The following is a 111,687-nucleotide window of genomic DNA, read 5'->3' as shown; positions in this document are numbered from 1 at the left end:
CTGATGACGGGCCGCATCCGCGAGGTAAGCCGGACGCAGCGCAAGCGTCAGGGGCACCTCGCCTCGACCTCGACCGAGACCCTGGCGGGAATCCGGTCGATTCAGGCCCTCGGACTGGAGGCGCGCGCGGCCCAGGCTTTCGGAGGCGCCAACGACGGCGACATGAAGGCAGGCATCCGCGGGGCCCGATTGGCCGCAAGCCTAGAGCGCTCGGTCGACGTGCTGGCGGGGCTCGGCCTTGCTGCGATCCTGTTCTTCGGTACGAGGCAGGTCCTGGCGGGCCGCATCACGCCGGGCGATCTGCTGATCTTCGTCACCTATCTCAAGCACACCTTCCGCCCGGTGCGTGCCTACGCGAAATACGCAGCGCGCCTCGCCAAGGCGCTCGCAGCCGGCGAGCGGGTCGTCGCGCTCCTCGACGAGGAGGACGCCGTACGCGACCGGCCCTGGCTCCCGCCCGCTCCCGCGCTGACGGGTTCGCTGGCCTTCGAGGGGGTCTCTTTCGCTCATCCAGGCGGCGCGCCGGTGCTGCACCGGCTGGATCTGCGTCTGGCGGCGGGCAAGCGGGTCGCTCTCGTCGGCCCGTCCGGTGGGGGTAAGTCGACGCTCGCAGGTCTCGTCCTGCGCCTTTATGATCCAGGCGCGGGTCGAGTGACGGCCGACGGCATCGACCTGCGCCACATGACGCTCGCATCGCTGCGCGCGCAGGTCTCGCTCGTCCCGCAGGAGCCCCTCATCGTCTCGGGAACGGTGCGCGAGAACCTGACGCTGGGCCTCGCGCATGAGGTCTCGGACGCGGAGATCAGGGCTGCCGCCCGTGCTGCGGCGGCGCACGACTTCATCGCCGCGATGCCTGGCGGCTACGACGCCGAGGTGGCCGAGCGCGGCGGCTCGCTCTCGGCTGGACAGCGCCAGCGCCTGAGCCTCGCGCGCGCGCTGCTGCGCCGAGCGCCCATCCTCGTGCTCGACGAGCCGACGACCGGCCTCGACGAGAAGTCCGCGGCTATGGTCGCAGAGGCCATTGGCGCAGTTTCGGAAGGGAGGACAACGCTTCTCATAACCCATGACCTCGCTCTCGCGGCGGCCTGCGACCGGGTCGTGGTGCTTGACGGCGGCAGGATCGTCGAGGCGGGGCGGCCCGCGCGTCTCCTCCAGGCGGGCGGCTGGTTCGCCGCCGCCCATGCCCGCCAGCGCGGCGAACGGCCCCATGCTCTCGCCTGCTGACGAGGCCCTCGCAGCGCGCGACCCGGCGCTTCCCGGCCTGTCAGGGGTGCTTGACGCGCCCGCGCTGGCGGGGCGCGCAGGGTTGGGGCGGATGCGGATGTCCTATCTGCTCTACAAGCCCTCCACGAGTTGCGTCGCGGGCCTCGTGCCGGAAGATGGAAGCCCGGCTGTCTGGGTCGCCGCGACCTATCGCGCCGAGCGCTATGCAGAACTGCGCCTGCGCTCCGAATGGGCGAAGCGCGCCGTCTTCCTGGACGGTGAGTGCTCGGTTCTGCTGCCGCTGCCCCTGATCCGCCCCGAGGGCGCGCGGGCTCTGGCTTGGCCGGGCGCCCGATCCGGACTCCTGGCCGAGCTGGGACTTTCCGCCTGCGACATGCGCCTGCTGCGCTTCAAGCCCGGACGACGCGTGGTTCTGCGCGCCGATGGCCCGGAGGGGCCGCGCGCGGTCGTGAAGTTCCATCACGGCGCCGCCGCCTTTGAGCGCGCCCGCGCGGGCGCGGTGCATTGCGAGGCCGCGGGCGGGGCGCGCCTGCTGAGCGCCTGCCCCGCCCGGCACGCGGTGGTCGTCGGCTGGACGCCCGGCACGACTTTAGAGGCAGACGCTCCGCTCGATGCCTTCGTCTGCGCGGGGCGCGCCCTAGCCCGGGCCCATAGGGTCTCGCCGCGCAGCCTACCGCGCTGCGCCCCAGCCGATCCGCAGATGCTTGGCGATGCGATCGGCCTTCTGCTGCCGGGCCTGCGGCAACGCGCATCCGTCGCCGTCGCGCGTCTGCCTGCGATCGAGATGAGGAGCGAGATCGTGATCCACGGCGACTTCTCGGTCGACCAGGTGGTGCTCGACGGGAGAGAGGCGGCCCTCGTGGACTGGGACCGGGTAGCGGTCGGGCCCCCCGCACGCGATCTGGGCAGCGCCCTTGCGGCGCTCGACCGCGATGCGGTGCGCGGCGCCGATGGCACGGATGCACGCGGCGAGGCGCTCGTCGCGGGGTATCGCGCCGCAGGCGGCCAGGCCGAGGACGCCGAGATCGCCGCGCATCGCGCCGTCGCCCTGCTGGCGTTGACGACCGAAGGATTCCGGGCGCGTCGTCCCGACTGGGACCACGAGGCGGAAGAGGTGCTGATCCGGGTCGAGGCGCTGCTGGACACACCTCCCGCCCGCGTGACGGCGAACCTTGCGGGGGCCCTGAAGCGGAATGCCGGTCCACCCGGCCGTCCGGCAGGCCCCGGCGATCCCGTCCTGTTGCGGCTCAAGCCGGGACGCCGGGCGCTGATCCGCCATGACGGCCCGAATGGGGCCACGCTCGGAAAGCTGCGCGCCAAGGGGCCCGATCGGACCGCGCCGCGCGTGCAAGCGGGAATGCGCGCCGCGGGGCTCGATGGACGCGAGGGCGTGGCCGTTCCGCCCGTGCTGGGCACGCGGGACGTTCCGCCCGTCTGGTTCCAGGCCGAGGTGCCCGGAACGCCGCTCGGGGCACTGATCGGCGGCGCGAAGGCCGCGGACGCCATGCGTCGAACCGGACGTGCCCTCGCCGTGCTGCACGCGACCGCGCCCCAGTCTGACCGGCGCTGGACGCTGGACGATGAACTGGCCGTGCTGCGCCGTGCCGTAGCCGACGGACCGCACGGCGATCTGGCAGACTGCGCGGCCGAATGCCTCTCGTCGCTCCCGCCCGCCCCGGAGGTTGGGCTCCACCGCGACTTCTACTTCGACCAGGTCATCGTCGACGACGTGATGCTTTGGCTCGTCGACCTCGACCTGCACGCCCGGGGCGATGCGGCAGTCGATATCGGCAACTTCCTCGCGCACCTGACAGAGTTGGGGCTGAGGCATGCCGCCGAACCGGCGCTCTATCGGGATCTCTCAGCGGCCTTTCTCGAGGGCTACGTCCAATGCAATGCCCTACCCTGCGAGGGCAGGATAGACGCGCTCCATTGGGTTTCTCTCGCCCGGCACGTCTCGATCGCCCGGCGCTTCGCAGAGCGCCGCGGCACGATTCCGGTGATCGCCGAACTTTGCCGGACGCAGCTTGCACGCAACATGTATACGCGCCGACGGGCGGTGGTTTGATCCAATACGACCTTGTTGCACGAAGCGTGCCCGGGATTCATATCGCGAGTCGAGCAGCATGGCTGGACGTCATGTCCAAGCCTGCGCCCACCCGCTACCGCACCCTGAACTGGTCTGCCTACAACGCATCGCTGCGTGAGCGTGGATCGCTGACCGTCTGTTTCGATCCCTCGACGCCTTGGCACGCGGCGTCATCGGGCAAGCGTGGCTGCCGCGGCGCCATCGCAAACCGGGGTGCGGGCGCGATCATCGCGCCCCGGCGCAACACCAAGCCGTGGAAGAAGGACGCCCTGGGGCGGCGGGCCGGAACGAGGCGCTACGTGCCATCAGGCGTCTCGGCCGGACCATCTGGCGAAGGTGGACCGGCTACCACCGAAGAAGCCGCGCCGAAACCATGATGAACGGCATGAAGCTGCTCGGGCAGAAGATCATGGCCGTTCGGCATCGGCCTCGGACTGATGGCGGCTCGATGCCTCACCTTCGATCGCCAGACCGCAGAGATCCAAGTCCGCATCGCCATCCTTCGCCGGTTCACCGCCCTCGGCATTCCCTCACGCTACCCGTCGGCTGACCCCCGCGGGAAAAAGGGGGAAGCACGGCCTTCACGCGTTCCGTGCAAAAGAGCCGGTCTACCCCCTCAAGATCAGACTGAACGGCGAGCCTCATCGGCAGGTTCACGCAGAACGTTCGGGGCCTCTTCCCCGGGCGCAATTCGTGCGCCCTTGCCGAGCGCGGTGGAACGCGTCCGACGACTGCGAACTCACTGTCGCCGTCCTTTCCGGGCGATCTCGTCTTATAACACCGTCCCGCAATGGCCCCGGGCTCGGGGCGCGGCCTCCGCAGGCCAGCTCCGTCGCTTTTAGCGCGGGCGGATGCGGCGAAGGGTGACCTGACGGGACCGACAGCTCTCCACGCTCCGCAAGCGCAATCCGGCCTCCTCAAGGAAGCAGCAGTCGCGCCGGTCCCGGAGACCTTCGGCTCACCCGGCGGAGTCCTCGACCCGCCGGGTGAGCGGTGCTGCCGTCAGACCGGCACCTTCCGCACCACGCTCCGTCCGATGGCGATCACGACCAGCACGGTCAGCGCCCAGAAGAACCAGGTGATCGGCCCGCGCAGCAGGATCGACGGGTCCGACCCGGACATCAGCATCGACTGGCGGAAGCTGTCCTCCAGCAGCGGGCCCAGGATGAAGGCGATCAGGAACGGCGCGGGCGGGATGCGAGCACGCAGCATGACGTAGCCGACCCAGCCCATGGCGAACATGACGCCCACATCGAAGACGTTGTTGTTCACCGCGAACACGCCATAGACGCAGAGCACCAGCACCGTCGGCATCAGGATGCGTTTCGGGATGTCCGCGACGAAGCGGAAGCCCCGGATCGCGACGCTGCCGACGATGAACAGGAAGACAGACGACACGATCAGCCCGATGAACAGCCCGTAGATGATGTCCACGTTCAGGACGAACATCATCGGGCCGGGCTGCAGCCCATGGATCATGAAGGCGCCGATGATGATCGCCGTGATGACGTCGCCGGGCACGCCCAGCGCCAGCAGCGGGATCAGCGTCGCGCCGGCGACGCCGTTGTTGCCCGCCTCGGCGGCGGCGACGCCCTCGATCTCGCCCTTGCCGAAATTTGCCTTGTTCGGAGACCGGCGGCGCGCCTCGGAATAGCTCAGGAAGGCCGAGGGCGCGGCCCCGATTCCGGGGATGGAGCCGAGAAACACGCCGATCATCGAGCCCCGGATGATGGATCTGAACGACTTGCGGTAGTCGGCGAATGTCACCTTCGCCCCGCCCAGCGCGCGGGTCCGGCCAAGATGCGCGGTCGGGTTGCGGGCCATCATGATCACCTCGGGGATCGCGAAGAGACCGATCAGCACCGCGATGAAGTTGAGCCCGCCCATCAGGTTCGGGTCGCCGAAGGTGAAGCGGTTGGTCCCGTAGACGAGGTCCAGCCCCACCGTGGCGAGCAGCAGGCCCAGCAAGGCCGAGAGCGCGCCGCGCAGCAGGCTTTCGCCCGAAACGCCGGCGATGATCGTCAGCGAGAACAGGATCAGCGCGAAGAATTCCGGCGGCCCGAAGTTCAGCGCGAAGCTGGCCAGCCAGCCCGCGAAGAGGATCAGCGCGAGGTTCGACACGAGATCCGCCGTGCAACTCGCCCAGAGCGCCATGCCCAGCGCCCGGCCCGCCTCGCCCCGTTCCGCCATCGGATGGCCGTCGAGGATGGTGGCCGAGGAGGCGGGGGTGCCCGGCGTCTTGATCAGGATCGCGGGGATCGAGCCGCCGAAGATGCCGCCCTTGTAGACGCCCAGCAGCAGCAGGATGCCGGTGACCGGCTGCATCGCGAAGGTGAAGGGCAGCGCCAGCGCCACCGCCATCGTCGCCGACAGGCCCGGGATCGCGCCGCCGATGACGCCGATCACGATGCCGACGAACAGCGCGGCGAAGGCCTCGATATTCGCGACGAGGCTCAGCCCCGCCATCAGGCTGTCCCAGAGACTCATGCGCGGTCCTTCATGGCAGTCGAATCACCTCGCCCTGCGGCACCGCGACCCCGGCGACATGGGCGAAGAAGGCGTAAAGCACCAGCGGCACCAGCACGGCGCAGATCGCGGCGGCGACGGGGTGGCGGGTGCGGTAAAGAAAGGCGGTCGCCGCGAAGGCCAGCATCGTCACGAGCGGCATGCCGAGCCAGGGCAGCAGCAGCATCACCGCCACCATGATCCCGGCCAGCGCAACAAGCCGAAGGGGGGCGCCGGGGGCGGCCGCGTCCTCGTCCTCCAGTTCGGCGGTCTCGTGCCGGCCGGTCAGGACCAGAAGGACGCCGACGAGCGCCGTCATGCCGGTCAGCACATAGGGCCAGAACACCGGCGAGAGCACGATGTTGCGCACGTTCGACGGGGACGAGACGAAGCTCGGGATCGCGACAAGCGCGAGGAACGCCGCGATGAGGAGCGCGGCGATGCCGAGCCGGACCTGGAGCGTGCGGAGGGTCATGGGCGGTCTGTGCTTCCGTGGGACCCGTCATCCCCGGGCCTGATCCGCGGATCTCCAGCAGGCGGAGGCGCTTGGGTCAAGTCCGGGGGTGCGGGGCGGCGTATCAGAAAAGGCGTGGTGCGACGGCCGAGGGCCTCGCAGGGCCGGGCGCCGGATCAAGCAGGTCGGGACGGTGCCCGGCCCGGCTCGCGCCGGGCCGTTCGGCCGGGAAAAGGTCCACCGGACCTTTTCCTCTCCGGCCTCACCCTTCGATCCGCATGCCAAGCTCGTCGACGAGGGTGCGGAAGGTCTCGTATTGCGTGTTGATGAACTCCCGCGCCTCCTCCGGCGACATCACGTCGATGATCGAGCCGAGCGACTCCATCTGGTTCACGAACTTTTCGTCCGTCGCCGCCTGGGTCATCCACTCGCCCCACTTCGCCGCGACCTCGTCGGGCAGGTCCTTCGGCCCCGCGATCCCGGTCCAGCCGACCAGCTGCTCCAGCTCCGGATGGCCCAGCTCGGCGGCGGTCGGCGCGTCGAAGCCCACGACCGGTTCGGCCGTGGTGACCATCAGCGGCGTCATCTGCCCGTTGGCCACGAAGCCCGCCAGCGCCGAGGTGTTGGTGCAGAGGAAATCTGCCGTCCCGTTCAGAACCGCCGTCGCCGCCGCGCCGCCGCCCTGCTGCGGGATGTGGGTCGCCGCGTTCGCCGCATCCTCCAGCCCGAAGGCGTCCAGCACCATCGCGCCGCCCAGATGCAGGGCCGACCCCACGCCGGAGGACGAATAGCTGACGCCCTCGCCCTTCGCCTTCTCCATCAGGTCGTCCATCGTCTTGATGTCCGAATTCGCCGCGACCGCGCAGGCGAAGGGGTTGATCTCGTAGACCGTCACATAGCGGAAGTCGTCCAGCGTATAGGGCAGCGTCGCCTTCATCGCCGGGTTCACTGAGTGGGAGCCGACGCGGGTGAACAGCATCGTGTAGCCGTCGGGATTGGCGTTCATCGCCGCGACCGAGCCGGTGGCCCCGCCCGCGCCCGTCACGTTCGCCATGATCAGCGGCCTCCCGACCGCCTCGCCCAGCGCCTCGGCGATGGTCCGCGCCGAGATGTCGGTCGCGCCGCCGGCGCCGTAGGGAATGATCATGTTGATCGGGCGTTCGGGATATTCGGCCAGCGCGGCCCCTGCCGTCAGCGCAAGCCCCACCGTCAGCGTGCTCAGAACTTTCATCTTGTCTTTCCTCCCCTGAAGGCCGTTGCCAGCCGCTCGTCGGAAGCCTAGTCGTAAGAAAATCTTAAGAGAAGCAAGATTGGCTTACATTTTTCGAAAATTTCTCTTTCGATCGCCCGCATGACGATCCGCCTGCTGCGCACCTTGGTCGCCGTTGCCGAGACGAAGACCTTCAGCGCCGCCGCCGCGCGCGTCCATGTCACCCATGCCGCCGTCAGCCAGCAGATGCAGGCGCTGGAGGCCGATCTGGGCATCGAGCTCTTCGACCGCTCGCGCCGCACGCCCGAGCTCACGCGCCTCGGCCACGAGATCGTCCAGAAGGCGCGCATTCTCATCCGCGACTACGACGACCTCGTGCCCTCGGTGCTGGGCCAGGGCGGCCTGTCCGGCGAGATCGCCTTCGGCGCGCTGCCGACCTCGCTGACCGGGCTCACCCCGCGGTCGATGGCGCGCTTCAAGGCGCGCTGGCCCGATATCGGGTTGCATATCCGCCCCGGCCTGACCTTCCCGCTGATCAGCGAGGTCGAGCGGGGCGCGCTCGACGCCGCCATCGTCACCCGGCCGCACGCGATGCCGAAGGGTCTCGCCTGGCGCGAACTGGCGGAGGAGCCGCTCCACCTCATCGTCTCGCAGGACACCGAGGGCGACGACGCCCTCCGCCTGCTGACGACGCGGCCCTTCATCCGCTTCACCCGCGCGGCCGTGGTCGGGACGCTGATCGACAACTGGCTCACCGGCGCGGGGCTGCAGGTCCAGGAGGCGATGGAGCTGGGCTCGCTCGAGGCCATCGCCTCCATGGTCCATGCCGATCTCGGCGTCTCCATCGTCCCGCGCCGCGTCGTCGAGGCGTGGGAGCAGGCGCCGGTCCGCGCCCTCTCCCTGGGCCCGAGCGCGCCCAGCCGCGCCATCGGCCTGATCGCGCGCGAGGACACGCCCCGCCCCCGCGTCGTCGACGAGCTGGAGACCGCCTTCCGCGAGGTCATCGCCGCCGAGGGCCGGAAATGACCGCCGAATCCGTGCTGTTCCTCGCCCTGGGCGCGGCGGCGGGGGGCTTCATAAACGGGCTGGCGGGGACGGGCACGGCGCTCTTCGCGCTGGGCTTCTACCTGCTGGTGCTCGACCCGCTGCGCGCGGTCGCCATCGTCGCGACGATGTCGGTACTGACGGGGCTGCAGGGGCTCTGGGTGGTGCGCCATGCGATCTCGCAGCAGGTGCCGCGGCTGATGCGCTTCCTGCTGCCGGGGGTGATCGGCGTGCCGCTCGGCGTGATGCTGCTGGCCTCGATCGACGCGCGCACGCTGCGCTTCGTGATCGCGGCGCTGCTGATCGTCTACGGCGTCTATTTCGGCTTCCGCGCCGCCCTGCCCGCCTTCGCGCGCCGCACCCCGGTCTGGGACGGGGTCATCGGCTTCGTCGGCGGGGTGATGGGCGGCGCGGCCTCGGTCTCGGGCGCGATCCCGGCCATGTGGGTGTCGCTGCGCCCCTGGCCCAAGGCCGAGACGCGGGCCGTGCTGCAACCCTACAACGTGGTCCTGCTCGGCCTGACGGCCGCGCTGCTGGCCTGGCGCGGCGCCTTCGACGCGACGGCCCTGACCGCGCTGGCGATCACCGTCCCGGTGGGGATCGCGGTGGCGCAGATCGGCATCTTCACCTTCCGCCGCCTGACGGACACGGGCTTCCGCCGCCTGCTGATCCTGCTCTGCCTCGCGATGGGCGTCGGAATACTGGGACAGGAGGTTCTATGATCGACCGCATTCAGGTTCACGTCTTCCGCGCCCCCACCCCGGCGCCCGTCGCCACCTCCTTCGGGGTCATGCGCGACCGCCCGGCGGTCTTCGTCAAGCTGACCGCGCGGGACGGCGCCTGGGGCTGGGGCGAGATCTTCGCCAACTGGCCCGCCGCCGGGGCGGAGCATCGGGCCCGGCTGCTCATCGAGGACATGGCCGATCTGGTGCTGGGCCAGCCCGAGGACGGCCTTCTCGCGCGCCTCACCGACGCCACCCGCATCCGGGCCCTGCAATGCGGAGAGCCGGGGCCCTTCGCGCAGGTCATCGCCGGGCTCGACACGGCCTGCGCCGATATGGCGGCGCGGCGCGCGGGCCTGCCGCTGGCGCGGCATCTCTCGCCCGAGGCGGCCCTTCGCGTCCCCGTCTATGCCAGCGGCATCGCCGTCGCGACGGCCGCCGAGGCACTGCCCCGGGTCCGCGCCCGTGGCATCCACGCGGCCAAGGTCAAGGTCGGGTTCGACGCCGACGCCGACCTGCGCCACCTCGAGGCCGCCGCCGACTTCATGTCCGACGGCCGCCTCATGGCGGACGCCAACCAGGCCTGGGACCTGCCCGCCGCGCGCGCCTTTCTCGACCGCGCCGATACGCTCGGCCTCGTCTGGCTGGAGGAGCCGTTGCCCGCCTTCGCCCCCGCCGCCGACTGGGCCAGCCTCGCCGGCGCCGCCACGCCGCTGGCGGCGGGCGAGAACGTCGCGGGCTTCGAGGCCTTCGACACGCTCATCGCGTCCCGCACGGTGACGTTCCTCCAGCCCGACGTTGCCAAATGGGGCGGCGTCACCGGGAACCTCGCCGTCGCCCGGGCCGCGCTCGCGGTGGGCCGCGTCTACTGCCCGCATTTCCTCGGCGGCGGGATCGGCCTGCACGCCTCGGCCCACCTGCTGGCGGCGGCGGGCGGGCCGGGTCTGCTGGAACTCGACGCCAACGAGAACCCGCTGCGCGACGCCTTCGGAACGCCGCTCGACGGGGGGGACTGGATGCTCGGCACTGCCCCCGGCCTCGGGATCGAGACCCTCCCGCCGGAGATCGCCCGCTACGAGACGCTTGCCCTCGATACGCACCTCTGACCGGGGCGAGGGGGCCTCGGGCGCTCAGATCACCTCGTCCGACCGGTCGTCGCTTTCCCCGTAGCGCTTCAGCACGGCGGGCTTCGTTCCCGCATAGGCCGCCTGCACGGCGCCCGATTCGGCAATCCGGGCGTTCTCGCGTTCGAACAGGCAGTCGCCGTTGAGGTCGGAGGCGACGATGAACGGCCCCATCTTGCGGCAGCGGATCACCCACATCGCCTGGGCAAGGCCCAGCTCGCGGTTCCAGTGAACCGCCTCGACCTTCTCGACGCCCCGGCCCAACAGCGCGCCAGTGCCATAGCCCACGGTAGAGAGGTAGATCGCACCGTTCGGGACGAAGTAGGACTTGTAGTCCTTCGACGTCATGCCCCCCTTGCCGACGATCAGCTTGGCGCCGGACTTCTCCATCCATTCGGGCAGCCACTTGGCGAAGCGGAAGGACGCCGTGGCCGTCACCGCCCCCATGTCGAAGGAGCCGTCGGCGTTGATCCGCGCGGCGGGCGAGCAATGGAAGTTCGCGGCGGATTCGGCGGGCAGCTCCATCGGGATGTTCGCCCGTTCTTCCAGCGCGCGCATGTAGACGCCTTCGCGCGCCGTATACATCAGCCCGTCGAGATAGACGACATCGCCCAGCCTGAGCTCGGCGATGGCCTCGGCGGTGGGGGTGGTGGACAGGCGGATCTCGCGGACGCTCATGTCGGGGCCTCCTCGGACAGGGTGGCAAGGACGCGGTCGGTATCCGCGCCGAATTCCGGGACGGGCGCCAGGCGCTCCGGCCCCCAGGGCGCGTCGAAGGGCAGCGCGGGGGCGCGGACGGTGATGCCCAGCTGCGGGACCGGCAAGGGCTTCCAAGTCGCACTGCCCGCCATCTGCGGATGCGCCAGCGCCTCGGCCAGGGTGCGGACGCGGGCGGCGGGGACATGGGCGGCGGACAGGACCTCCTCCCAGTGATCGGCGGATCTCGTGCGGAAGATCGCCGCCAGCTCCGCGGCCACGTCCGCCGCCTCCGGCAGGTCCGGCCGGCCCAGCGCCTCGCAGAGCCGCGCGGCCTGCGCCGGGCTGTTGGCCGTGACGACCAGCGCGCCCTCGGCGGTCTCGAACCGGCCCGAATAGGGCGTGTCGGCGAAGGCGCGGTTGCCCTCCAGCCCGCGCAGCTTGCCGGTCGTCTCGTGATGGATGGCGTAGGGCCCCATGAAGGCCGTCATCGCGTCCAGCATCGAGACCGACAGGCGCTGCGCCTCCCCGGGCCTCCGCGCCCGCTGCAGCAGCGCGCCGAGCAGCGCCTGCACCAGCGCCTGACCGGCCACGTAGTCGACGATGGGCAGGCCGACGCGCATCGGCCCGCCGCCCGGCTCGCCGGTCATCGCCATCAGTCCGCTGATCCCCTGCAGGATGTGGTCGTAGGCAGGCCGGCCCGAAAGCGGACCCTCCTGCCCATAGCCCGAGAGGCTGGCGAAGATCACGTCGTGGCGCCGCCCCCGGATCGCCTCGAACCCGACGCCCAGCCGATCGACGACGCCGGGACGGAAGTTCTCGACCACGATGTCGGCGGTCTCGGCAAGGTCGAGGAACCGGGCTCGGCCCGCATCGTCCTTGAGGTCCAGTACGACGGACCTCTTGCCGCTGTTCTGGCTCAGGAACGACGCCCCGAGCCCGGCCGCGCGCATCTCGTCGGTCCCGCCGTGGCGGCGTACGAAGTCGCCGCCGCCGGGCCGCTCCACCCGGATCACCTCGGCCCCCATCAGGGCCAGTTGCCCCGTCGCGTAGGGACCGGCCAGCACATGTGTCAGGTCGAGGACGCGCACGCCCGAAAGCGGCCCGCCGCTCACTCCGCCGCCTCGACCATGGGCGCCCACTCCACGCCCTCGCGGCGCATGTAGGGGGTGAACCAGTCCGGGTCTGTGCGGTGCTCCACCCGCCCGTCGGGCCAGATGCGCGCGACGGCGCGGCGCGAGCTGAGGCAGAAGGCATGGACCGACATCGGCAACCCGCCAGTGTGGCAATAGCCGACCTCGATGTTGCACTGCACGACCATGTTCTTGCCGACGAAACCCATCGCGCCCATGCCGATGGAATTGCCCAAGCTTTTGAACTCCGCCTCCAGCTCCGCGATGCGCGGGTCGGGGTTCTTGGAGCCGACGGTGCGCAGGACCGAGGCGCGCTTGCCCAGCGTCATGCAGATGTCCTTGGACCCGCCCAGCCCGATCCCGATGATCGCCGGCTGGCAGGCGAGGCCGCGCTTGCCGAAGGCCATCAGGCTGTCGAGATAGAAGCGCTTGATCCCCTGGATGCCGTCCGAGGGGAACAGCATCCGGTAGTCGGTGCCGAACAGCCCGCCCTTGTGAACGGTGATGAGGTCGATCCAGTCGCCCTCGGGCTCGAAGGCATACTCGATCTCGGGCGCGCCGATTCCGCAATTGTTGTCGTGGTCCGTGCGCCAGAGCGGGTGGACCCGGTTCGGCCGCAGCGGCACGCCGTTCGTCGCCTTCGCTGTGGCGCGGCGCAACGCATCCTCCAGCGCGCACATGCCGCCTTCGACCCGCGCCTCGTTGCCCAGCTTCACGAACCAGCGTGGCACGCCGGTATCGCCGCACATGGCGCGCCGGTCCTCCTTTGCCGCCTCGTAGTTCTCCAGCATGGCCTTCAGGACGAAGGACGACAGGTCGCCGTCCTCGTCGTTCGCCGCCTGTTGCAGCCCGTCGAGATAGTCCTGCGGGATCTCGATGGCGGCCTTGTTCATCAGCGTCTCGGCGGTGGATTCGAGCAGGGCGAGGGGGGTCTCGGTCATGTCGAGTACCTTCCAATTTCAGCCAACTGATCATCCCACCACACGACGGCTTCTCCGTAGATATCTCGGAGGTCATCACCAGTTCGATAGGGGCCTTTGTTCCCTCGGTAGAGGTCACCTTCTAAATTCATCAGATCAAGGTTTTCATCAGCCATGACACCAAGCGATACAGTGTCGAGAATAAGTGCATCGATCTCATAGTGCTTCAGCGACTTGTCTCTTTCGGGAACAATGAAATTCCAGAAAATCGCGTTCTTCGCTCTATCTCTCTGCCACGATTCGAACAATTGGCGGTTTCGATCAGCGACAAAACTATCTCGCTTCGAATCTTCATGCAGTAGGACATGACCGACGGCACGAAGCAGGGCTAGTCCGCCCACCCACTTTACGCGCCAACGCCGCGCATCATCTTCTTGTTCTTCTAGCATTACTTCAGCAACACGGCAGTCGTCTAAAACATCTCGACTTCGAAGACTAATCATTCCGCCGCCACCAGCGTCTCGGGCTCCCCCTCGGGCAGCACCGTCTCGCCGGGGCGCACGATGGTGAAGCGCACCGGCTCGGTCCCGACCTCCACCGTCTCGCCCTCCAGCCGGGCGACGGTGAAGCTGCTCTCCTCCAGCGGCCCCGTCTCGGGGAAATCCTCGCGGAAATGCGCGCCGCGCGAATCCTCGCGCGTGATCCCGGCCTTCGCGATCACCTCGGAGACGTCGCAGAGCGAGCGCAGGTTCAGCCAGTCGTGCCAGGTCAGGTTGAAGGCCAGATCGCCATCGACCTCCCCGCCCGCCACGCCGGTCTCCATCAACTCGCCCGCGACCTCGGCGATGCCGGTCAGGCCCCTGCGCATCCCGGTCTCGGTCCGCATCACGCCGACCTCCTCCCACATCACCTCCTGCAGCTTCTGGCGCAGCGGCAGGACGTGGCCGGGCTTCAGGCCCAGCGGATGAGTCGCGCGGGCCAGTTCCGCGGCCAGCACCTCCTCGTCGGGCTCCCGCAGGGTCATGGCCCGCACGTCCCGCCCCATCGTGTCGCCCGCGATGCCGCCATAGACGGTCGAGTTCGCCACGCCGTTGCCGCCCAGCCGGTTCGAGCCGTGGGCGCCGCCCGCATCCTCCCCGGCGACGTAGAGCCCCTCCATCGCCGTCCGCGTGTTCACGTCGACCACGACACCGCCCATGAAGTAATGCGCGGTCGGCACGACCTCGACCTTCCCCCCGGCCAGGTCGAAGCCGCAATCGGCGCAGCGCTTGACCATGCCCTTGAACTTCCTGGCCACGAAATCGGGGCCCAGATGGGACATCGAGATGAACACCCCCTCCTGATCCGGGTGGTTGTTCTTGCGCATCTCGGCATAGATCCCGCGGCTGACCACGTCGCGCGTCGCCCGTTCTCCCTTCGCGTCGTAGTCGAACATGAAGCGCTGGCCCGCGTGGTTGATGAGCTGGCCGCCCGCGCCGCGAAGCCCTTCCTCCAGCACGGTGCCGGTCATCCGGGTGTGGTCGCCGGCCAGCAGTCCCGTGGGATGGAACTGCACCATCTCCATGTCGCGCAGCGTCAGCCCCGCACGCAGGGCCATCGCCAGCCCGTCCATCGTCTTGTCACCCGAAGGCGTGTGGTACTTGTACATCGTCGGGCCGCCGCCGGTCGCCATCAGCACCGTCTTGGCGCGCACCAGCCGGAAGCGCCCGGTCCGCATGTCGATCATCAGCACGCCAGCCAGGGCGCTGCGGTCCTTCGTCGGGATCAGGCCGACGGCGCGATGCTCCTGCATCTTCTCGACGCCGCTCGCCAGCACCTTCTCCATCAGCCGGTTGATGATCTCGATACCGGTCAGGTCGCCCTTGTGGACGGTGCGGTCGGCGGTCTGCCCGGCGAACGCCTTCTGATGCAGCGTGCCGTCCGGGTTGCGGTCGAAGAAGCAGCCGACCTCGTTCTCCAGTTCGCGGACGCGGACCACCGCCTGTTCGCACAGCCGCCAGGCCATGTCCTGGTTCGGCAGCCACTTGCCGCCGACGATCGTGTCCATGAAATGCCGCTCGACGCTGTCGCCGCCGCCCAGCGCGACGTTGTAGCCGCCCTGCACCATCCGCGTGCAGCCGCATTTCCCGATCAGCCCCTTCACCGCGATCGTCACCTTCGCCTCGGGCGCGGTCTGCCGGGCGTGCAAAGCGGCGAAGAGCCCGGCACCACCGGTGCCGAGGATCAGGATGTCGGTGTCATGCCGCTCGATCTGCATCAGATGGCCCTCATCAGGAACAGGACGGCGATCAGGAAGGACAAGGCCGCGGCTGCGGCGGCCAAGGTCTTCTGCGGCGCCGACCACGGCAGCCATTCCAGCGCCAGCAGGCGCAGGCCGCCGAACATGTGGACGGCGAGGCCGAAGACCAGCCCGAACTCCGCCGCCTTGACGATCCCCGCCTCGGTGAAGGCGAGCCAGCCGTCGAGCCGCCCGGGATCGGAGGCCGCCATCGCCAGCACCCAGAAATGCACCGGCAGGAACAGCGCCAGGAACAGCCCCGACAGCCGGTGGACGATATGGGCCAGCCAGAGCGGATGCGCCCGGTTGCGATAACCCGCCATCGTCATGGCGCTACCCCGAAGGTCACGGCCCAGACGGCGGTGGCGCCCAGCCAGAAGAGGCCCAGCCCCACGACCCACATCAGCCCGTCCAGCGCCCGCCCCGACAGCCCGCCCCATTCATGGGCGATGGCGCGCAGGCCGATGGCCGCGTGGACGGACACGGCCAGCGTGAACAGCCCGTAGAAGGCGAACCACAGGAACGATCCCTGCGTCCGCCCGAGGATCTCGGCAGCGCTCAGGCCCCCCTGGATCGCATAGATCATCACGGCGAGATGCCCCAGCACGAAGGGCGCCATCAGGATCGCGCTGATCCGCTGCGCCATGTAGAGCCTCAGCCCGATCATCGCCGCGCCCCGTCCCTGCCGGATCGGCCCCTTCCTGTGGCCGGAAATACTCCGGGGGTCCGGGGGCTGGCCCCCGGCACCGCCCGCGCCCCGCGCGCCGACGACTGAGGCAGATCGGTCCCGTTCATCTCTTCCCCCTCAGCGCGTGCTTCATCGTCTCGCGCTTCAGCCCGGCGATGGCCGACATCGGGTCCAGCTCGTTCGGGCAATAGGCCGTGCAGGAGCCCATGGAATGGCAGTTGTGGCACCCGCCCGACCCCGACACCGCGTCGAGGATCGCGACGCGCCCCGCGTCCTTTGCATCGTTGAGCAGCGTCCAGGCCCGCAGAAGCGGCGCGGGGCCAAGATAGTCCGGATTGCCCGCCACCGTGTCGCAGGCAGCATAGCAGACCGAGCAGTTGATGCACTCGATCCCGCTATTGGCCTCGACGCGGGCGGGCGATGTCTCGTCGATGGGTGCGATCTCGTCGTCGCGGGTGCGGGTGCCGTGATGGACGCCCTCGGCCGCGACCCACTTGTCGAAGAACGGGTCCATGTCGACCACCAGGTCGCGGATCACCGGCAGGTTGCGCAGCGGCCCGACCTGCAGCGCGCCGCCCTTCAGCACCTTCGAGACATGGGTCCGGCAGGTCCAGCGCGGCACCCCGTTCACCATCATCGCGCAGGAGCCGCACATCCCCACCCGGCAGGCGAAGCGATAGGCGAGCGATGGGTCGGCGTTCTGCTGCACCCAGGAGACGACGTCGAGCACGGTCTGGCTCTCGTAGGCGGGCACGTCGAAGGACTCGCTGGCAGCGCCGCGGTCGATGGTAAGGCGAATCGTGTCCTGGGGCATGGGCCTCTGTCGGGTTGGAACCGGAACGTGGTTGGACCTCGCCGGCGAATGCGCCTAGCCTAACGAATAGTCCAGCTTTACAAACGCGATAAATTCTTGAGGATTTCGTTAGCTATGCTTTCAGAATGCGCGCCATGACCGACCAGCCCGACCTCCACACCCTGCTCGCGGCGCGCTACGACGATCCGCCCCCCTTGCCCGGGACGCAGCCCGGGGCGTGGCGGGCGATGGCCGCGCGCGGCTCCTGCCGGACCTTCGCGGCGGAGCCGGTGCCGGACGCGCTGCTCGACACGCTCTGCGCCCTCGCGCTGGCCTCCCCGACCAAGAGCGACCTGCAACAGCGCGACATCGTGCTGGTCACGGAGCCGGAGGCGCGGACGGCCCTGGCCGACCTGGTCGCGGGCCAGCCCTGGGTCGCGGGCGCGCCGGTGCTGGCGGTGTTCTGCGGCAACAACCGGCGCCAGCGCCTGCTGCACGACTGGCACGACGTGCCCTTCGCCAACGACCATTTCGACGCGCCGTTCAACGCCGCCGTCGATGCCGGGATCGCGCTCGCCGCCTTCGTCACGGCGGCCGAGGCGGCGGGGCTCGGATGCTGCCCGGTCAGCGCCGTGCGCAACGAGGCGGCGGCGGTGTCGGACCTGCTGGGCCTGCCCGATCATGTCTTCCCCGTCGCCGGGCTCGCCCTCGGCTGGCCGGCGGCCCCGCCGGAGATCGCGATGCGCCTGCCGCTGCGGGCGACGGTGCATCGGAACCGCTACGCGGAACGCGACCTGCGCGCCGATGTCGCAGCCTATGACGCGGCGCGCGCGTCCCGGCAGCCCTACCGGACGCAGCGCTTCGCCGAAAGCTTCGGCGAAAGCCCCGGCTATGGCTGGTCCGAGGACAAGGTCCGGCAGTATTCCCGGCCCGAACGCGCCGATTTCGGCGCCTTCCTGCGCGCGAAGGGCTTCCGCTTCGACTGAGCGGGCCGCCTACCGCGCCGCCACGTCCTCGCCGCCGCGATACCAGCGGCGGATGAGGGCGCGCTCCTCCGGCAGCATCTCGGTCAGGTTGGCGGGCGGCATGGCGTGGCTGATCCCGGCCTGAAGGTAGATCTCCCGCGCCTGCGAAGCGATGTCCGCATCCGTCTCCAGGTGCACGCCCTTCGGCGCCCAGTGCATCCCCTCCCAGACCGGCTCTCGCGCGTGGCACATGGAGCAGCGGCCGCGTACCGCGTTGGCGGCGGCGTCGAAGGCAGGCGAGGCGGCGAAGGTCAGCGCCGCGCCCGAAAGCTCCACCTCCTCCAGCGCCTCGTAATCGCCGTCGAAGGAGGAGGCGGTCGACAGCCATGCCATCAGCACGACCAGCAGGACCGTCGCGCCCCAGGTCCAGACCGGCCCCTCTCCGGTGGCGTGCAGCGTGTTGAAGTAGTGCCGGATCGTGACCCCGGTCAGGAAGACGAGACAGGCGATGATCCAGGCATGCTCGGTCGAGGTCGCCAGCGGGTAATGGTTCGACAGCATCAGGAACAGGACCGGCAGCGTCAGGTAGTTGTTGTGGGTCGAGCGCAGCTTGGCGATCTGCCCATACTTCGCTTCGGGTGTGCGGCCCGCCTTCAGGTCCGCGATCACGATCCGCTGGTTCGGCATGATGACGAAGAAGACGTTCCCGGTCATGATCGTCGCCGTCATCGCCCCCAGATGCAGGAGCGCCGCGCGCCCAGTGAAGATCTGGTCGAGCAGCCAGGAGGCCAGCACGATCCCCGCGAAGAGCACCAGCATCACCGCCGTCGCGTTCCCCTTCAGCGGCGACCGGCAGAGCGCGTCATAGCCGACCCAGCCCACCGCGATGAACCCGGCCGAGATCAGGATGCCCTGCCAGACGGCGAGGTCGGCCTTGGCCGGGTCGATCAGGAACAGCTCCGCCCCCGCCCAGTAGACGATTGCCAGAAGGGCCGCGCCCGAGATCCAGGTCCAGTAGCTCTGCCACTTGTGCCAGGTCAGGTGCTCCGGCAGGCGGTCGGGCGCCACGAGGTATTTCGTCGTATGGTAGAACCCGCCGCCATGCACCTCCCACTCCTCGCCATAGGCGCCCTTGGGCATGCCGGGGGCCTTCCGCAGCCCGAGGTCGAGCGCGATGAAGTAGAAGCTCGCCCCGATCCAGGCGATGGCGGTGATGACGTGCAGCCAGCGGACCGAGAAGGCCAGCCAGTCCCACATCACGGCGAGGTCGAACATTGGCGCGCGCTCCGAGAGGTTTGGCGCAGCATGACGTCCACGCCGCGCCGCGGCAAGTCCAGGGGCGACTCGCCCCTAGGAGCCGCGATAGGTCGAGTAGCCGAAGGGGCTCAGCAGCAGCGGGACGTGGTAGTGATCGGCCTCGGCCATGGCGAAGCGGATCGGGATCTCGCCCAGGAACCCGCCCGGCCCGCCGGTGCGGGCAAGGTAGGCGCCCGCGTGGAAGACCAGCTCATAGGTGCCGGTGGCGAATTCCGGCTCGGGCAGGATCGGACCCTCGGTGCGGCCGTCGGCATTGGTCTCGACCTCGGCCAGCTTCGCGCGCGCGGCCCCCTCGATCCGGAAGAGCTCGATCTTCAGGCCCGCGGCCGGGCACCCGCGCGCGGTGTCGAGCACATGGGTCGTCAGGTAGCCGGTCATGCGGATCCTCCGAGGGTCAGGGGCGCGTGGCGGTTCACGTCCTTGTAGAGCAGGTAGCGGAACGGCCCGGGACCGCCCGCATAGCAGGCCTGCGGGCAGAAGGCACGCAGCCACATGAAATCGCCCGCCTCGACCTCGACCCAGTCGTCGTTGAGCCGGTAGACCCCGTGCCCTTCCAGCACGTAGAGTCCGTGCTCCATCACATGGGTCTCGAGGAAGGGGATCACGCCTCCGGGCCGGAAGGTGACGATGGTGACATGCATGTCATGGCCCAGTTCGGCGGGGTCGTGGAACCGGGTCGTGGCCCAGCGCCCCTCGGTGTCGGGCATCACGGCCGGCTCGACCGCGGCGTCGCTGGTGAAGATCGGCGCGGGGACGGGGACGCCCCCGGCGGGCTGATACCGCTTGCGGATCCACTGGAAGCACGCCACGGACCCGCCCGTATTGCGCAGGCTCCAGCCAGCGCCGGGCGGCAGCCAGGCATAGCCGCCCTCCTCCAGCACATGCGCCGTCCCGTCCAGCGTCACCGTGACCGTGCCGTCGGTGACGAAGATCGCGGATTGCGCGGAGGGATCGTCGTCGGGCCGCTCCGACCCGCCGCCGGGCTGCACCTCCATCGCGTACTGGCTGAAGGTCTCGGCGAAGCCGGTCATCGGCCGGGCAAGCACCCAGAGCCGGGTCGCCTCCCAATGCGGCAGGAAGCTCGCCGTGATGTCGCGCATCGTGCCGCGCGGGATGACGGCATAGGCCGTCTTGAAGACCGCGCGGTCGGTCAGAAGCTGGGTCTGGGGCGGGTGGCCGCCCGGCGGGAAGGAGTATCGGTCGCTCATGGCGCAGAGAATGGACCGAAGCCGCGGCGGGGCCAAGATGCCGCCGCACGCCCCTGCCGCCACGCCATGCGCGCCCTGTTCCCCCGCGCCGCCAAACGCGCTAGGGGCGAAGCCTGCACCTGAAGGACGCTCAAGATGACCATCCCGCTCTCTGCCATCACTTTGCACAAGGGCGACCTGCCCGACGGGCTGAGCTTCCCGGACGGCGTCGCCATCGACTGCGAGACAATGGGGCTGAACCCGCATCGCGACCGGCTCTGCGTCGTGCAGCTGTCGGGCGGGGACGGGCAGGCGCATCTGGTGCAGATCGCCAAGGGCCAGACCGAGGCGCCGAACCTGGCCGCGCTGCTGCGCGATCGGGACACCCTCAAGCTGTTCCATTTCGGTCGCTTCGACATCGCCGCGATGTATCATGCCTTCGGCGCCCTGGCCGAGCCGGTCTGGTGCTCCAAGATCGCGTCGCGGCTGGTGCGGACCTATACCGACCGCCACGGGCTGAAGGCCCTCCTGTCGGAGCTTCTGCAGGAGGACATCTCCAAGCTCCAGCAGACCTCCGACTGGGGCGCGGCGGAGCTGACGGAGGCGCAGATGCAATACGCGGCCTCGGACGTGCTCTACCTCCACCGCCTGAAGCGGGAGCTCGACGCGATGCTCGCGCGCGAGGACCGGGCCGAGATCGCGCAGGCCTGCTTCGACTTCCTGCCGACGCGGGCGAAGCTGGACCTGATCGGCTATCCCGAGACCGACATCTTCGCCCATAGCTGAGCCATGGCCGACAGCCATACCAGCCTGGTCCGCGGCGCGCGGATCGTCCTGCCGGTGGCGGCGCTGGGCCTTCTGTCGATGCTGTTCCTGCTGCCGCGCACGGTGAACCCCGACGACGCGATCCCCTATGCCGAGGTCGACGTCTCGATGCGCGCCCGCGACCAGCAGCTGACGCGGCCGCGCTTCGCGGGCGTGTCGTCCCGCGGCTCGGACTTCGCCGTGACCGCCGACCGCGCCCTGCCCGACGCCGCCGATCCGAACCGGATGACCGCCGAGACCGTGGCGATGCAGCTCATCGCGCCGTCGGGCGCGCAGGTCGACCTGCGCGCCGACCGGGCCGAGATCGACGCCGCCGGGCGCAGCCTGCTGCTCGAAGGCGGCGTCCGGGTCGAGACCTCGACAGGCTACAGCCTGACCGCCCCGCGGCTGGAGGGGCGGATCGATACCGTCGACATCGCCGGGACCGAGATCGCGGGCGAGGGTCCGCTCGGCACGATCCGGGCGGGCGCGCTGCGGGTGACCGAGACCGGGGGCGATCCGCGGCTCCTCTTCACCCAGGGCGTCGAATTGCTATATCTGCCCCCAGACCCATAGGATCACACGATGCTGCGCGCGCTCGCCCTTCTGGCCGTCCTGGCCTTCCCCGCCTCTGCCCAGCAGTCCCAGGTCGGCTTCGGCAGCGGCGAGTTCGACCGCTCCGCCCCGGTCGAGGTGGCCGCCGACAGCCTGGAGGTCGACCAGGCCACCGGCCGCGCGACGCTGACCGGCAACGTCGTCATCGCCCAGGGCGAGCTTCGGCTCTCGGCTCAGCGCGTCACCGTGGACTACGCCACGGTCGACGGCGATCGCCGGATCGAGCGGCTCAACGCCGAGGGCGACGTGCTGATCGTCGCGGGGCAGGACGCCGCCGAGGGGCAGGAGGCGACCTATACCCTGGGCACCGCCGAGATCCTTCTGTCGGGCGACGTCGTCGTCACCCAGGACGGCGCGACGCTGGCGGGCGACCGCCTGGCGGTGAACCTCGAGTCGGGGTCCGGGACGGTCACGGGCCGCGTTCGGACGACGCTCCAGCCGTGAACGCCCCCACCGTCATCGAGGGCGACGGCGGGCTGGCGATCCGGAACCTGCGCAAATCCTACCGCAAGCGGCCCGTCATCCGCGACGTGTCGATGGACCTCGCCCGCGGCGAGGTGGTGGCGCTGCTCGGACCCAACGGCTCGGGCAAGACGACGACCTTCTACTGCATCGCCGGACTGGTCACGCCCGACGGGGGCAGCGTCACGCTCGACGGGCGCGATGTGACCTGGCTGCCGATGTATCGCCGCGCCAAGGCCGGGATCGGCTATCTCCCTCAGGAGATGTCGATCTTCCGCGGCCTCACCGTCGAGCAGAACATCCGCGCCGTGCTGGAGATATCCGAGCCCAAGCGCCACCGCCGCCGCGAACGCCTGGAGGAACTGCTGGGCGAGTTCCATATCGAGCATCTGCGCCGCGCCTCGGCCCTGGCCCTGTCGGGGGGCGAGCGCCGCCGGGTGGAGATCGCCCGCTGCCTTGCCGCACGGCCCCGCTACCTGCTGCTCGACGAGCCCTTCGCGGGCGTCGACCCGATCAGCGTGGGCGACATCCGCGGGCTGGTGACGCAGCTGAAGTCGCGCGGCATCGGCGTGCTGATAACGGACCATAACGTGCGGGAAACGCTGCAGATCGTCGACCGGGCCTACATCCTGCACGACGGCGGCGTGCTGATGTCCGGCAGCCCCGAAGAGGTGACGGCGGACGCCAATGTGCGGCGGGTCTATCTCGGCGACAGCTTCGCCGGATAGGACAGTTCGTCGCCGGGACGGGACAGCGAATTGCATTGACACGACCCCGCTTCCCGCGCCCAATCGGAGGATGGAGCCTCGCTCGCGCGACATCGTCCCGGCATTCGGGACACCGGCTGCGAAGACCGCCATCGGCGCGGATCGAGCCACCATCATCCGAAGACACGGGGGCCTCAGGCCCCGAACGACCCCCGAAGGAGGATACATGCGCACCCAGATCACCGGAAAGCAGATCGACATCGGCGAAGCCCTCCAGACCCACGTGAAGACCGAGCTCGGCGCCGTGGTCGAGAAATATGCGGGTCGGCCCACCGACGCGCAGGTGACCTTCTCGAAGGCCGCGCACGAGCATCTCTGCGAGTCGACGGTGCATCTCTCGACCGGGCTGACCGCCACCGCCACGGGCAAGGCGACCGAAATCTACGCCGCCTTCGAGGCATCGGTCGAGAAGCTGGACAAGCAGCTGCGCCGATACAAGCGCAGGTTGAAAAACCATCACCAGGAGAGGGTCCAGCCGGTTGAAGTTTCGGGGGGTGCCACGTATATCCTTGCCTCCGAAGCGGAGGACGACGAACCGGACTCGCTTCAGCCGATCATCGTCGCCGAGTTGGAAACCCGCATTCCGGCCCTTTCCGTCGGCGAGGCGGTGATGCAGATGGAACTTGCCGGGGCCCCGGTGCTCGTCTTCAAGAACGAGAAGGGCGGCGGCGTGAACGTGGTGTATCGGCGCGACGACGGAAATGTCGGCTGGATCGATCCCGCAACGGTGACTTGAGCAGGGGCCGCCCCAAAGGGCGGGACGAGGACCGAGCGCATGCAGCTGAACAAGATCCTGGCCCCGGGGGCCGTGAAGGTGTTGCCCAAGGTCACCAGCAAGAAGCGCCTGTTCTGCGATCTGGCGGATATCGCGCGCGACGTGCACGGCCTGTCCCAACCCGACGCCTTCGCCGCCCTGCAGGAGCGGGAGGCGCTGGGCCCGACCGGCGTCGGTGACGGCATCGCCCTGCCCCATGCGCGGCTGACGGGGCTGGACGGGGTCCGTGGCGTCTTCCTGCGGCTCGAACAGCCGCTCGACTTCGACGCGATGGACCGCAAGCCCGTCGACCTGGTCTTCGGCCTCTTCGCGCCCGAGGGCGCGGGCGTCACCCATCTGAAGGCGCTGGCGCTGGTCTCGCGGACCCTGCGCGACCCGGGCCTCTGCGCGAAGTTGCGCGCAAATACCGACCCGTCGATCCTCTATACCGTGCTGACCGAGGCGCAGGCGGACCAGGCCGCCTGACCGCCGCGCCTCAGCTGTTCTTCCACCGCCGGAAGCCGAACTGCCGATAGTCGCGCCGATAGGCCGCGACGGCCAGGTCGTCATGCTCCGGCCGGTAGACCTCGGCCAGCTTCGGCCCCGCCTCCGCGATCCCGAAGGGCTGCGGCCTCCGTCCCACCGCCGCCGCCAGCCGGTCCAGCTCCGCCTGCGCGTCGGCCTCGCGGATCACCCGCTGGGGGATGAGCGTCTGCGCCATCCCGGCCAGAAGCTCCGCCTGCCCCTCCCAGCCCGGCGCGACCGGCAGGGCCGACTGCCCGCCCCGCACCGCGCCGAGAAAGCGCAGGAACCCCGCGAAACCCTCCGCCTCGGGGCCGTCCTCGGGCAGAAGGACCCCGTGCTGGTTGACCATCACCCGGCGGACGGTGTTGGCCTCGCGCCCGCGCCCGTCCAACACGGCGCGCCACGCGGCCCAGGCCCGGTCCAGCGGATGCCGCAGCACGCAGAAGCTGGTGAAGCCCTTCGCGCCCCGCAGCCAGCGCCGCAATCCGCGTTCGTCGAAATCCCCCGCCGCCGGCGCCCCGTCCACCGCGCCGAGCCAGGCGGCGACGGCCGCGTGCGGCCCCCCCGGCAGCCCGACATGGATCAGCGGGCTTTCGGCCGCCGCGACCAGACCCGTCAGGTCGGCCCGGGGCGCGGGGTCCGGCGCCGCCGGGCGCGCCATCAGGAACGGGTCCAGCCGGGCCAGATGCGCCCGCATCTCCTCGGGGTTCTCGACCTTCTCCTCGACCGGGGCGGGATTCTGCCGCTTCAGCTTGCCCGGCACCTCCGTCAGCCGGTCCGTGCTGCCGAGGAAGGCGGCCAGCCCGTTCAGCACCTCCAGGTCGCCGATCTGGTCGTAGCCGATCCAGAACGGCACCTGCCCCGAACGTTGCAGCGCCACCGCCACCCGGTCGCGGAACGCCGCCTGTCGCGCCACCAGCGCGTCGAACTCGGCCCCGTCGAACCGCACGAGCGCCGCCTTCGCCATCTTCGGGTTGGTCAGCCGCCATTGCCCGGTCTCGCGCGCGATGGCGAGGCTGACATAGCTGTCCAGCGGGTTGCGCGTCAGGATCACCTTGGCGATGCGCGGGTTGTCCAGCACCGGCGCCAGAACCCGCGGATCGTGGTCGTGGAAATAGCGGAAGCCCGGCAGTCCCTCCTGAGCCACCAGCCGGTCGAGCAGCGGGAGCGGATCGGCCTCGCGCGCGGCGAGGTCGATGCCGAACAGTTCCTCTCCGGTCGGCTTGCCGATGAAGACGGGGTTGAAGACCTCGCCATGTCCGGTGACGTCCGCCAGGGCGCTCAGCGAGGCCTCCAGATGGTTCGATCCCGTCCGCATCTCGGCGAACAGCACGAAGGCGTCGAACCTAGCGAACAAGCCCCGGCCCCCCGACCCGGGGCGGCGTGGAGACGGGCACGCCGAAATCCCCCATCACCACGGGCTTCACCCCGGCGTTGCGCAGCCGTTGCAGAAAGTCGGGCACAGCCGACAGCGGCCGCATCGCGGGCAGCGGGCGCGCGCCCTCGGTCCCGCCGATCTCGGCCAGGACGGGGGCAAGCCGGTCCTCGGGCCCGGCCGCGAACTCGGCCAGGGTCCAGCGATGCAGCCGCGCGGCGACCTCGGGCCCGTCGAGCAGTCGCAGGAAAGCCGCCTCGATCCGCTGCAGCCGCGCGATCTCGGCCCGGACCTCGTCGAACGGGCGGTCCGAGGCGATCAGCGGCACGACCCAGGCGCCGGAGACGACGGTGACGGTCGCGTTCCGGTCGCGCAGCACGAAGGGCATCGCCGCCTGCGTGTCGCCCGGTCCGAACTGCCAGGTCTGCCGCTCGCCCCGCGTGTTCCAGATCAGGTTCGCCAGGAACTGCTCCGGCCGGTAGTCGCGCAGCGCCGGGCTGGCCGATAGGCAGCCGTTCAGCACCTCCTCCCGCCCCGCGAACTCCGCCCCCTCGGGGTGGTAGAGATGCCCGTGAACCCGCCCGCCAAGACGCCGGGCCAGCCACGGCTCCCAGTCCGGGAACAGCGCGCCGAGACCGCAGAACACCGCAAAGGGCGCGGCGGTCAGCTTGCCCTCGCGCCCCTTCGCCGGGAACCGGCCCTGGTTGTAGAGTCCCGCGCGCCCGTTCGCCCGCCGCCGGTTGGCACGCGAGAAGACGCGGTCGATCTTGCCCGGATCGGGCTCCGCCATGCGGGCGGCGGGCCGGTCGGGGTCGAGGAAGGTGGAATACAGCCCCTCCGCCCCCGGCCAGACCTTGCGCGCGACGAAGCAGTCCGACCGCTCCAGCAGGGGGCGGTGGTCGTCGTAGAAGATATGCGGCTTGCCCTGCACGTCGAACTTGGCCAGCGTCAGAGACCGGCTTTCGATCCGGGTCGAATGGCGCCGCGCGAGGGTCTGGAAATAGCTCTCGTCCGGGATCCACGCGCGCGAGAACCAGGCATCCATCGCCCGCCGGTCCGGCGCGGTCAGGATCGCCTCCAGCGTCTCGCGGGTCAGGCACCACCACTGGCTGCCCAGATGCGGGACGATCCCCTCGGGCAGCTTGCGCGCCACGCCCAGCCGGCGCTGCAACTCGGTGAAGGCGTCGAACAGCCGCCGCCGCCGGCGCCAAGGGAAGGGGAAATGCAGCGTGAACCGCTCCGCCTCCAGCCCGTCCACGGCCCAGTCGGCCTCCTCCACCGCCACGCTCTCGATGAAGTCGACGCCCGGCCGGTCGGCGAGATAGCCCGTCAGCTCCGCCACCGGCCGAAGCGGCAGGCAGGAGCCGGAGGCGAGATAGACATGCCGCACCTCGGGAAAGGCGGCGAGCATCCGCTCGCACCCCGTCTGCGTCGCCGCCACCAGCGACCAGGTGCCCCACTCGACCCGCACCCGGCCGCAGAACCGGATGAGCGGCGCATCCCCGAACCGGTCGCGGAAGGCGCGGAAGGCGGCGCGTGGAACCTTGGCGTCGACATGGATCACCACCGGACAGCCGGCCGCGGCCCAGTGGCGCGCGACCTGCTCGGTCCGGTCGAAGGCGGTGTGGACCAGCAGGACGAAGCCGAGGCTCATGCCCAGTTCCCCTTGGAGATCAGCCCGAGGATTTCGAGCTGGCGCCAGTTGATATACCGCTCCGACCAGCGACACCACAGGTCGCGCCCGCCCTCCAGCCCCTCGGCATAGGCCCTGTATTCGTCGGCGGCACGGTAATGCTCGCCCCGCGCGGCCTCCTCCTCGGCGCGGGCGCCGAACGTGTCGAGGAACTTCGCGTGCAGCAGGACGCCCGACGCCTTCTCGCCGCCCGCCTCCTCGAAGGTGCGGTTCAGGCCCCGCGGCAGCAGCGCATGGGTCGAGGAGACATAGGCATAGCCCGGCGCCCATCGGACCAGCGGCGTCTTGTTGAGCGCGGGCGCCTTGCGCGGGGCATCGGCGAAGAAAGCCCGCGCCCGCACCCCGCCCTGGATCCACAGGTTGCCCAGCCCAGGGTTCCGCTCCATCACGTAGTTGCCGGCGTCGAACCAGGCGGCGATCTCGAACGGGTCCTGCCCCTCGGAATAGGGCTGCGCGGCCAGCGGGCCCTTCGGGTACATGTCCAGCAGCATCGCCCCGAAGGACCGGATCTGCGAGGCGTCCAGCCAGTCGGTCAGCGCGCGCAGCGGCCGGCTGTCGCAGAACGGGTAGACTAGGAATTCGTCCACATCGACCGTCAGGCACCAGTGCCGCGCCCCGTGGCTCCGCGCCAGCCCGTTGAGCCAGTCGACCCCGTAGGCCGAGGCGCGATAGCTGGCCTCGGTCGTCCAGAGAGAGACGTCGGGCTGCGCGGCCAGATAATCCCGGGTCCCGTCGACGCTGTCGTTGTCGACCATCAGGAAATGGTCGATCCCGAGCCGCCGGTAGTAGTCGAGGAAATAGGGAAGCCGCAGCCGCTCGTTCCGGAGCGTGGTGAAGGCCAGCAGGTCGCCGCCCCGGATCGCGCGGGTCCGGTCGGCGACGGCGCGCAACTGGCTGCGCCGCGCCCGCGCGCGCGCCACCCACAGCTTGCGCCGTAGCCGCATCCGGTAGGAGGAGACGACGCCCATCCTTCAGCCCTGCCCGCGTTCCGTTCCGTTACTCATCACACCGCTCCTGCCCCGCCCCCCTAGACGACAATCGTGGCGAGTTTTCGGCCCCGCAACCTCCCGATGTCGTCGCACCAAAGGGTTGCCGAACCGTGCACGCCCCGGCCTCCCACAACCGGGCCCGACGCGCCGCCCCTCCCCCCTTCCTGTGGCCGGAAATACTCCGGGGGGCGCCGCAGGCGCGGGGGCAGCGCCCCCTCCGACGCCGCCCCGATCGCAGGCGTCGGGCCGGAGAACGGCCGAAGGCCCGGGCGCGCGGGGGCTCGATGCCCCCGCGCGCCCGTCCCCCCTCATTCCCATCCCCCGCGCGACATCAGCCCCAGCGCCTCCAGCTGGCGCCAGCCGTGATAGCGCGTCGACCGCGCGCACCAGAGCACCGGATCCCCGGTCAGCGCGTCGTAATAGCCCCGATACAGGTCCGAATTCTCGAAATGCTGCCGCCGCGCCTTCTCCTCCTCGGACTTGGCGAGGATGTTGGGCAGGAACTTCGTGTGCAGCAGCACCCCGGTGGGCGCCTCGCCCCCGTCGCGGTCGTAGACATGGTTCAGCTCCCGCGGCAGCGCGGTATGCGTCGAGGAGACATAGGCATAGTCCCGGTGCCAGCGGATCAGCGGCACCTTGGACAGGGTCGGCCCGCGCCGCGGCTCCGTCGCGAAGAACATGCGCGAGCGCACGCCGCCCTGCACCCAGAGATTCTGCAGCTTCGGCTGCCGCGTCGCGACGTAGTTGCCCGCGTCGAAGAAGGGCAGCGCCTCGACCGGATCCTGCCCAGCGCGGTAGGCGGTCTCGCCCAGCCGCCCCCGCGGGTAGAGGTCCAGCATCAGGAAGCCCATGCTGCGCCGCCCGACATGATCCAGCCAGCCCGTCAGCGCGCGCAGGTTGCGGCCGTCGTGATGGGCATAGACCGGCAGCTCGTCCGCATCGACCGTCAGGCACCAGTGCCCGTGCCCGTGCCGCCGCATCAGCACCGTCAGCCAGTCCACCCCGAAGCGCGACGACTTGTAGCCGTCCGCCGTCGACCAGAGCGACACGTCCGGCTCCCCGGCCAGCATCCCGGGCGAACCGTCGTCGCTGCCGTTGTCCACGATCAGGAAGTGCCCGACGCCCAGCGCGCGGAGATGCGCCAGCCACCAGGGCAGGCGCAGCGCCTCGTTGCGCATCGTCGAGAAGACCAGCACGTCGCCCGGCGCGATCGCCGCGGTCCGGTCGCGGACGGCCCGCAGCCGCCCGGCCTTGCGCATCGACCGCAGCAGCAGGCGCCGCCGCCGCCAGCGCAGCTTGTAGGCCGTCCAGGGATCGTCGCCCGGCTCGCGTTCTGCCGAAGCTCCGGAACGCCCCCCTCCCGACACGGATCCCGGACCTCCCATGGCGCGCGTGCCGCAGGCGCCTCGCCGCGACCGATCCCCGCCGCGCCCGCTACTCCGCCGCCGTCTGGACCGAGATGATTTCGGTCAGGAAGGCCCGCAGCTCGTCGCGCAGGTCCGGCCGGTCCAGCCCGAAGGCCACCGTCGCCTGCAGGAACCCTGCCTTCGACCCGCAATCGTAGCGCTGGCCCTTGAAGCGGAAGCCGTGGACCGGCGCGCCCAGCTCGATCTCCCTGGCGATGGCGTCGGTCAGCTGGATCTCGCCGCCGGCGCCCTTGTCGGTGTTGTCGAGGTGATCCATCACCGCGGGCGACAGGATGTAGCGCCCGATCACCGCCAGGTTCGAGGGCGCGTCCTCGGCCTTCGGCTTCTCGACCATCCCGCGCACCTTGACCGCGGCCCCCTCCTCGGACTCGACGTCGAGGATGCCGTAGGCCGAGGTCTTTTCGGTCGGCACCTCCATCGCCGCGACGAGGCTGCCGCCGGTCTCGGCATGGGCCTCGACCATCTGCTTGAGGCAGGGCTCCTCGGCCGCGATCACGTCGTCGGGCAGGATCACGGCGAAGGGCTCATCGCCGATCAGCCGGCGGGCGCAGCGCACCGCGTCACCCAGGCCCAGGGCCTTGTGCTGGCGGATATAGGCGATCTGCCCGCTTTCCATGTAGGTGTCGCGCAGCGCGTCCAGCAGCTCGGCCTTGCCCTTGTCCTCCAGCGCCCGCTCCAGCTCGGGCGAGTGGTCGAAATAGTCCTCCAATGCCGATTTCCCGCGCGCGGTGACGAAGATGAACTCCTCGATGCCGGCGGCGCGGGCCTCGTCGATCGCGTACTGGATCAGCGGACGGTCGACGAGCGTCATGATCTCCTTCGGGACCGACTTGGTCGCAGGCAGGAACCGGGTCCCCAGGCCTGCCACGGGAAAGATGGCCTTGGTGACGGGTGTGGGCATGGAAACGTCCTTCATTGGAGATCCGGCAGGGCCGGAGATTTGACTCGCGATAGCACAACCGACGGATGGGGTCATGGTCCCCATGGAAACAAGCCGGTTCAGCCGGGAATCAGTGCGATACCCGGCGCATGGGCAATGAAGAACGGATTCGCGAAGCCGTCCTTGCCATAGATCAAGGGCGCATGGTCATCGAAGCGCACGACCCGGCCGCCGGCGCCCGCCAGCACGGCATGGCCCGCCGCCGTGTCCCATTCCATCGTCCGGCCGAGCCGCGGATAGAGATCCGCTTCGCCGGTCGCCACCAGGCAGAACTTCAGCGACGACCCGGCCGAGCGCATGTCGGCCACGGAATACTTCCCGATATAGGCGTCGGTCGCCGCGTCCCGGTGCGATTTCGACGCGACGACCAGCAGCGCCGAAGGGTCGGGCGTCCTGACCCGGAGCTCGGTCATGGTCCCGGGCCTGTCCTTGTCGAACGGCCCCGCCTCCTCGACCGAGGTGCCGTCGGCCCGGGTCAGGAACAGGCGGCCCTTGGCGGGGGCGTAGACCACGCCGCGCACCGGCACGCCGTTCTCGACCCAGGCGATGTTGACCGTGAAGTCGCCCCGGCGCTGGACGAATTCCTTGGTCCCGTCGAGCGGGTCGACGATGAAGAAGTCGCGGGCGCTCTGGCCGTGCGTGGCCGACTGTTCCTCGGTGACGATCACGGCGTCCGGGAAGGCCGCGCGCAGACCGGCGGAAATCAGCGCATCGGCGGCCTCGTCGGCGGCGGTGACGGGGCTTTCGTCGGACTTGGCGCGGGTCCCGAAATCCTCCGACCCGTAGATCTCCATGATCGCGTCCCCCGCCTCGAGCGCGAGACGGCGGAGCACCACCATCATTCGGTCAAAATCCATCGCTAGACCCTTCCTCAAATCGGCTTGCACGATCCTGCGGCCAGCGGGGCTGACCTTGCGGGACGCAGGCCTTATGCTGGCAACGCGCCACTTGGGCAACACGACAAAGGAGGTCCCGGTGTTCGGGGTAGACCGAGGCGAAGGCAGGCTCGCGGGCGCGTTCACGCTGGCGGAGCGGGTGTTCCACGCCACCGTGCGCCAGGCGCGCAAGGGGCATGGCAACGCGCTGGTCGCGCTGGGCATGAACGTGCTGCAGACGGTCGTCTTCCTGGCGGCCTTCTTCCTGCTGTTCATGCTTCTCGGCATCCGCGGCTCGGCGATCCGCGGCGACTTCATGCTCTACCTGATGTCGGGGATCTTCCTGTTCCTGACCCATGTGAAGGCCTCGGGCGCGGTGGTCGGGTCCGAGGGACCGGCCTCGCCGATGATGAAGCACGCGCCGATGAACACGGCCGTCGCCATCCTCGCGGCGGCGCTCTCGGCGCTCTACCTGCAGTTCCTGTCGCTGTCGGTCGTCCTCTTCGCCGTCCACGTCGTCTGGCACCCGGTCGAGATCAACGATCCCGTCGGCGCCTTCGCCATGTTCCTGCTGGCCTGGTTCTCGGGCGTGGCGGTCGGGCTGGTGCTGCTGGCGCTCAAGCCCTGGTTCCCGAACTTCGTGCAGATCGCCAATACGGTCTATTCGCGGGCCAACATGGTCTTCTCCGGCAAGATGTTCGTCGCCAACACCCTGCCCTCGACCTTCCTGCCCTACTTCACCTGGAACCCGCTGTTCCACGCGATCGACCAGGCGCGGGGCTATACCTTCGTCAACTACTCCCCGCATTACACGAGCTGGAGCTATCCCCTGATCGTCAGCGCGATCCTTCTTCTGATCGGCCTGATGGGCGAGTTCTACACGCGGCGCCACGCCTCGATGTCCTGGTCGGCAGGGCGGTAGCCCCGGCGCGCAGGTCCCCTTGGCAGCGCGCCATATCGCGCAGCCCCCTTCGATGCTCCAAAAATATGCCGGGGTCCGGGGCAGAGCCCCGGTCCGCGCTCGCCGGAATGTGCTACGTTCCGGCATGACATCCAGACACGGAGACCGAAGATGCGCGCCTTCCTCATCGCCTTCCTCCTTCTGTGCACGCCCGCCCTCGCGACCCAGGACGGCTGGCCCGCGCTCCATGACGTGACCGGGGTCGCCTCCGACGACGTGCTCAACATCCGGGCCGAGCCCAGCGCCGGTTCCGAGATCATCGGCAGCTTCGCGCCCGACGCGACCGATATCGAAGTCGTCCGCCCGAACGAGCGGCAGGACTGGGGCCTCGTGAACACGGCCGGGGGCACGGGCTGGGTCTCGCTCGCCTTCCTCGAGCGGCATCCGGGGCAGTGGGACGGCGCCTTCCCGATGCTCGCCCGGTGCTTCGGAACGGAGCCGTTCTGGAACCTCGCGATCGACGGCGACGCGGCGACCTTCTCGACGCCCGAGATGTCGCTGGACGGCTCGGTCGTGGCCCGGCTGGGCAGCCCCAACCGGCGCGACCGGCACGGTCTGCGCGTCGCCCTGCCCGAGGGCCGCTGGATCGAGGGCGTGATCTCGTCCGAGGCCTGCAACGACGGCATGTCGGACCGCGCCTACGGCCTCGCCTTCGACGCGCTGCGCGAGGAAACGGTGCTGTCGGGCTGCTGCTCGCTCAGCCGCTGAACGTCCGACGTGCATCACCCGTGGATCACCCGTCCGTCACCCCTCGGATCCCCCCGCCACCCGCAGCGTCAGGTTGATCCGCCCCGGCGCGTCGAGCAGGGTCGACGTGCCCGGCGCAATCCGGTCGATCCCGTGGAAGGTCAGCCGCGCTTCGCCACCCATCACCATCACATCGCCCGAGCGGAGCCAGACGCTCTCGGTCCGGCCGCCCCGTTCGAGGTTCCCGATCCGGAACAGCGCGTCGTCGCCCAGCGAGATCGACACGACCGGCTGCGTCAGGTCCGCCTCGTCGCGGTCCTGGTGCATCCCCATCCGCGCCTGCGGGTCGTACCAGTTGATCAGGCAGCTGTCGGGTAGCCGGGCCTCCGGAACGACGCCCTTCCAGACCGCCAGCACCGGCTCGGGAATCGGCGGCCAGGCCACGCCCGAGGGATGGCGCGGCTCATAGCGATAGCCGCGCCGGTCCGTGACCCAGCCCAGCCGCCCGGCCGAACTCATCCGCACGGAGAGCGGCTGCCCGCGCCGTGTCACGGGTCGGACGAGCGGCGCGGCCCGCAGGACGGCGCGGATCTCGTCCACCATTGCCTGCTGCGCGGGGCGGTCGAGCCACCCGTCTAACAGCCGGAAACCCCTTACGTCACGCATCGGAATCCCTGTCGATTTGAGTCCCTTCACGTCCTTGCGAGCCCAAAACCCCCCTCCTATATACCCTCCGAACCGCGGGGCGGGGCGCCACCCCACCGCATTCATAGGGATGAGGACCGGGGTGCCATGACGGGCCCCGGGACGAGCAAATCGCCAGAGAGGAACACGAAATGGCTAAAGTCATCGGCATCGACCTCGGGACCACGAACTCCTGCGTCGCCATCATGGACGGCTCGACGCCGCGCGTCATCGAGAACTCCGAAGGGGCGCGCACGACGCCCTCGATCGTCGGTTATACCGAAGAAGAGAAGCTGGTCGGCCAGCCCGCCAAGCGGCAGGCCGTGACCAACCCCGAGAACACCGTCTTCGGCGTCAAGCGCCTTATCGGCCGCCGCTTCGACGACGAGCATCTTGCCAAGGACAAGAAGAACCTCCCCTACAACGTCGTCTCCAAGGACGGCGACGCCTGGGTCGAGATTCGCGGCGAGAAGTATTCCCCCAGCCAGGTCTCCGCGCTGATCCTGCAGAAGATGAAGGACACCGCCGAGAAGTATCTTGGCGAAGAGGTGACGCAGGCCGTCATCACCGTGCCCGCCTACTTCAACGACGCCCAGCGCCAGGCCACCAAGGACGCCGGCAAGATCGCCGGCCTGGAAGTGCTCCGCATCATCAACGAGCCGACGGCCGCCGCGCTGGCCTACGGTCTCGACAAGGAAAATTCCAAGACGATCGCCGTCTACGACCTCGGCGGCGGCACGTTCGACGTGTCCATCCTCGAGATCGACGACGGCCTCTTCGAGGTGAAGTCGACCAACGGGGACACGTTCCTCGGCGGCGAGGACTTCGACATGCGGATCGTCAACTACCTGGCCGACGAGTTCAGGAAAGAGCACGGCACCGATCTGACCAAGGACAAGATGGCGCTTCAGCGCCTGAAGGAAGCCGCCGAGAAGGCCAAGATCGAGCTGTCCAGCAGCCAGCAGACCGAGATCAACCAGCCGTTCATCTCGATGGGTTCCAACGGCCAGCCGCTGCACCTCGTGATGAAGCTGACCCGCGCCAAGCTGGAAAGCCTCGTGGCGGACCTGATCAAGCAGTCGATCAAGCCCTGCAAGGACGCGCTGAAGGATGCGGGCCTCTCGACCTCCGAGATCGACGAGGTGGTGCTGGTCGGCGGCATGACCCGGATGCCGAAGGTCATCGAGGAAGTGACCAAGTTCTTCGGCAAGGAGCCGCACAAGGGCGTGAACCCCGACGAGGTCGTCGCCATGGGCGCCGCGATCCAGGCGGGCGTGCTGCAGGGTGACGTCAAGGACGTGGTCCTTCTGGACGTGACGCCGCTGTCGCTCGGCATCGAGACGCTGGGCGGCGTGTTCACCCGGCTCATCGACCGCAACACGACGATCCCGACTAAGAAGTCGCAGGTCTTCTCGACCGCCGAGGACAACCAGAACGCGGTCACGATCCGGGTCTTCCAGGGCGAGCGCGAGATGGCGGCCGACAACAAGATGCTCGGCCAGTTCAATCTGGAGGACATCCCGCCCGCTCCGCGCGGCATGCCGCAGATCGAGGTGACCTTCGACATCGACGCCAACGGCATCGTGTCGGTGGGCGCCCGCGACAAGGCGACCGGCAAGGAGCAGCAGATCACGATCCAGGCGTCGGGCGGCCTGTCGGACGACGAGATCGAGAAGATGGTCAAGGACGCCGAGGCGAATGCCGAGGCCGACAAGGGTCGCCGGGAGCTTGTCGAGGCGCGCAACCAGGCCGAGAGCCTCGTGCACTCGACCAAGAAGTCGCTCGAGGAGCATGGCGACAAGGTCGACCCCTCGACCGTCGAGGCGATCGAGCTGGCCGTCTCGGCCCTCGAGGAGACGATGGAAGGCGACGATGCCGGCAAGATCAAGTCGGGCATCCAGAACGTGACCGAGGCCGCGATGAAGCTGGGCGAGGCGATCTACAAGTCGCAGGCCCAGTCGGAGCAGTCCGATGACGATGGCCGCGGCCCGGGCGAGGGTGGCCGGAGCGCCGACGACGAGATCCTCGATGCCGATTTCGAGGACCTCGGCGATGACAACAAGCGCGCCTCCTGATCTGCGATGGGGCGCCGGACCACCGGCGCCCCGATGCCTGGAATGACCCAGCAGCAAATCGATCCTCCGTTCGGCGCCTTCGCCCTGCCCGCTCCTCTGGAGCGGCTTCGTGCCGAAACGGAGCGGATGCGGTCGGCGCGGGCGACCCGCCTCGTGCGCCGGTTCATCCGGACGGTCTGGCGCAAGCCGGCGGACGTCACGATCTTCGGGACGCAGCGGGTCCGGCTGCATCTCTACGACAACCGGACCGAGAAGCGGCTGTTCTGCGGCTCCCAGTTTTTCGATCCGGCGGAACGTGCGGCCATCGCCGCCTCTGTCGCCCAGAGTGCGGACCCGTTCGTCTTCGTCGATGTCGGCGCGAATGTCGGGGCCTACACGCTAATGGTCCGCGCGCTGCTGCAGGAAGCGGGACGGCCGGGCCGCCTCATCGCGGTCGAACCCGATCCGGTCAACGCATCCCGGCTGGAGGCGAACATCGCCGCCAACGCCGCCACGGATGTCGAGCTGTTCCGCGTCGGGCTGTCGGACAGGAGCGGCACGCTGCGCTTCCGGTCCGAAGGGCTCGAAAACCGCGGCAGGGCCCGGGTCGCGGATGACGGCGAAATCGAACTGCCGGTGCGGCCCCTTCTCGATCTGCTCGAGGAGGCGGGGCTGGACCGGGTCGACGCCCTGAAGATGGACGTCGAAGGGCACGAGGAGCCGATCCTCCGGGCGTTCCTGCGGGATGCGCCCGAAGCAATGCTGCCCCGGCTCATCGTGCTGGAGACCTGGCACGACCGGTCGGGGCAACTCGACAAGCTCCTCCTCGCCCATGGCTATGCCGTCGTGGCGCGGCCGAGCGAGAACACGATTTTTGCGCGGCCGACGGCCGCCTCAGAGATGGACGAGACCGATGGCGAAACGTGACTACTACGAGACGCTCGGCGTCGCGCGGGGCGCCAGCGCCGACGAGATCAAGAAGGCCTACCGCACCAAGGCCAAGGAGCTTCACCCCGACCGCAACAAGGACAACCCGAAGGCCGAGGCGCAGTTCAAGGAGGCGAACGAAGCCTACGACGTCCTTAAGGACGCCGAGAAGAAGGCCGCCTATGACCGCTTCGGCCATGCCGCCTTCGAGGGCGGGATGGGCGGCGGCGGCGGACCGCGCCGTCCGGGCGCCGGGCCGCAGGGCCAGGGCGACTTCGCCTCGGCCTTCTCGGACGTGTTCGAGGATCTGTTCGGCGACTTCATGGGCGGCCAGCCCGGCGGCGCCCGCGGCGGCCGCGCCCGCGCCACCCGCGGCTCGGACCTGCGCTACAACATGCGCATCACCCTGGAAGAGGCCTTCACCGGCGATCAGAAGACGATCACCGTGCCGACCGCCGTCCAGTGCAGCAAGTGCGACGGCAAGGGGACCGAGGGCGCGTCGGAACCGGTGACCTGCCCGACCTGCGCCGGCATGGGCAAGGTCCGCGCGCAGCAGGGCTTCTTCACCGTAGAGCGTACCTGCCCGACCTGCTCGGGCGCGGGCCAGATCATCAAGAACCCCTGCTCCGCCTGCGGCGGCGGCGGCCGGGTCGAGAAGGAGCGGCAGCTGTCCGTCAACGTCCCCGCCGGGGTCGAGACCGGGACCCGCATCCGCCTGTCGGGCGAGGGCGAGGCCGGGCTGCGCGGCGGACCGACCGGCGACCTCTATATCTTCATCGAGGTGGAGGATCACCCGATCTTCCAGCGCGACGGGATCAATCTCTACTGCAACGTGCCGGTGGCGATGACCGCTGCCGCGCTCGGCGGCGAGGTCGAGGTGCCGACGATCGACGGCGGGCGCTCGCGGGTGAAGGTGCCGCAAGGCTCGCAGACCGGGCGGCAGATGCGGCTGCGCGGCAAGGGCATGCCCGCCCTGCGCGGCGGCGCGGTCGGCGACATGTTCATCGAGCTGGCGGTCGAGACGCCGGTGAACCTGACCCCGCGCCAGAAGGACCTGCTGCGCGAGTTCGAGAAGCTGGCGCAGGACAACAACCCCAAGGGAGACTCGTTCTTCCGCAAGGTGAAGGGCTTCTGGGACGACATGACCCAGTGACCAAAGGGGCGCCGCAAGGCGCCCCTTTTTCGTTGGATCCCCGGTCGAAGCCAGCGACAGCCCTCGCCTCGACGGCCGGCGGCGCGGCGACCCGGCCCGGGAGCCGGGCGCCTCGCCTCGGCCGTCGTCAGGACGACCCTCGATCCGTGCGCCTGGTCTCGGCGAAGAACCGCATCATCTCGGCCGTCGCATCGGGGCCCTGCGGGTCGGCATAGCTGCCGCGGGTATCGCCGCCGGACCAGGCGTGGCCCAGCCCCTCGATCTCCCACAGTTCCACGCGCGCAGGCGTCTCGGCGGTCCGGATCGTCGCGCGGCGGCCACCCTGCTCCGCGGTGCGGACCTGCGTGGCCCCTTCGGAAAGGAAGGCCGTCCCATTCGCTGACGCGACCGTCCGGTCCGCGGTCCCGTGGAACACGATCGCCGGCACGGCCAGCGGCACCGCCGCCCGGCCGCCCGATCCCATCGCCGCGAAGGCGGAGCCGACGTCGCGCGCCGACCCGACCGGCAGGCCGGAATGGATGGCGACGGAGGTCACGAGGTCCGGATAGCGCGCGCCGAGGATCGCCGTCATGGCGCCCCCCGCCGACAGGCCCGCGACATGAACGGCGCGATCCTCACCGATCCCGGCCAGCACGTCGCGGGTCGCGGCGGCGATGGCCTCGGCCTCTCCGGCCCGGCCCTGGTGGCCTGGCTCGAACCAGTTCCAGCAGAGATTGGCGTTGGCCCGGCGGGACTGCTCGGGGAAGACGACATGGGCGCCGATGGCGTCGGCGGCGGCGCAGATCGCCGTGCCGGCCGCGAAATCCTCGGGCGTCTGGGTGCAGCCGTGCAGCATGACGATCACCGGCGCCTCGGCGGCGGGCGCCGCGGGCACAAACAGCCGATAAGGCAGGGCCCCCTGCCGCGATTGCCAGCGACCGCCTTCGGGCAGCGGGGGCGAGGTCACGGGCCTCCCGGTGCCGACCGGATCGTGCCAGGCGGCTTTCCGCGGGCGGACGGTCTTGGCGCGCCGGGGCTTCGCCGGGTTCGGGTCGGGCAGGACGCGCTGCGTCGGGGTGACGTCCTTCATCGGCGGATCGCGGCGCGCCTCCGCGCCCGAGCCGAGTCTGCGCTGGATCGCCTCCGTCGCCTCTCCGAGTTGGCCCTGGCGGACCAGGTTCAGGATGTCGGTCATATCGGCCATTCGGGGCCTCCTTGGGAACGAGCCTTCAGCGCAGGCCATTTCCGACATCTATGCTGCACTGCAGAAAACGCAAGTGCAACCGCAGCATCAGCCCCCCACGCGGCAGGCCGCCAGCAGGGCCATGTTGAGGATGTCGCTTGCCGTCGACCCGGTCGAGGCAATCTGCACGGGCCGGTCGATCCCGGTCAGGATCGGCCCGATGACCGTCGCGCCGGCCATCTCCTGCATCAGCTTGACCGAGATCGAGGCGGAGTGCCGCGCCGGCACGACCAGCACGTTGGCGGGCCCCGTCAGGCGCGAGAACGGATAGTTCGCCCGCGCGTCCGGGTTCAGCGCGACGTCGACCGTCATCTCGCCCTCGTACTCGAAATCGGCACCCCGCGCCTCCAGCACGTCGGGCGCGAGATGCATCTTGGTCGCCCGCTCCGACACCGGGTAACCGAAGGTCGAGAAGCTGACGAAGGCTACGCGCGGCTCCAGCCCGAGGTCGCGGGCCACGCGCGCGCCGGCCTCGGCGATGGTGGCGAGGTCTTCCTCCTCCGGCCATTCGTGGACCAGCGTGTCGCCGATCAGCACGATCTTGCCGCGATGCAGCAGGGCGGTGATGCCCACCGCCAGGTCGTTGCGCTGGATGTCGAAGACATGGTCCAGGAGGCGGATCGCGTGGGCCGACTTGCGCGTGGCCCCGGTGACAAGCCCGTCGCCGTGATCGTGGGCCAGCATCAGCGCGGCGAAGACATGCCGGTCGCGGGAGGCGAGCCGGTGCACGTCCTGCTGGTCGTAGCCCTGCCGCTGCAGGCGGGCGTAGAGGAACGCCTTGTAGGTATCGAGGTGCCGGGTGTTGGCGGCGTTCACCACCTCCAGCTCGCGCACGGCATCGGCGAGGCCGGCCGCCTCCAGCTTGGCCTTCACGTCGTCGGGGCGGCCGACGACCAGCGCCTTGCCGAAGCCGCCCCGCTGGTAGGCGACGGCGGCGCGCAGCACGCGGGGGTCGTCGCCCTCGGCGAAGATCATGCGCGCCTGCGCCTGGCGCGCGCGGCTGCTGATTCCCTGCAGGATCGAGGCGGTCGGGTCCATGCGGGCGGCGAGGTCGTTGGTATAGCGCTCCATGTCGACGATGGGGCGCCGGGCGACGCCCGTGTCCATGCCCGCGCGGGCGACGGCCGGAGGGATGACATGGATCAGGCGTGGGTCGAAGGGCGTCGGGATGATGTAGTCGCGCCCGAAGGTCAGCTTGCGGCCATAGGCGACGGCGACCTCGTCGGGCACGTCCTCGCGCGCGAGCGCGGCCAGCGCCTCGGCGCAGGCGATCTTCATCTCGTCATTGATGGCGCGGGCATGGATGTCGAGCGCGCCGCGGAAGAGATAGGGGAAGCCCAGCACGTTGTTGACTTGGTTGGGGTAGTCCGACCGGCCAGTCGCGACGATGGCATCGGGACGCACCTCGTGCGCTTCCTCGGGGGTGATCTCGGGGTTCGGGTTGGCCATGGCGAAGATGACCGGGTTCTCGGCCATCGACTCGACCATGGCCTGCGTGACCGCCCCCCGGGCGGAGACGCCGAGGAAGACGTCGGCGCCCCGCATCGCCTCGTCCAGCGTGCGCAGGTCGGTCTTCACGGCATGGGCCGATTTCCACTGGTTCATGCCCTCGGTGCGGCCCTGATAGATCACGCCCTTGGTGTCGCAGGTGATGCAGTTCTCGTGCCGCGCGCCCATCGACTTAAGCAGTTCGATGCAGGCGATCCCGGCCGCGCCCGCGCCGTTCAGCACGATCTTCACGTCCTCGATCTTCTTGCCCGACAGGTGGAGCGCGTTGATGAGGCCCGCGGCGCAGATCACGGCGGTCCCGTGCTGGTCGTCGTGGAAGACGGGGATGTCGCAGACCTCCTTCAGGGCCTGCTCGATGATGAAGCATTCGGGCGCCTTGATGTCCTCGAGGTTGATGCCACCGAAGCTGGGCGTCATCAGCCGGACCGCCTTGATGAACTCCTCCGGGTCTTCGGTGTCGAGCTCGATGTCGATGGAGTTCACATCGGCGAAGCGCTTGAAGAGAACAGCCTTCCCCTCCATCACCGGCTTGGAGGCCAGCGCGCCGAGGTTGCCCAGCCCCAGCACGGCGGTGCCGTTCGAGATGACGGCGACGAGGTTGCCCTTGGTCGTGTAGTCGTAGGCGAGCGCGGGGTCCTCGGCGATCCGCTCGCAGGGAACGGCGACGCCGGGGGAATAGGCCAGCGACAGGTCGCGCTGCGTCGCCATCGCGGTCGAGGCGCTGATCTCGATCTTCCCCGGGTTCGGCTCCAGGTGGTAGGCGAGCGCCTCGGCGTCGGTGATCTTGCTGCGTCCGGCCATGTCGTTCCTCCTTCGGTCCGGATGGTGTAGCGGACGGGTCCGGGCGCGGGTAGGGTCCGCGCGGCTGGGAGGGACGATATGTCGGTCACGCCGATGATGGCGCAATTTCTGGAGATCAAGGCAGAGGCGCCGGACGCCCTGCTGTTCTACCGGATGGGTGATTTCTACGAGCTGTTCTTCGACGACGCCGTCGCGGCGGCGGCGGCGCTCGACATCGCGCTGACCAAGCGGGGCAAGCATCTGGGCGAGGACATCGCCATGTGCGGCGTCCCGGTCCATTCCGCCGAGAGCTACCTGATGACGCTGATCCGCAAGGGATTTCGCGTGGCGGTCTGCGAGCAGCTCGAAAGCCCGGAGGAGGCGAAGAAGCGCGGATCGAAGTCGGTCGTGAAGCGCGGGATCGTGCGGCTGGTCACGCCCGGCACGCTGACCGAGGACACGTTGCTGGAGGCGCGGGCGAACAACTGGCTGGCCGCCTTCGCGGAGGTGCGGGGGCAGGGGGCGCTGGCATGGGCCGACATCTCGACCGGCGCGTTCCACGTCGCCGCCTGCCCCCGCGTGCGACTTGGGCCGGAGCTTGCCCGGCTGGGCGTGCGCGAGGTGGTGCTGGTCGAGGGGTCAGACGTCGGGCGCGTGATCGAAGACCTCGGCGCCGCCGCCACGCCGCTGGGGGCGAGCGCCTTCGACAGCGGCTCGGCCGAGGCGCGGCTCCTGCGGCTGTTCGAGGTCGAGACGCTGGAAGGCTTCGGCAGCTTCGACCGGGCGGAACTGGGCGCGATGGGCGCGCTGGTCGAATACGTGGAGCTGACGCAGCGGGGCCGCCTGCCGCTGCTGCGGCCCCCACGCCGCGAGGCGGCCGGAGAGTTGATGGCCATCGACGCCGCCACCCGCCGCAACCTGGAGTTGGTGCGCGGCACCTCGGGCGGGCGCGATGGCTCGCTTCTCTGGGCAATCGACCGGACCGTGACGGCGGGGGGCGCGCGGCTGCTGGAACGGCGGGTCTCGGCCCCCTCGGCGGTCGAGAGCGTGATCCGGTCGCGGCTCGACGCGGTGGACTGGGCCGTCTCGGCCGAGACGGGCGCCTTGCGCGACGCGCTGCGCCGGGTGCCGGACATGGACCGGGCGCTGTCGCGCCTGTCGCTCGACCGGGGCGGCCCGCGCGACCTGGCCGCGATCCGCGACGGACTTTCGGCCGCCGACGGGCTGCACGCGGCGCTGCACGACAGCGACCTGCCGCTCGATATCTCGGATCTCGTCGGGCTGGAGGGCCTGCGCGACCTGCTCGACCGCGCGCTGGTGGCCGAGCCGCCGCTGATGCTGCGCGACGGGGGCGTCGTCGCGCCGGGCCACGAGCCGGAACTGGACGAGGCCCGGCGCCTGCGGGACGAGGGGCGCGGCGTGATTGCGGGATTGCAGCAGACCTATGTCGAGGCGACGGGCATCGCCTCGCTGAAGATCAAGCATAACAACGTCCTGGGCTATTTCATCGAGACGACCGCCACCCATGCCGCGAAGATGCGCGGCGACGACCGTTTCATCCACCGGCAAACGACGGCGAACCAGGTGCGTTTCACGACCGTCGAGCTGTCGGAGTTGGAGACACGCATCCTCAACGCCGGCGGGCTGGCGCAGGAGATCGAGGAGCGGGTCTTCGCCGCGCTCCGCCGCGCCGTGCTGGCCGAGGCCGACGCGATCTTCGCCGCCGCGCGGGCGCTGGCCGAGCTGGACGTGGCGACCGCGCTCGCCGACCTCGCCCGCGGCGAGGGCTGGTCCCGGCCCGTCGTCGACGGCTCGCGCGCCTTCCGGGTCGAGGCGGGGCGGCATCCCGTCGTCGAACGCGCGCTGAAGCGCGAGGGCGCGCCCTTCGTGGCCAACGACACCGAGCTGTCGGCGGAGGAGGGCGCGGCGATCCGGCTGCTGACGGGGCCGAACATGGCGGGCAAGTCGACCTGGCTGCGTCAGAACGCGCTGATCGCCGTGCTGGCGCAGATGGGCAGCTTCGTGCCCGCGGAGGCGGCGCATATCGGCATCGTCTCGCAACTTTTCAGCCGGGTCGGCGCTTCGGACGACCTCGCGCGGGGCCGGTCGACCTTCATGGTCGAGATGGTCGAGACGGCGGCCATCCTGAACCAGGCGGACGAGCGAGCGCTGGTGATCCTGGACGAGATCGGGCGCGGAACGGCGACCTATGATGGGCTCTCGATCGCCTGGGCGACGCTGGAGCATCTGCACGACGTGAACCGCTGCCGCGCCCTGTTCGCGACGCATTACCACGAGATGACCGCGCTCGCCGCGCGGCTTCGCGGGGTCGAGAACGCGACCGTCGCGGTGCGGGAATGGGAAGGCGAGGTGATCTTCCTGCACGAGGTGCGCGACGGCGCGGCGGACCGGTCCTACGGCGTGCAGGTGGCACGGCTGGCCGGGCTGCCCGATGCGGTGGTCGCCCGCGCGCGCGAGGTGCTGTCGGCGCTGGAGGAGGGCGAGCGCGAGGGCGGCGGCAAGGCCAAGGCGATGATCGACGACCTGCCGCTGTTTCGCGCGGCGCCCGCGCCCGCACCCCCGCCGAAGGCGAGCGGCGTGGAGGCGCGGCTGGCCGAGGTGCTGCCCGACACGCTCAGCCCGCGCGAGGCGCTGGACCTGATCTACGAGCTGAAGGGCTTGTCGGGGTGAAGCTGGGCGGGGTGACGGTCCCCCTATGAGGCGTCGCGGTCCTGGCCGCCAACTCCCGAGCCTGACGGCGAGCGATGGGGCGGCCGGCGACTGGGCTGCGTTGCCGGCTCCTCCGTCGCGTCCTATCCTGCGGGCGCCGCCATTCCGGCGGTTTCCTGGGAAAACTCAGATGACAGACAACAGATCCGTCGTGGCCTCCTACGTCACGGCAATCAACGCCGGTGACTGGCTGCGTCTTGCGGAGCTGTTCACGCCGGATGCCACGATCCAGGGCGTCACGGGCACCGCGCCGATCGCCGCCGCGCTCGCGCCGGGCTCCGTCTGGCATCAGCTCCACGAGGGGCTGAACATGCGGCTCGAGGTGGTCGAGATGATCGCCGAGGGCGACCGCGTGGCCGTCCTCTATATCGAGCGGGGGCGCTGGACCGGCCCGTTCCTCGACATGGGAGAGCCGACCGGCCAGAGCTACGAACTCGTGGCGATGGAATGGTTCGAGCTGCGCGAGGGACGGATCGCGAGGCGTTGGGGCGCCAGGGACGGGGGAAGCCAGGCGCGGCAGATCGCCGCCCCGCCGTCCGCGGCCGCCTGAAGGGCAGGGCGGCGACCCGGAGGGGGCGTGCGCGATCCGGACGTTCCCCTCGGGTTGCCGCAGCTCGCGAGCCGGCTCAGAACACGCGCTGCGATGCGCGCGAGAGGTGGAAGCCGTGGCCGCTGCGGTTGCGGCAGGTCAGGCCGCTTGTCTCCGACTGGCAGGTGATCGGGCCGAAGGTGCCGGTCACGCCATAGGGCGCCACGTCGGTATAGGACGATTTGCGAGCCGGATTGCTGCATTCCATCCGGGCCGGACCGGTGCTGCCCAGCGAAAAGGCATGCCCCCAGAGCGCCCCGCAGGAAGTCGGACGCGGCATCGGCGGGAAGCCCGACCGCTCGACGATTGTGCAGCTGATGTCGCCGTTCTCGACCGAGCCGTTGCAGAAGATGTTCCCGGACGGGGTCCGGAAACCGTAGCCATCGGCAGAGGCGGCAAAGGGAAAAAGAAGTGCGGCGAGCGCCAGAAGCCGGGTCATGGAAATACCTCCTGACCCGACCCTAATGCGCGAATTCCGTCCTGTCTCGCCTCAGGCCGGGGTGGAGGACACGCCGACCTGCGCAGGCCGCAGCAGGCGGTCGTGCAGCTTGAAGCCGACCGCGGCGACCTGGATGATCTCGCCGGCCTTGGTGTTGGGCAGGGGCGCCTCGAACATCGCCTGATGCACCTGCGGGTCGAACTTGTCGCCGGTCTGCGGCGCGACGAGGGTCACGCCGTGCTTGGCGAAGACGCCGACCAGTTCCTTCATGGTCAGCTCGATCCCCTCGGTGATGGCGGTCTTCTCTTCCCCGGCGGCGTCCAGCGCGCGCGAAAGATTGTCGTAGACCGGCAGCAGGTCGCGGGCGAGCTTGGAGCCGCCATACTGCTCCGCCTCGGAGCGGTCGCGGGCAGCGCGCTTTCGCACGTTCTCGGCCTCGGCCAGCGACCGCATCAGCCGGTCGCGCAACTCGTCCCGCTCGGCCGTGACGGCCTCGAGCTGGGCGCGGGCGCGGTCGCTTGCGCGCTCGGGGGGGCCGTCGGGCTCCTCCTCCATCGCGGCGTCGAGGTCGAACTCCTCCTCCATCGCTTCGGGATCGTCGAGGAAGGGATTCTCCTTCGGGTCAGCCATGCTCAGCCTCTCGTATTCGTGCCGGACAGCATCCGTCCGACCAGTTGTGCCGTGTAGTCCACGATCGGGACGATACGTCCATAATTCAGGCGGGTGGGGCCGATGACGCCCACCGCGCCGACGATTCGCCGGTCCGCGTTCATATATGGGGAAACGACCAGAGATGAACCGGAAAGCGAGAAGAGTTTGTTCTCGGAGCCGATGAAGATGCGAACGCCCTCGCCCTCCTCGGCGAGTTGCAGGAACTCGGTGATGTCGCGCTTGCGCTCCAGGTCGTCGAACAGGGTCCGGATACGCTCCAGGTCCTCGGGATCGGCGCCCCCGGCAAGCAGGTTGGCGCGTCCGCGGACGATCAGCCGCTCGCCCCGGTCGCCCTCGCCTTCCCAGGCGGCCAGGCCCTTCTCGATCAGCTCGGCGGCGAGACCGTCGAGCTCGCGCCGGCGGGCCTCGATCTCGGCACCAAGCAGGGCGCGGAGCTCGGACAGACTGCGCCCGGCGAAGAGCGCGTTGAGGAAGTTGGCCGCCTCGCGCATCGACGACGCGGTCTGACCCGGCGGCGGCACGAAGACGCGGTTCTCGACATGGCCGTCCGCGAAGACCAGCACCACCAAGGCGCGGTCGGCGGCGAGCGAGACGAACTCGATATGCTTGACCGGTGCCTCGTGCTTGGGCGCGAGGACCAGCGATGCGCCCTTGGTGATGCCCGAGAGCGCGCTGCCCACGCGGTCGAGCATGGCGGCGACATCGTCCTCGGAACTGTCGACGGTGGCCTCGATCCGGTCGCGGTCCTCGTCGCCGAGCTTGGCCTCCAGCAGCCCGTCGACGAACATCCGCAGCCCCGCCTGCGTGGGGATGCGGCCGGCCGAGACATGCGGCGCCTGGATCAGGCCGAGATATTCGAGATCCTGCATCACGTTGCGGATCGTGGCCGCCGACACCTTCTCGGACATGGTGCGCGTCAGCGTGCGGGAGCCGACGGGATCGCCGCTGCCGAGATAGCCTTCGACCACCCGGCGAAACACCTCGCGGGAGCGGTCGTTCATCTCGGACAGGATCTGGGCGTTCTCGGTCATGACCATCCGTCGGGGGGGCGATAGGCATCTATTCATCCCTGCGGCCCCGGTCAATCGCGGCCTTGCGCCGAAGCCGGGCGCAGGCGACAAGCCGGGCGAACCGGACCAGATCCCAGGCCAGAGGACAGGACATGAGACCTTCGGGACGCGAGTTGAACCAGATGCGGGACATCTCGATCGAGACGGGCGTGACGAAGCACGCGGAAGGGTCCTGCCTGATCCGCTGCGGCGACACCCATGTCCTCTGCACCGCCTCGCTGGAGGAACGCATCCCGCCCTTCCTGCGCAATACCGGCCAAGGATGGGTGACGGCGGAATACGGGATGCTGCCGCGGGCGACGACGACACGGATGCGGCGCGAGGCGACCACGGGCAAGCAGTCGGGCCGCACGCAGGAGATCCAGCGCCTGATCGGCCGCAGCCTGCGCGCCGGCATCGACCGGCAGGCCATGGGCGAGCGTCAGATCACGGTCGACTGCGACGTGATCCAGGCCGACGGGGGCACGCGCTGCGCCTCGATCACCGGCGGCTGGGTCGCGCTGCGGCTCGCCGTCAACAAGCTGATGAAGGCGGGCCAGATCACGACCGATCCGCTGCTCGACCACGTCGCTGCCGTGTCCTGCGGGATCTATGCCGGGCAGGCGGTGCTGGACCTCGACTATCCCGAGGACAGCGAAGCCGGGACGGACGCCAATTTCGTGATGACCGGTGCGGGCCGGATGATCGAGGTGCAGGCCTCGGCCGAGGGCGCGCCCTTCTCGCGGGCGGAGTTCGACGCGCTGCTGGCGCTTGCCGAGGCGGGGGTGGCCGAACTAATCGCAGCGCAGAAGGCGGCGGTCGCGTGAAGCCGCTGGGCGACACATTGCTGATCGCCACGCATAACGCGGGCAAGCTGGAGGAATTCTCGGCGATGCTGGCGCCTCTGGGCATCGCCTGTCGCTCGAACGCGGATTACGACCTGCCGGAGCCCGAGGAAACCGAGGAGACCTTCGTCGGCAACGCGCGGATCAAGGCGCGCGCCGCGGTAACGGCGACCGGGCTGCCCGCGCTGGCCGACGATTCCGGGCTGGAGGTCGACGCGCTGGACGGGCAGCCGGGGGTGCATACCGCCGACTGGGCCGAGACCGGTCAGGGACGCGACTTCGGTCAGGCGATGGAGCGGGCGCATGCGGCGCTGGTCGCGAAGGGCGCGCCGCAACCTTGGACCGCGCGGTTCCGGGCGACGCTGGTGCTGCTCTGGCCGGATGGGACGGAAGCAGTCTTCGAGGGCACGGCGCCGGGGCATCTCGTCTGGCCGATCCGGGGGCAGACGGGGCATGGCTACGACCCGATGTTCGTGCCCGACGGGCACGACCGGACCTTCGCCGAGATGCCGCTGGAGGAGAAGAACGCGATCTCGCACCGCGCCGACGCGCTGGCACAGCTGAAAGCGGCGCTGGAGCGGCTGGCATGACGCGGCGGCTGATCTCCACCGGCTCCGCCTTCGAGCGGGAGGTCGGCTATTCCCGCGCCGTCGTCCAGGGCGACTGGTGCTTCATGGCGGGCGTCACGGGCTACGACTACGCGACGATGACTTTGGCCGAGGGGATCGAGGCGCAGGCCGAGGCTTGCTTTGCCACGGTCGCGCGGGTGCTGGACGAGGCCGGCTTCGCGATGGGCGACATCGTGCGGGTGACGCATTACGTCACCGACCGCGCGCTCGTCGACCGGCTGGTCCCGGTGCTGGGGCGGCATCTGGGCGACGTGCGCCCCGCCGCGAGCATGGTGATCGCAGGGCTGATGCAGCCCGAGATGCTGTATGAGGTCGAGGTGACGGCCTTTCGCGGCGGATGACCGAGACCTGGCAGCAGGCGGGCTTCGGCATCTACGTGCACTGGCCCTTCTGCGCGGCGAAATGCCCGTATTGCGACTTCAACTCCCATGTCCTGGCGCGGGTCGATCACGCGCGGTTCCGGGCGGCCTATCTGGCGGAGTTGCGGCACTGGGCGGAGCGGACGCCGGGCAGGGTCGTCTCGTCGGTCTTCTTCGGAGGCGGGACGCCATCGCTGATGGACCCGGATGTGACCGGCGCGATCCTGGAGGAGATCCGGTCCCTGTGGACGGTGGCCAACGATCTGGAGGTCACGTTGGAGGCCAACCCGACCTCGTCGGAAGCAGGGCGCTTCGCGGCCTTCGTCGAGGCCGGGGTGAACCGCTTTTCCGTTGGATTACAGGCGCTTGACGACGACTCCCTGCGCCGGTTGGGGCGGCTCCATTCCGCAGCGGAGGGGCGGCGGGCCTACGATATGGCGCGCGCGGCCTGCGAGCGCGTCTCGTTCGACCTGATCTACGCGCGTCAGGACCAGACGGTCGCGCAATGGCAGGACGAACTGGAAGGCGCGCTGTCGATGGGGCCCGATCACCTGTCGCTTTACCAGCTTACGATCGAGGAAGGCACGGCGTTCTGGGACCGGGCGCGCCGGGGCGGGTTGCGCGGGCTGCCGGACGAGGACCGGGCGGTCGCGCTGTGGGATGTGACGCAGGAGCTGTCTGCTGCGGCGGGCCTGCCGCGCTATGAGGTGTCGAACCACGCCCGGCCGGGGCAGGAGAGCCGGCACAACCTGATCTACTGGCGCGGCGGCGACTGGCTGGGGATCGGACCCGGCGCGCATGGGCGTGTCGGCCAGGGACCGGCGCGGCTGGCCAGCGCCAACCACCGGGCGCCGGGGGCGTGGCTGGACGCGGCCGAGAGGTCCGGCACCGGCTCACAGTCCGAGGAGGTGCTGCCGCGCGCAGAGATCGTCGACGAGTACGTGATGATGGGGCTGCGACGCATCGAGGGTATTTCCCGCGCCCGTCTCACCGCACTGGGCGGAACGGTCGACGAGACCTCTGTCGCGCGGCTGGTCGATGCCGGAATGGTCGCCGTGGTCGGCGACCGGATCCGCGCGACCGACGCCGGGACGCTGTTGCTGAACACGGTGATCGCGGAGCTAGGCGTCTCCTAGCCCGTCCGAGAGCAGACGGCAGAGGGCGTCGAGCTGGTCGAGGGACTTGTAGCGGATCGTCAGATGACCGCCCTCGTCGCCGGGCATGTGCGCGATCTGAACGTGGAGGCCGAGCGCAGCCGTCAGGTCACCCTCCAATGCGCGCGTATCGGCGTCCTTCTCGGCGACGGGCTTCTTCGGCCGCGTGCCTTCCGGCGACTTCACCGCCTTGGCCAACCGCTCCGTCTCCCGCACGGACAGGCCGTCGCGGATCACCTTGTCCGCCAGCGCGACCGGGTCGGCGGCGTTCACAAGGGCCCGGGCGTGGCCGGCGGTCAGCGTCCCCTCGCGCAGGTGGTCCTGCACCCGGGGCGGCAGCTTCAGCAGGCGCAACAGGTTCGCGACATGGCTGCGCGACTTGCCGAGTTGCGAGGACAGCTGTTCCTGCGTGTGGCCGAAGCGGTCGACCAGCTGCTGGAAGCCGAGCGCTTCCTCGATGGCGTTCAGGTCGTCGCGCTGGATGTTCTCGATGATCGCAACTTCGAGGACTTCGGTATCGTCGAACTCGCGGATCAGCACGGGCACCTCGTGCAGCCCGCTGCGCTGCGCAGCCCGCCAGCGGCGCTCCCCGGCGACGATCTCGTAGCGTACGTCCTCGCCCGGGACCGGCCGGACGATCAGCGGCGAGAGGATGCCCTTGGAGGCGATGGAGGCGGCCAGATCGGACAGCCGGTCCTCGTCGAAATTCCTGCGGGGCTGGTTCGGATTGGGCCGGATCTGCTCGATCGGCACGGACCGGTCGGCGGCCGGAGCCCGGCTGACGGTCGCGTCCTTCACGTCGACGCCCATATCGGCCATGAGCGCGGACAATCCCCTGCGCATCGGTCTTTTCTGCATGGGATCAGACACTTGCCGCTTCCTTCCTTGTGATGTGCCGCTCGAGGATCTCGCTCGCCAGGGCGCGATAGGCGACCGCCCCGCGCGATGTAGGGTCGTAGTTGAGGACCGGCATGGCGTAGCTTGGCGCCTCGCTCAGCCGGACGTTGCGCGGGATCTTGGTCTGGAAGACGAGGTCGCCGAGATTGGCGCGGGCATCCTCCTCGACCTGAATGCAGAGGTTGTTGCGCTTGTCGAACATCGTCAGGACGATCCCCTCGATGCGGAGGTCAGCATTCGCGGTCTCGCGCACCTCGCGCACCGTCAGAAGCAGCTGAGAGAGGCCTTCGAGGGCGAAGAACTCCGCCTGAAGCGGCACGATGAGGGAGTCGGAGGCCACGAGCGCGTTGATCGTCAGCAGGTTGAGCGATGGCGGGCAGTCGATCAGGACGAAATCATAAGGCGCGGGGCGGTGCCGGAGCGCGTTCCTGAGATGGTGGACCCGCCGCGCCGCCGACATCAGTTCCGCATCGGCGGAGCTGAGATCCATGGTCGCCGGAACGATATGGAGGTTCTCGACATCCGTCGGACGCGCCACCGCTTCCGCGGAGTCGCTCCCCAACAGCAGGTCATAGGCGGTGCGCGCCCGCGCGCTCCGCTCGATGCCGAGGCCGGTCGAGGCGTTGCCTTGGGGATCGAGATCGACCACGAGGATCCTGCAGCCCCGCATCGCAAGCGCCGCGCCAAGATTGATCGCCGTCGTCGTCTTCCCGACGCCGCCCTTCTGGTTGGCGATGCTGACGATCTGAGCCTTCTTCATGCGATCTCACTCACGTTCGTGATCAGGAGGACGGGACCGGCGCCTTCGCGTCTTGAATCCGAGACTTGGAGGTCGAAGGACCATGCGCGCCGGGCCTCGGCAACCTCCCGCTCCCATCGCTCGCCCTTCGGGAAAAGGTAGTACGTCGCGGGTCCTCCGTGACGCGTCGCGAGGCGCAGCAGATCCGGAAGCGGCGCCAGCGCACGAGCGGAAACGACGTCGGCCGATTGGGGCGCCGCCACCTCGATCCGGTTGCAGATGATCCTCGCGTTCAGCGACAGATCGCGTCGGGCCGCGCGAAGAAACGCAGCCTTCCTGTTGTCGGATTCGATCAGCGTGGTGCTTAGGTCGGGTCGGAGGATTGCAACAACCAGACCTGGGAGCCCTGCGCCGGTTCCGAGGTCGGCGTAGGTTTTGGCTTCGTGCGGGATGAGGTCTGCCAGTCGCGCACAGTCGAGGATGTGACGATCCCACAGATCGTTGGTGTCCAGGCTGCCGACGAGGTTGATCTTCCTGGTCCAGCGCTGGAGGAGGGCGGCAAACGCCTCCAATGTTTCACGTGAAACATCGGCCGCACGATCTAGCGACCCGTTCATCCCGCCTTGGCGCCCGTCGTTCTTCGCACCGCCAATAGGGACACGAGCGCGGCCGGCGTCATGCCTTCGATCCGCGACGCCTGTCCGAGCGTCTCCGGCCGGGCGCGCGTCAGCTTCTCCCGCTGCTCATTCGTCAGTCCGGCGACAGCCCAGTAGTCCAGACGCGGATCGAGCCTTACGGCCTCGTCCCGGACAAGCGCCTCCGCATCCCTCTGCTGCCGCTCCTCGTAATTCGCATAGAGAGCGTTTCGGTCCACCTGGGTCCAGATGTCCTGGCCCCAAGCACCGTGGTCGGTGACCGCTCCCATGATGTCGGGCAAGGTCACGTCGGGATCGCTCATGATCTCGTAGAGGCTCCGTTTGCCGGCGGACGCCGCGCCGGGAACGACACTCGCCTTGGTGACGCGGGCGGAACGCAGATGCGTCGTCAGATCACCTATCTGCTCAGCCTTCCGTTCGAACGCCGCCCGCTGGCGATCATCGACTGTCCCGAGGGAGATACCTAGCGGCGTCAGGCGCATGTCGGCGTTGTCCGCGCGCAGCATGAGGCGGAACTCGGCGCGCGAGGTGAACATGCGATAAGGTTCCGAAACGCCTCGCGTCGTGAGATCGTCGATCATCACGCCGATATAGCTGCTCGCCCGCGAGAAGGTGGTCGCCTCGCGATCTCGGGCATGATTCAGAGCGTTGATGCCGGCGACGAGCCCTTGTGCTGCGGCTTCCTCATACCCGGTCGTCCCGTTGATCTGCCCAGCGAGGAAGAGCCCCGGGATGTCGGGAAGCTCCAGACTTTGCGACAGGCAACGTGGATCGACGTAATCGTACTCGATCGCATAGCCGGGTCGAACGATCTCCGCAGCTTCCAGGCCGGCAATGCTGCGGATGTAGGCTTCCTGGATGTGGACCGGCAAGGATGTCGAGATGCCGTTCGGGTAGACGAGTTCCGAGGCCAGCCCCTCCGGCTCAAGGAAGATCTGATGCGACGCCTTGTCGGCGAAGCGCGTGACCTTGTCCTCGATGGACGGGCAATAACGCGGCCCCACGCCCTCGATCATCCCGCCATACATCGCGGACTGATCGAGGTTTTCCCGGATGATCCGGTGCGTGTCTTCGTTCGTGTGGGTGATCCGGCAGGCAACCTGCGGCAAAGAAGGCGCGTCGCTCATGAACGAAAAAAGCGTCGGGGCGGCGTCCCCGTCTTGCCGTTCCAGTTCGTCCCAGCCGATCGTCGATTTCCGAAGCCGTGGGGGCGTGCCGGTCTTCAACCGTCCGACCTTCAAGCCGTGACCGCGCAGCCGCCGCCCCAGTTCGGTTGCAGCACGGGCGCCGGCACGACCGCCCTCGGAGGCTTCCCTCCCGATCAGGATCCGACCGCCGAGGAACGTCCCCGTCGCCAGCACGACGCACTTCGCCGGGATCTCCGCCCCGTCGGACAGCCGGACGCCGGAGACACGCCCCGTCTTGTCCGTGACGATATCGACGACCTCGCCATGGATGACATCAGGCCCGATGCCTTCGGCAAAACGGCGAGAAATCGCAGCGTGGTATTCCTCCCGATCCATCTGGGCGCGGGGCCCCTGGACGGCGGGACCGCGGCTTCGGTTCAACAACCGGAACTGGATCCCTGCCTCGTCGGCCGCCCGGCCGATCAGCCCGCCCATGGCGTCCACCTCGCGCACGAGATGGCCCTTGCCCAGGCCGCCAATCGCGGGATTGCAGGAAAGCGCGCCCAGGTCTGAGCCGTTCATCGTGACAAGCGCAGCCGTTCCGCCCATGCGAAAGACGACATGGGCCGCCTCGGTGCCTGCATGTCCGGCGCCGACGACGACGACATCGTAGTTGCGATGTTTCACGTGAAACACTCCTACTTCCCGAGACAGAAAGACCGAAAAACTTCGTCGAGCACGTCTTCGACACCAATCTGGCCGACGATCCGTTCCAGAACCGTGACCGCCTTGCGCAGCTCGAAGACGACGAGCTCGACATCCCCCAGATAGCAGGTTTCCAGGGCAGAGGTCAAAGCGGCTATCGCCTCTCTCAGCGCCATCTCGTCCTGCGTCCGGCTGACGAAACCGGCCGACCCGGCGACGGAAGCGAAGTGGGCCGCGATCGCCTCCAGCAGCGCGTCCAGTCCCGCGCCCGTTCTGGACGACAGGCCCTCACCGCCGTGCAGATCAGCCTTGGTCCGGCACACGAGGTCATGCGGAGCCCGCGCCACAGGAAATGCCGGGACCGATTCTTCCTCGTGAAGAAACAGCCGCATGTCAGCCGCCTCCGCCCTCTCCTTCGCGCGCGCAACGCCGAGCCGCTCCACCGGATCGTCGGTCTCCCGCAAACCGGCCGTATCCACGAAGATCACCTTCAGCCCCTGCAGGTCGACCGCGCGCTCGATGACATCCCGGGTCGTCCCCGGGATTTCGGAGACCAGCGCCGCGTCGCTCCGCACGATGGCGTTCAGAAGCGAGGACTTGCCCGCATTCGGCGCACCGACGATGGCGACCTCGAACCCTTCGCGCAGCGCCTTCGCGGCAGAGGACCCGGACGCTTCTCCGGCCATTTCGTCCACGACCGAAGACAACAGCTCAACGACCTCCGGCATGACGTCGACCGGAACCTCCTCGTCGGCGAAATCGATGGTGGCCTCCATCAGCGCCGCAGCCCGGATCAGGCGCGACCGCCAGCCGAGGATCAGCCCCGACATCTCGCCGCCCATCACCCGCATCGCCGCGCGGCGCTGTTCCTCGGTCTCGGCTTCGATGACGTCGGCCAGGCCCTGCACCTCCGTCAGGTCCATGCGCCCGTTCAGCAGCGCGCGGCGCGTGAACTCCCCGGGTTTCGCCATCCGCGCAAGACCCAGCTCCTCGAGCCGGGCGAAGACCGCCCGCTGCACCGCGATGCTGCCATGAAGATGCAGCTCGACGACGTCTTCCCCGGTGAAGCTTCGCCCGGCGCCGAACGTCAGGACCAGCGCCTGGTCGAGAACGCCCCCCGCCCCGTCCTTCAGCGCCCGCACCCGCGCGGAGCGGAGGGGAACCTCCCCTCCGCCAAGTGCCGTCAGGATGTCGAAGGCCCTAGGCCCCGAGATCCGCAGGACGCAAAGCCCGGCCTTCCCCGGCGCCGTCGCCAGGGCATAGATCGTATCCGCCATGGCATCGCGCCGTCAGGAATTCATCGAGTCGAAGAAGTCCGCGTTCGTCTTGGTCTGCTTCAGCTTCGAGATCAGGAACTCGATCGCGTCCGTCGTCCCCATCGGGTTCAGGATCCGCCGCAGCACGAAGGTCTTCTGCAGGTCCTTCGGATCGACCAGCAGCTCTTCTTTCCGCGTGCCGGACTTGAGGATGTCCATCGCCGGGAAGACGCGCTTGTCTGCCACCTTCCGGTCGAGCACGATCTCGGAGTTGCCGGTGCCCTTGAATTCCTCGAAGATCACCTCGTCCATCCGCGAGCCGGTGTCGATCAGTGCCGTCGCAATGATCGTCAGCGACCCGCCTTCCTCGATGTTGCGCGCCGCGCCGAAGAACCGCTTCGGCCGCTGCAGCGCGTTCGCGTCGACACCGCCGGTCAGGACCTTGCCCGAGGACGGCACGACGGTGTTGAAGGCTCTACCAAGTCTTGTGATCGAGTCGAGCAGGATCACAACATCTCGTTTATGCTCGACCAGACGCTTGGCCTTTTCGATCACCATCTCGCTGACGGCCACGTGCCGCGTCGCGGGTTCGTCGAAGGTGGAGGAGATGACCTCGCCCTTCACCGACCGCTGCATGTCCGTCACCTCTTCCGGCCGCTCGTCGATGAGCAAGACCATCAGGTAACATTCCGGATGGTTCGTCTCGATCGACTTCGCGATGTTCTGGAGGATGACGGTCTTGCCGGTCCGTGGCGGCGCCACGATGAGCGACCGCTGGCCCTTCCCGATCGGCGCGACCAGATCGATGATCCGGGCCGAACGGTCCTTGATCGTCGGATCCTCGATCTCCAGCTTCAGCCGCTCGTCCGGGTAGAGCGGCGTCAGGTTGTCGAAGGAGACCTTGTGGCGCGCGCGCTCGGGGTCCTCGAAGTTGATCTGCGTGACCTTGGTGATCGTGAAATAGCGCTCGTTGTCGTCCGGCGCCTGGATCACGCCCTCGACCGTATCGCCGGTGCGCAGCGAGTGCTGGCGGATCACGTCGGGCGAGACGTAGATGTCGTCGGGTCCGGAGAGATAGTTCGCCTCGGGCGAGCGCAGGAAGCCGAAGCCGTCCTGCAGGACCTCCAGCACGCCTTCGCCGCTGATCTCCCAGCCCTCGTCGGCCCGCTCGCGCAGGATCGAGAACATCATCTCGCCCTTGCGCATGGTCGAGGCGTTCTCGATTTCGAGCTCCTCGGCCATGTCGACCAGATCCTTGGGCGAGGTCGCCTTCAGGTCGCGCAGGTTCAGGGTGCCGGTCTGCTCTTGGGTGCCGTCCTCGGCACCGGGGATATCGTCGCGCATGGGGGCGAGGCTCCGTCGGGACGCGCTCGGACCCCGGCCGGGGCGGCGCTGTGATTAATCGGGAAAACGGGATGCGGGCCAGGACGGCCCCCCGTAAGGCTCAGCTAAGCGGCCCGGGGCCCGGTGTCAACGCCGAGAGGTCAAGTCAGAACTTCACGATCACCGAGACGACGATCACGATCAGCAGCAAGGTCGGCACTTCGTTCATCATCCGGTAGCCGCGCCCGGTGACCGCGGACCGCCCCTCGGCAAGTGCCTTTCGCTGGCCCGCGCACCAGAAATGGAACCAGGTCATGACCAGGACGGCCGCCGCCTTCACCCAGGGCCAGGCGGTGCTCCAGTCGACGCCGCCCATCCAGATCATGGCCAGCCCGAAGACCCAGGTCGCGACCAGGGCGGGCGTCATGATGCCGCGCAGCAGCCGGCGCTCCATGATCTCCAGCACCGGCAGCATCGCCGGCACCTCCTCGCGCCGCTCGACATGGTAGACGAAGAGCCGGGGCAGATAGAACAGCCCCGCCATCCACGCGATGACCGAGATCACGTGCAGTGCCTTCACCCAGAGATAAGGATCCATGGCCGCCCCCTTCGCCCGTCTCTTAGAAAGATAAAAGAAAGGATGATAGTAGTGGATAGGGGGGTCGAAGATCGGGGATTGAATCCACTCCACAGCTCCGCCCACAGCGGGAGAAGTCCTGGAGGACGAGGCGTTGATAACTCCTCCGGGGCCCTATGTCGCCAAGGCCGCCCGGACGGGGAGAAGCCTGTGAGCGACTCGGCCGACAACGCCCCTTGGCGCCCCCGGCATCCGCCTTGGCCTGCGCGAGTCCTCCCCATGGATAAGTCGGGCCGAAGCCGCTAGGAACCGGGCAGTTCTCCCCTGACGGGCGCGGCGGCGCAGTCGCTCACCGTGCATCGACAGGGTTCTCCGCCGGGTTCCTCACGCAACGATCCACATGCTGACCCTCGCCTCCTCCTCCCGCACGCGGCAGAATATGCTGACAGACGCCGCGATCCCGTTCGAGGCGGTGCCCGCCCGGATCGACGAGGCGGCGATCCGCGACGCCCTGCTGGCGGAGGGCCACGGGCCGCGCGCCGTGGCCGACGCCCTGGCGGAGATGAAGGCGCTTCGCGTGCGGCGGCCGGGCCTCGTGCTGGGCTGCGACCAGACCCTCGACCATCAGGGCGCGCTGCTCGGCAAGCCCGCCACGCCGGAAGAGGCCGTCGAGCAGCTCACCCGCCTTCGCGGCAGTCCTCACAAGCTCCATTCCGCGGCCGTCATCACCGAAGAGGGCCGACCCGTCTGGCGCCATGTCGGCGACGTCACCATGATCATGCGCGCGGCCTCTCCGGCCTGGATCGACAGCTATGTCGACCGCAACTGGGACGAGATCCGCCATTCCGCCGGCGCCTACACGCTGGAAGGCGAGGGCGCGCGGCTGTTCCACCAGGTGCGCGGGGACTTCTTCACCGTGCTGGGTCTGCCGTTGCTGCCGCTGATCGACTTCCTCGTCATCCGTGGGGAGATCGAGGCATGACCCGCCTCGCCGGCGTGATCGGGGACCCGATCGCCCATAGCCGCTCGCCGCGCCTCCACGGTCACTGGCTGCGCCGCTACGGCATCGACGGGCACTATGTGCCGCTGCATGTCCGTGCCGAGGATCTCGAGGCGACGCTGGCCCTTCTGCCGCGCCTGGGCTTCGCCGGGATCAACGTCACGATCCCCCACAAGGAAGCCGTCTTCGCGCTGGCCGACGAGGTCACCGACAGGGCGCGGGCCGTCGGGGCGGCCAACACGCTGACCTTCCGCGACGGTCGCATCCATGCCGACAATACCGATGGCTACGGCTTCCTCGCCAATCTCCGGCAGGAGGCGCCGGGCCGGGACGCGCGCGCCCCGGCGCTCGTCCTCGGGGCGGGCGGCGCCGCGCGCGGCGTGATCGCGGCGCTTCTGGACGAGGGGGCCGAGCGGGTCACCCTGACCAACCGCAGCGCCGGGCGGGCGGAGGCGCTGGCCGAGCTGTTCGGCCCCCGCGTCGTCACCCATCCCTGGGAGCGGGCCGCCGAGGCGCTGCCGGGGCACGCGCTGGTCGTCAACACGACCAGCCTCGGCATGGCGGGCAACCCGCCGCTCGAGCTGGACCTGACCGGTCTCGATCCGACGGCCACGGTTACCGACATCGTCTACACCCCGCTCGAAACGCCGCTGCTGGCCGCCGCCCGGGCGCGGGGCAATCCGGTCGTGGACGGGCTGGGGATGCTGCTTCACCAGGCCGTGCCGGGCTTCCGCGCGTGGTTCGGGGCGGAGCCGCAGGTCGACGACGCGCTTCGCGCCGCAGTTATGGCATGATCGTGCTCGGCCTCACCGGCTCCATCGGGATGGGGAAGACGACGACTGCCGCGCTCTTCGCCGCGCGCGGCGTGCCCGTCTGGGACGCGGATGCCGCCGTTCATCGCCTCTATGCGCCCGGGGGTGCCGCCGTCGCCCCGCTCGCCGAAGCTTTTCCCCAGGCGGTGCGGGACGGGACCGTCGACCGTGCCGCCCTGCGCGAGGCGATCGCCTCCGACCCCGCCTCGCTCAAGCGCGTCGAGGCCATCGTCCATCCGCTCGTCGCTGCCGACCGTGCCGGGTTCCTCGAGGCCGCCGACGCGCCCATCGTCCTGCTCGACATCCCGCTGCTCTTCGAGACGGGGTTCCCGGTCGACCACAGCATCGTCGTGACCGCTCCGCCCGAGGTGCAGCGCGCCCGCGTCCTTGCGCGCGGCACGATGACGGAGGCGGCGTTCGAGGATATCCTCACGCGCCAGATGCCCGACGCGGAAAAGCGCGCCCGCGCCGACTACGTCATCGAGACCACCACGCCCGAGGCCGCCGCGGCCCAGGTCGACGCCATCCTGGAGGAGCTTCGCGCATGAGAGAGATCGTCCTCGACACCGAGACCACCGGATTCGAGCCCGAATCCGGCGACCGCATCGTCGAGATCGGCGCCGTCGAGCTGATCAACCACGTCGCCACCGGTCGCACCTACCACCAGTACATCAACCCCGAGCGGGCGATGCCGCAGGGCGCCTTCGAGGTGCACGGGCTGGGCGACGAGTTCCTGAAGGACTTCCCCGTCTTCGCGCAGATCGGGCAGCAGTTCCTCGACTTCATCGGCGACGACAAGCTGGTGATCCACAATGCCGCCTTCGACATGAAGTTCCTCAATGCCGAGCTCGCCTGGATGGGCTTGCCCGTCCTGCCGATGGAACGCGCGGTCGATACGCTCGCCATCGCGCGGTCGAAGTTCCCCGGCTCGCCCGCCTCGCTCGACGCGCTCTGCCGCCGCTTCGGCGTCGACAATTCCTCGCGCGAGAAGCACGGCGCCCTGCTCGACAGCGAGATCCTGGCGGAGGTCTATCTGGAGCTGATCGGCGGGCGGCAGACCAGCCTGACGCTCGCCGGGCCGGCCCGCCGTCAGGCGGTGCAGGAGAGCGGCCAATGGAAGGCCCATCCCCGGCCCGCGCCGTTGCCGTCCCGTCTTACCGACGCGGAGCGGGCGGCGCATGCCGCCTTCGTCGAGAAGCTGGGGAGCGGGGCCTTGTGGAAGTCCGGGTGAGCCGGTCCCGCGCGGGGCGGCCCGGGGACGGCGCGTCAGGCTCGGCCGAGGCCCGGCGCGCCGCTCTCGGAAGTCAGGCCTGCGCGGTCGGCGCGGCCTGCTGCGCCTGGGCACGGCGCGCGATCTCGTTGCGGTAGAGCGTCACGAAATCGATGTTCTCGAGGTTCAGCGGCGGGAAACCGCCGTCGCGCGTCACGTCCGAGACGATCCGGCGCAGGAACGGGAACAGCATCCGCGGGCATTCGATCAGCAGGTAGGGGTGCAGCTGGTTCTCGGGCACGTTCTGGATCGCGAAGACGCCGGCATAGTCCAGCTCCATCACGAAGATCGCGTCGTCGGCGCCCTTCTTCTTGGCGGTGATGGTCAGCTTGGTCGCGACCTCGTACTGGTTCTCCTGCTGGCGCTTGCGCGCGTCCAGCCCGACCTGCACGTTGATGTCGGGCGAGCCCTCCATCGTCTGGCCCTTCTGGGCGGCGACGTTCTCGAAGGACATGTCGCGGATGAACTGGCCCAGAACCTGCATGTTCGGGGCCTTCTGCGTCTGCGCCGCGCCGTTCGGGCCGGTCGCGCCGGTCGTCTGGGGGGCGGCGGTCTGCGTGTCGTCTTCAGCCATGGGTCCGGTCTCCGGTCTGGAAAAGGTCGGGCCCGAGGTAACAGAGGCTCCGGGCCGCTACAACACGGGCCGGGATCAGTCGCGGCGCGACCTGTCCGGGTCGGTCCAGCCCGAGGGCCCCTCGCGCCGGGGCATCTCGACATATTCGCCTTCGATCACGCCATCGTCCATCGGCTGCCGGGCCTGCGCCTGCGCACCGCCCATAGAGAAGGACTTCACCTCGATCCGGGACCGCACCTGTCGCAGCACCGCCTCGCGCACGGCCGGCACGAGCAGGGCGAAGCCGACCGCGTCGGTGAAGAAGCCCGGCGTCAGCAGCAGCAGGCCGGATGCGAGGATCATCGCGCCATGGGCCAGCGGACGGGTCGGGTCGCTGAGCCGCTCGAAGCTGCGCTGCATCTCCGCGATCTGCGCCAGCCCCTGGCGGCGCACGAGATATGTGCCTGCCATCGCCGTCAGCACCACGATCAGCAGCGTCGGCCACAGCCCGATCAGCCCGCCGACCTGGATGAACAGCGCGATCTCGATCAGCGGAACGCCGATGAAGAGCAGCAGAAGCCACATTGTCGTCATCTCCAATCCGGGACGGGCACCTTGACCCCAAGCCGCACTTACATATGTGCGACGAGTGCGATACCAACCCCGCACCCGCCGGAGCCGCGATAGGGATGAACGACGCCGTGATACAACTTCTTGTCCTTGCCGGCATTGCCCTGTTCCTCGTGATCCGTCTGAAGAACGTGCTGGGCAAGCGCACCGGCTTCGAGAAGCCGACGGCGATCGCCGGCCGGTCGGATCCGCCGGTGCGCCGCGACTTCGAAGTGATCGAGGGCGGTCCGGATCGCGACATCACCGACCATGTCGACGACGGCTCCGACAGCGCCAAGGCCCTGTCCGGCATGAAGCTGGCCGAGCCGGGCTTCGTCGTCACCGACTTCGTCGCCGGGGCCCGCGGCGCCTACGAGATGATCCTGATGGCCTTCGAGAACGGCGATCTCTCGGACGTGCAGGACTTCCTGTCCGAGGACGTCTACGAGGCCTTCCTCGGCGTGATCGCCGACCGTGAGGACAAGGGGCTCCGGATCGACGCCAACTTCATCGGTGTCCGGGAGACCGTCCTGCAGGAGGCCGAGTTCGACCGCGCCACCAACGAGGCACAGATCACCCTGCGCTTCGTCGGCGAGCTGACCTCGGTCGTGCGCGACGCCGAGGGCACCGTGGTCGAGGGCAACCCGAACGAGATCAAGAAGCAGCGCGATGTCTGGACCTTCGCGCGCGAGATGGGCTCGGACGATCCGAACTGGAAGCTGGTCGCGACCGGCGGCTGACATGCGATGACGCGGCTCGACCCTCCCGATACGGCGGGCTCGCCCTTCGCCCCGCCCCCGGGATGGGAGGAGGACGACCTCGAGGCGGCCCTGGCCGCCTTCCGCCGCATGGACGGTCATCCGCTCGCGATCCCGGCGCGGGCCGCGACCTCGGCGCGCGCGTTCTTCGAGACCCGCTTCTCCCTGGGCCGCAGCCTCGCCGCACGCATCACCGGCTATTACGAGCCGGAGCTTCCGGCTTCGCTGACCCGCAGTCCCGAGTTTCCGATCCCCGTCCACGCCCTGCCCGAGGGCGGCTGCACCCTGCGCCGCGCCGATATCGACACGCGGCTGTCGGGCGGCGTGCTGGCCTGGCTGCGTGACGAGGTGGACCGGTTCTTCCTCCAGGTGCAGGGCTCCGGCCGGCTGCGCCTGCCCGACGGGACGGTCCTGCGGCTGGGCTATGGCGGCAGCAACGGCCGTGCCTATCGGTCGATCGGTCAGATCCTGATCGAGCGGAAGGTCTTCGGCCTCGACCTGACGGCCGAGCGGCTGAAGGCCTGGCTGCGCGCCGACCCGACGCGCGGTCGCGCGCTGATGGACGAGAACCCGAGCTACGTCTTCTTCCGCATCCATGACGGCCCGCCCGGGGACGGGCCGTTAGGGACGATGGGCTGCCCGGTGACCGCAGGCCGCAGCGTGGCCTGCGACCCCGGTCACACGCCGCTCGGCACGCCGGTCTGGATCGAGGCGCCGGGGCTCGCCCGGCTCTGCATCGCGCAGGATACCGGGTCGGCGATCAAGGGACCGGGCCGGCTGGACCTGTTCCACGGCACGGGGGACGCGGCCGGTGCGGCCGCCGGAGAGATGAACCTCGCCGGGCGGATGACGCCGCTCTTGCCGCGATGAGGCGGCGGCGCCTCAGCGCCGAGGATCGCGACCTGTGGCGGCGCTACACCCGCTCCGCCGATCCGCTGGACGAGGCGCGCCGCGACCTCCACCGCGAGGCACCGCCCCCCGAGGCCGCGAAGCCCACCGCAGCGACGGCACCGCGCCGCCCCGTCCAGCCCTTCGAGCTTGGCCAGAAGGCGAAGGCCCGGGCCTCTGCCCATTCGCTCGCGTCGTCGATCACGGACCAGGTGGCTCAGACGCCGCTCCGGATGGACGCGAGGGTCCACAAGCGGATGAAGGCCGGCAAGCTGCGCCCCGAGGGCAAGCTGGACCTGCACGGCCTGACTTTGGCGCAGGCCCAGCCGGAACTGGCGCGCTTCGTGATGTCGGCCCATGCCTCCGGCAAGCGGCTGGTCCTGGTGGTGACGGGCAAGGGCAAGTCCAAGCCATCGGACACGGTCATGCCGAACCGGCTGGGGGTGCTGAAGCACCAGGTGCCGGTCTGGCTGGGCATGGCGCCGCTGTCCTCGGTCGTGCTCCAGATCACCGAGGCAAGCCGGGGCCATGGCGGCTCCGGCGCGTACTACGTCTACCTGCGAAGGCGATAGGGCGCAGCCGACCGGAAGGTCAGCGCCCCCAGCGCAGCACTACCGGGTCCAGCGGGCGCAGAAGCTCCAGCAGCATCGCCCGCGTCGCGGGATGCAGCGGCGGGATCGGGTGGCGGCACGCGTCGGAGCGGATCACCCCCCCTTCGACCATCGCCGCCTTGGCGGCGCGGAAGCCGCATTGCCGGTTCTCGTGGTTCACCGCCGGAAGGACGCTGGCATAGGCCGCCGTCGCCCCCGCCCGGTCGCCCGCCGCCCAGAACTCGAGCACCGGCTTGATCCGGTCGGGGATCATGGCCGAGGTCATCGTGCCGGTCGCGCCGGCGTCGAGATCGGCGAGCAGGGTGATCGCTTCCTCCCCGTCGAAGGGCCCCTCGATCGCATCGCCGCCCTCGGCGATCAGCGCGCGCAGCTTGGCGGCGGCCTGCGGGCACTCGATCTTGAAGAGCTTCACCATCTCGATCTCGCGCGCCATCCGCACCAGCAGCGGCACCGGCAGGTCCACACCCGAGAGCGGCGCGTCCTGCACCATGATCGGGATGCCGATTTCGCCCACGCGGGCGAACTGCTCGAGGCACTGTTCGGCGGTGCCGCGCAAGGTGGCGCCGTGGTAGGGCGGCATCATCATCACGATGGCGGCGCCGAGGTCCTTGGCCATCCGCGCCCGCTCCACCGCGATGGGGGTGGAGAAGTGGCTGATCGTCACGATCACGGGCACGCGGCCCGCCACATGCTCCAGGCTGAGCCGGGTCAGCGTCTCGCGCTCCGCGTCCGAGATCAGGAACTGCTCGGAGAAGTTGGCCAGGATGCAGATGCCGTCGACCCCCTGGTCGATCATGCAGTCGAGCACGCGGCGCATGCCGTCCGGGTCGAGCGTCCCGTCCTCGTGGAACGGGGTCGGGGCGACCGGCCAGATGCCGGAATAGGGAACGGACATGGGGGCCTCCTGCTGTGTCGGCGACGTCAAAGCACAGCTCGGGACCGTTTGCCATACCGGATGCGCAAGGCGCGTCGCCGTTGGCATACCCGGAGGGTCATGTATCGCCGGCCTCCGGCGGCGTCCCGCTCCGTCCACGCTCGATCTGTTGCAGCAGCAGCCGCAGCATCCGCTGCGCCGCCGGCCCCGGCTCTCCTTCGCGCAGGGTGACGACCGAGTAGCGCGGCACCGTCAGCACCCTGTCGAGGGGAACGCGGCGCAGGCCCGCCGATTCCAGCCGCTGCAGGAACAGTTCGGCCACCTCCTGCGTGACCGGGGCGATCATGTCGGTGCTCTGAAGCAGCGCCGTCGTCACGATCAGCGACTGGGTCACGCTGACATGGCGTGGCATCGGGGCGCCCTCGGCGCGCAGCGCCTCCTCGACGGTGACGCGGATCGGCGCGCCGCGGGCCTGCATGACCCAGTCGTATTGCGCGAGGTCGATCAGCCCCACCCGGCTGCGCCGCAACACCGGATGGGCGGCGCGGCAGAGGAAGGCGACGGTCTCGTCGCTGACGGGAACGGCGTGGATCAGCCGCGCGTCGAGCGTCGGCGGCACGCGGGCCAGCACGATGTCGAAGCGCTGCGCAACGAGGCCGCGCATCAGGTCCTCGCTCATGCCGGTCTCGATCTCGATCTCGACCTCCGGCGCCTCCTGCCGGAAGGCGCGCATCACCGGGACCACGTAGCCCATCGCCGCGCCGGTGACGGCGCCGACGGCGACCTGGCCGGCAAGGCCGGCGCCGAGTTGCGACACCTCGGCCATGCCGGCCTCCAGCTCCCGCAGGACGGTCATGGCACGGCGCGAGAAGCCGCGCCCGGCCTCGGTCGCGACCATCCCGCGGGTGTGCCGCTCGAACAGGGTCGCGCCCACCTGACGCTCCAGCTCCGACAGGGTGCGGCTCGCGGCGGGCTGGGTGATGCCGAGCCGCCCGGCCGCGACCGAGAGCTGCCCGCTTTCGGCGATGGCGGCGACGAGGCGCAGCTGGCGCATGGACAGGCGGGCAAGCGGATCGGCGGTCATGGCTTCGCATACCAGACCCGGTATGATGACGGCAACAGATAGCAATTGAGTGGCATGGGCTGCCGCCGTAGACAGGGAAGGCCGGCGCGCCCCGCGCCGGGACAAAATGACAGACCGGCCACGACGGCGAGGGGAGGAGCCCGCGCCCCGACCGGCCGAGGGAGGACATCCATGCTGAATTTCACCCGCCGCGCCGCGGTGGCGCTTCTGGCCGCCTCGACGGCGCTTTCCGGCGGCGCCGCGCTTGCCCAGGACAAGGGCACCGTCGGCATCGCCATGCCCACCAAATCCTCGGCCCGCTGGATCTCGGACGGCGAATCCATGGTCCAGCAGTTCGAGGACGCGGGCTACGAGACGATCCTGCAATATGCCGAGGACGACATTCCGACCCAGCTCGCGCAGGTCGAGAACATGATCGTGCGCGGCGTCGACGCGCTGGTGATCGCAGCCATCGACGGCACGACCCTGTCGAACGCGCTGGCCAACGCCGCCGCCTCCGGCATCCCGGTCATCGCCTATGACCGGCTGATCCGCGACAGCGGGAACGTCGACTACTACGCCACCTTCGACAACTTCCAGGTCGGCGTGCAGCAGGCCGAGAGCCTGGTCGCCGGCCTCGAGGAGCGGTTCCCCGACGCGGAGGTCTGGAACGTCGAGCTGTTCGGCGGGTCGCCCGACGACAACAACGCCTATTTCTTCTACGATGGCGCCATGTCGGTGCTGCAGCCGATGATCGACGAGGGCAAGATCAACGTCGTCTCGGGCCAGATGGGCATGGACACGGTGGGGACGCTGCGCTGGGACGGCTCGGTCGCGCAGGCGCGGATGGATAACCTGCTGTCGGCGAACTATACCGACACCCCGGTCCACGGCGTGCTGTCGCCCTATGACGGGCTTTCGATCGGCATCCTCAGCTCGCTCAAGGGCGTGGGCTACGGCTCGGGCGACATGCCCATGCCGATCGTCACCGGCCAGGACGCCGAGATCCCCTCGGTCAAGTCGATCCAGGCGGGCGAGCAGTATTCGACCATCTTCAAGGACACGCGCGAGCTGGCCCGCGTGACGGTGGGCATGGTCGATGCGCTGCTTCAGGGCGGTCAGCCCGAGATCAACGACACCGAGACCTACGACAACGGTGTGAAGATCGTCCCCTCCTACCTGCTGGAGCCGCTGCCTGTGGACGCGTCGAACATCACCGAGCGTCTGGTGGACACCGGCTACTACACGGCCGACCAGATCCAGTGACCGCAACCGGGGCGGCCCGTCGGGGCCGCCCCCATCCGGCCGGAGGGTGCCATGACGGGCAAGCTGCTGGAAATGCGCGGGATCACCAAGACCTTTCCGGGGGTCCGCGCGCTCGACGACGTGTCGCTTTCGGTGGCCGAGGGCGAGATTCACGCGCTGGTGGGCGAGAACGGCGCGGGCAAGTCCACGCTGATGAAGGTGCTGTCTGGCGTCTACCCCCACGGCTCCTACGAGGGGCAGATCCTCGTCGATGGGGCCGAGCAGCGGTTCCGCGGCATTCGCGACAGCGAGGCGGCGGGCATCGCCATCATCCACCAGGAGCTGGCCCTCGTGCCCACCCTGTCGATCGCCGAGAACCTGTTCCTCGGCCATGAACGCGCCCGCGGCGGCGTCATCGACCGCACCCGCACTCGCGAAGAAGCCACGCGCCTGCTGGCCCGCGTCGGCCTGCGCGAGAATCCGGGGACCCGCGTCGGCAGCCTGGGCCTCGGCAAGCAGCAGCTCGTCGAGATCGCGAAGGCGCTCGCCAAGAAGGTGCGGCTCCTGATCCTGGACGAACCGACCTCGTCGCTCAACGAGCGCGACAGCGAGGCGCTGCTCGACCTGCTGGAGGACCTCAAGCGCAAGGGCGTGGCCTCCATCCTGATTTCCCACAAGCTGAACGAGATCGCCCGCGTCGCCGACCGGATCACGGTGCTGCGCGACGGCGCCTCGGTCTCGACCATCGAGGCAGGCGGCGCGCCGGTCTCGGAGGATCGCATCATCCGCGACATGGTCGGCCGCGCGCTGACCGACCGCTACCCGCCGCGGACGCCCCGCATCGGCAAGGTGCTGATGGAGGTGCGCGACTGGACCGTCGCGCATCCGACCGACCCCGACCGGCTGGCCGTCGACGGCGTCAGCTTCGATGTGCGCGCGGGCGAGGTGCTCGGCATCGCAGGGCTGATGGGCGCGGGCCGCACCGAGCTCGCCATGAGCCTCTTCGGCCGCGCCTGGGGGAAGAAGACATCCGGAACGGTCCGCATCGAAGGGCGCGAGGCCGACACCTCCACCGTGCGCCGCGCCGTCGAGGCGGGGCTGGCCTACGTCACCGAGGACCGAAAGCAGTACGGGCTGGTGCTGGACGAGACCATCCGGCGCAACGTGCCGCTCGCCAACCTCGCCGGCATCTCGTCGGGCGGGGTGCTGGACGAGGCGCGGGAGCTTTCGGTCGCACGCGAGTACCGCGACAAGCTGCGCATCAAATGCTCCTCGGTGGCGCAGGAGGCGGTGAACCTCTCGGGCGGCAACCAGCAGAAGGTCGTGCTGTCCAAGTGGCTCTTCGCCGATCCGAAGGTGCTGATCCTCGACGAGCCCACGCGCGGCATCGATGTCGGCGCCAAGTACGAGATCTACGCGATCATCGCCGAGCTCGCCGCGCAGGGGCGCGCCGTGGTGGTGATCTCGTCCGAGATGCCGGAGCTTCTGGGCATCACGGACCGCATCCACGTCATGAACGAAGGCCGCTTCGTCGCCGAGATGCCGGTGGCCGATGCCAGCCAGGAACGCATCATGGCCGCCATCCTGCGGTCGGGCCAGAGCGCCTCGGCGCGGGTCCGCACGCCCGCGCCGGCCGCCTGAGGGAGGACAGACCATGACCGACGATAGCTTCGCCGGAGAACGCAACACCGGCGCCCTGACCGCCGACCAGCCCGGGGCAGGCGGCCTCCGGGCCGGGCGACGCGGGCACATGAGCTTCGTGCGGGCGCATCTGCGCGAATACGGGCTCCTGATCGCGCTGGTCGCGATCATGCTGTTCTTCCAGATCGCGACCGACGGCATCCTTCTCCGGCCGATCAACCTCACGAACCTGATCCTGCAGAACAGCTACATCGTCATCATGGCGCTCGGCATGCTGCTGGTGATCGTCGCGGGCCATATCGACCTGTCGGTCGGGTCGGTGCTGGGTTTCATCGGCGCGCTCGCGGCGGTGATGATCGTGAACTACGACATCAACTACTGGCTGACCGCAGCAATCTGCATCGCCGTCGGGGGCATGATCGGAGCGGCGCAGGGCTTCTGGGTCGCCTATTTCCGCATCCCCTCGTTCATCGTGACGCTGGCGGGGCTGCTGGTCTTCAAGGGCCTGACGCTCTGGCTGCTGGCGGGCCAGTCGGTCGGGCCGTTCCCGCCGGGCTTCCAGCTTCTCTCCTCGGGCTTCGTGCCGGATCTGCTGGGCGGGACCGACCTGAACCTGCTGGCGCTTGTGCTGGGCCTCGCGCTCGCCTTCCTCGTCATCGTCCTGTCGGTGCGCAGCCGCCGGAACGCGGGCGATGACACGGACGAGCCCTATGCCCTCTTCGCCGCGAAGATCGGCCTCGCCGCGCTGGCGATCGTCTACCTCTCCTACCTCATGGCGACCTTCCGGGGCTTCCCGAACGTGCTGATCGTCATGGCGCTGCTCATTTCGGTCTACATGTTCGTGACCAACCGCACGACGCTGGGCCGCCGCATCTACGCGCTCGGCGGCAACGAGAAGGCCGCGAAGCTCTCGGGCATCAACACCGAGCGGCTGACCTTCCTGACCTTCGTCAATATGGGGATGCTGGCCGCGCTGGCCGGCCTCGTCTTCGCGGCACGGCTCAACACCGCCACGCCCAAGGCCGGGGCGGGGTTTGAGCTCGACGTGATCGCGGCCGTGTTCATCGGCGGCGCGTCGATGGCGGGGGGCGTGGGCACCGTGGTCGGCGTGGTTATCGGCGCCTTCATCATGGGCGTGATGAACAACGGCATGTCGATCCTCGGCATCGGCATCGACTACCAGCAGGTCATCAAGGGGCTGGTGCTGCTGGCCGCGGTGATCTTCGACGTCCTCAACAAGCAGAAGGCGGCCTGACCGGCCATCTTCCGGCACCCAAGGCGCGGATGCGGGCGCCCGGAGCGATCCGGGCGGGCTCTCTCCGGCCGCGATCACAGAAAGGCAGGCACAGCGATGGCATTCGTCAAGGCCGAGTGGCCCCGCAGGCTCCGCTCGCAGGAATGGTACGGCGGCACCTCGCGCGACAACATCTACCACCGCGGCTGGCTGAAGAACCAGGGCTACCCGCACGACCTGTTCGACGGGCGCCCGGTGATCGGCATCCTCAACACCTGGGGCGAGCTGACGCCCTGCAACGGCCACCTGCGGGAGCTGGCGCAGAAGGTGAAGGCGGGCGTCTGGGAGGCCGGAGGCTTCCCGCTGGAGGTGCCGGTCTTCTCGGTCTCCGAGAACACCTTCCGTCCGACCGCCGCGATGTATCGCAACCTCGCCGCCATGGAGGTCGAGGAGGTGATGCGCGCCCAGCCCATCGACGGCGCGGTGCTGCTGGTAGGCTGCGACAAGACCACGCCGAGCCTGATGATGGGCGCGGCCTCGACCGACATTCCCTCGATCGTCGTCACTGGCGGGCCGATGCTGAACGGCTGGTTCCGTGGCGAGCGCGTGGGCTCGGGCACGGCGCTCTGGCAGATGAGCGAGGACATCAAGGCCGGGAAGATGAGCCGCGAGGACTTCCTCGAGGCCGAGCAGGCGATGAGCCGCTCCTCGGGCACCTGCAACACGATGGGCACGGCGTCCACGATGGCCAGCCTCGCCGAGGCGCTCGGCATGGCGCTGTCGGGCAACGCCGCGATTCCCGCCGTGGATTCGCGCCGCCGGGTGATGGCGCAGCTCTCGGGGCGGCGGATCGTGCAGATGGTCAAGGACGACCTGAAGCCGTCGGACGTGCTGACCCGCGAAGCCTTCGAGAACGCGATCCGCACCAACGGCGCCATCGGCGGCTCGACCAACGCGGTGATCCACCTGCTGGCGCTGGCGGGTCGGGTCGGGGTCGACCTCACGCTCGACGACTGGGACCGGCTGGGCCGCGACGTGCCGACCGTCGTGAACCTGATGCCCTCGGGCAAGTACCTGATGGAGGACTTCTTCTATGCGGGCGGATTGCCGGTCGTGCTGCGGCGGCTGGGCGAGGCGGGGCTTCTGCACCGCGACGCGCTGACCGTCTCGGGCGAGACCGCCTGGGAGGCGGTGAAGGACGTGCGCAACTGGAACGAGGACGTGATCCTGCCGGTGGAGAAGGCGCTGACCGCATCGGGCGGGATCGCGGTGCTTCGCGGCAACCTCGCCCCGGACGGCGCGGTGCTCAAGCCCTCGGCCGCCTCGCCGGAGCTGATGCGCCACCGGGGCCGCGCGGTGGTCTTCAAGGACATCGACGACTACAAGGCCCGGATCGGGGACGAGTCGCTCGACATCGACGAGAGCTGCGTGATGGTGCTCAAGAACTGCGGACCGAGGGGTTACCCGGGCATGCCCGAGGTCGGCAACATGGGGCTGCCGCCCAAGGTGCTGCGCAAGGGGATCAAGGACATGGTCCGCATCTCGGACGCGCGCATGTCGGGCACGGCCTATGGCACCGTGGTCCTTCACACCTCGCCCGAGGCGGCGGCGGGCGGCCCGCTCGCGGTGGTGCGCGACGGGGACATGATCGAGCTCGACGTGGCTGTCCGGCGGCTCCATCTCGACATCCCCGACGAGGAGCTTTCAGCGCGGCTGGCCGCCTGGACGCCGACCGTCCCGCGGCCTGAAAGCGGCTACGCCCGGCTCTTCCACGACCACATCCAGGGCGCCGATACCGGCGCCGATTTCGACTTCCTGGTGGGATGCCGGGGCAGGGAGGTTCCGCGTGACAGTCACTGACATCGCCATCGTCGGCGTGGGCAAGATCGCCCGCGACCAGCACGTCCCGGCCATCGCCGCCGATCCGCGCTTCCGGCTCGCCGCGACCGTCAGCCGGTCCGGTGGGGTGGAGGGGGTCGAGAACTTCGACACGCTCGACGCCCTGCTCGCTTCGCGGCCGAAGATCGGGGCCGTCTCGCTCTGCATGCCGCCGCAGGCGCGCTTCGAGCCGGCGCGCGCCGCGCTCGCCGCCGGGCGGCACGTCATGCTCGAAAAGCCGCCCGGCGCCACGCTGGCCGAGGTTGAGACGCTGACCCGCCTCGCCAGCGACGGGGGCCAAACGCTCTTCGCCACGTGGCATTCCCGGCACGCCGCCGCCGTGGCCCCCGCGAAGGACTGGCTCGCGACCCGCACCGTCCGCCGCGTCGCCATCGTCTGGCGCGAGGATGTGCGGCGCTGGCATCCCGGCCAGGACTGGATCTGGGAGCCGGGCGGCCTCGGCGTCTTCGATCCGGGGATCAACGCGCTGTCGATCATGACCGAGATCCTGCCCGTCCCGCTGCACCTGACCGGCGCCGAGCTGGAGGTTCCCGCCAACCGCCAGACCCCCATCGCCGTGCGGCTGGCCTTCGCCGGACCCGGCGGCGCGACCGGCACGGCGGATTTCGACTGGCGGCAGGAGGGGCCGCAGACCTGGGAGATCGAGGTCGAGACCGACAAGGGCAGCCTCCGGCTGACCGAGGGCGGGGCCGGAATGGCCGTGGACGGTAGCCCGGTCGCGGTCGAGACGCAGGGCGAGTATCCTGGCCTCTACGCCCGCTTCGCCGACCTCATCGCGCGCGGCGCGTCGGATGCCGACACGCGCCCGCTGATGCAGGTGGCCGACGCCTTCATGCTGGGCCGCCGGATCCCGACCGACGAGTTCCACGACTGACGGTGCGCCGCGTCGCGCGCGGACGCTTGTCCCGGCTCCCATGCCGCAACTCCTCCTGCCGGGGGCGCGGCCTCGTGCAAATGCGCCGCTATTGGGCCGCCTTCGGCATCGCGCCGAGGACGCCGCGCGGAGGGCCGAGTTGAACGCGGCCCACACCCCGTCCACTCTGCGGGCTCGACCGTTCGTCCGAAGGAGCCGACCCGCATGACCCACGATCCCTTGCTGCAGCCCTACGACCTGAAGCACCTGCGGCTCCGCAACCGGTTGATGATCACCAGCCATGAGCCGGCCTATCCCGAGGACGGGATGCCGAAGGACCGCTACCGCGCCTACCATGTGGAACGGGCGCGCGGCGGCGTGGCGCTGACGATGACGGCCGGCTCCGCCTCGGTCTCGCGGGACAGCCCGCCCGCCTTCAACAACGTGCTGGCCTGGAAGGACGAGGTGGTGGGATGGATGCGCCGGCTCGCCGACGAATGCCACGACCACGGCTGTGCGGTGATGATCCAGCTCACCCATCTGGGCCGCCGCACCCGCTGGGACACGGGCGACTGGCTGCCATCGCTGTCGTCGACACGCCGGCGGGAGCCCGCGCATCGCGCCGCTCCGAAGAAGGCCGAGGGGTGGGATATCGCGCGCATCACGGACGACTATGCCGACGCGGCCGAGCGGATGAAGTCCGCCGGGCTCGACGGGATCGAGATCGAGGCCTATGGCCATCTGCTCGACCAGTTCTGGTCGCCTGCGACGAACGAGATGGAGGGCGCCTATGGCGGCGACCTGACCGGCCGGATGCGCTTCTCGATGGAGGTCCTGCAGGCGGTGCGCGACCGGGTCGGGCCGGCCTTCCTGGTCGGCATCCGCTACGTTGCCGACGAGGACCTGCCCGGCGGCATCACCAGGCAGGACGGGCTGGAGATCACGCGGCGGCTGAAGGCCAGCGGCCTCGTCGACTTCCTCAACGTGGTCCGCGGCCATGTCGACACCGATCCTGGGCTCACCGACGTGATCCCGGTGCAGGGGATGCGGTCCGCGCCCCATCTCGACTTCGCGGGCGAGATCCGGGCGGCGGCGCAAATCCCGACCTTCCATGCGGCCAAGATCCAGGACGTCGCGACCGCGCGCCATGCCATAGCCTCGGGCAAGCTCGACATGGTCGGCATGACCCGCGCGCATATCGCCGACCCGCATATCGTCGCCAAGATCCTGCGCGGCGAGGAGGACCGCATCCGCCCCTGCGTCGGCGCCAACTACTGCCTCGACCGGATCTACCAGGGGGGGATGGCGCTCTGCCTGCACAACCCGGCCACCGGGCGCGAGCTGGAGCAGCCGCACGTCATCGCGAAGGCCGAGGCGCCGCTGCGCGTGACCGTGGTCGGCGCCGGTCCCGCCGGGCTGGAGGCGGCGCGGGTCGCCGCCGAGCGCGGCCATGCCGTCACCGTCCACGAGGCCGCGCCCGAGGCCGGCGGGCAGGTCCGGCTGACCGCCCGGACGCCCCGGCGGGCCGAGATGATGCAGCTGATCCAGTGGCGCCTTTCCGAGTGCGAGCGGATGGGCGTCGCCCTCCGCTTCAACAGCTTCGCCGATGCGGAGACGGTGCGCGCCGATGCCCCGGACGTGGTGGTCGTGGCGACGGGCGGGCTGGCCGAGACGGAGGTGCTGGCCGAGGGCGGGGAACTCGTCGTCTCGGCCTGGGACATCCTGTCGGGCGACGCGGCGCCCGGCAGCAACGTGCTGATCTACGACGAGGCCGGGGACCACGCGGCGCTGCAGGCCGCCGAGACGATCGCCGCCACCGGCGCCTCGGTCGAGATCGTGACCCGCGACCGCAGCTTCTCGCCCGAGGTGATGGGCATGTCCCTCACCCCCGCGCTGCGCGCGCTGCAGCCGCGCGACGTCACCTTCACCGTGACCCGGACGCTCGCCGCCGTCCGGCGCGACGGCAACGGTCTGGTCGCTGTGCTGGGCAGCGACTACGGCGCGTTCCCGCGAGAGCGGCGGGTCGACCAGGTGGTGGTGAATGCCGGGGTCCGGCCGCTGGACGATCTCTACTTCGCGCTGCGCGACGGCTCGTCCAACGGGGGCGAGCTCGACCACGCGGCCTTCATCGAGGGGCGCCCCCAGACGATCGTCAGGAACCCGGAGGGCACCTACCGCCTGTTTCGCATCGGCGACGCCGTCGCCTCGCGCAACACCCATGCAGCGGTCTACGACGCGCTGCGGCTGATGAAGACGATATGAGGCCCGCCCGCTTCAACGGCGGAGGCCCGGTTGACGGCGCCGGGGGGATACAGGACGTATGGACGCGCGCGCCGCTCGGGCGCGGCTGGGGAGGTCGCATGCCGGTGGACGGAACGGACAGAGCGCGCATCGCGCCCGAGCAGTTGCGCTCCGCCCGCTGGTTTGCGCCCGATGACCTGCGTTCGTTCGGGCACCGTTCGCGGATGATGCAACTGGGTTATGCGGAGGAGGATTTCGCGAGGAAGCCCGTGATCGGCGTGCTCAACACCTGGTCCGAGATCAATTCCTGCCACGGCCACTTCCCCGAGCGGGCCCGCGAAGTGAAGCGGGGCGTGCTGCAGGCGGGCGGCTTCCCGGTCGAGTTCCCGGTGATGAGCGTGGACGAGCAGTTCACCAAGCCGACCTCGATGCTCTACCGCAACATGCTGGCGATGCAGACCGAGGAGGCCATCCGGTCCCACCCGTTCGACGGCGTGGTGCTGATGGGCGGCTGCGACAAGACCACGCCGGCGCTGATCATGGGGGCGATCACGGCGGGGGTGCCCTTCGTCTTCCTGCCCGCGGGGCCGATGCTGCGGGGCAACCATGCGGGGCAGATCCTCGGCTCCGGCTCGGATGCCTGGAAGTACTGGGACGAGCGGCGCGCGGGCACCATCGGCGAGGAGGAGTGGCGCGGCGTGCAGGGCGGCATCGCCCGCAGCCACGGCGTCTGCATGACCATGGGCACCGCCTCGACTATGACGGCCATCGCCGACGCGATGGGGCTGACGCTGCCCGGCGCGTCCTCGATCCCGGCAGTCGACGCGAACCATTCGCGCATGGCCGCGGCCTGCGGGCGGCGGATCGTGGACATGATCTGGGAGGCGGTGACGCCCGACAGGATCGTCACCCCGGCCTCGGTGCGCAACGCCGCCATCGTCGCCATGGCCACCGGCTGCTCGACCAACGCGGTGGTCCACCTGATCGCGATGGCGCGGCGGGCGGGCGTGGCGCTGACGCTCGACGACCTCGACGCGCTCGGGCGCGAGACGCCGCTGCTGGCCAATGTCCGGCCCTCGGGCAAGGGCTACCTGATGGAGGACTTCTACTACGCCGGCGGCCTGCCCGCGATGATGCGGCAGATCGCCGACCGGCTCGACACCTCGGCCATGACCGTCGCGGGCATCACCCTGGGCGAGGCCATCAAGGACGCCAAGGTCTTCAACGACGACGTGATCCGGCCGCTCTCGAACCCGGTCTACCACGAGGGCTCGCTCGCGGTGCTGCGCGGCAACCTCTGCCCCGATGGCGCGGTCATCAAGCCCGCCGCCTGCGACCCGAGGTTCCACGTCCACGAGGGCCCGGCGCTGGTCTTCGACAGCTATCCGGAGATGAAGGCGGCGGTGGACGACGAGACGCTCGAGGTCACGCCGGAGCACGTGATGGTGCTGCGCAACGCGGGGCCGCTCGGCGGGCCGGGGATGCCGGAATGGGGGATGCTGCCGATCCCGAAGGCGCTCCTGAAGCGGGGCCATCGCGACATGCTGCGGATCTCGGACGCGCGGATGTCGGGCACCTCCTACGGGGCCTGCGTGCTGCATGTCGCGCCCGAGGCCTTCGTCGGCGGCCCGCTCGCGCTGCTGCGCACGGGCGACACCGTCCGCATGGACCTGCCCGCGCGCCGGCTGGACATGCTGGTGGACGAGGCCGAGCTGGAGCGCCGCCGCGCCGCCTGGCAGCCGCCCGAGCCGCGCTATCACCGGGGCTGGGGCAAGATGTTCTCGACCCATGTCGGCCAGGCCGATACCGGCTGCGACTTCGACTACCTGGAACGCGACCACGGCCCTGCGGCCGGTGAGCCGGACATCTTCTGAGAGGCCCCATGCCCCACGATCTCGACGCCGCGCTGCGCGGCATCTCCGGCATCCTCGTCACGCCCTTCGACGCGGCGGGAGACCTCGCGCCGACGCGGCTGGCGCCGATCCTCGACCGGGCGCTCGCGGCGGGCGTGCACATGCCCGTGGTCAACGGCAATACCGGCGAGTTCTATGCGCTGACCACGCGCGAGGCGGTCGAGATGGTCCATGCCGTCGCCGGGCTGGTCGAGGGCCGCGCGCCGCTTCTCGCCGGGGTCGGGCGCGGCGTGCGGGACGCGGTGGAGCTTGCGGCCCAGTCCGCGAAGGCGGGCGCCGCCGCCCTCATGATGCACCAGCCGCCGGACCCCTTCGTCTCGCCCCGCGGCACGGTCGACTACCTCAAGCGCGTGGCGGAGGCCGCCGACGGGCTGCCGCTGATGCTCTATCTGCGGAACGACGCGATGGGGACGGCGGCCATCGCCGATCTCTGTGCCGTCGAGGGGGTCAAGGGCGTCAAATGGGCCACGCCGAACCCGCTGAAGCTGGCCGCCGCGCGCATGGCCTGCGACCCCGACATCGTCTGGGTCGCGGGGCTGGCCGAGGTCTGGGCGCCGCCGCTCTACGCGGTGGGCGCGCGGGGCTTCACCTCCGGGCTGATCAACGTCTGGCCCGAGCGGTCGGTCGCGATCCACGCCGCGCTGGAGGCGGGCGACTACGACGAGGCCGGGCGCCTCATCGCCGGCATGCGCGCCTTCGAGGACATCCGCGCCGAGGAGCACAACGGCACCAACGTCACCGGCGTGAAGGCCGCGCTGGCCGCGACCGGCCACGACTGCGGCCCGACGCGGCCGCCCTCGGCCTGGCCGCTGACCGAGGGACAGCAGAAGAAGCTGCAGGCCTTCCTGACCGAGAGCGGGCTGGCCTGAGCCTTGCGCCCGGGCACCGCGCCCGGCACCCACGCATCGACCCGTCCTCCGGCGGGCCGGACGTCTGAAAGGAGACCTCATGCTCGACGAGACCTTCACGCCGCACGGCAAGCACCTGATTGCGGGGGAGTGGGTGGCGGGCGACGCCACCTTCGCCTCCGAGCCCGCCCATGGCGCGGCGCATGACTTCTTCGTCGGCACGCCGGCGCTGATCGACCGGGCCTGCGAGGCGGCCGAGGCGGCGTTCGCGGCCTATTCCGGCCTCTCGCGCGAGGCGCGCGCCGCCTTCCTCGAGGCCATCGCCGAGGAGATCGAGGCCCGCGGCGACGCGATCACCCGGATCGGGAGCCAGGAGACCGGCCTGCCCGAGGCCCGGCTGCAGGGCGAGCGGGGGCGCACCGTCGGCCAGCTCCGCCTCTTCGCCTCCCATATCCGCGAGGGCCATCACCTCGACCGCCGCCACGACGCGGCCCTGCCCGACCGCGCGCCGCTGCCGCGCCCCGACCTGAAGATGGTGCAGCGCGCCATCGGCCCGGTCGCCGTCTTCGGCGCCTCGAACTTCCCGCTGGCCTTCTCGACGGCCGGGGGCGACACCGCCTCGGCGCTGGCGGCGGGCTGCCCCGTCGTGGTCAAGGGCCACCACGCCCATCCCGGCACCTCCGAGATCGTCGCCGAGGCGATCCACGCCGCGATCGGGCGGACGGGCATCCATCCCGGCGCCTTCTCGCTGGTCCATGGCGGATCGAACGAGGTGGGCGCGGCGCTGGTCCGGCACCCGCTGATCAAGGCGGTGGGCTTCACCGGCTCGCTGGGCGGGGGCCGGGCGCTCTTCGACCTCTGCGCAAGCCGCCCCGAGCCGATCCCGTTCTTCGGCGAGCTCGGCTCGGTCAACCCGATGTTCGTGCTGCCGGGGGCGGTCGCCGCCCGCGCCGCCGCCGTCGGCGAGGGCTGGGCCGGATCGCTGACGATGGGGGCGGGCCAGTTCTGCACCAACCCGGGCATCGCGGTGGTGGTGGCGGGCGCGGGCGCCGACGCCTTCGCCGAGGCCGCCCGCGCCGCGCTCTCGAAGATGCAGCCCCAGACCATGCTGACCGGCGGCATCGCCGCGGCCTATCGCGAGGGGCAGGCCCGTCTCGCCTCCGGCAAGGGCGTGCGGGAGCTGGTGCGCACCGACTGCGGCGACCGGGACGCGACCGCGCATCTCTACGACGTCGACGCCGAGGACTTCATCGCCAATGCCGATCTCGCCCACGAGGTGTTCGGCCCGCTCGGCCTGATCGTCCGCGTCCGCGACCTCGGGCAGATGGAGGAACTCGCGCGCAGCCTCGAAGGCCAGCTCACCTGCACGATCCAGATGGAGGAGGCCGACACCGACGCCGCCCGCGCCCTCGTTCCCCTGCTCGAGCGCAAGGCGGGCCGGCTCCTCGTCAACGGCTTCCCCACGGGCGTCGAGGTGGCCGACGCGATGGTCCATGGCGGGCCCTACCCGGCATCGACGAACTTCGGCCACACCTCCGTCGGCACCCTCTCCATCCGCCGCTTCCTGCGCCCCGTCTGCTACCAGAACTTCCCCCACGCCATCCTGCCAGAGGACCTCCAATGAGCAACGCCCCAACCCTCTCCGACGGGGCCTGCCGGACGCTCGAAGGCGTGTCGGTCGCGGACGGTCCCTGACCTCCGGGCGGGGGTGATCCTCCGCCTGCTGCGCGGCACGTCCCGCCGGGACGACATCCCCCGCGCGAGCGCCTCGATCAGGGGCCGCGCCTCCGGGCGCGGCCCCGACACCTTGGCACTGGACGAGGAAGCTGAGCCGCGAAACCCGCGCGCCTGCGGCCCCTCGGCCGGTGTCGAAACCGCCCGACGCCTCAGACCCGTCCCAATGCCGCCACGCGTGCCGTGACCGCCTCCGCCGCGGCGCGATCCGCCTCGGGCACGGTCTCCGGTTCCAGTTGCGCACCGCGCCCGATGGTCGGGGGGCTGACGAGGTCGGCCGGAAAGTCGCCGCCCGCCTCGGGCCCGAGGAAGGCGACAAGCCGGTCCCAATGCGGCTTCGGCCTGGCGCAGAAATCCTCGTAGGAGATCACGAGGAAGCGGTCGCCCATTCCCGCCCCGTAATCGAGTGCCCGCGCATTCGCGTCCGTCCAGAACCGCAACTGGCGCAGCACGACGGGCGCGTCCTCTGTCGGGCGCGGCCCCCAGTTCCGCAGCTGTTGCGTGTTGCTTGACAGCGCCATGTCGGCAGCATCGCGGACGACATGAATGTAGCGCAGGCCCGGCAGTCGGGCGTCGAGCGCGGGCAGGAAGATGTGGGTATTCGGCTCCTTCCAGCCCCAGGGGCCGGGAGGCTTGGCCCGGCTCGCCATCATTCTGTCGACGCTGTCGGCGAAGGCGCCGCATTTCCAGGTGCCCTCCGGCGGCAGGTCGGCGCGGATGCGGTCCAGCACGGCGCGATCCTCGGCCCGAAGCAGCCCTTCCAGCCCGACCGTCATCGCGTCGCGGAACAGGCGCACCGCCTGGTCGAGTTCGGCCTCGGTCGGCCAGCTTTCGGTGAAGGCGCGGCGCTTGTGGGTGATCGTGAACCAGCGGTTGTCGAGCGCCTCGTTCAGGTCCTCTCCGTTCCGGAACCCCGCCGCCCGCAGCAGCGCCGAGATCACCCGTGTGCCGCTGCCGCCCAGGCCGCCGATGGCGACCGGCGCACCGTAGTCCCGATCCATGGTATCCCCCGGCTCAAACGTCCTCCGTCAGCCTCTTGCCGCAGGCGCGCGGTCTGGAAAAGGGGCGTGAGGCCTTGCGTCCACCCGCCGGGCGGGGCCTGTTGCCCCAGGAGGAGACGTCATGGACCTGCATCTGACCGGCCTGCGCGCCATCGTCACCGCCGGGGCCGGCGGCATCGGCCTGGAGATCGTGCGCACCCTGCGCGAGGAGGGCGCGCGCGTCGCGCTCTGTGACGTGGACGAAGCCGCGCTGGAGGATGCGCGGGCCGCCGACCCGGACCTGGTCGCGCTGCCCTGCGATGTGGCCGATGCGGAGGCTGCCGCAGGGTTCGTCCGGCGCGCGACCGGGTCTCTGGGCGGGCTGGACCTGCTGGTGAACAATGCCGGGGTGGCCGGGCCGACCGCGCCGCTGGAGCATGTCGACCCGGCGGACTGGGCCCGCACGCTCGACGTCTGCCTGACCGGCGCCTTCAACGTGACCCGCATCGCGATCCCGGCCCTGCGCGCCAGCGGCAGGGGACGGATCGTGATGATGTCCTCGGCGGCGGGACGGCTGGGCTTCGCCAACCGCGCGCCCTATGCCGCCGCCAAGTGGGGCGTGATCGGGTTGACGAAGTCGCTCGCCCGCGAGCTCGGGCCGCACGGGATCACGGTCAACGCCATCCTGCCGGGCCTCGTCGCGGGCGACCGCCAGCGCCGCGTGATGGAGGCGCGGGCCCAGGCGCAGGGGCGGTCGATGGCCGAGATCGAGGCCGAAGCCTTCGCTCATGTCTCGATCAAGGACTACGTCACGGCCCGTCAGATCGCCGACCAGGTGCTGTTCCTCGCCGGACCCGGCGCGGCGACGATCTCGGGGCAGGCGATTGCGGTGGACGGCGATCTGGGGATGCTGGGCTAGGGTCTCAGGCCCCGGGCCGCGTCGCCGACTGGACCTCGATCTGGTAGCCTTCGGGATCGTTGAAGACGAAGGCGCGGATGCCGAGTTCCTCGCTCTGGAACATCTCCGAGAGGCCGGGGATCGGCACCTCCTGCAGATAAGCGTACCAGGCGTCGACGTCCGGCACCCGGATACAGAGCTGGACCGGTTTCTCCTCGGTCCACTTGTTCATGCCGCGGGTCTCGTCGACCAGACCGACATGGGCGCCCGGGCAGATGCGGTAGATCTTGCACCAGCCCTGGTCGATGGCTAGCGGCAGGCCCAGCACCTCCTCGTAGAAGCGCATCGCGTCGGGCAGGTCGCGGTAGTAGAGGAAGGTGATCGCCAGCTGGTTGGGCGCATCGGGTCTGGGCATCGGGGTCTCCCTTGGAAGTCAGAGCCTTGTCACATCGAGCACGCCATCCACCGGCAGCGGCGGCGGCGCCCCCCGCCGCGCGATCCGGCGGCGATGGGTATAGAGCGTCAGCCAGGGCGGGTCCTCCTGCGCGAGCGCATAGGCCTCGCGATAGATGACCTCGCGTGCCTGGGGGTCCACCGTGCGGCACGCGCGGTCCAGCGCGACCTCCAGCGACGGGCTGCGATGGCCCTGCCACCAGGCGCCCGCGACGCGGGAGTCGAGCTTTTCGTACAGCACGCGGAAGGTGCTCATCGGGCTGGAGTCGAAGACGCACATGTCGCCGATCTCCTTGCGGCGGACCATATGGGCATAGGCTTCGCGGTCCTCGTGGCGGCGGATGTCGAGGGCGACGCCGAACGGCGCCAACTGCGCGGCCAGCGCGGCGGTCAGCCGCTCCGCCTCGTCGGGCAGGCGGGTCGGGCAGTCGACCGTCAGGCGCAGGCCCGCCCCGTGCCCCGCCCTTGCCAGCAGGTGGTGGGCCTCGTCGGGGTCGAACGGGTCGGGTGTGCCCGGGACCGCGCCGAAATGCGCGTCGCTGACGATCCCGTGGAGGGGCCGCGCCGCGCCATCCAGCACCTCGGCGATCAGCGCGTCGCGGTCGACGGCGCGGTTCAGGGCGCGCCGCAGCCGCGGGTCAGCCAGCGGCCCGGATGCCTGGTTGAACAGGTAGATGATGGCGGTCGGGTCGTCGTAGCGCCGGTCCGCGACGCCCGGGGGCAGGGCGGCCGCAACCGGCAGCCGCATCGCAACCTCCGCCCGGCCCTCGGCCAGAGCGGCGAGCCGCGCCTCGGCCTCCGGCACGGCCCGCCATTCGACGGCGGGCGGCCCGTCATGTCCATCCCGCGCCTCCGCCCGGACGATCCCCTGGGCCTGAGCCACGACGCGGTATGGCCCCGCCCCCGGCGCCGCCGCGATGTTCCCCGCCTCCAGCGCGTCGAAGGCGGAGGGCGCCGCGAGGAAGGCCTGCGCGAGGATGTCGGGCATGTCCGCCACCGGCGCCCGCAGGTCGATGCCGAGCGACAGATCCCCGGTCGGCACGATCCCGGCACCGCCGAGATACTGGTGCCAGACGCCGGGCGAGCCGAGCGCGTATCCCTTGTCCGGCCGGGCCATCCGCCGGAGGTTGGCGCAGACCGCCTCGGCATCGACCGGAGTGCCGTCCGAGAAGGCCGCGCCCCTCCGCAGCCGCAGGTCGACGCGGCGCCCCTCCTGCGAGACCTGCCATGCCTCTGCCAGCCCGGGGGCGATGCCGCTGTCTTCCCGCCGCAGCAAGGTGCCGAAGACGGCGCCGAGGATGGTCAGCGCGTCGGCGGAATCGGTGCAGTCATGCGGATCCTCGAGCCGGACAGTGGGCTGAACGATGCGAAGCGTCATGCCCGCACCGTTCCCCGCGCGGCGCCCGATGTCCCGCGAAAACCGCACCGACGCGGCTCCGCCCCCGCCCTCCGCGCAATTTCCGGGCAGTCCGGCCCTGCGGCGGCGCGGCAGGCCGCCTCACCTTGCCGGAAATGCGACGGGGGACAGAGCCCGCCTCCCCACGCTCTGCCGGGAGGAACGGACAGCCGTCATGCTCCCGTCTTCGCGGCGAGGAAGTCGCGGATATCCTCCACCACCTTCTCGTCCATCGACACGTAGACCAGCCCCATGTTCGTCCGCTCGCGCACCATTGCACCGGGAAAGGGCAGGTAGCTCAGCTCGCGCGAGCCGAAGGAAGGCGAGGCCGTGCCGACCTGCCATTCGGTCTTCAGCTCCACATCGACCAGCTTCAGCGCGGTCGCGCCGCCCTTGCCCGGGCGCTCGAAGGGCACACCGGCCAGGCGCAGGTAACTGGTCTTGTCGGCGGCCTGGACGAAGCCGTCGATGAACTGCGTCGCCAGCACCTGCAGCTCCGCCGCGCGGTCCTCGGGCTTCAGGTGGCTGTGGAGGTGGTCATGGGCGTGGTTGTGGCCGACATGCCCGCCGACGATGTCATGTGGCATTGGACCACCTCCGCCCCTCGAACTCGCCGTGCGGGATCTCGACCGGCTTGTCGATGTGGCGCTTGTGGGCGCCCAGCTTGCCGGAGGCGACCAGGGAGCCCAGCACGTCCACGATCACCCGCGTCCCCATCAGCGCGGTGATCTCGGACTGGTCGTAGGGCGGCGAGACCTCGACAAGCTCCATCCCGCAGATGCCCTCGGCCGCGACCTTCGAGGCCAGCGCCAGCGCCTCGCGCGGAAGGAAGCCGCCGGGCTCGGGCCAGCCGGTGCCGGGGACGAAACCGCAGTCGATGCTGTCGATGTCGAAGGACATGTAGACCATGTCCACGCCGTCCCAGGCCATCTCCAGCGCCATCTCGGCGGTGCGGTCGATGCCCATCTTCTCCATGTCGCCCATCGTGATGATGTTGGTCTCGCGCTCGCGCGCGACCTTCACCGCCTCGCGCGGGACCTGCCAGCCGCCGATGCCGACCTGCACCAGGTTCTTCGCCGGCACGTTCGGCAGGTTGGTCGAGTGGAACCACGGGGTCGTGTGCATCCTCTCGTCCAGGTCCTTCTCCTGGATGTCGGCATGGCGGTCGAAATGGACGATGCCGATCTTCTTCGAGGTGCATTGCGCGATGCCGCGCACGCAGGGAAAGCCGATGGAATGGTCGCCGCCGATCATCACGGGCAGCGATCCGGACGAGGCGACATGGCTGACGGCCCGGCTGATCTGATCGAAGGTCTTCTCGATATTCGCCGGAATGGTGAACACGTCGCCCGCGTCGCACAGCGTCATCTGCTCGCGCAGGTCGATGCCCATCTCGTAGTTGTAGGGCGTGTAGAGCGCGCTGATCTTGCGCACGCCCTGCGGGCCGAACCGGGTGCCGGGGCGGTAGGTCGTGCCGCCGTCGAAGGGGATACCCAAGACGGTCGCGTCGTAGTCCTTCACCTCGGTCACGTCCTCGGCATAGGGCGCCTTGAGGAAGGTATTTATCCCTGCGTAATGCGGCAACTCGCCCCGCGCGAAGGTCGGGATCGACTTGTCCTCGATGCTGTCGGCGCCCGTCAGGCCCATGCGCAGCGCCCAGCGACGCTCCTCGTCCCAGCGGTCGCCGGGGATGTCGGCCTCGGCCTTCATGGCCTTCCAGCCGCGCAGCTTGGAAAGGTCCGGGTGGTGGAAGCGCCTGTCGTCGAGTGTCAGGGCGGCCGGATTATGCGACCGGGTCCGGTCCGGGGGTGCGAAGGGCATGCAGGGTCTCCTCAGGGGTCTGGAACGGGATGCCGCCGTTGCGGGCATCGAAATCGTAGGTGATCGTGGCGCCGTAGGCGTCGGGGTCGGTCGGGTCCCAGCGGGGCTTATCGAAGACCAGCACGCGGTCGCCCAGCTTGAAGCCCTCGGCGAGGTCGTGGGTGACCATGAAGACGGTCATGCCGGTCTCGGTGCGCAGCTCGGACAGGAAATCGTGCATGGTGAGCCGCGTCCCGGGGTCGAGCGCGCCGAAGGGCTCGTCCAGCAGCAGGATGCGCGGCCTCGCGGCCAGCGCCTGCCCGATGGCGAGCCGTTGCTGCATCCCGCCCGACAGGGTCGCGGGGTACTGGTGGGCCACGTGGTCGAGGCCGATCCGCGCCAGCGTCTCGTCGGCGCGCGCCAGCGCGGCGCGGCGTGCGGCCCCGCCGAAGCGGCCCCAGCGGGTGCGGAAGCTTTCCCCGGCGACGATGTTCTCGCGCACCGTCAGGTGCGGGAAGACCGAGTAGCGCTGGAACACGACCCCCCGGTCGAGCCCCGGCTCCGTCGCGGGGGGCGCGCCGGCGATGCGGATCTCGCCGCGGGTCGGGCGTTCCTGCGCCAGCAGCAGGCGCAGGAAGGTGGACTTGCCGCAGCCCGAGGCACCGACGATCGAGATGAACTCGCCTTCCTTCACCGATACGTCCACGCGTTCGAGGATCGGGCGGCGCCCGTAGCTCTGGAAGATGCCCTCGGCCCGCACGAAGCTCACAACCCGGCCTCTGCCCAGGGGAACAGCCGGCGCGACAGCCAGCGCAGCGCGAGGTCCATCAGGAAGGCCAGCAGCGTGATCCAGATGACGTAGGTCAGGATCACGTCCATCGCGAGGAAGCGGCGGACGAGGAAGATGCGGTAGCCGAGCCCCTGGTCGGCCGAGATCGCCTCGGACGCGATCAGGAACAGCCAGGCGGGCCCGAGAGACAGGCGCACCGCCTGGATCAGGCGAGGCAGAAGCTGCGGCAACGCCACCCGCAGCGCGATCACGCCGCTGGAGGCGCCGAGCGTCTCGGCCTTGACGATCGTCTCGCGCGGGATCTCCAGCACGCGCTGGCTCAGGTCGCGGATGAGGAAGGGCAGGATGCCGATCACGATGAGGACGACCTTCGACAGCTCGCCCAGCCCGAAGACGATGAACAGGATCGGCAGGACCGCCAGCGGCGGGATCATCGAGACGACGGCGACCAGACCGGCGAGCGCGGCCCGCACATGGGGCAGCAGCCCGATGGCCAGCCCCGCCACCGTCGCCACCGCCGCCGCGATCGCGACCCCGGCGGTCAGCCGCAGCAGACTGGCGAGGGTATCGTGCCAGAGCAGGATCTGGCCCGACCGCCGGTCGGGTTCCGTGAACAGCCGCTCTGCGGTGGCGGCGATCGTCCCGGGCGCAGGCAGCAGCCGGTCCGACGGGTTCGCCGCCAGCCGGATCTCGGACCCGATCCAGTAGGCGAGGAACAGCAGCAGGAAGGGCGTCGCCACCAGCGCCGCCCGGAGCGCCGTGCCCGGCTGCCGGTTGATCCAGCGCATGCTAGAGGGCGCCGTCCGCCGCCATCTGCATGTAGGTCGTGTCGTAGCGGAAGGTGACGTTGTTCGCGTCGCCCGTGGTCGCGCCGTCCGGGTATTCCACCCCGATGAAATCGGCCGAGGGCGCGCCCTCGCCCAGGATGCCCTTCTCGAACAGGAACTCGGCGACGTTGACCATCGTGTCGGGCAGTGCCTCGCTCTGCGTGAAGGCGACGGCGTCGGCGGGATCGTAGAACATCTCGGTCGAGTCGAGCTGCGCCTTGTAGCCCGCCAGATCCGTGCCCGAAGCCTCGGCCATGGCGGTCAGCACCTCTTCGTCGCCCGCCGCCATCAGGCCCATCACCTCGTACCAGGCGCCGACCAGCGCCTTTCCGAAATCGGGGTTGGCTGCCAGCGTCTCGGTGTTGACCACCATCAGGTCGATGATCTCGCCGGGAATGTCCGAGCTGTCGAAGACCCTCGTCGCCGCCGGGTCTTCCAGGATGGTCGACACCAGCGGGTTCCAGGTCACGACCGCCTCGACGTCATCCGTCTGGAAGGCTGCGATCATGTCCGCGTCGGAGGTGTTCACCACCCCGGCCAGATCGGCCTCGGTCAGACCCACCGAGTCGAGCGCGCGGGCCAGCAGGTAATGGGACACCGACAGCTCGACCAGGTGCACCGGCTTGCCGGCAAGGTCGGCCAGCCCGCCCTCCTTCACGATCACGGCGTCGTTCCCGTTGGAGAAGTCGCCGACGATCAGCGCGGTGGTGTCGACGCCGGACCCCGCCGGGATCGACAGCGTGTCCATGTTCGTGGCCGAGACCCCGTCGAAGGCGCCTGCCGTGTACTGGTTGATCGACTCGACGTAGTCGTTGATCTGCACGATCTCGACGTCGATCCCGTATTTCTCGGCCCATTTGTCCATGATGCCCGAGTCTTCCAGATAGCCCCAGGGCATCCAGCCGACATAGATCGACCAGGCGACGCGGAAGTCGGTCTTCTCCTGGGCGAACGCGGGGGCGGCAAGCGTGAGGGCGATGGCGGTCGCGGTGGCGATGCGGCGGGCGGTCATGGCGGCGATCCTCGTGCGACGCTCCGCCTGGGGCGCGCGGGGCTGCGGCGGCGGAGCGGAGGAGCGGAGGAGACCGGCAGACCCGTCGCAGTGTTCTCCCGGGATTTTGTCCCGCCGTGTACCCGCGCGGAATTGGCCGCGCCGGCGGCGTCTCTCGGACCTGGCCCCCCGAGGGGGCGGAACCCTAGACGCCCTGCGCCTCCGACCCTGCCGCGCGCAGGCTGGCACCGCGACCCCTGCAGCGGCGCGGAAGACCTGCCGCAGGGGCGGATGCGCGTTTTTCGGGCGATCGACGGGGCTGTGCCCGGCAGTTGGGCGCGGCGCGCGCGCCCTAGGCCGCCGCGCCCAGCGGGTCCGGCGCCGGGTTGGCGCCGCAGACCAGCACCGCGACCCTCCCCCGCGGCTGCCACGCCCCGCAGAGCAGCGCGGCCAGCGCGCAGGCGCCCGCGGGCTCCACCAGCAGCCGCGCCTCCTGCCAGAGGAGGCGCTGCGCCGCGAGGATCGCGTCGTCCGGCACGGTCACGCTGTCCATGCCCTGCGCAAGGTCGAAGCAGATCGAGCCTATCCGCTTCGCCCCCAGCGCATTCGCGCCCACGCCAGAGACGGGCACGTCGACCGGCGCCCCGGCCTCCAGTGCGGCGTTCAGCGCGCGCGACTGCTCCGGCTCGACGGCGACGACGCGGCGGGCGCCTTGCCACCAGGCCAGCGCGCCCGCGATCAGCCCGCCGCCGCCGACCGCGACCAGAACCTCGTCAGCCTCCAGCCCCTGCGCGTCCCATTCGGCGAAGCAGGTGCCCTGGCCCGCCACCGTAGACACGGCATCGTAGGCATGGACCTGCATCGCGCCTGTCTGCGCCTCGTGCGCCCGCGCGGCCTCCAGCGCGTCCGCATAGAGGCCGGGGACGACGTGGCAGGTGGCGCCGGTCCGCTCGATCAGGGCGATCTTGGCGGGGCCGGCCACCTCGGGCACGAAGATATGCGCCGGGTGGCCGAGGCTGGCCGCGGCATGGGCCACCGCCGCGCCGTGATTGCCGCCCGAGGCGGCGACCACCCCCGCTGCGGGCACGTCCACCGACAGCAGCGTGTTGAACGCGCCGCGCGCCTTGAAGCTGCCGGTATGCTGCATCTGCTCCAGCTTGATCTCGACCGTATGGCCGCCGAGCGTCAGCCGCGCGACGGGCGTGACCCGCGCATGGCCCGCGATGCGCGCGCGCGCCGCCTCGATCTCCGTCCGCCATTCCATCGCCGCACCTCTCGCCTGGGACCCGTTCCGGCGACGTCGCGGATCGCGAACGGCCCGGGGACCTTTCGCGATACAACACCGCCCGCGGACGCGTTACACCCGCCGCAACCCGAGGATGCAAGGACGCCCCGATGACCGACCATGACCGCCGCCACCCGATGCGCTACGCCCGCGAGGACGTGGAGACGACCGAGGGCGTGCCGTCGACCCCGCAGAGCCGGTCCCCCTCCTACCGGCTGGCCTTCGCCGACGAGGACTTCCTGTGCCGCGAGGAGATGCGCGGCGTCCGCCTTCAGCTGGAGCTGATGAAGCCCGCCATGCTGCTGGACGAGGCAGATGTGGTCTCGACGGTGGTGCTGTTCGGCGGCGCCCGCATCCCCCGGCCCGAGCTGCGAGACACCGCCCGCACCGAGACTTTGCGCGGCCTGGCCGACCAGTATCACGAGGCGCGCCGCTTCGCGCGCCTGGTCACCGAGAAGTCGCTGGCCGAGACGGGGGGCACCGAGAACGTCATCGTCACCGGCGGCGGCCCGGGCGTGATGGAAGCGGGCAACCGCGGCGCGGCCGAGGCGGGCGGCCGGTCCGTCGGCCTCAACATCGTGCTGCCGCACGAGCAGGCGCCGAATGCCTTCGTCACGCCGGAGCTGTCGTTCAACTTCCACTACTTCGCGATCCGGAAGATGCATTTCCTGGTGCGCGCCGCTGCGGTCTGCGTCTTCCCCGGCGGCTTCGGCACGCTGGACGAGCTGTTCGAGGCGCTGACCCTGATCCAGACCGGCCGGATGGAGCGGGTGCCCTTCCTGCTGTTCGGCGAGGCGTTCTGGCGCAAGATCATCGACTGGGAGGCGCTGGAGGAGGCCGGGACCATCGGCGTCGACGACCTCGACCTGTTCCGCTTCGTCGAGACGGCGGAGCAGGCGCTCGAGGTGATGGAGAACTGGCACCTGCCGCGGACGCGGCGGGAGTCGCTGCATCGGTGACGGTCGCGCCCCCGGCCGGGCGGGGAGGGGGGCTCTGCCCCCCGCCTTCGGCTTCCCCCGGCATATTTGGGGAGCATCGAAAGGGAGGGGGCGTTAACCTTTACAGAGGATTGACGGCGGTGGGGTCAGGCGGCGACCCGGGCGAGGTAGGCGTCGCTCGCCGCCTTCGTGACGGGGCCGAGAGCGCCGGAGCCGATCACGCGACCGTCCACCTTGAAGACCGGGGTGACGCCGCCGAGCGTGCCGGTGCAGAACGCCTCCTCCGCCGAATAGACCTGCGCCAGCGTGAAGTCCGTCTCGCGCACGGTGCCGCCTTGCGCGCGCCAGGCATCGATAACGGCCTGCTGGGTCAGGCCCTTGAAGGAATAGGCCCCGGTCGAGGTCCAGAGCTCTCCCTTCCGGACGAGGAAGAAGTTGGTCGAGTTGCAGGAGGCGACGAAGCCGCGCGGGTCGAGCATCAGCGCCTCGTCCGCGCCCGCATGGATCGCCTGCACTAGCGCCTGGATCAGGTTGAGGCGGGAATGGGAGTTGAGGCGCAGGTCGAACACGTCCGGGCCGGAGGTCCGGAAGGTCGAGGTGAAGAGGGTCAGGCCGCGCTTTTCGGCAAGCGGGGTTGTCGCCTTGAACTCGGCCACGATCACGAGCGTCGCGCGGCCGATGACGAAGCGGGGGTCCTGGTTCGGGGTCGATTTGAGGCCCCTGCTGACCATCAGCCGGATATGGGCGCCGTCCTGCATGTCGTTGGCGGCGAGGGTCTCGGCGATGGCGGCTTTCAGCTCGTCGCGGGTGCGGCCGATGTCGAGGTCGATGGAGGTCGCGCCTTCCCAGAGGCGGTCGAGATGGGCGTCGATCTGGATCAGGCGCCCGTCCTTCAGGCGCAGCCCTTCCCAGACGCCGTCGCCCAGCACGAAGCCGCTGTCGAATATGGATATTCTGGCCTCTGCGCGCGGCACGAGGGCGCCGTCGACATAGACCTTCACATGGTCGTTGCGGGGATCGGGCGGGTAGCCCTGGGCGCTGCCGGAGACTGTCATGGGGGCACCTTCTGCCAGACGGGCGGCGGCGTCCAGATGCAGGAGCCGCGGCGGGGTGGAGGGATCAGAACGTGCGGAAGGTCAGGGTCGTCAGGGTCCGCTCGATCCCTTCGATGTCGAGCAGATTGTCGTTGATATAGAGACCGATATCCTGATCGTTCGGGATGTAGAGCTTCACCAGCAGGTCGAATTCGCCGCTGGTCGAGTAGAGTTCGGAATGGATCTCGCGCAGGGCGATCGCGTCGGCGACCTGGTAGGCGGTCCCGGGCTTGCAGCGGATCTGGACGAAGACGCAGTTCATGGCGGGCCTCCCTTGGCTCGGCCCGTTTGAGCATGGCAGAGCGGCGCGGCCAAGGGGATCGAAGGGGTGATCCACGGGTGATCCGGGTATGATCCGCGTCATACCCAATACTCGCGCAGGACGCGCCGGATCCGGTCTCTCCCGCTCCCTGATGCACAGACCCGCCGGAGCCGCCCGCCTCCTCCTCGCCCGCCGAGGGACCGGATCCGCCACCTTTGCGTTAACCCCGATATGCCGCTGCCTTGGGCGGCAGCAGACGGAGACGACGCGCATGCAGGACCGACCTGGCGAAGGGCTGGGGCCCGGCGAAGGGGCCGCACCGCATCCCGAAGGCGACCATCCGGCGGCGCCCGCGCCCCCCGAAGAAGCCGCGCAGGAAACGGGGCGGGGACGCGAGGCGTGGCGCCCGCACGAGGTCGAGCCGGCAGGGTGGCGCGACATCTGGATCCGCGTGGGCCAACGCATAAACAGCGACCTCGTGCCGCTGGTCGCCGCAGGGGTGGCCTTCTTCGGGATGCTGGCGCTGTTCCCGGCCATCGCGACGCTCGGTGCGCTGGCCTCGCTGTTCCTCGATCCCGAACTGGTCGTCAGCCAGATCGACACGCTGGAGGGGGTGGCGCCGAGCGAACCGCTCGCCGTGATCCGCGATCAGGCGGTGGCCCTTGTCGGGCAGGCGCCGGGGCAGGCGACGGCCACGGCGCTGATCAGCGTGGCGCTGTCGCTGTTCTGGGCGTCGCGCGGAGTCGACAACCTCGTCAGCGGGATCAACATGGCCCATGCCGAGGACGAGAAGCGCAACATCATCCGGCGCAACATCGTCTCACTGTGGCTGACGGCGGTGCTGACCGTGATGGCGCTGGTCTCGCTGGCGGTCGGAGCGGCGGTGCCCGCGATGGCGGCCGCGCTGGGGCTGTCGCCCTGGACCGACAGCATCGTCACCCTTGGCCGGTGGCCGGTGCTGGCTGTCCTGTCGCTGCTGGCGCTGGGGTTGCTCTACCGGCACGCGCCGTCCCGCCGGGCGCCGCGCTGGAGCTGGGTCACGCCGGGGGCGATCCTCGCGACGGCGCTGTGGCTGGGGGGGTCGGCGCTGTTCTCCTATTTCGTGCGGAACTTCGGGAACTATCAACCGACCTACGGCGCGATCGCCGGGGTCGTGATCCTGCTGCTCTATATCTGGCTGACGGCCTTCGTGGTGCTGCTGGGGGCGCTTCTGAACGCGGAGATGGAGCACCAGTCGCGGCGGGACACGACGCGCGGGCGGGTGAGACCGATGGGCCAGCGCGGGGCCGAGATGGCGGATACGCTGGGGCGGAGGCCTTGAGGTAGCAATATCGGTACAAGCTGCCCGCTGGGGTGGCAGCGCACATTGTCGCTTCGCTTGTTAACGGTCTCGGGTCTGCCGGTCAGTAGGAGGGGCGGCCGTTGGCCGCCTTGTTGTCTCCTTTGACCTCGTTCTCCCAGATTCGCGACCACAGGGCTCTGATTTCGCAGCGAGTGGTGTCAGCAGTTCCGAAGTCGCTCAACGATATCATCGACTATCGCATATCCCGCTCGGGAAAGATGAGGACAAGTTATCAATTCTCCATCAGCCCAGCCTGCCAAGTGATTCGCTGACGCCGTGCCATGCGCAATGATTACGCGAGGCTTGAACGTGGTCAGAAGCAAGTCGAAAGCCTCTGTGCTGCTGGTGGGCATATTTGCCATTCTAGTTGATGGCGAAGCGTAAATATTGGTTTCCAATAGGTTGGGGACAGATGCTCTTAACCTGTCAATACGAAGACGTGTGGCAGATGCTCTCTTACCGCGAGCCGCTCGTTCTGCGTCGTAGTCTTTGCGCCACGAATTGAGATCGAATCCGCTTCGATCGGACCAGAACCGCCACCAGTCACCGCCGGTCGTAGCCGCGTTGTATCCTACGACCCATACAGAGCAAGCAGATGGGTCCCCATCGCAGACAAATGGCCTTTGCGTCGACGGCCTGCCAATGATCGCCGCAAGATCTTTTTCGAAAGCCACCATCTTGAAACCATCGCCATATGACTAACAGCCGGCAAAAAGACGGCCCGCAGATTTCAGTGAGAATGTTCACCTAACCGGATTCCACGAGATGCTCCGCGCCAACCTTCGAGCAATGCGAAAAGGGGGCGCGACCCGCAGGCCGCGCCCCCCGTTCTTCACCGAACCTCAGCGCAGGTCGACGCGGTCGAGCTCCATCACCTTGGTCCAGGCGGCGATGAAGTCGGTCACGAACTTCTCCTCGGCGTCGTCCTGGGCGTAGACCTCGGCGATGGCCCGCAGCTGCGAATTGGAGCCGAAGACCAGGTCGACGCGGGTGCCGGTCCAGACCTTGTCGCCGGTCTTGCGGCTGAACGCCTCGAAGACCTGCCCCTCCTCGGAGACCGGGCGCCAGTCGTTCTCCATCGTCAGGAGGTTGCGGAAGAAGTCGTTCGTCAGCGTGCCCGGGCGGTGCGTGAAGACGCCGTGCTTCGTGCCGCCCGCATTCGCGTCGAGCGCGCGCAGGCCGCCGACCAGCACCGTCATCTCGGGCGCGGTCAGGGTCAGGAGCTGGGCGCGGTCGACCAGAAGCTCCTCGGCCGAGACGCGGAACTCCGTCGCCTGGTAGTTGCGGAAGCCGTCGGCGCGGGGCTCCAGCGGCTCGAAGCTGGCGGCGTCGGTCATCTCCTCGGTCGCGTCGCCGCGGCCGGGGGTGAACGGCACCTTCACGTCGTGGCCCGCGTCACGCGCCGCCCTCTCGACCGCCGCCGAGCCGGCGAGGACGATCAGGTCGGCCATGGTGATCTTCGCGCCGGTGCTGGTGCGGATATGCTCCAGCTTGTCGAGCACCCTGGCCAGCGTCGCGGGATCGTTCGCCTCCCAGTCCTTCTGGGGCGCGAAGCGGATGCGGGCGCCGTTGGCCCCGCCGCGCCGGTCCGAGCCGCGATAGGTCGAGGCCGAGGCCCAGGCCACGCGGACCAGCTCGGACACGGTCAGGCCGGAGGCGAGCACCGTCTCCTTGAGGGCGACGATCTCGGCCTCCGACAGGTCGGTGGTCGAGGCGGGGATCGGGTCCTGCCAGATCAGGTCCTCGGCCGGAACCTCGGGCCCGAGATAGAGCGCCTTCGGTCCCATGTCGCGGTGGGTCAGCTTGAACCAGGCGCGGGCATAGGCGTCGGCGAACTTGTCGGGGTTGGCGAGGTAGTCCTCGGAGATGCGGCGGTAGTCCGGGTCGATCTTCAGCGCCATGTCGGCGGTGGTCATCATCGGCTGGTGCGACTTCGACGGGTCATGCGCGTCGACGACGGTGCCGGCCATCGCGTCGCCCACGGGCTTCCACTGGTGCGCGCCGGCGGGGGACTTCGTCAGCTCCCACTCGTTGCCGAGCAGGGTCTGCAGATAGCCCATGTCCCAGGTCGTCGGGTTCGGCTTCCACGCGCCCTCGATGCCGGAGGTGGTGGTGTGCACGCCCATGCCGGTCTCGTAGCCGTTCTTCCAGCCGAGGCCCTGCGCCTCGATCGGCGAGCCCTCGGGCTCCGGCCCCATCAGCTTGGGGTCGCCCGCGCCGTGGCACTTGCCGAAGGTGTGGCCGCCGGCGATCAGCGCGACGGTCTCCTCGTCGTTCATCGCCATGCGGCCGAAGGTGTCGCGGATGTCGTAGGCCGAGGCCTGCGGGTCGGGGCGGCCGTCCGGGCCCTCGGGGTTGACGTAGATCAGGCCCATCTGCACGGCGGCCAGCGGGTTCTCGAGGTAGCGGCCCTTGCCGTCGTCGCCCGCGTCGTAGCGGCTGTTCGGGCCGCCGGACGCTTCCAGCCAGGTATCCTCGGCGCCCCAGTAGATGTCTTCCTCCGGCTCCCAGATGTCGGCGCGGCCGCCGCCGAAGCCGAAGGTCCTGAAGCCCATCGTCTCCATCGCAACGTTGCCGGTCAGGATCATCAGGTCGGCCCAGCTGAGCCGGTTGCCGTATTTCTGCTTGATCGGCCAGAGCAGGCGGCGCGCCTTGTCGAGGTTGCCGTTATCGGGCCAGGAGTTCAGCGGCGCGAAACGCTGCGAGCCGGAGGTGGAGCCGCCGCGGCCGTCGGCCGTGCGGTAGGTGCCCGCGCTGTGCCAGGCCATGCGCACGAAGAAGGGGCCGTAATGGCCGTAATCCGCCGGCCACCAGTCCTGGCTGTCGGTCATCAGCTTGGCCAGGTCCGCCTTCACGGCGGCGAGGTCGAGCTTCTTGAATTCCTCGGCATAGTCGAACGCCTCGCCCAGCGGGTTCATCGCGGGCGGGTTCTGATGCAGGATCTTGAGGTTGAGCTGGTTCGGCCACCAGTCGCGGTTGCCCCGGACCCGGTTCGAGGCCAGCGTGACACCGTGAATGACCGGGCATTTGCCCGCGCTGTCGCTTCCGTCCATGACAAGTCTCCCTGTTTGCCTGGCGCCGCCATAGCAGATCGGGTCGATACGGTTTAGTTCTGTTTTCGAATGTGTTTCATAATCCAAGCCTATGAACCTGACGCTCCGCCAGCTCCGCTATTTCGACGCCGTGGCCCGGCACGGCCATTTCGGACGCGCGGCCGAGGCCTCGGGCGTGAGCCAGCCGGCGCTTTCGGTGCAGGTCAAGGAGCTGGAGACGGAGCTGGGCGCCCGGCTCTTCGAGCGCGGGCCGCGGCAGGTGCGGCTGACCGCGTTCGGCGAGACCTTCGCGGGCCGCGCCCGCGCCATCCTGCGCGCTGTGGACGAGCTGGGGGAACTCGCCCGCGTGTCGAAGGGCGGGCTGTCGGGGCGGCTGCGGCTGGGGGTGATCCCCACCGTCGCGCCCTATCTGCTGCCGCGGGTCGTGACCGCGCTGGGCGGGACCTGGCCCGCGCTCGACCTCGAGATCCGCGAGACGGTGACGCCCAACCTGCTGGACGCGCTGGCCGAGGGCGCGCTGGACGCGGCCATCCTGGCGCTGCCGTCGTCGGACCGGCGGCTGGAGGAGGCGCCGCTGCTGTCCGAGGATTTCGTCCTCGTCCGCCCCGCGGCGGAGGCGGATCAGCCGGTTCCCGCGCCCGAGGCGCTGCACGAGATGCGGCTGCTGCTGCTGGAGGAGGGGCATTGCTTTCGCGATCAGGCGCTTGCCGTCTGCACCGGCGGCGTGCGGGAGCGGCACGGGCTGGAGGGCTCGGCCCTCTCGACGCTGGTCCAGATGGTCGGCGCGGGGCTGGGCGTGACGCTCATCCCCGAGATGGCGGTCGCGGTCGAGGCGCGAGCCGCCCCGGTCGCGGTGCAGCGCTTCCCGGCGCCCGCGCCGGGCCGCCGCCTGGGGCTCGCCTGGCGCCGCAGCACGCCGCTCGCCCCCGAGCTGCGCCATGTCGCCGAGGTGCTGCGGACGGCGCTGTCCGCCCCGGCCTGACGGCGGCGCGGCACTGCCGGACTAGGTGTCGCTGCCGAAAGGCGACGGCCCGGCTCAGGCCGGGCAATGCGCGCCGGCGTCGATCCAGGTCTGGGTCAGGCGCCTGAACAGGTCCTGACTGCCCGGCGCGGGGTTGCGGCTTTCGCCCGGGTTCCCGTGACAGGTCGAACAGCGCATGCCGACCGCGCCGAAACCGGCGTCGCCCCGCATGACGGGCGGCTGGTGCGGGACCATCGCGTCGCCCTGCAGCGGGCCGCCCTCGACCGGGTGGCAGTTGAGGCAGCGCGGGTGCTGCAGCACCTTGCCCATCTGGTGAAGATCGCGGCGGCGCGGGCCTCGTCGTCCGCGATCCCGGCGAAGGTCTCGGGCCCGGCCAGCCCCGCCTCCTGCGCGGCGAGCGGGGTGGCGAGCGAAAGCGCGCAGAGGATCGGTCTCGGCATGGGCACCCTCCTCAGGCGGCGGGGCGGAAGGGCAGGTGGTGCACGGCCCGGCCGATCAGCGACCGCCAAGCATTGCCGACGGCGGCGGCGATGGGCGGCGTGGGGGGCTCGCCCACCCCGCTGGGGGGCTGGTCGCTGGGCAGGATCGCGACCTCGGTCCGCGGTATCTGCGGCAGGCGCAGCAGCGGGTAGCTGGCGAAACTGGTCTGCTGCACGCGCCCGCCCGGCCCGAGCGCGATCTCGTCCATCAGCACGGAGCCGAGGCCGAAGCCGATCCCGCCCTCCATCTGCGCGCGGACCACGTCGGGCGTGGCCATCGGTCCCTCCTCGGCGTTCCGACCGGGGAGTTGGGCCCCGCCAGCGGGCGGACCGGTCAGGGATGCGGCGCGTGGCGCCGGTTGGCCGACCCGGGGCGGCCGGGCAGGGAGAGGGCCGCCGCGCCGCGCGGCTGGCGGCTGACCAGCTTGCCTTTCGAGATCACGGCGAGGCGCGCGGGGCGGAGGCGCAGCGCCTCGGTCGGGGTCGCGGCGTCCAGCACCACCAGCGAGGCGGGCGCGCCGACGCGCAGGCCGAAATCGAGGCCCATGATCGCGGCATTGGTCGCCGTCACCATCTCGAAGCAGCGCGCCATCTCGGACGGGTGGGTCATCTGCGCGACATGCATTCCCATGAAGGCCACGTCGAGCATGTCCGCCGTCCCCAGCGAATACCACGGGTCGAGGACGCAGTCCTGCCCCCAGCCCACGGCGATGCCGGCCGCCTGCATCTCTTTCACGCGGGTCAGGCCACGGCGTTTGGGGTAGGTGTCGTGGCGGCCCTGCAGGGTGATGTTGATGATCGGGTTGGGGATCGCCGCGATCCCCGCCTCGGCGATCAGCGGGATCAGCTTCGAGACGTAGTAGTTGTCCATCGAATGCATCGAGGTCAGGTGCGAGCCGGCCACGCGGGTCAGGCCGAGGCGGGTGGTCTCGGCGGCGAGGGTCTCGATATGGCGCGACATCGGGTCGTCCGTCTCGTCGCAATGCATGTCGACGGGCAGGCCGCGCTCGGCGGCCAATTTGCACAGGACGCGGACGGATCGCGCGCCCTCCTCCATCGTGCGCTCGAAATGGGGGATGCCGCCGACCACGTCGACGCCCATGTCCAGCGCGCGGGTGAGGTTCTGCAGTCCGTTTCGCGCGCGAAACACCCCGTCCTGCGGGAAGGCCACCAGTTGCAGGTCGAGATAGGGGGCGACGCGGCGGCGCACCTCCAGCATGGCCTCGACCCCGCGCAGGTGGTCGGGCGTCGTGTCGACATGGGTGCGGACGGCCAGCAGCCCCATCGAGACCGCCCAGTCGCAATAGGCGACCGCGCGGTCGATCATCTCGTCGACGGTGGCGATGTCCCGAAGCTCACCCCAGAGGTCGATGCCCTCCAGCAGGGTGCCGGAGCGGTTGGCGCGCGGCGTGCCGTAGCTGAGCGTGGCGTCCATGTGGAAATGCGGATCGACGAAGGGGGGCGAGACGAGGTCGCCACGCGCGTCGATCTCCTGCGCGTCGGCGTCGATCTTCGGCGCGATCTCGGCGATGCGGTCGCCGGCGATGCCGATATCGGCGGTGGTGCCGTCGGGCAGCGTGCCGCCCCGGATGATGAGGTCGAGCATCAGCGTTCTCCCTTTCGGAACGGGACCATCAGGGCGGCCGGCACCTGGGCGCGCCGCGACATGACGACCAGCGCCAGGATGGACAGGATGTAGGGCGCGGCGAGGAAGGCCTGATAGGGCAGGGCCGCGCCGAGCGGTGTCTGTTGCAGCCGGATCTGGAGTGCGTCGAAGGCCGCGAAGAGGATCGCGCCGAGCAGCGTCTTGCCCGGGCGCCATGCGCCGAAGACGACCAGCGCGATGCAGATCCAGCCGCGCCCGTTCACCATCTCGAAGAAGAAGCTGTCGAAGGCCGACATGGTGAGGAACGCGCCGCCCACCGCCATCAAGCCTGATCCGACGATCACCGCCCCCATGCGCAGCCCCGTCACCGGAAGGCCCTGCGCCGCGACGGCCGCCGGGTTCTCGCCGCAGGCGCGGAGGGCGAGGCCCAGCGGCGTGCGGAAGAGGACGAAGGCGACCAGCGCGGCGGTGGCGAAGGCGGCGTAGGTCAGCGGGGTCTGGGTGAAGAGCGCCGGGCCGATCAGCGGCAGATCGGACAGGATGGGGATGGCGTAGGGATCGAAGGCGTCGATCTTCGGCGGCGTGGTCACCTGCGGCAGGGCGAGGCGATAGGCGTAGTAGGTGGCCGAGGTGGCCAGCAGCGTGATGCCGAGGCCGACGACATGCTGCGACAGGCCGAAGGGGACGGTGAGGGTCGCGTGCAGCAGCCCGAAGGCCATGCCTGAAAGCAACGCCACGCCGACGCCGGGCCAGAGGCCGAGCCCGGAATAGACCGCCATCCAGCCGGCGAAGGCGCCGACGACCATGATCCCCTCGATTCCGAGGTTCAGCACCCCCGCGCGCTCGCAGATCAGCTCTCCCATGGCGGCGAAGATCAGCGGGCTCGCGATGCGGATTGCGGCGGCCCAGAAGCTGGCCGAAAGCAGGATCTCCAGAAGCTCCGTCATCGGCGGATCCGCAGGCGGGTCAGGCCGAGGGCCAGCACCATGGCGAGCAGCGCCGAGGCGAGCAGGATGTCGGCGATGAAGCTGGGCACGCCCGCCGCGCGGGACATGCTGTCGGCGCCGACGAAGATGCCCGCGACGAAGATCGCGGCGACGACCACGCCCAGCGGGTGCAGCAGCGCCAGCATCGCGACGATGATGCCGGTGTAGCCGAAGCCCGGGCTCAGATCGAGCGTCAGCGCGCCCTTGGCCCCCGCCACCTCGGAGAAGCCCGCGAGGGCTGCGAGGCCGCCGGACAGGATGGCGGTGCGCACCAGAACGGCGTTGACCGGCATGCCCGCGAAGCGCGCGGCCTCGGCGTTCAGGCCCACGGCCCGGATCTCGAAGCCCCAGATCGTGCGCGTCTGAATGACCCAGACGAGGGCGGCGGCGATCAGTGCGAGTCCGAAGCCCCAGTGCAGCCTGAGCCCCTCGACCAGCCGCGGCAGGCGGGCCTCGTCGATCAGCGGCGGCGACTTGGGCCAGCCGAGACCCATCGGGTCCTTCAGCGGCCCCTCCAGCAGGTAGGAGACGAAGAGAAGCGCGACGAAGTTCAGAAGCAGCGTCGTCACCACCTCGTCCACGCCGAAGCGCGTCTTGAGGAAGGTCGGCACCAGCAGCGCCAGCGCCCCCGCCGCCATCGCGGCGACCGCGAGCACCGGCAGCAGCACCGCGGGGGGCCAGTCGAGCAGGCCGGTGCCGAGGACGACCGTGGCGACGGCGCCGAGATAGAGCTGTGCCTCCGCCCCGATGTTCCAGAGCTTCGCGCGGAAGGCGACGGCCACGGCGAGGCCGGTGAAGATCAGCGGCGTGGCGCGGTTCAGCGTCTCCAGCAGCGCGAATTGCGAGCCGGCCGCGCCCTTGAGGACCAGCCACGCCACCTCGCCCGGCGCGGCGCCCGCCAGCGCGACGAGGCCCATCGCGACCAGCGCCGTGAGGATCAGCGCGAAGGCCGGCAGGCCGAGGCGGCGGGCGAGCGAGGGGGCGGGGATCGGCTCAAGCCGCATCGTCGAACCTCGCGCCGGTCATCCACTCGCCCAGTTCGGCGGGGGTCATCGTGCCCCGCGCGAAGGGCGGCGACAGGCGTCCCTCGGAGATGGCGTGGATCACGTCCGAGAGGGAGATCACCTCGTCGAGATCCTCGGAGATCAGCAGCACCGCCGCGCCCCGGTCCCGGGCGGCCAGAAGCTGCTCGTGAACATAGGTCAGCGCGCCGATGTCGAGGCCGCGCACCGGCTGGTTGGCGAGGATCACCTCGGGCGAGGTCTCCATCACCCGGCCGAGGATCAGCTTCTGCATGTTGCCGCCTGACAGCAGCCGGATCGGGGCCTCGGGGCCGGGGCAGCGCACGTCGTAGCGGTCGATCACCCGCTCGGCCCAGGCGCGGGCGGCCTTGCGGTCGATCCAGCCGCCCCGGCTGAAGGGCGGCCGGGCATAGAGCTCCAGCATGGCGTTCTCGGCCAGGTCGAAATCGCCCACCGTGCCGGAGCCGTGGCGATCCTCGGGGATGCGGCCGATCCCGGCGGCGATGGCGGCGCGCGGGGTCCAGGGGCCGCTCGGGGCGCCGCGGATCTCCATCTCGCCCGCGCTCGGCCGCTCCAGCCCGGCGAGCAGGCCGGCCAGCGCGGATTGCCCGTTGCCGGAGACGCCCACGAGCCCTGTGATCAGCCCCGCGCGCAGGCTCATCGAGACGCCGCGCAGCCCGGTGGCGGTGCCGCGCGCAGGGGTCGAGACGTCGCGCAACGTGACCCGTGCGGCGCCGGGCAGGGCGGGGCGCGGCTCCGGCGTGGCGATCTCGGCGCCGACCATGAGGCGGGCCATCTCCGTCCGGGTGGTGTCGGCGGTCGCGGCCTCGGCCACGACGCGCCCCTGCCGCAGCACGACGACGCGGTCAGACACCGCCTCGACCTCGTGCAGCTTGTGGCTGATGAACAGGATCGAGAGCCCCTTGGCCACGGCCTTCCGCAGCGTCGCGAAGAGGTCGAGCGATTCCTGCGGCGTCAGCACCGCCGTCGGCTCGTCCAGGATCAGGATGCGCGCATCGCGGTAGAGCGCCTTCAGGATCTCGACGCGCTGGCGCTGGCCGACGCCGAGGCTGGCCACGGTCGCGTCGGGATCGACGCGCAGCCCGTATTCCGTCGCGAGCCCCTCGACCTTCGCCCGCGCCGCCCGCCGCCCGGCCCCGGGCGACCAGAGCGATCGGGTGCCCAGCGTGATGTTGTCGAGCACCGTCAGGTTCTCGGCCAGGGCGAAGTGCTGGTGCACCATGCCGACCCCGGCCTCCAGCGCGGCGCGCGGGTTGCCGGGGGGCAGCGGCTGGCCGAACAGCTCGACCGTGCCCTCGTCGGCCGCGTAGAGGCCGAAGAGCACGTTCATCAGCGTCGTCTTGCCCGCGCCGTTCTCGCCCAGAAGAGCGACGACCTCGCCCCGCCGGAGCGTCAGCGAGACGCCCTCGTTGGCGGTGACGGGGCCGAAGCGGACGGTGATGTCGGCGAGACGGAGGACCGTCTCGCCGGAAGGGGGCGTCATGATCCGGAGGTCGGCTCGCTGTCGTCGATCTCGACCGAGAACTCGCCCGCCTTGATCGCGGCCTCGCGCTCGGCCACGAGGTCCAGCGCCTCCTGCGGGATCTTGCCCTCGAAGGTGCCCAGCGGCGCAAGGCTGCTGCCGCCGCGATCCATGAAGCTGTAGCGCCCGTAATCGGCGGCGGTGAAGGTGCCCGCCTTCACCGCCTCGATGGCCGCATCCAGCGTCGGCTCGAAATGCCAGATGGCGGAGGCGACGACCGTGTCGGGATAGTCGGCCTGGGTGTCGATCACGTTGCCGATGGCCAGCACGCCGCGCTCCTGCGCCGCGTCACTGACGCCGAAGCGTTCGGCATACATCACGTCGGCGCCGTTCTCGATCATCGCGAAGGCCGTCTCCTTGGCCTTGGGCGGGTCGAACCACGAGCCGATGAAGCTGACCTGGAAGGTCGCCTCGGGCGCGGTCTCCTTCACGCCGGCCATGAAGGCGTGCATCAGGCGGTTCACCTCGGGGATGGGGAAGCCGCCGACCATGCCGATATTGTTCGTCTCGGTCATCGAGCCCGCGATGATCCCGGTCAGGTAGGCCGCGTCCTGGATGTAGTTGTCGAAGACGGCGAGGTTCGAGGGCCCCATGTCCTCCTTGAAGGAGGAGCCCATGAGGAAGGCGGTCTCGGGGTATTCCTCGGCCACTTCGCGGGCCTCGCGCTCGGCACCGAAGATCTCGCCGACGATCAGGTCGACGCCGCTTTCTGCATATTCGCGCATGACGCGGGGATAGTCGGTGTTGGCGACGTTTTCGGTGTAGGTGTATTCGATGTCGCCGCGTTCGGCGGCGGCTTCGGCGGCCTTGTGGATGCGGCTGACCCACTGCTGCTCGACGGGGACGGTGTAGACGCCCGCGACCCGGATCGGGCCATGGGCATCGGCGAAGGCGGGCGAGGTCGCGACGGCGAGGGTCAGGGCCGAGGCCCCGATCAGGATGTGGCGGCGTGTGGGCATGGGACTCTCCGGCAGATGTGGCCGCAGCGTTTCCCCTGCCGCGCCCGCGGTCAAGAGTCCGTGTGGGCCTTTCAGGTAATGTCGCAAAGGGATGCGGGGTTTCCGGGCGCCGGAGGCAGATGCCGAGAACCCGTAACCTTGCATGCTACGCAATCGAATCACTATTCCCACGATAAATAAATAAATTAATCTGAGACTTGCGCAGCTCTGGGGAGGTGGTCCGGTTTAGTTTTGCACGGTACGGCCTAAGACTTGGCTGTTCCATCCCGGCTGATCACATTTCCCCACGACGATCCGCGCTCTTCATGGCGAGGTCGATCCTGAGGGACATTCGAGGCGGGGCGAGACTATGCTGATCCATCTTCACAAGCGGGCCACGACGACGCCGAAGGTGCGGGCTGCGATCCAGGCGAGTTCGGAGCCTGCGTCGGTTCTGGCCGAGCGCTACGCCGGCTCGATTGCCGCCGGACAGGGCCGCGACATCTCCGTGGCACAGCAGTCCGCGTATCTTGCCACATGGATGACGTCACTCGGGCTGGAGCGTGCGGTCCTCGCGGGGCACGACCTCGGCGGAGGCGTGGCGCAGATCGCTGCCGTGCGGCACCGCGACCAGCGCGCCGGCCTCTTCCTCACCAACGCCATCGCCTACGACTCCTGGCCGATTCCGAGCGTGAAGGCGATGCGGGCCACGCGCGGCGCCGTTCGGCACCTGCCGGATGCCGCGCTCAAGCTGGTCATGACGACGCTGTTCCGCCGCGGCCATGACGACGCCGCGCGGGCCCGAGAGGCGCTTGAGGTGCATTTCCCGCCCTATCGCGACAGCGACGGAGCCGCTGCCCTGGCACGGCAGGTCGCGGCGCTGGACGTGCGCGACACCGAGGCGGTCGCGCCCGAACTGCCCACCCTCAAGGTTCCAGCGCGGCTGGTCTGGGGCGCTGCGGACCAGTTCCAGAAGCTCAGCTACGGCGAGCGTCTGGCAAAGGATCTCGCCGCTCCGCTGCGCCGGATCGACGGCGGCAAGCATTTCACGCCCGAAGACCACCCCGACATCATCGCCGAGGAGATCAACCTCCTTCTGCGCGACGTCCGGGGCAGCTGAACCTGACGACTCCCGCATGGCGCCCGGACCAGAAGGATAAGCCCAACGGACCGCCCGAAGGCTGTCGCCTTCGACGTCGCCGGAAACCCTGTTCTCGCTGGAATCGCTCCGACGCCGTCTGACATCTGCGGGGCTCGCCGGTTATCATCTGGAAACCTGCTTCGCTTTGTTTCTGCGCGACGCATTCGCTCTGGGGATTTCCGGCGAGTGCAAGCCGTCCAGGGACGGCGTCTCAGCCAACCCCGCGGTCCTGCTCGCATGCGGAGCAGCTTCACGCGCGCGGCATGAAAAATCACTCCCCTGTTTTTTGACGGTCTCGTTCAGTGAACGTGATCGGCGAAGACGATAGCCGAAGAGCTGAGGACGCCGCCCGGATGGGCCGGGGGCCCTCCGGACCTCCAAAGGAGAACCTGACATGAAACTGATGAATGCAGCCCTCGTCGCCACCCTGCTCGCCACTGGCGGCATGGCTCAGGCTCAGTCGATGGGCCAGGGCTACGACATGCTCACGACCGCCCTGATGAACGACTTCGAGCGGATGGGCATCTCGACCGACGTGCTCGACAACCTGACCTTGTCGCAGGTCGCCGAGATCAAGCACGTCATCGAGGGTGGCGATGCCGATACCCAGAAGAAGGGTCGCATCGAAGCCATCATTCGCGACAACTGAAATGGACCTGCGGGAGACAGAGCGTCTCCCGCAGCCGCTCTCACCGCTCTCCGGAGATCGTGATGCCAGAGTTTCTTCCGGTCCCGCAGGGTGAAACAAAGCAAGTGAGCCGAGGATCCCTCATGCCTCCGACCCGCCTTACCCGACGAAGCCTCCTGACCAGCAGTATCGCGATGGCCGCAGGTTCAGGCCTCGCCTCCTCTGTCCGCGCCGAAGAGAGCCGTCCGCCTTCGGACCAGCTGATCGCCAAGTACGTTCCGGAACAGTCCGACTATCCCTACGAGATCATTCGTAGCGAGGCCGAGTGGATGGAGGTGCTTGACGGCGACACGGAAGCCTACGGCATCCTGCGCAAAGCCAATACCGAGTGGCCGAAATCGACCGAGCTGTGGCGCGAGGCGCACGAGCCGGGCTATCTGTGCCGCGGCTGTGATCTGCCGATGTACGATGCCGGTTGGTTTCAGCCGCTCGACAAGGGTTGGGTGTTCTTCCACCATGCCCGGCCGAACGCCGTGATGCTGGCGCTGAACGGGCCGGTTCGCGCATACGGCGCTGCGATGAGCATCGATGTGGACAGGCTCGCCCTGACCGAGGTGCATTGCCGTCGCTGCGGCTCCCATCTCGGACATCATCTTCCGGTCGAGGGGATGTATCTGCATTGCATCAACGGCACCTCGCTCAAGCTTGCCTGAGCACGGCGGCCTCCGGGCGACCATCGACCCGCACGGCGACGATGAGAGGTCGCCGAGCGGATCGACAAGGCGCCGGTGGAGTGCTTCTTCTCCGACCGAGGACCCGCGACCGGCGGCAGACCCGACGCACGAACTGTCTAACGATCACGGCATACGGCAGCCGGAGGACAGATGTCGCATTTTCCATCCATTCCGAACCTTGAGCTTCTCGGGCTCTTCCGGAAGTTCCCCGAGCGCGGGATCCGGCCGCTGCTCGAATACCACGACGCCGTCCTGCGCAACGAAAGCGAACTGGAGGTCGGCGAGCGCGAGTTGATCGCCGCCTACGTGTCCTCCCTGAACGAGTGCCACTACTGCTTCTCGGCCCATCGCGATCATGCCAAGGCCTGGGGCATCCCAGAGGAGCTGTTCGGCGATCTCCGCATTGACCTCGACCATCCCGAACTGCCGGCGCGCATGAAGCCGGTTCTGGCCTTCGTGCGCCGCCTGACGGTCGATCCGGCGGGCACAGGTCCGGCAGATGCCCAAGCCGTCTATGACGCCGGGTTCAGCGAGGAGGGGCTGTTCGACGTGATCTCGGTGACGGCCCTCTACAACTTCATGAACCGCATCCTCGAGGGGGCGGGCATCAAGCGGCATGTCCGCGTCATGGAGATGACCGACGAGATGCGCCGGAAGTATCGCTACACGCACCTCTGGAAGACGATCTCGAAAGGGCAGGAGGGGACCTAGGAAACTTCCCTGACGGCGCTGCGGACGGCGACGCTGGCGATTCCGTCGAGGTCTCGTGCCTGTGCGCCCGAGCGTGCCCGCAGCATGATGCCGCGCGCGACGGCCGCCAGCATGCCCGCCAGCGCCCGCTTGTCCGTGGTCGCGCCAGAAGCGGCCTCCTGATCGAGGCGCCGCACGATCCTGTCCTCGAGCGCCCTGAACCGGCGGTCGAGCTCCTGTCGGAAGGTCTCGTTCGCGCCTGCGACCTCTGACAGGACACATGAGATCAGGCAGCCCGGCGTCGCGGCATCGCCGGTCGCAAGCGCCACGACCTCAGTGAAGAAGGCCGAGAGATCGCCCTCCAGCGTCCCGCCGGAACCTAGTGCATCCGCAACCGGGCCGATCCGCGTATCGACGTAACGGGCGATGGCGGCGAGGAACAAACCCTCCTTGCCACCGAAATCCTGGTACAGGCTGGCGCGCGGCATGCCCGTCTCCCGGCAGAGCCGGTCGATCGAAGCCGCGTCGTAGCCCTCCGCCCAGAAGACGCGCATCGCGGCGTCCAGCGCTTGCTCCGGCTTCACGCTCCTTGGCCTCCCACGAGGCCGGGCAGGGTCGCTGCGGGCTTCCATGGTGTCACCCATATTTGAACCGATCGTTTCAAAAATAGCTGGAGGCCCGCCTGCCCACAAGATACGGAACGAGCATTCTGTAAATATTGGAGAGTCCAATGACCCGCGACCCCCTGCTCGACATGTCCCCGACCACCCTCGAGACAGCCGAGGGTGAAGCCAGAGACCTCCTGGCCGGCGCAAAGGCGAACCTCGGTTTCGTGCCGAACATGTATACCTACATGGCCAACCTCCCTGGTGTTCTGAGCGGCTACCTGAGCACCTACAAGGACTTCCGCGAAACCACCGGCTTCACCCCGGCCGAGCAGGAGACCGTGTTCCTGACCATCAGCCGCGTCAACGGCTGCACCTACTGCACCGCGGCGCATTCGATGATCGCCGACAAGAAGTCCGGTGTGCCCGCCGACAGTCTGGCCGCACTGCGCGACGGCGGCGATCTGCCCGACGCGAAGCTCGACGCCGTGGCGAAGTTCACCGAAGCGATGGTGGTCTCGCGCGGCAACCCCGGCAAGGATGCGGTCGATGCGTTCCTCGCCGCGGGATATGAAGAAAAGCAGGTTCTGGGCATCGTGCTCGCCATCGCCTGCAAGACCTTCTCGAACTACGTCAACCCCCTCGCCGGAACCCCGGTGGATGACGTGTTCGGGCCCTATAAGGTCGCCTGAGCCGTCAGCCATCCCGTCCGCGTCGAGCGGGCGGGATGCGCCCTCGGCGCAGCCGGTCGATCAGCCTGTCGAGCGACAGGGGCCCGACGCCATAGGCAACGACGTGCAGCAGCACGATCGACCAGAGAACCACCCGATCCGGCCCCGGATCGAATGGACTGGCATCGAAGACGTTTCCGCCACCGGGCAGATGCCCGGTCGCCAGCCCCGCAATCCAGATGTGGGCGATCAGGAGCACGGCGAACACACGGCCGAATGCTCCGATCACGACCAGCAACGGCAGCACCAGTTCGGAAAGCGTCATCGCCAGAACGAACGCGTGCTGTCCCGCCGTCGGTACCGCGCCCCGCATCATGACTTCGGGCAGGAAGGTGTGATAGGCCCCGAGGCTCAGCGGCCAGATGCCGGCAGGCGGTCCGACGGACAGTGTCGATCCGGCGATCTTGGTCAGCCCCCCGATCAGGAACCAAGGGAGCAGCACGGCCGCAAACCCGAGGCGCGTCAGGGTCGCCATCACCGCGGGCGTGAGGAAACGGGCGATCCGCTGCACCTCGCGTCAGTCTCCGAGCATCCACTGGCCATCCGGGTGGAAGGCATGAAACGCGAAGGCGAAGGGAATGTCGTGCGCCACCTCCCTGTCCTGCTCGTCCCGGACGCGGACGTTGCCGACCTCGCGTCCCTGTCCGATTTCGCCCGTGTCGAGCGCCGAGGCCTGACCCTCCGTCCAGCTCAGCGTCAGTCCCGCTTCGGCGATCCGGCCTTCGGCGCGCAGGCGCGTGAGCGGCCAGGCTCGGTCCCCCACGCGCACCACGCGCTCCAGTGGAGGGATGCCATGCGGCGGGCCTTCTCCCGAATAGAGGAAGGGACGTGTCGTGTCATAGTTGCGATACGGATTGGTGCCGTAAGCCCGGCGCCAGTTCGGCTCGTCGAGAACGAGCCCGTCCGGATGCGCGGCGAGAAACGCCGACCAGCTTTCCATCCAGGCCGGCAGCTGGGTCAGCGCCCGCCCCGTCATCTCGCCCGCGATGCCTTCCCCGAGCGCCTGTTGCCACCAGCTTTCCGTCTGGTGGTCATACATTATCATGTCGGAATGGCGCAGCAGGCCAGAGACACCGAAAGTCAGCGTGCGCCCGTCCAACCGGCCGTCGAACACCATGCCGGTGTTGCAGAGCGGGCAGAAGGTGACCGCGATCGGGCGGCCGTCCACGACATCGTTCACGATCTCGTGCCACATCAGGTAGCGGATCGGATAGGCCCGGGCCGGGCCGTCGTCCGGCACGTAGGTCATCACCGGTTCGCGATCCTCGAGCCGCGTTTCCTCGGAGGCCCGGATGAAATCCGGGTCTAGGATGGCGGGAATCCCGTCGCGCGGGGGGCCGCCCGAGATGACCTCGCCCAGGACAACCGCGAGCCGCGAGAAGTCCGTATACGGCCAGGCGCGCTCGAACCGGTCCGACTGCGCAAGCGCCGGCGACACCGCCAGGAGCAGGGCGACGGGCGCCGCGGCGAGAATCCGCAGGATCTGTCTGCAGGCAGCCAACGGGGGAAGTTTCGGGGGAGGGTAGTGGCTCATTGGCTCGATCTCCACGTCTGGATCCGTATATCCGGAACATGCCCGATCCGGGTCCTTCGCGTTGCGCCCCTCCGCATATCGTGACCGAACGTGTCCGTGTCCGGCTGTGAATGCTCGGCCTGCGACACATCTGGGAACTTGCGTCGCCGGCGGCTCGGCTCAGGCTACGCAGCACCGCAGCCTGGCGGCGCGACGGCAGGCGCCGTTTCGCGGCCATCGGGCCACCGGCATCGCCGGGGAGGACGGGACCTGCGACCGCGCGTCTGCGCCCTCCGGCCCGGGCCGATCGCCCATGAGCCTTGCATGCCGGCAAGTCCCGGCATTTCCTCGGGTCTCATGCAGGAGGGGAACCGTTGACCGAAGCAGATATCCAGCCGCCGATCGAGGATTACGCTCTGATCGGCGATTGCCACGGAGCGGCCCTCGTCTCGGGCAAGGGCAGCATCGACTGGTGCACGCCGCTTCGCTTCGACGGCGAGCCGGTCTTCTTTCGGCTGCTGGACGCGGGGCAGGGCGGGTCGTGGAGCGTCGAGCCGGAGCAGACCACGCGCGTCACGCGCGGTTATATCGAGCGGACCAATATCCTGAGGACCTGCTTCGAGACGGCGACCGGCACGCTCGAACTGGTCGACTTCATGCCGGTCGGCCGGACTCGCACGGCGTCGGTCCATGACTATGTCACCTTGAACGCGCCGGGCTGGATCGTCCGGCGCCTTCGCTGCGTATCGGGCCGTGTCGACCTGACGATGCAGTTTCGGCCCCGCGGGCCGGGCTGGTCGACGGATCCCGTCGAGATGAACCTGTGCGAGGGCCGGATCGACTGCGCCGGCGGATTGACCCTCTGGTGCGACGGGGAGGCGCGGCGCGAGGCCGACGGTGCCTCGGTGCGCGTCGTCCTGGAGGAGGGCGAGACGCAGACCTGCGTGCTCACGAGCGTGGCGCCGCTGTTCGACCCGCGAGACCGGGCCGACCAGCTCTACGACGTGACCTGTGCGTTCTGGACGGAATGGTGCGAGTATTCGCGCTACCGCGGGCAGTACCAGGACGCGGTGCTGCGCAGCGCGCTTGCGCTGAAGCTGCTGACCTATGCGCCGACCGGCGCGGTCGTGGCGGCGCCGACCACCTCTCTGCCTGAGCACATCGGCGGCGGCCGGAACTGGGACTACCGCTTCTGCTGGATCCGCGACGCCACCTTCGCGCTCTTCGCGCTGTCGGTGCTGGGCTACAGCGCCGAGGGGAAACGGTTCTCGGACTTCCTGTCGCGGCTCTGCCTGCGCGAGGGCTCGACGCTCCGGATCATGTACGGCATCGACGGGGAGCCCTTCCTGCGCGAGCATCCTCTCGAGCATCTGGCAGGCTACCGCGACAGCCGGCCGGTGCGGGTGGGCAACGAAGCGTCGGACCAGCGGCAGCTCGACGTCTTCGGCGAGTTGCTCGACTGGGCGGAGCTGCGCGTGGCTCTCGGCTCGCGTCTCTCCGACGACGAGACGGCGCTGCTGCGTGGCGTGGCGGATCATGTCTGCAAGACCTGGCACGTCCCCGACCACGGCATCTGGGAGATGCGGTGCGAGCCGAGGCACTTCACCCAAGGCAAGGCGATGGCCTGGGTCACGCTGGACCGGGCGATCCGCCTCTTCGGCGAGAACCCGACCTGGCGGGAGAACCGGGACCAGATCCTGCGCGAGATCCTCGGGAAGGGCTGCACCGGCGACCCGCCCTACCTGGTGCAGTCCTACGGCGCGGAGGTGACGGACGCCGCCCTGCTGCAGGTCCCGCTGCTCGGCCTGCCGCTTGATCTGCCGCTGCTGGAGCGCAGCGTCCGGGAGGTCGAGCGCGAGTTGCGGACCGGCGACTTCGTCCACCGCTACCGCAGCGCCGACGGACTCGAAGGCGACGAGGGCGCGTTCTTCATGACCAGCTTCTGGCTCGTCGAGGCGCTGCTGACAGTCGATCGGGCCGACGAGGCGCGTGCGCTGTTCGAACGGATCCTGTCGCGCGCGAACGATGTCGGGCTCTACTCGGAGGAGGTCGACGTGAATACTGGCGCCTATCTCGGCAATTTCCCGCAGGCTTTCACCCACATGGCCCTGATCTCCAGTGCGTCGCTTCTGCAGATCCACGAGGAGAAGGGTGTGGAGGCGCTCAGGGGCACGAATGCCGATCGAGCGAAGCGCCTCGCCGGCGCCACCGAAGGCGCAAAGGGACTGGCCTTCGCCCTGATTCGCAACCGCAGCATCCGCCTTCGCTCCTCGCGCAAGTCGGTCCTGGCACTGACGTGAGCTACTCCCCGATCCTTGGACAGTTTTTGGGGATATTTAAGCTACTGCCTGCGCCTGCTGATCGGTTTTGATGGTGTTGAAGTAGACCACGGCGGGCGGCTGCCCGCCATGGGCGGTGTGGGGTCGCCGATGATTATAGAAGGCAATCCATTGGCCGATGGCAGCCTTGGCCTGCGACCCCGTTTCCCAAGCGTGCAGGTAGACGCATTCATACTTGAGGGACCGCCAGAGGCGCTCGATGAAGACATTGTCGATGCAGCGGCCTTTGCCGTCCATGGAGATCCGGGTGCCAGCGCGCTTCAGCCTGTCCGTCCAGGCAAAGGACGTGAACTGTGA

At 69.6% G+C, this 111,687-nt stretch carries 109 protein-coding genes, 2 pseudogenes and 1 riboswitch (1 of these 112 only partly in view); of the genes and pseudogenes, 51 read left to right on the top strand and 60 right to left on the bottom strand.

The annotated features are described in order from the left end of the window. The 4 genes and pseudogenes from DR046_RS14345 to DR046_RS14335 form a co-directional block, all read left to right on the top strand. Positions 1-1,224, top strand: partial view of an ABC transporter ATP-binding protein gene (locus DR046_RS14345; RefSeq protein WP_115383081.1) — the 3' portion only. 594 nt of this gene lie to the left of the window's left edge; the window shows 1,224 of its 1,818 coding nt (coding positions 595-1,818); its start codon lies beyond the left edge, outside the window; its stop codon occupies positions 1,222-1,224. Further along, a complete protein-coding gene (locus tag DR046_RS14340) occupies positions 1,208-3,292 on the top strand; it encodes a phosphotransferase (protein ID WP_167767119.1) in 2,085 nt (694 codons plus the stop codon). The genes DR046_RS14345 and DR046_RS14340 overlap by 17 nt, the downstream gene beginning before the upstream one ends. 71 nt (positions 3,293-3,363) lie before the next feature. After that, a pseudogene (locus DR046_RS25025) lies at positions 3,364-3,501 on the top strand (IS5/IS1182 family transposase); the annotation flags it as partial. Continuing rightward, positions 3,496-3,843: pseudogene (locus DR046_RS14335) on the top strand (hypothetical protein); the annotation flags it as partial. The pseudogenes DR046_RS25025 and DR046_RS14335, both read left to right, overlap by 6 nt. Before the next feature lie 472 nt (positions 3,844-4,315). Here the strand turns inward: DR046_RS14335 and DR046_RS14330 are convergent. From DR046_RS14330 to DR046_RS14320, 3 genes are all read right to left on the bottom strand, one after another. Continuing rightward, positions 4,316-5,800: a tripartite tricarboxylate transporter permease gene (locus DR046_RS14330; RefSeq protein WP_115383079.1), complete on the bottom strand. Its 1,485-nt coding sequence runs from the start codon at positions 5,798-5,800 to the stop codon at positions 4,316-4,318. Between the two features lie 10 nt (positions 5,801-5,810). Further along, the gene (locus tag DR046_RS14325) at positions 5,811-6,293 is read right to left on the bottom strand and encodes a tripartite tricarboxylate transporter TctB family protein (protein WP_115383078.1); all 483 of its coding nucleotides are present in this window, start codon (positions 6,291-6,293) and stop codon (positions 5,811-5,813) included. Positions 6,294-6,534: 241 nt separating this feature from the next. Continuing rightward, positions 6,535-7,503 carry a tripartite tricarboxylate transporter substrate binding protein gene (locus tag DR046_RS14320; protein ID WP_115383077.1) on the bottom strand — a complete coding sequence of 323 codons (969 nt, stop codon included), beginning with the start codon at positions 7,501-7,503 and terminating at the stop codon, positions 6,535-6,537. Between the two features lie 120 nt (positions 7,504-7,623). Between DR046_RS14320 and DR046_RS14315 the strand changes: the two genes are divergently transcribed. The 3 genes from DR046_RS14315 to DR046_RS14305 are packed head-to-tail and all read left to right on the top strand — an operon-like array spanning position 7,624 to position 10,354. After that, positions 7,624-8,508, top strand: coding sequence for a LysR family transcriptional regulator (locus DR046_RS14315; RefSeq protein ID WP_115383076.1), 885 nt, complete (start codon positions 7,624-7,626; stop codon positions 8,506-8,508). After that, a complete protein-coding gene (locus DR046_RS14310) occupies positions 8,505-9,248 on the top strand; it encodes a sulfite exporter TauE/SafE family protein (protein WP_115383075.1) in 744 nt (247 codons plus the stop codon). Before DR046_RS14315 ends, DR046_RS14310 begins: the two co-directional genes overlap by 4 nt. Beyond that, positions 9,245-10,354 (top strand): mandelate racemase/muconate lactonizing enzyme family protein, encoded by a 1,110-nt coding sequence (locus DR046_RS14305; RefSeq protein WP_115383074.1) that lies wholly within the window; start codon positions 9,245-9,247, stop codon positions 10,352-10,354. The genes DR046_RS14310 and DR046_RS14305 overlap by 4 nt, the downstream gene beginning before the upstream one ends. Before the next feature lie 24 nt (positions 10,355-10,378). Here the strand turns inward: DR046_RS14305 and DR046_RS14300 are convergent, their stop codons facing one another. The 8 genes from DR046_RS14300 to DR046_RS14270 all read right to left on the bottom strand — a co-directional run bounded on the left by DR046_RS14300 (position 10,379) and on the right by DR046_RS14270 (position 16,901). Continuing rightward, entirely contained in the window at positions 10,379-11,050 is a 672-nt protein-coding gene (locus tag DR046_RS14300; protein ID WP_115383073.1) for a fumarate hydratase C-terminal domain-containing protein, read from the bottom strand. Further along, positions 11,047-12,159 (bottom strand): CaiB/BaiF CoA transferase family protein, encoded by a 1,113-nt coding sequence (locus DR046_RS14295; protein ID WP_167767118.1) that lies wholly within the window; start codon positions 12,157-12,159, stop codon positions 11,047-11,049. The genes DR046_RS14300 and DR046_RS14295 overlap by 4 nt, the downstream gene beginning before the upstream one ends. A gap of 20 nt (positions 12,160-12,179) precedes the next feature. Beyond that, positions 12,180-13,142, bottom strand: a complete 963-nt coding sequence (locus DR046_RS14290; RefSeq protein ID WP_115383071.1) for a fumarate hydratase — start codon at positions 13,140-13,142, stop codon at positions 12,180-12,182. Continuing rightward, positions 13,139-13,570, bottom strand: a complete 432-nt coding sequence (locus DR046_RS23270) for a hypothetical protein (RefSeq protein WP_135227302.1) — start codon at positions 13,568-13,570, stop codon at positions 13,139-13,141. Before DR046_RS23270 ends, DR046_RS14290 begins: the two co-directional genes overlap by 4 nt. A gap of 50 nt (positions 13,571-13,620) precedes the next feature. Continuing rightward, positions 13,621-15,378 carry an L-aspartate oxidase gene (locus tag DR046_RS14285; RefSeq protein WP_115383070.1) on the bottom strand — a complete coding sequence of 586 codons (1,758 nt, stop codon included), beginning with the start codon at positions 15,376-15,378 and terminating at the stop codon, positions 13,621-13,623. Next, complete coding sequence (locus DR046_RS14280) at positions 15,378-15,722, bottom strand: succinate dehydrogenase/fumarate reductase transmembrane subunit (RefSeq protein WP_115383069.1); 345 nt, start codon at positions 15,720-15,722, stop codon at positions 15,378-15,380. The genes DR046_RS14285 and DR046_RS14280 overlap by 1 nt, the downstream gene beginning before the upstream one ends. Positions 15,723-15,724: 2 nt before the next feature. Then, positions 15,725-16,090, bottom strand: coding sequence for a succinate dehydrogenase (locus DR046_RS14275; protein ID WP_370816266.1), 366 nt, complete (start codon positions 16,088-16,090; stop codon positions 15,725-15,727). A gap of 100 nt (positions 16,091-16,190) precedes the next feature. After that, positions 16,191-16,901 (bottom strand): succinate dehydrogenase/fumarate reductase iron-sulfur subunit, encoded by a 711-nt coding sequence (locus tag DR046_RS14270; RefSeq protein WP_115383067.1) that lies wholly within the window; start codon positions 16,899-16,901, stop codon positions 16,191-16,193. Positions 16,902-17,035: 134 nt separating this feature from the next. Here DR046_RS14270 and DR046_RS14265 point away from each other — a divergent pair, with 134 nt between their 5' ends. Next, positions 17,036-17,866 (top strand): nitroreductase family protein, encoded by an 831-nt coding sequence (locus DR046_RS14265; protein ID WP_115383092.1) that lies wholly within the window; start codon positions 17,036-17,038, stop codon positions 17,864-17,866. 9 nt (positions 17,867-17,875) lie between these two features. Here the strand turns inward: DR046_RS14265 and DR046_RS14260 are convergent, their stop codons facing one another. The 3 genes from DR046_RS14260 to DR046_RS14250 form a co-directional block, all read right to left on the bottom strand. Further along, the gene (locus DR046_RS14260; protein WP_115383066.1) at positions 17,876-19,120 is read right to left on the bottom strand and encodes a urate hydroxylase PuuD; all 1,245 of its coding nucleotides are present in this window, start codon (positions 19,118-19,120) and stop codon (positions 17,876-17,878) included. A 75-nt stretch (positions 19,121-19,195) separates the two neighbouring features. Beyond that, positions 19,196-19,540 (bottom strand): hydroxyisourate hydrolase, encoded by a 345-nt coding sequence (uraH, locus tag DR046_RS14255; RefSeq protein ID WP_115383065.1) that lies wholly within the window; start codon positions 19,538-19,540, stop codon positions 19,196-19,198. Continuing rightward, positions 19,537-20,370, bottom strand: a complete 834-nt coding sequence (locus tag DR046_RS14250; protein WP_115383064.1) for a bifunctional allantoicase/(S)-ureidoglycine aminohydrolase — start codon at positions 20,368-20,370, stop codon at positions 19,537-19,539. The genes uraH and DR046_RS14250 overlap by 4 nt, the downstream gene beginning before the upstream one ends. Before the next feature lie 135 nt (positions 20,371-20,505). Here DR046_RS14250 and DR046_RS14245 point away from each other — a divergent pair, with 135 nt between their 5' ends. The 6 genes from DR046_RS14245 to DR046_RS14220 all read left to right on the top strand — a co-directional run bounded on the left by DR046_RS14245 (position 20,506) and on the right by DR046_RS14220 (position 24,237). After that, positions 20,506-21,135: a ribonuclease D gene (locus DR046_RS14245; protein ID WP_115383063.1), complete on the top strand. Its 630-nt coding sequence runs from the start codon at positions 20,506-20,508 to the stop codon at positions 21,133-21,135. A gap of 3 nt (positions 21,136-21,138) precedes the next feature. After that, a complete protein-coding gene (locus tag DR046_RS14240) occupies positions 21,139-21,729 on the top strand; it encodes a hypothetical protein (RefSeq protein ID WP_115383062.1) in 591 nt (196 codons plus the stop codon). Positions 21,730-21,738: 9 nt separating this feature from the next. Continuing rightward, the gene (gene lptA, locus DR046_RS14235; protein WP_115383061.1) at positions 21,739-22,212 is read left to right on the top strand and encodes a lipopolysaccharide transport periplasmic protein LptA; all 474 of its coding nucleotides are present in this window, start codon (positions 21,739-21,741) and stop codon (positions 22,210-22,212) included. Then, complete coding sequence (gene lptB / locus DR046_RS14230) at positions 22,209-22,958, top strand: LPS export ABC transporter ATP-binding protein (protein ID WP_115383060.1); 750 nt, start codon at positions 22,209-22,211, stop codon at positions 22,956-22,958. The genes lptA and lptB overlap by 4 nt, the downstream gene beginning before the upstream one ends. 205 nt (positions 22,959-23,163) lie before the next feature. Then, on the top strand, positions 23,164-23,733 hold the full coding sequence (gene hpf, locus DR046_RS14225) for a ribosome hibernation-promoting factor, HPF/YfiA family (protein ID WP_115383059.1): 570 nt from the start codon (positions 23,164-23,166) through the stop codon (positions 23,731-23,733). A 39-nt stretch (positions 23,734-23,772) separates the two neighbouring features. After that, the gene (locus DR046_RS14220; protein WP_115383058.1) at positions 23,773-24,237 is read left to right on the top strand and encodes a PTS sugar transporter subunit IIA; all 465 of its coding nucleotides are present in this window, start codon (positions 23,773-23,775) and stop codon (positions 24,235-24,237) included. A gap of 10 nt (positions 24,238-24,247) precedes the next feature. Here the strand turns inward: DR046_RS14220 and DR046_RS14215 are convergent, their stop codons facing one another. The 6 genes from DR046_RS14215 to cysQ all read right to left on the bottom strand — a co-directional run bounded on the left by DR046_RS14215 (position 24,248) and on the right by cysQ (position 31,557). Continuing rightward, positions 24,248-25,633 (bottom strand): nodulation protein NodH, encoded by a 1,386-nt coding sequence (locus tag DR046_RS14215; protein WP_115383057.1) that lies wholly within the window; start codon positions 25,631-25,633, stop codon positions 24,248-24,250. Beyond that, on the bottom strand, positions 25,623-27,305 hold the full coding sequence (locus DR046_RS14210) for a DUF5927 domain-containing protein (RefSeq protein WP_115383056.1): 1,683 nt from the start codon (positions 27,303-27,305) through the stop codon (positions 25,623-25,625). The genes DR046_RS14215 and DR046_RS14210 overlap by 11 nt, the downstream gene beginning before the upstream one ends. Then, positions 27,302-28,312 carry a glycosyltransferase family 2 protein gene (locus DR046_RS14205; RefSeq protein WP_115383055.1) on the bottom strand — a complete coding sequence of 337 codons (1,011 nt, stop codon included), beginning with the start codon at positions 28,310-28,312 and terminating at the stop codon, positions 27,302-27,304. Before DR046_RS14205 ends, DR046_RS14210 begins: the two co-directional genes overlap by 4 nt. Positions 28,313-28,641: 329 nt before the next feature. Further along, complete coding sequence (locus DR046_RS14200) at positions 28,642-29,700, bottom strand: glycosyltransferase family 2 protein (protein WP_245190947.1); 1,059 nt, start codon at positions 29,698-29,700, stop codon at positions 28,642-28,644. Between the two features lie 67 nt (positions 29,701-29,767). After that, on the bottom strand, positions 29,768-30,661 hold the full coding sequence (gene galU, locus DR046_RS14195) for a UTP--glucose-1-phosphate uridylyltransferase GalU (RefSeq protein WP_115383091.1): 894 nt from the start codon (positions 30,659-30,661) through the stop codon (positions 29,768-29,770). A 98-nt stretch (positions 30,662-30,759) separates the two neighbouring features. Beyond that, complete coding sequence (gene cysQ / locus DR046_RS14190) at positions 30,760-31,557, bottom strand: 3'(2'),5'-bisphosphate nucleotidase CysQ (RefSeq protein ID WP_115383053.1); 798 nt, start codon at positions 31,555-31,557, stop codon at positions 30,760-30,762. A gap of 118 nt (positions 31,558-31,675) precedes the next feature. Here cysQ and DR046_RS14185 point away from each other — a divergent pair, with 118 nt between their 5' ends. Continuing rightward, positions 31,676-32,497, top strand: a complete 822-nt coding sequence (locus tag DR046_RS14185; RefSeq protein WP_115383090.1) for an ABC transporter permease — start codon at positions 31,676-31,678, stop codon at positions 32,495-32,497. A 150-nt stretch (positions 32,498-32,647) separates the two neighbouring features. Further along, positions 32,648-33,244, top strand: coding sequence for an SH3 domain-containing protein (locus DR046_RS14180; protein ID WP_115383052.1), 597 nt, complete (start codon positions 32,648-32,650; stop codon positions 33,242-33,244). 36 nt (positions 33,245-33,280) lie between these two features. On the opposite strand, the gene DR046_RS14175 is transcribed toward DR046_RS14180, so the two are convergent. After that, on the bottom strand, positions 33,281-33,889 hold the full coding sequence (locus DR046_RS14175; protein ID WP_115383051.1) for an alpha-ketoglutarate-dependent dioxygenase AlkB family protein: 609 nt from the start codon (positions 33,887-33,889) through the stop codon (positions 33,281-33,283). A gap of 149 nt (positions 33,890-34,038) precedes the next feature. On the opposite strand from DR046_RS14175, the gene dnaK reads away from it, so the two are divergent. Genes dnaK through dnaJ form a run of 3 tightly spaced genes read left to right on the top strand, consistent with a single transcriptional unit; the run spans position 34,039 to position 38,041 of the window. Next, on the top strand, positions 34,039-35,982 hold the full coding sequence (dnaK, locus tag DR046_RS14170; protein WP_280652847.1) for a molecular chaperone DnaK: 1,944 nt from the start codon (positions 34,039-34,041) through the stop codon (positions 35,980-35,982). 42 nt (positions 35,983-36,024) lie between these two features. Continuing rightward, positions 36,025-36,888: an FkbM family methyltransferase gene (locus DR046_RS14165; protein WP_167767117.1), complete on the top strand. Its 864-nt coding sequence runs from the start codon at positions 36,025-36,027 to the stop codon at positions 36,886-36,888. Further along, positions 36,875-38,041, top strand: coding sequence for a molecular chaperone DnaJ (gene dnaJ, locus DR046_RS14160; RefSeq protein WP_115383048.1), 1,167 nt, complete (start codon positions 36,875-36,877; stop codon positions 38,039-38,041). The genes DR046_RS14165 and dnaJ overlap by 14 nt, the downstream gene beginning before the upstream one ends. 127 nt (positions 38,042-38,168) lie before the next feature. On the opposite strand, the gene DR046_RS14155 is transcribed toward dnaJ, so the two are convergent. Together DR046_RS14155 and DR046_RS14150 are read right to left on the bottom strand one after the other, a co-directional pair. Next, on the bottom strand, positions 38,169-39,224 hold the full coding sequence (locus tag DR046_RS14155) for an extracellular catalytic domain type 1 short-chain-length polyhydroxyalkanoate depolymerase (RefSeq protein WP_115383047.1): 1,056 nt from the start codon (positions 39,222-39,224) through the stop codon (positions 38,169-38,171). An 87-nt stretch (positions 39,225-39,311) separates the two neighbouring features. After that, a complete protein-coding gene (locus DR046_RS14150) occupies positions 39,312-41,573 on the bottom strand; it encodes an NADP-dependent malic enzyme (RefSeq protein WP_115383046.1) in 2,262 nt (753 codons plus the stop codon). A gap of 78 nt (positions 41,574-41,651) precedes the next feature. Here DR046_RS14150 and mutS point away from each other — a divergent pair, with 78 nt between their 5' ends. Continuing rightward, a complete protein-coding gene (gene mutS, locus DR046_RS14145) occupies positions 41,652-44,243 on the top strand; it encodes a DNA mismatch repair protein MutS (RefSeq protein WP_115383045.1) in 2,592 nt (863 codons plus the stop codon). A gap of 169 nt (positions 44,244-44,412) precedes the next feature. After that, entirely contained in the window at positions 44,413-44,832 is a 420-nt protein-coding gene (locus DR046_RS14140; RefSeq protein WP_115383044.1) for an ester cyclase, read from the top strand. 76 nt (positions 44,833-44,908) lie between these two features. On the opposite strand, the gene DR046_RS14135 is transcribed toward DR046_RS14140, so the two are convergent. The 3 genes from DR046_RS14135 to hrcA are packed head-to-tail and all read right to left on the bottom strand — an operon-like array spanning position 44,909 to position 47,013. Continuing rightward, complete coding sequence (locus tag DR046_RS14135) at positions 44,909-45,310, bottom strand: DUF6636 domain-containing protein (RefSeq protein WP_115383043.1); 402 nt, start codon at positions 45,308-45,310, stop codon at positions 44,909-44,911. Between the two features lie 51 nt (positions 45,311-45,361). Beyond that, entirely contained in the window at positions 45,362-45,940 is a 579-nt protein-coding gene (locus DR046_RS14130; RefSeq protein WP_115383042.1) for a nucleotide exchange factor GrpE, read from the bottom strand. A 2-nt stretch (positions 45,941-45,942) separates the two neighbouring features. Further along, entirely contained in the window at positions 45,943-47,013 is a 1,071-nt protein-coding gene (gene hrcA / locus DR046_RS14125) for a heat-inducible transcriptional repressor HrcA (protein WP_115383089.1), read from the bottom strand. 131 nt (positions 47,014-47,144) lie between these two features. On the opposite strand from hrcA, the gene rph reads away from it, so the two are divergent. Genes rph through hemW form a run of 4 tightly spaced genes read left to right on the top strand, consistent with a single transcriptional unit; the run spans position 47,145 to position 50,000 of the window. After that, positions 47,145-47,858, top strand: coding sequence for a ribonuclease PH (rph, locus tag DR046_RS14120; protein ID WP_115383041.1), 714 nt, complete (start codon positions 47,145-47,147; stop codon positions 47,856-47,858). Continuing rightward, positions 47,855-48,466, top strand: coding sequence for an RdgB/HAM1 family non-canonical purine NTP pyrophosphatase (gene rdgB / locus DR046_RS14115; RefSeq protein WP_115383040.1), 612 nt, complete (start codon positions 47,855-47,857; stop codon positions 48,464-48,466). Before rph ends, rdgB begins: the two co-directional genes overlap by 4 nt. Beyond that, positions 48,463-48,846 carry a RidA family protein gene (locus tag DR046_RS14110; protein WP_115383039.1) on the top strand — a complete coding sequence of 128 codons (384 nt, stop codon included), beginning with the start codon at positions 48,463-48,465 and terminating at the stop codon, positions 48,844-48,846. The genes rdgB and DR046_RS14110 overlap by 4 nt, the downstream gene beginning before the upstream one ends. After that, a complete protein-coding gene (gene hemW / locus DR046_RS14105) occupies positions 48,843-50,000 on the top strand; it encodes a radical SAM family heme chaperone HemW (protein WP_115383038.1) in 1,158 nt (385 codons plus the stop codon). Before DR046_RS14110 ends, hemW begins: the two co-directional genes overlap by 4 nt. Here the strand turns inward: hemW and DR046_RS14100 are convergent. From DR046_RS14100 to hemJ, 7 genes are all read right to left on the bottom strand, one after another. Then, the gene (locus tag DR046_RS14100; protein WP_245190946.1) at positions 49,986-50,837 is read right to left on the bottom strand and encodes a ParB/RepB/Spo0J family partition protein; all 852 of its coding nucleotides are present in this window, start codon (positions 50,835-50,837) and stop codon (positions 49,986-49,988) included. The two genes, hemW and DR046_RS14100, sit on opposite strands and share 15 nt — an antisense overlap. Positions 50,838-50,880: 43 nt before the next feature. Next, on the bottom strand, positions 50,881-51,675 hold the full coding sequence (locus tag DR046_RS14095) for a ParA family protein (protein WP_115383036.1): 795 nt from the start codon (positions 51,673-51,675) through the stop codon (positions 50,881-50,883). Further along, the gene (gene rsmG, locus DR046_RS14090; protein ID WP_115383035.1) at positions 51,672-52,271 is read right to left on the bottom strand and encodes a 16S rRNA (guanine(527)-N(7))-methyltransferase RsmG; all 600 of its coding nucleotides are present in this window, start codon (positions 52,269-52,271) and stop codon (positions 51,672-51,674) included. Before rsmG ends, DR046_RS14095 begins: the two co-directional genes overlap by 4 nt. Then, positions 52,268-54,133 (bottom strand): tRNA uridine-5-carboxymethylaminomethyl(34) synthesis enzyme MnmG, encoded by a 1,866-nt coding sequence (gene mnmG, locus DR046_RS14085; protein ID WP_115383034.1) that lies wholly within the window; start codon positions 54,131-54,133, stop codon positions 52,268-52,270. Before mnmG ends, rsmG begins: the two co-directional genes overlap by 4 nt. A gap of 2 nt (positions 54,134-54,135) precedes the next feature. Continuing rightward, entirely contained in the window at positions 54,136-55,419 is a 1,284-nt protein-coding gene (gene mnmE / locus DR046_RS14080) for a tRNA uridine-5-carboxymethylaminomethyl(34) synthesis GTPase MnmE (RefSeq protein WP_115383033.1), read from the bottom strand. Positions 55,420-55,431: 12 nt separating this feature from the next. Next, complete coding sequence (rho, locus tag DR046_RS14075; RefSeq protein WP_115383032.1) at positions 55,432-56,742, bottom strand: transcription termination factor Rho; 1,311 nt, start codon at positions 56,740-56,742, stop codon at positions 55,432-55,434. A 145-nt stretch (positions 56,743-56,887) separates the two neighbouring features. After that, positions 56,888-57,319 (bottom strand): protoporphyrinogen oxidase HemJ, encoded by a 432-nt coding sequence (hemJ, locus tag DR046_RS14070; RefSeq protein ID WP_115383031.1) that lies wholly within the window; start codon positions 57,317-57,319, stop codon positions 56,888-56,890. Between the two features lie 379 nt (positions 57,320-57,698). On the opposite strand from hemJ, the gene DR046_RS14065 reads away from it, so the two are divergent. The 4 genes from DR046_RS14065 to dnaQ are packed head-to-tail and all read left to right on the top strand — an operon-like array spanning position 57,699 to position 60,341. Then, positions 57,699-58,280, top strand: coding sequence for a Maf family protein (locus DR046_RS14065; RefSeq protein ID WP_115383030.1), 582 nt, complete (start codon positions 57,699-57,701; stop codon positions 58,278-58,280). Continuing rightward, positions 58,277-59,092, top strand: a complete 816-nt coding sequence (locus DR046_RS14060; RefSeq protein ID WP_115383029.1) for a shikimate dehydrogenase — start codon at positions 58,277-58,279, stop codon at positions 59,090-59,092. The genes DR046_RS14065 and DR046_RS14060 overlap by 4 nt, the downstream gene beginning before the upstream one ends. Next, positions 59,089-59,658, top strand: coding sequence for a dephospho-CoA kinase (gene coaE / locus DR046_RS14055; RefSeq protein WP_115383028.1), 570 nt, complete (start codon positions 59,089-59,091; stop codon positions 59,656-59,658). The genes DR046_RS14060 and coaE overlap by 4 nt, the downstream gene beginning before the upstream one ends. Further along, entirely contained in the window at positions 59,655-60,341 is a 687-nt protein-coding gene (dnaQ, locus tag DR046_RS14050) for a DNA polymerase III subunit epsilon (protein WP_115383027.1), read from the top strand. Before coaE ends, dnaQ begins: the two co-directional genes overlap by 4 nt. Before the next feature lie 73 nt (positions 60,342-60,414). Here the strand turns inward: dnaQ and secB are convergent, their stop codons facing one another. Both secB and DR046_RS14040 read right to left on the bottom strand, forming a co-directional pair. Beyond that, a complete protein-coding gene (secB, locus tag DR046_RS14045; protein WP_115383026.1) occupies positions 60,415-60,954 on the bottom strand; it encodes a protein-export chaperone SecB in 540 nt (179 codons plus the stop codon). 75 nt (positions 60,955-61,029) lie between these two features. Beyond that, positions 61,030-61,518 carry an FxsA family protein gene (locus DR046_RS14040; protein ID WP_115383025.1) on the bottom strand — a complete coding sequence of 163 codons (489 nt, stop codon included), beginning with the start codon at positions 61,516-61,518 and terminating at the stop codon, positions 61,030-61,032. Positions 61,519-61,622: 104 nt separating this feature from the next. Here DR046_RS14040 and DR046_RS14035 point away from each other — a divergent pair, with 104 nt between their 5' ends. Genes DR046_RS14035 through DR046_RS14025 form a run of 3 tightly spaced genes read left to right on the top strand, consistent with a single transcriptional unit; the run spans position 61,623 to position 63,760 of the window. After that, positions 61,623-62,282, top strand: a complete 660-nt coding sequence (locus DR046_RS14035) for a Tim44/TimA family putative adaptor protein (RefSeq protein WP_115383024.1) — start codon at positions 61,623-61,625, stop codon at positions 62,280-62,282. A 6-nt stretch (positions 62,283-62,288) separates the two neighbouring features. Then, the gene (locus DR046_RS14030; RefSeq protein ID WP_115383023.1) at positions 62,289-63,170 is read left to right on the top strand and encodes an MltA domain-containing protein; all 882 of its coding nucleotides are present in this window, start codon (positions 62,289-62,291) and stop codon (positions 63,168-63,170) included. Beyond that, on the top strand, positions 63,167-63,760 hold the full coding sequence (locus DR046_RS14025) for a Smr/MutS family protein (protein ID WP_115383022.1): 594 nt from the start codon (positions 63,167-63,169) through the stop codon (positions 63,758-63,760). The genes DR046_RS14030 and DR046_RS14025 overlap by 4 nt, the downstream gene beginning before the upstream one ends. A 19-nt stretch (positions 63,761-63,779) precedes the next feature. On the opposite strand, the gene DR046_RS14020 is transcribed toward DR046_RS14025, so the two are convergent. Beyond that, a complete protein-coding gene (locus DR046_RS14020; RefSeq protein ID WP_115383021.1) occupies positions 63,780-64,694 on the bottom strand; it encodes a dihydrodipicolinate synthase family protein in 915 nt (304 codons plus the stop codon). Between the two features lie 97 nt (positions 64,695-64,791). Beyond that, the gene (locus DR046_RS14015; RefSeq protein ID WP_115383020.1) at positions 64,792-65,757 is read right to left on the bottom strand and encodes a LysR family transcriptional regulator; all 966 of its coding nucleotides are present in this window, start codon (positions 65,755-65,757) and stop codon (positions 64,792-64,794) included. 171 nt (positions 65,758-65,928) lie between these two features. Between DR046_RS14015 and chvE the strand changes: the two genes are divergently transcribed. From chvE to DR046_RS13970, 9 genes are all read left to right on the top strand, one after another. After that, positions 65,929-67,002 (top strand): multiple monosaccharide ABC transporter substrate-binding protein, encoded by a 1,074-nt coding sequence (gene chvE, locus DR046_RS14010; RefSeq protein ID WP_115383019.1) that lies wholly within the window; start codon positions 65,929-65,931, stop codon positions 67,000-67,002. Between the two features lie 51 nt (positions 67,003-67,053). Beyond that, positions 67,054-68,622: a multiple monosaccharide ABC transporter ATP-binding protein gene (mmsA, locus tag DR046_RS14005; RefSeq protein WP_115383018.1), complete on the top strand. Its 1,569-nt coding sequence runs from the start codon at positions 67,054-67,056 to the stop codon at positions 68,620-68,622. A 109-nt stretch (positions 68,623-68,731) separates the two neighbouring features. Continuing rightward, positions 68,732-69,877 carry a multiple monosaccharide ABC transporter permease gene (mmsB, locus tag DR046_RS14000; RefSeq protein ID WP_115383088.1) on the top strand — a complete coding sequence of 382 codons (1,146 nt, stop codon included), beginning with the start codon at positions 68,732-68,734 and terminating at the stop codon, positions 69,875-69,877. Positions 69,878-69,973: 96 nt separating this feature from the next. Then, positions 69,974-71,716, top strand: coding sequence for an L-arabinonate dehydratase (araD, locus tag DR046_RS13995; RefSeq protein WP_115383017.1), 1,743 nt, complete (start codon positions 69,974-69,976; stop codon positions 71,714-71,716). Next, positions 71,703-72,629, top strand: a complete 927-nt coding sequence (locus tag DR046_RS13990; protein ID WP_115383016.1) for a Gfo/Idh/MocA family protein — start codon at positions 71,703-71,705, stop codon at positions 72,627-72,629. Before araD (DR046_RS13995) ends, DR046_RS13990 begins: the two co-directional genes overlap by 14 nt. A 204-nt stretch (positions 72,630-72,833) precedes the next feature. Then, a complete protein-coding gene (locus DR046_RS13985) occupies positions 72,834-74,870 on the top strand; it encodes an NADH:flavin oxidoreductase (protein ID WP_115383015.1) in 2,037 nt (678 codons plus the stop codon). A 98-nt stretch (positions 74,871-74,968) separates the two neighbouring features. After that, entirely contained in the window at positions 74,969-76,723 is a 1,755-nt protein-coding gene (araD, locus tag DR046_RS13980; protein ID WP_209313590.1) for an L-arabinonate dehydratase, read from the top strand. Positions 76,724-76,731: 8 nt separating this feature from the next. After that, positions 76,732-77,631 (top strand): dihydrodipicolinate synthase family protein, encoded by a 900-nt coding sequence (locus tag DR046_RS13975; RefSeq protein WP_115383014.1) that lies wholly within the window; start codon positions 76,732-76,734, stop codon positions 77,629-77,631. Between the two features lie 79 nt (positions 77,632-77,710). After that, positions 77,711-79,234, top strand: a complete 1,524-nt coding sequence (locus tag DR046_RS13970) for an aldehyde dehydrogenase (NADP(+)) (RefSeq protein WP_115383013.1) — start codon at positions 77,711-77,713, stop codon at positions 79,232-79,234. Between the two features lie 262 nt (positions 79,235-79,496). Here the strand turns inward: DR046_RS13970 and DR046_RS13965 are convergent, their stop codons facing one another. Beyond that, on the bottom strand, positions 79,497-80,345 hold the full coding sequence (locus DR046_RS13965) for a sulfotransferase (protein WP_115383012.1): 849 nt from the start codon (positions 80,343-80,345) through the stop codon (positions 79,497-79,499). 121 nt (positions 80,346-80,466) lie between these two features. Between DR046_RS13965 and DR046_RS13960 the strand changes: the two genes are divergently transcribed. After that, on the top strand, positions 80,467-81,243 hold the full coding sequence (locus DR046_RS13960) for an SDR family oxidoreductase (protein WP_115383011.1): 777 nt from the start codon (positions 80,467-80,469) through the stop codon (positions 81,241-81,243). Positions 81,244-81,247: 4 nt separating this feature from the next. Here DR046_RS13960 and DR046_RS13955 read toward each other — a convergent pair whose 3' ends face one another. The 8 genes from DR046_RS13955 to DR046_RS13920 form a co-directional block, all read right to left on the bottom strand. Continuing rightward, on the bottom strand, positions 81,248-81,637 hold the full coding sequence (locus DR046_RS13955) for a VOC family protein (protein WP_115383010.1): 390 nt from the start codon (positions 81,635-81,637) through the stop codon (positions 81,248-81,250). An 18-nt stretch (positions 81,638-81,655) separates the two neighbouring features. Then, positions 81,656-83,053 (bottom strand): ABC transporter substrate-binding protein, encoded by a 1,398-nt coding sequence (locus DR046_RS13950; RefSeq protein ID WP_115383009.1) that lies wholly within the window; start codon positions 83,051-83,053, stop codon positions 81,656-81,658. Positions 83,054-83,244: 191 nt separating this feature from the next. Then, positions 83,245-83,658, bottom strand: coding sequence for a hypothetical protein (locus DR046_RS13945; RefSeq protein ID WP_245190944.1), 414 nt, complete (start codon positions 83,656-83,658; stop codon positions 83,245-83,247). Then, the gene (locus tag DR046_RS13940; protein WP_115383008.1) at positions 83,648-84,892 is read right to left on the bottom strand and encodes an agmatinase family protein; all 1,245 of its coding nucleotides are present in this window, start codon (positions 84,890-84,892) and stop codon (positions 83,648-83,650) included. The genes DR046_RS13945 and DR046_RS13940 overlap by 11 nt, the downstream gene beginning before the upstream one ends. Continuing rightward, positions 84,855-85,640 (bottom strand): ATP-binding cassette domain-containing protein, encoded by a 786-nt coding sequence (locus DR046_RS13935; protein ID WP_115383007.1) that lies wholly within the window; start codon positions 85,638-85,640, stop codon positions 84,855-84,857. Before DR046_RS13935 ends, DR046_RS13940 begins: the two co-directional genes overlap by 38 nt. Then, on the bottom strand, positions 85,637-86,449 hold the full coding sequence (locus tag DR046_RS13930; protein ID WP_115383006.1) for an ABC transporter permease: 813 nt from the start codon (positions 86,447-86,449) through the stop codon (positions 85,637-85,639). Before DR046_RS13930 ends, DR046_RS13935 begins: the two co-directional genes overlap by 4 nt. 1 nt (position 86,450) lies before the next feature. Beyond that, on the bottom strand, positions 86,451-87,500 hold the full coding sequence (locus DR046_RS13925) for a putative urea ABC transporter substrate-binding protein (protein WP_115383005.1): 1,050 nt from the start codon (positions 87,498-87,500) through the stop codon (positions 86,451-86,453). Between the two features lie 93 nt (positions 87,501-87,593). Further along, a riboswitch (guanidine-I (ykkC/yxkD leader) is annotated at positions 87,594-87,699 on the bottom strand. Between the two features lie 132 nt (positions 87,700-87,831). Then, complete coding sequence (locus DR046_RS13920) at positions 87,832-88,743, bottom strand: serine/threonine dehydratase (RefSeq protein ID WP_115383004.1); 912 nt, start codon at positions 88,741-88,743, stop codon at positions 87,832-87,834. Between the two features lie 131 nt (positions 88,744-88,874). Between DR046_RS13920 and DR046_RS13915 the strand changes: the two genes are divergently transcribed. Continuing rightward, positions 88,875-89,723: an LOG family protein gene (locus DR046_RS13915; RefSeq protein WP_115383003.1), complete on the top strand. Its 849-nt coding sequence runs from the start codon at positions 88,875-88,877 to the stop codon at positions 89,721-89,723. A gap of 125 nt (positions 89,724-89,848) precedes the next feature. On the opposite strand, the gene DR046_RS13910 is transcribed toward DR046_RS13915, so the two are convergent. Continuing rightward, a complete protein-coding gene (locus DR046_RS13910) occupies positions 89,849-90,757 on the bottom strand; it encodes an aminotransferase class IV (protein WP_115383002.1) in 909 nt (302 codons plus the stop codon). 64 nt (positions 90,758-90,821) lie between these two features. Continuing rightward, positions 90,822-91,058: an Lrp/AsnC ligand binding domain-containing protein gene (locus DR046_RS13905; protein WP_115383001.1), complete on the bottom strand. Its 237-nt coding sequence runs from the start codon at positions 91,056-91,058 to the stop codon at positions 90,822-90,824. Between the two features lie 271 nt (positions 91,059-91,329). On the opposite strand from DR046_RS13905, the gene DR046_RS13900 reads away from it, so the two are divergent. Further along, positions 91,330-92,379 carry a YihY/virulence factor BrkB family protein gene (locus DR046_RS13900; protein WP_167767116.1) on the top strand — a complete coding sequence of 350 codons (1,050 nt, stop codon included), beginning with the start codon at positions 91,330-91,332 and terminating at the stop codon, positions 92,377-92,379. A gap of 863 nt (positions 92,380-93,242) precedes the next feature. On the opposite strand, the gene katG is transcribed toward DR046_RS13900, so the two are convergent. Next, a complete protein-coding gene (katG, locus tag DR046_RS13895) occupies positions 93,243-95,453 on the bottom strand; it encodes a catalase/peroxidase HPI (protein ID WP_115382999.1) in 2,211 nt (736 codons plus the stop codon). 91 nt (positions 95,454-95,544) lie between these two features. On the opposite strand from katG, the gene DR046_RS13890 reads away from it, so the two are divergent. Beyond that, a complete protein-coding gene (locus tag DR046_RS13890; protein WP_115382998.1) occupies positions 95,545-96,435 on the top strand; it encodes a hydrogen peroxide-inducible genes activator in 891 nt (296 codons plus the stop codon). 54 nt (positions 96,436-96,489) lie between these two features. On the opposite strand, the gene DR046_RS13885 is transcribed toward DR046_RS13890, so the two are convergent. From DR046_RS13885 to DR046_RS13855, 7 genes are all read right to left on the bottom strand, one after another. After that, positions 96,490-96,744 (bottom strand): hypothetical protein, encoded by a 255-nt coding sequence (locus DR046_RS13885; RefSeq protein WP_245190943.1) that lies wholly within the window; start codon positions 96,742-96,744, stop codon positions 96,490-96,492. Between the two features lie 142 nt (positions 96,745-96,886). Beyond that, positions 96,887-97,192: a molybdopterin cofactor-binding domain-containing protein gene (locus DR046_RS13880; protein ID WP_115382997.1), complete on the bottom strand. Its 306-nt coding sequence runs from the start codon at positions 97,190-97,192 to the stop codon at positions 96,887-96,889. Positions 97,193-97,248: 56 nt separating this feature from the next. Further along, positions 97,249-98,520: an amidohydrolase family protein gene (locus DR046_RS13875; protein ID WP_209313589.1), complete on the bottom strand. Its 1,272-nt coding sequence runs from the start codon at positions 98,518-98,520 to the stop codon at positions 97,249-97,251. Beyond that, positions 98,520-99,467, bottom strand: a complete 948-nt coding sequence (locus DR046_RS13870; protein WP_115382996.1) for an ABC transporter permease — start codon at positions 99,465-99,467, stop codon at positions 98,520-98,522. Before DR046_RS13870 ends, DR046_RS13875 begins: the two co-directional genes overlap by 1 nt. Next, positions 99,464-100,510 (bottom strand): ABC transporter permease, encoded by a 1,047-nt coding sequence (locus tag DR046_RS13865; RefSeq protein WP_115382995.1) that lies wholly within the window; start codon positions 100,508-100,510, stop codon positions 99,464-99,466. Before DR046_RS13865 ends, DR046_RS13870 begins: the two co-directional genes overlap by 4 nt. After that, positions 100,500-102,032 (bottom strand): ABC transporter ATP-binding protein, encoded by a 1,533-nt coding sequence (locus DR046_RS13860; RefSeq protein WP_115382994.1) that lies wholly within the window; start codon positions 102,030-102,032, stop codon positions 100,500-100,502. The genes DR046_RS13865 and DR046_RS13860 overlap by 11 nt, the downstream gene beginning before the upstream one ends. Further along, complete coding sequence (locus tag DR046_RS13855) at positions 102,029-103,030, bottom strand: BMP family protein (protein ID WP_115382993.1); 1,002 nt, start codon at positions 103,028-103,030, stop codon at positions 102,029-102,031. The genes DR046_RS13860 and DR046_RS13855 overlap by 4 nt, the downstream gene beginning before the upstream one ends. Before the next feature lie 349 nt (positions 103,031-103,379). Here DR046_RS13855 and DR046_RS24235 point away from each other — a divergent pair, with 349 nt between their 5' ends. The 4 genes from DR046_RS24235 (at position 103,380) to DR046_RS13835 (ending at position 106,223) form a co-directional block, all read left to right on the top strand. Further along, positions 103,380-104,129: an alpha/beta fold hydrolase gene (locus DR046_RS24235; protein ID WP_115382992.1), complete on the top strand. Its 750-nt coding sequence runs from the start codon at positions 103,380-103,382 to the stop codon at positions 104,127-104,129. Between the two features lie 415 nt (positions 104,130-104,544). Further along, on the top strand, positions 104,545-104,799 hold the full coding sequence (locus DR046_RS13845) for a hypothetical protein (RefSeq protein WP_115382991.1): 255 nt from the start codon (positions 104,545-104,547) through the stop codon (positions 104,797-104,799). Between the two features lie 62 nt (positions 104,800-104,861). Then, complete coding sequence (locus DR046_RS13840; RefSeq protein WP_115382990.1) at positions 104,862-105,491, top strand: peptide-methionine (R)-S-oxide reductase; 630 nt, start codon at positions 104,862-104,864, stop codon at positions 105,489-105,491. Between the two features lie 171 nt (positions 105,492-105,662). Continuing rightward, positions 105,663-106,223 (top strand): carboxymuconolactone decarboxylase family protein, encoded by a 561-nt coding sequence (locus DR046_RS13835; protein ID WP_115382989.1) that lies wholly within the window; start codon positions 105,663-105,665, stop codon positions 106,221-106,223. Here the strand turns inward: DR046_RS13835 and DR046_RS13830 are convergent. After that, entirely contained in the window at positions 106,220-106,786 is a 567-nt protein-coding gene (locus tag DR046_RS13830; protein ID WP_167767115.1) for a TetR/AcrR family transcriptional regulator, read from the bottom strand. The genes DR046_RS13835 and DR046_RS13830 overlap by 4 nt on opposite strands. A 146-nt stretch (positions 106,787-106,932) precedes the next feature. On the opposite strand from DR046_RS13830, the gene DR046_RS13825 reads away from it, so the two are divergent. Further along, the gene (locus DR046_RS13825; RefSeq protein WP_115382987.1) at positions 106,933-107,499 is read left to right on the top strand and encodes a carboxymuconolactone decarboxylase family protein; all 567 of its coding nucleotides are present in this window, start codon (positions 106,933-106,935) and stop codon (positions 107,497-107,499) included. A gap of 4 nt (positions 107,500-107,503) precedes the next feature. Here the strand turns inward: DR046_RS13825 and DR046_RS13820 are convergent, their stop codons facing one another. Together DR046_RS13820 and DR046_RS13815 are read right to left on the bottom strand one after the other, a co-directional pair. Beyond that, positions 107,504-108,049 carry a DoxX family protein gene (locus DR046_RS13820; protein WP_115382986.1) on the bottom strand — a complete coding sequence of 182 codons (546 nt, stop codon included), beginning with the start codon at positions 108,047-108,049 and terminating at the stop codon, positions 107,504-107,506. 6 nt (positions 108,050-108,055) lie between these two features. Continuing rightward, entirely contained in the window at positions 108,056-109,039 is a 984-nt protein-coding gene (locus DR046_RS13815; protein ID WP_280652845.1) for a DUF3179 domain-containing protein, read from the bottom strand. 386 nt (positions 109,040-109,425) lie between these two features. Between DR046_RS13815 and DR046_RS13810 the strand changes: the two genes are divergently transcribed. After that, positions 109,426-111,351, top strand: coding sequence for a glycoside hydrolase family 15 protein (locus tag DR046_RS13810; RefSeq protein WP_115382984.1), 1,926 nt, complete (start codon positions 109,426-109,428; stop codon positions 111,349-111,351). A gap of 36 nt (positions 111,352-111,387) precedes the next feature. Here DR046_RS13810 and DR046_RS13805 read toward each other — a convergent pair. Then, positions 111,388-111,687: integrase core domain-containing protein (locus tag DR046_RS13805; RefSeq protein WP_209313588.1), on the bottom strand; the 300-nt coding region annotated here is incomplete at its 5' end.

It is taken from the genome of Jannaschia formosa (assembly GCF_003340555.1).
Classification (GTDB): Bacteria; Pseudomonadota; Alphaproteobacteria; order Rhodobacterales; family Rhodobacteraceae; genus Jannaschia; species Jannaschia formosa.
The sequence above is the reverse complement of the archived record's forward strand: the minus strand, read 5'-3'. Positions and strand labels throughout refer to the sequence as shown.

Bases quoted from the DNA above. Each gene is read 5' to 3' on its own strand.
- DR046_RS14340 (WP_167767119.1), top strand. From the start codon at position 1,208: ATGCTCTCGCCTGCTGACGAGGCCCTCGCAGCGCGCGACCCGGCGCTT.
- DR046_RS14330 (WP_115383079.1), bottom strand. From the start codon at position 5,800: ATGAGTCTCTGGGACAGCCTGATGGCGGGGCTGAGCCTCGTCGCGAAT.
- DR046_RS14325 (WP_115383078.1), bottom strand. From the start codon at position 6,293: ATGACCCTCCGCACGCTCCAGGTCCGGCTCGGCATCGCCGCGCTCCTC.
- DR046_RS14320 (WP_115383077.1), bottom strand. From the start codon at position 7,503: ATGAAAGTTCTGAGCACGCTGACGGTGGGGCTTGCGCTGACGGCAGGG.
- DR046_RS14315 (WP_115383076.1), top strand. From the start codon at position 7,624: ATGACGATCCGCCTGCTGCGCACCTTGGTCGCCGTTGCCGAGACGAAG.
- DR046_RS14310 (WP_115383075.1), top strand. From the start codon at position 8,505: ATGACCGCCGAATCCGTGCTGTTCCTCGCCCTGGGCGCGGCGGCGGGG.
- DR046_RS14305 (WP_115383074.1), top strand. From the start codon at position 9,245: ATGATCGACCGCATTCAGGTTCACGTCTTCCGCGCCCCCACCCCGGCG.
- DR046_RS14300 (WP_115383073.1), bottom strand. From the start codon at position 11,050: ATGAGCGTCCGCGAGATCCGCCTGTCCACCACCCCCACCGCCGAGGCC.
- DR046_RS14290 (WP_115383071.1), bottom strand. From the start codon at position 13,142: ATGACCGAGACCCCCCTCGCCCTGCTCGAATCCACCGCCGAGACGCTG.
- DR046_RS23270 (WP_135227302.1), bottom strand. From the start codon at position 13,570: ATGCTAGAAGAACAAGAAGATGATGCGCGGCGTTGGCGCGTAAAGTGG.
- DR046_RS14285 (WP_115383070.1), bottom strand. From the start codon at position 15,378: ATGCAGATCGAGCGGCATGACACCGACATCCTGATCCTCGGCACCGGT.
- DR046_RS14280 (WP_115383069.1), bottom strand. From the start codon at position 15,722: ATGGCGGGTTATCGCAACCGGGCGCATCCGCTCTGGCTGGCCCATATC.
- DR046_RS14270 (WP_115383067.1), bottom strand. From the start codon at position 16,901: ATGCCCCAGGACACGATTCGCCTTACCATCGACCGCGGCGCTGCCAGC.
- DR046_RS14265 (WP_115383092.1), top strand. From the start codon at position 17,036: ATGACCGACCAGCCCGACCTCCACACCCTGCTCGCGGCGCGCTACGAC.
- DR046_RS14260 (WP_115383066.1), bottom strand. From the start codon at position 19,120: ATGTTCGACCTCGCCGTGATGTGGGACTGGCTGGCCTTCTCGGTCCGC.
- uraH (WP_115383065.1), bottom strand. From the start codon at position 19,540: ATGACCGGCTACCTGACGACCCATGTGCTCGACACCGCGCGCGGGTGC.
- DR046_RS14250 (WP_115383064.1), bottom strand. From the start codon at position 20,370: ATGAGCGACCGATACTCCTTCCCGCCGGGCGGCCACCCGCCCCAGACC.
- DR046_RS14245 (WP_115383063.1), top strand. From the start codon at position 20,506: ATGACCATCCCGCTCTCTGCCATCACTTTGCACAAGGGCGACCTGCCC.
- DR046_RS14240 (WP_115383062.1), top strand. From the start codon at position 21,139: ATGGCCGACAGCCATACCAGCCTGGTCCGCGGCGCGCGGATCGTCCTG.
- lptA (WP_115383061.1), top strand. From the start codon at position 21,739: ATGCTGCGCGCGCTCGCCCTTCTGGCCGTCCTGGCCTTCCCCGCCTCT.
- hpf (WP_115383059.1), top strand. From the start codon at position 23,164: ATGCGCACCCAGATCACCGGAAAGCAGATCGACATCGGCGAAGCCCTC.
- DR046_RS14220 (WP_115383058.1), top strand. From the start codon at position 23,773: ATGCAGCTGAACAAGATCCTGGCCCCGGGGGCCGTGAAGGTGTTGCCC.
- DR046_RS14210 (WP_115383056.1), bottom strand. From the start codon at position 27,305: ATGAGCCTCGGCTTCGTCCTGCTGGTCCACACCGCCTTCGACCGGACC.
- DR046_RS14205 (WP_115383055.1), bottom strand. From the start codon at position 28,312: ATGGGCGTCGTCTCCTCCTACCGGATGCGGCTACGGCGCAAGCTGTGG.
- galU (WP_115383091.1), bottom strand. From the start codon at position 30,661: ATGCCCACACCCGTCACCAAGGCCATCTTTCCCGTGGCAGGCCTGGGG.
- cysQ (WP_115383053.1), bottom strand. From the start codon at position 31,557: ATGGATTTTGACCGAATGATGGTGGTGCTCCGCCGTCTCGCGCTCGAG.
- DR046_RS14180 (WP_115383052.1), top strand. From the start codon at position 32,648: ATGCGCGCCTTCCTCATCGCCTTCCTCCTTCTGTGCACGCCCGCCCTC.
- DR046_RS14175 (WP_115383051.1), bottom strand. From the start codon at position 33,889: ATGCGTGACGTAAGGGGTTTCCGGCTGTTAGACGGGTGGCTCGACCGC.
- DR046_RS14165 (WP_167767117.1), top strand. From the start codon at position 36,025: ATGACCCAGCAGCAAATCGATCCTCCGTTCGGCGCCTTCGCCCTGCCC.
- dnaJ (WP_115383048.1), top strand. From the start codon at position 36,875: ATGGCGAAACGTGACTACTACGAGACGCTCGGCGTCGCGCGGGGCGCC.
- DR046_RS14155 (WP_115383047.1), bottom strand. From the start codon at position 39,224: ATGGCCGATATGACCGACATCCTGAACCTGGTCCGCCAGGGCCAACTC.
- DR046_RS14150 (WP_115383046.1), bottom strand. From the start codon at position 41,573: ATGGCCGGACGCAGCAAGATCACCGACGCCGAGGCGCTCGCCTACCAC.
- mutS (WP_115383045.1), top strand. From the start codon at position 41,652: ATGTCGGTCACGCCGATGATGGCGCAATTTCTGGAGATCAAGGCAGAG.
- DR046_RS14140 (WP_115383044.1), top strand. From the start codon at position 44,413: ATGACAGACAACAGATCCGTCGTGGCCTCCTACGTCACGGCAATCAAC.
- DR046_RS14135 (WP_115383043.1), bottom strand. From the start codon at position 45,310: ATGACCCGGCTTCTGGCGCTCGCCGCACTTCTTTTTCCCTTTGCCGCC.
- DR046_RS14130 (WP_115383042.1), bottom strand. From the start codon at position 45,940: ATGGCTGACCCGAAGGAGAATCCCTTCCTCGACGATCCCGAAGCGATG.
- hrcA (WP_115383089.1), bottom strand. From the start codon at position 47,013: ATGACCGAGAACGCCCAGATCCTGTCCGAGATGAACGACCGCTCCCGC.
- rph (WP_115383041.1), top strand. From the start codon at position 47,145: ATGAGACCTTCGGGACGCGAGTTGAACCAGATGCGGGACATCTCGATC.
- DR046_RS14110 (WP_115383039.1), top strand. From the start codon at position 48,463: ATGACGCGGCGGCTGATCTCCACCGGCTCCGCCTTCGAGCGGGAGGTC.
- hemW (WP_115383038.1), top strand. From the start codon at position 48,843: ATGACCGAGACCTGGCAGCAGGCGGGCTTCGGCATCTACGTGCACTGG.
- DR046_RS14100 (WP_245190946.1), bottom strand. From the start codon at position 50,837: ATGGCCGATATGGGCGTCGACGTGAAGGACGCGACCGTCAGCCGGGCT.
- DR046_RS14095 (WP_115383036.1), bottom strand. From the start codon at position 51,675: ATGAAGAAGGCTCAGATCGTCAGCATCGCCAACCAGAAGGGCGGCGTC.
- rsmG (WP_115383035.1), bottom strand. From the start codon at position 52,271: ATGAACGGGTCGCTAGATCGTGCGGCCGATGTTTCACGTGAAACATTG.
- mnmE (WP_115383033.1), bottom strand. From the start codon at position 55,419: ATGGCGGATACGATCTATGCCCTGGCGACGGCGCCGGGGAAGGCCGGG.
- rho (WP_115383032.1), bottom strand. From the start codon at position 56,742: ATGCGCGACGATATCCCCGGTGCCGAGGACGGCACCCAAGAGCAGACC.
- hemJ (WP_115383031.1), bottom strand. From the start codon at position 57,319: ATGGATCCTTATCTCTGGGTGAAGGCACTGCACGTGATCTCGGTCATC.
- DR046_RS14065 (WP_115383030.1), top strand. From the start codon at position 57,699: ATGCTGACCCTCGCCTCCTCCTCCCGCACGCGGCAGAATATGCTGACA.
- DR046_RS14060 (WP_115383029.1), top strand. From the start codon at position 58,277: ATGACCCGCCTCGCCGGCGTGATCGGGGACCCGATCGCCCATAGCCGC.
- coaE (WP_115383028.1), top strand. From the start codon at position 59,089: ATGATCGTGCTCGGCCTCACCGGCTCCATCGGGATGGGGAAGACGACG.
- dnaQ (WP_115383027.1), top strand. From the start codon at position 59,655: ATGAGAGAGATCGTCCTCGACACCGAGACCACCGGATTCGAGCCCGAA.
- secB (WP_115383026.1), bottom strand. From the start codon at position 60,954: ATGGCTGAAGACGACACGCAGACCGCCGCCCCCCAGACGACCGGCGCG.
- DR046_RS14040 (WP_115383025.1), bottom strand. From the start codon at position 61,518: ATGTGGCTTCTGCTGCTCTTCATCGGCGTTCCGCTGATCGAGATCGCG.
- DR046_RS14035 (WP_115383024.1), top strand. From the start codon at position 61,623: ATGAACGACGCCGTGATACAACTTCTTGTCCTTGCCGGCATTGCCCTG.
- DR046_RS14030 (WP_115383023.1), top strand. From the start codon at position 62,289: ATGACGCGGCTCGACCCTCCCGATACGGCGGGCTCGCCCTTCGCCCCG.
- DR046_RS14025 (WP_115383022.1), top strand. From the start codon at position 63,167: ATGAGGCGGCGGCGCCTCAGCGCCGAGGATCGCGACCTGTGGCGGCGC.
- DR046_RS14020 (WP_115383021.1), bottom strand. From the start codon at position 64,694: ATGTCCGTTCCCTATTCCGGCATCTGGCCGGTCGCCCCGACCCCGTTC.
- DR046_RS14015 (WP_115383020.1), bottom strand. From the start codon at position 65,757: ATGACCGCCGATCCGCTTGCCCGCCTGTCCATGCGCCAGCTGCGCCTC.
- chvE (WP_115383019.1), top strand. From the start codon at position 65,929: ATGCTGAATTTCACCCGCCGCGCCGCGGTGGCGCTTCTGGCCGCCTCG.
- mmsA (WP_115383018.1), top strand. From the start codon at position 67,054: ATGACGGGCAAGCTGCTGGAAATGCGCGGGATCACCAAGACCTTTCCG.
- mmsB (WP_115383088.1), top strand. From the start codon at position 68,732: ATGAGCTTCGTGCGGGCGCATCTGCGCGAATACGGGCTCCTGATCGCG.
- araD (WP_115383017.1), top strand. From the start codon at position 69,974: ATGGCATTCGTCAAGGCCGAGTGGCCCCGCAGGCTCCGCTCGCAGGAA.
- DR046_RS13985 (WP_115383015.1), top strand. From the start codon at position 72,834: ATGACCCACGATCCCTTGCTGCAGCCCTACGACCTGAAGCACCTGCGG.
- araD (WP_209313590.1), top strand. From the start codon at position 74,969: ATGCCGGTGGACGGAACGGACAGAGCGCGCATCGCGCCCGAGCAGTTG.
- DR046_RS13975 (WP_115383014.1), top strand. From the start codon at position 76,732: ATGCCCCACGATCTCGACGCCGCGCTGCGCGGCATCTCCGGCATCCTC.
- DR046_RS13970 (WP_115383013.1), top strand. From the start codon at position 77,711: ATGCTCGACGAGACCTTCACGCCGCACGGCAAGCACCTGATTGCGGGG.
- DR046_RS13965 (WP_115383012.1), bottom strand. From the start codon at position 80,345: ATGGATCGGGACTACGGTGCGCCGGTCGCCATCGGCGGCCTGGGCGGC.
- DR046_RS13960 (WP_115383011.1), top strand. From the start codon at position 80,467: ATGGACCTGCATCTGACCGGCCTGCGCGCCATCGTCACCGCCGGGGCC.
- DR046_RS13955 (WP_115383010.1), bottom strand. From the start codon at position 81,637: ATGCCCAGACCCGATGCGCCCAACCAGCTGGCGATCACCTTCCTCTAC.
- DR046_RS13950 (WP_115383009.1), bottom strand. From the start codon at position 83,053: ATGACGCTTCGCATCGTTCAGCCCACTGTCCGGCTCGAGGATCCGCAT.
- DR046_RS13945 (WP_245190944.1), bottom strand. From the start codon at position 83,658: ATGCCACATGACATCGTCGGCGGGCATGTCGGCCACAACCACGCCCAT.
- DR046_RS13940 (WP_115383008.1), bottom strand. From the start codon at position 84,892: ATGCCCTTCGCACCCCCGGACCGGACCCGGTCGCATAATCCGGCCGCC.
- DR046_RS13930 (WP_115383006.1), bottom strand. From the start codon at position 86,449: ATGCGCTGGATCAACCGGCAGCCGGGCACGGCGCTCCGGGCGGCGCTG.
- DR046_RS13925 (WP_115383005.1), bottom strand. From the start codon at position 87,500: ATGACCGCCCGCCGCATCGCCACCGCGACCGCCATCGCCCTCACGCTT.
- DR046_RS13920 (WP_115383004.1), bottom strand. From the start codon at position 88,743: ATGGAATGGCGGACGGAGATCGAGGCGGCGCGCGCGCGCATCGCGGGC.
- DR046_RS13915 (WP_115383003.1), top strand. From the start codon at position 88,875: ATGACCGACCATGACCGCCGCCACCCGATGCGCTACGCCCGCGAGGAC.
- DR046_RS13910 (WP_115383002.1), bottom strand. From the start codon at position 90,757: ATGACAGTCTCCGGCAGCGCCCAGGGCTACCCGCCCGATCCCCGCAAC.
- DR046_RS13905 (WP_115383001.1), bottom strand. From the start codon at position 91,058: ATGAACTGCGTCTTCGTCCAGATCCGCTGCAAGCCCGGGACCGCCTAC.
- DR046_RS13900 (WP_167767116.1), top strand. From the start codon at position 91,330: ATGCAGGACCGACCTGGCGAAGGGCTGGGGCCCGGCGAAGGGGCCGCA.
- katG (WP_115382999.1), bottom strand. From the start codon at position 95,453: ATGGACGGAAGCGACAGCGCGGGCAAATGCCCGGTCATTCACGGTGTC.
- DR046_RS13890 (WP_115382998.1), top strand. From the start codon at position 95,545: ATGAACCTGACGCTCCGCCAGCTCCGCTATTTCGACGCCGTGGCCCGG.
- DR046_RS13885 (WP_245190943.1), bottom strand. From the start codon at position 96,744: ATGGGCAAGGTGCTGCAGCACCCGCGCTGCCTCAACTGCCACCCGGTC.
- DR046_RS13880 (WP_115382997.1), bottom strand. From the start codon at position 97,192: ATGGCCACGCCCGACGTGGTCCGCGCGCAGATGGAGGGCGGGATCGGC.
- DR046_RS13875 (WP_209313589.1), bottom strand. From the start codon at position 98,520: ATGCTCGACCTCATCATCCGGGGCGGCACGCTGCCCGACGGCACCACC.
- DR046_RS13870 (WP_115382996.1), bottom strand. From the start codon at position 99,467: ATGACGGAGCTTCTGGAGATCCTGCTTTCGGCCAGCTTCTGGGCCGCC.
- DR046_RS13865 (WP_115382995.1), bottom strand. From the start codon at position 100,510: ATGCGGCTTGAGCCGATCCCCGCCCCCTCGCTCGCCCGCCGCCTCGGC.
- DR046_RS13860 (WP_115382994.1), bottom strand. From the start codon at position 102,032: ATGACGCCCCCTTCCGGCGAGACGGTCCTCCGTCTCGCCGACATCACC.
- DR046_RS13855 (WP_115382993.1), bottom strand. From the start codon at position 103,030: ATGCCCACACGCCGCCACATCCTGATCGGGGCCTCGGCCCTGACCCTC.
- DR046_RS24235 (WP_115382992.1), top strand. From the start codon at position 103,380: ATGCTGATCCATCTTCACAAGCGGGCCACGACGACGCCGAAGGTGCGG.
- DR046_RS13845 (WP_115382991.1), top strand. From the start codon at position 104,545: ATGAAACTGATGAATGCAGCCCTCGTCGCCACCCTGCTCGCCACTGGC.
- DR046_RS13840 (WP_115382990.1), top strand. From the start codon at position 104,862: ATGCCAGAGTTTCTTCCGGTCCCGCAGGGTGAAACAAAGCAAGTGAGC.
- DR046_RS13835 (WP_115382989.1), top strand. From the start codon at position 105,663: ATGTCGCATTTTCCATCCATTCCGAACCTTGAGCTTCTCGGGCTCTTC.
- DR046_RS13825 (WP_115382987.1), top strand. From the start codon at position 106,933: ATGACCCGCGACCCCCTGCTCGACATGTCCCCGACCACCCTCGAGACA.